Raw genomic sequence first — 112,602 nt, 5'->3', positions numbered from 1 at the left:
GCTCGGCGAGAAGGTCGGGCTTTCGGCGTTGGACCTGCTCGCGGGCAAGAAACTCCAGGGCGGGCTGATGGGCTCGAACCGCTTCCCGGTCGATATCCCGCGCCTCGTCGATTTCTACATGCGCGGCGCGCTCGATCTCGACACGATCATCGCCGACCGGATGCCGCTCGCCGAGATCAACCGCGCCTTCGACGAATTGCGCAAAGGCGATTCGACGCGCTCGGTGATCATGTTCGCATGACCGAGGACGCCAATATCACCATGGTCGGGACGATCCCGGTCCCGGCCGACGACCCGATCGACGCCGGCGCGGTCGGGCGCTGGATGGCCGGGCACATGCCGGGCCTCACCGGGCCGGTGACATTGTCGAAATTCAAGGGCGGCCAGTCCAACCCGACCTACCGGGTCGATACGCCGGGCAAGAGCTATGTCCTGCGCCGCCAGCCTTTCGGCAAGCTGCTGCCCTCGGCCCATGCCGTCGACCGCGAATACAAGGTGATCGCCGGGCTTCATCCGACCGGTTTCCCGGTGCCGGCGCCGTTCGGGCTGTGCGAGGATCCGGGCGTGATCGGATCGATGTTCTACATCATGGAGCTCGTCGAAGGGCGGAACCTGTGGGACGGCTCGCTGCCCGGCATGACGCCCGAGGGCCGGCGCGCGATCTACGAGGCGATGGTCGATACGCTCGCGGCGCTCCACAACACCGACCCTGTCGCTGCCGGCCTTGGCGACTATGGCAAGCCCGGCAATTATTTCGAACGCCAGGTGGCGCGCTGGACGAAGCAGTACCGCGCCTCCGAGACCGAACACATGCCCGAAGTCGAGGCGCTGATCGCCTGGTTGCCGAGCACCCTGCCCGAACAGACGCGCACCTCGATCGTGCATGGCGACTACCGCATCGACAACATGATCTTCGCCGCCGATGCGCCGCGGGTGATCGCGGTGCTCGACTGGGAGCTGTCGACGCTCGGCGATCCGCTCGCCGATTTCTCCTATTTCCTGATGAACTGGGTGACTCAGCCCGAGGGCCGCTCGGGCGTGATGGGGCTGGCTGGGCCTGAGACCGGCATCCCGACGATCGAGGACATGGTATCGCGCTATTGCGCCGCGACCGGGCGCGACGGCGTTCCCGATCTCAACTGGTATTTCGCCTATAATCTCTTCCGGCTGACCGGCATCGTCCAGGGAATCAAGAAGCGGATCGTCGATGGCACCGCCTCGAGCGCCCAGGCGGCGAAGACCGCTGAACGGGTGGGCGGGCTGGCCGCTGCGGCCTGGGGGTTTGCGGTTAAGGCGGGCGCGTAAACCGCTGGGAGGAACAAGGATGAGCCAGTTCGATCTGACCGGGAAGGTCGCCATCATCACCGGCTCTTCCAAGGGCATCGGCAAGGCGAGCGCGTTCGAACTGGCCGCGCACGGCGCCCGGGTCGTGATCTCCAGCCGCAAGCAGGATGCCTGCGATGCCGTCGCTGCCGAGATCAACGCGCGTCACGGAGCCGGCACTTCGATCGCGATCGCAGCCAACATCTCGGACAAGGCGGCGCTCCAGCATCTGGTCGATGAGACGCGCCTTGCCTTTGGGCAGATCGACATCCTGGTCTGCAACGCAGCCTCGAACCCATATTACGGCCCGCAGCAAGGCATTGCCGACGAGCAGTTCCGCAAGATCCTCGACAACAACATCGTCTCGAACCACTGGCTGATCGCGATGGTGGCGCCCGAGATGCGGGCGCGGCGATCGGGCTCGATCGTCATCATCTCCTCGATCGGCGGCCTGCGCGGATCGACCGTGATCGGCGCCTATTGCATCTCCAAGGCAGCCGACATGCAGCTGGCGCGCAACCTCGCGCATGAATTCGGGCCCGACAATGTCCGGGTGAACTGCATCGCGCCCGGCCTGATCCGGACCGATTTCGCGCGCGCCTTGTGGGAAGACCCCGACCGCCAGAAAGCCGCGAACACCTCGGTGCCGTTGCGCCGGATCGGGGAACCCGAGGAGATCGCCGGCGCGGTGGTGTTCCTCGGCTCTTCGGCCAGCAGTTTCATGACCGGGCAGACGATCGTGATCGATGGCGGCGTGACGATTTGACGGAGGAAAAGATGGCAAGGTTCACGGGCAAGTCGATCATCGTCACCGGCGCGGGTTCGGGCATCGGCCGCGCCACCACCTTGCTGTTCGCGAGCGAGGGCGGCCGCGTCATCGCCGCCGACAAGACGGATGCGGTCGAGGAGACCTGCGCGCTGGTCGACAAGGCTGGCGGCACCGCTCACCCGATCCTGATCGACGCCGGCAATGAGGAGGACGTGATCCGCGCCGTCGCCATGGCCTGCGAATATTATGACGGGCTCGACATCATGTTCGCCAATGCCGGCATCTCGGGCGGGATGGCGAACATCTTCGATACCGATGTCGCGCTGATCACCGAGGTGCTGCGGGTCAACCTGATCGGGCCCTTTCTCGCGATCAAGCATGCCGCCCCGAAGATCGTCGAGCGCGGCGGCGGCGCGATCGTGCTGACCGCGAGCGTCGCCGGGATCCGGTCGGGCGCGGGCAGCCCGGCCTATTCAGCGTCCAAGGCAGGCGTCATCAACCTGGCGATGGTCTCCGCGCAGCAGCTTTCCGGCTCGAACGTCCGGGTCAACGCGATCTGCCCGGGGCTGACCGAAACCGGCATGACCAAGCCGACCTTCGATTATGCCCGCGAGGCCGGCAAGATGGACCGGGTCGGCCGCCTCAATCCCCTGCGCCGCGGCGCGCAGCCCGAGGAACTGGCGAAGGTCGCAGCCTTCCTCGCCTCGGACGATGCCAGCTATGTCAACGGCCAGGCGATCGCCGTCGATGGCGGGCTGTCATCGAGCCATCCGGTCACCAAGCAGGAATATGGCAAGACGGCGGTGTGAGTCGCGATTGACACCGGCTCCCACGGCCAATCCAGCGCTTACTCCCGCAACCGCATCAGCCCTTCCTGCGCCGCGCTCGCGACCAGCCGGCCGTCCTGCGTGTAGATCTTGCCGCGGTTGAAACCGCGGGCGTGCCCGGCCCAGGGGCTGTCGCACGAATAGAGCAGCCACTGGTCGACCCGGAAATCCTCGTGCAGCCACAGGGCATGGTCGAGGCTCGCGGTCTGGACATTGGTTTTCCAGTTGAGGCCGTGCGCGAGCGTCGACGTGCCGAGCAGGGTCATGTCGGACGCATAAGCGAGGATCGCGCGGTGCATGTTCGGATCGTCGCCGATCGGCGCGACGAGGCGGAACCAGCTATCCTGCTTCGCCGGCTGTTTGGTCGGATCGAGCCAGTCGCGAGGCTTGACCGGCCTGATCTCGATCGGGCGGCCGCGCAGCATGTGGCGGCGGAACTGCTCGGGAATCTGGTCGGCGACCTCCCGGCGCAGATCGGCCTCGGACTGGAGATTCTCGGGCCCGGGCACGTCGGGCATCGGGTCCTGGTGGTGCAGGCCTTCCTCGGGGGTCTGGAAGCTGGCGGCCATGTTGAGGATCGGCTGGCCCTGCTGCATCGCGATCACCCGCCGGGTCGCGAAGCTGCGTCCCTCGAAATCGCGGACGACGCGGAAGATGATCGGGAAATCCTCATTGCCCGGCCGCATGAAATAGGCGTGCAGCGAGTGCGCGACCTTGGGCGCGTCAGTCGAGTGCTGCGCTGCCTGCAGTGCCTGCGCGATCACCTGCCCGCCGAAGACGCGACCAACGCCGCCCGGCTGGCGCTTGCCGCGATACAGGTCGCGGTCGAGCACCTCGACATCGAGCAGATCGACCAGGCCCTGGGCGAGGACATCGGGCGGCGTGTCGGGTGGGGTGCTGACGTCCATCAATATCCCGCCGCGCGTGCCAGCCGATCGGCGTGGAAATTCGCATCGCCGAACATTTCGGCAAGGACCCGCGCGCGCTTCATGTAGAAGCCGATGTCATATTCGTCAGTCATGCCGATGCCTCCATGCATCTGCACGCCTTCCTGCACGCTGAGCGTGGTGGCAAGTGCGGTCATCGCCTTTGCGACTGACACGGCCGCATCCGCGCCCGCGTCATCCGCGTCGAGCAATTGCTGTGCCTTGAGTACGGCGGCGCGGGCGACTTCCATTTCCGAATAGAGATGCGCGGCGCGGTGCTGCAGTGCCTGGAAGCTGCCGATCGTCACGCCGAACTGCTTGCGCTCCTTGAGATACTTGACGGTCAGGTCCATCGCGCCGCCGCCGACGCCGAGCAACTCGGCCGAGGCGCCGGTGCGGCCGGCGCGGAGCAGGCGGTCGAGCGGTGCGCGGCCGGCATCGACCTCGCCGATCACGGCGTCGGCATCGACCTCGACATTGTCGAACGCGAGGCGCGCGGCGATGCTCGAATCGGCGAGCCGCTCGGCCTCCGCGGTGAGGCCGGCCGTACCCTTGTCGACAGCGAACAGGGTGATCCCGTTCGCATCACCGGCAGCGCCGGCGGTGCGGGCGGCGACGATGATCAGGTCGGCGATATGGCCATGGGTGACGAACTGCTTCCTGCCCGAAAGCCTGAAGCCATTGCCCGAACGTTCGGCTTTCATGGCGACTGAATCGCGATGCTTGGCGCCCTCGTCGATCGCGAGCGCGGCGACGGTATCGCCGGCAAGGATGCCCGGGAACCAGCGCCCCGCCTGCGCTGAACCCTTGAGCGCCTCGACCGCGGCGACGGCAGTGGCGAGGAACGGCGAGGGGGAAAGGTTGCGGCCGATCTCCTCCAGCACCACGCCCGCCTCGACATGGCCGAGGCCCAGGCCGCCATCATCCTCGCCGATCAGGATGCCGGTGAAGCCCATCTCGGCAAAGCTCTTCCACAGGTCGCGGCTGAAGCCGGTCGCGTCATTCGCATCGCGGAGCTTGCGCATATGCGAGACGGGCGCGTGCTCGGCGACGAAATCGCGGGTGGTGTCGCGGAGCATCGTCTGTTCGTCGTTGAGGTAGAGGGGCATTTCGTTCTTCCCGTCTCCCCGGCAACTGCCGGGGCCGCTAAGGTGTAGGATTGCGCTTCGTTGCGGGTCGACGCGTCAGTTGCTGGGCAAATCCAGGATTCTTTTGGCGATGATGTTGAGCTGGACCTCGCTCGTCCCGCCCTCGATCGAATTGGCCTTGGTCCTGAGCCAGGCCCGAGCGCCAGCACCGCCAGACGATCGCTCGCTCTCCCATTCGAGCGCGTCCGATCCGCCCGCCGCCATCATCAGCTCGTGCCGGCTCTTGTTCAGTTCGGTACCGTAATATTTCATCATGCTCGGCTGCGCCGGGTGCGCGCGGCCTGCCTTCAATTCGTCGATGAAGCGCTCGGACATCATCCCGAACGCCCTGGATCGCACCTCGAACAAGGCAATGCTCGCGCGGAGCAGCGGGTCGGCAAGCCGGCCGTCATGATCGAGCCCGATCGTCGCGATCGCGCCGTCGATCAGCGGATTGCCGCCGACCTGGCCGAGGCCCATGCCCGAGATCATCTCGCGCTCATGGCCGAGCAGATATTTGGCGACGTCCCAGCCCTTGTTCTCGTCGTGCACGCGCTGCGACTTGGGCACCTTCACATTGTCGAAGAATGTCTCGCAGAAGGGCGAATAGCCCGAGATCAGCAGGATCGGTTTCGTCGAAACCCCTTCGCTCGCCATGTCGAACAGCAGGAAGCTGATGCCGCCCTGCTTGGTCGTCTTGTCGGTGCGGACGAGGCAGAAGATCCAGTCGGCCTTGTCGGCATAGCTGGTCCAGACCTTCTGGCCGTTGACGAGGTAATGATCCCCCTTGTCCTCGGCCGAGGTGGCCAGCGCCGCCAGATCGGAGCCAGCGTTCGGCTCCGAATAGCCCTGGCACCAGCGGATTTCGCCGCGCGCGATCTTGGGGAGATAATCGAGCTTCTGCTCCTCGGTGCCATATTTGAGCAAGGCCGGCCCGAGCATCGAGATGCCGAAGCTGCTGAGCGGATTGCGCGCCTTGATCCGCGCCATTTCCTCGCGGAGGATCTTGGTCTCGGCCGGATTCAACCCGCCGCCGCCATAGGCCTTGGGCCAGTCGGGCACGGTCCAGCCGCGCGCGCCCATCCGGTCCATCCAGAGCTTCTGTTCAGGGCTGAGCATGCTCTGGTCGCGGCCGCCCCAGACGGCATCCTTTTCGGAACGGACCGGCTCGCGCATTTCGGGCGGGCAGTTGGCCTCCAGCCAGGCGCGGGTTTCAGCGCGGAATGTTTCGTCACTCATCATCTGCTCCAGACACATTCATTGGCCAGCCGCGCAGCGGCGATGGCATCATGGTCGCGATTGGGTGCGGCGATCACCTGCATGCCGATCGGCAGGCCGTCAGCAGTGGTGCCGATCGGCACTGAAGTGGAGGGCAGGCCGGGAAAAGTCGCTAGACCCGACCAGGCGAACTGCATCGCGAACAATGTCTGCTCGCCATCAACCACCAGCTGGCGGTGGCGAAGATCGGTATCGTCATGCGCGAAGGCAGCGCAGCCCAGAGCGGGCGCGAACACCACGTCGACATCCTCGAACAGCCGTGCCCAGGCACGCGTGTTGCGCGCCTGGTCGTCGAGCATCCCGAACCACTGAATCAGGGTCGCCCCGGTGCCGCCTTCGGGCGCTGCGCCGCGCGCCATCGCGATGGCGAGCATGCGCATATAATCGCCATGCTGCCGGGCGAGATCGGGCAGGTGTTCGCTCGACCGCAAAACCGTCGCGCCGGCCGCTTCGAGCGTCGCGGCCGCATGCTCGATGGCAGCGACGATGGCCGGTTCAACCGTGGCGAGCGGGTGTTCGGTAAGGAGCAGGATGCGCAGCCCCTGTGGCCCGGCGATGGTGGGTCGCGGCTGCGGCACGTCGGCGACGATATCGAACGCGAGCGCGAGATCGGCGGCATCGCGCGCCATCGGGCCGATCACGGAGAGCACGACGGGTGCGCCGTCGGTGCCGGGATAGAAATGCCCTTCGGGCGACAGCACGCCATAGGTCGGCTTGTGGCCCCAGACGCCGCAGAAATGCGCGGGCACGCGGATCGAGCCGCCAATGTCAGAGCCATATTCGAGCGGCACCATCCCGCTCGCCAGCGCCGCCGCGGCACCGCCCGACGAGCCGCCGGGCACGCGCCCCGGGTTATGCGGGTTGTTGGTGCGGCCATAGATCGGGTTGACTGATTGCAGATCGGCAAGGCCGACCGGCACATTGGTCTTGCCGAGGAAGACGGCGCCCGCTGCTTTCAATCTGCGGACCGCGACTGCGTCCTTCGCCGCGATATGGTTGCGATGCGCCTCGAAACCCCAGGTCGTCGGCAGGCCGGCGACATCATAGCTTTCCTTGATCGTCATCGGCACGCCGAGCAGCGGCGCGGTGTCGCCCGCTGCCAGCCGTCGGTCCATCTCTCCCGCCTGTTGCCGGGCGCGATCGAAGTCACGCACCACCACTGCGTTGATCGGCCCGTCCCGCGCCTCGATGCGGGCGATCGCCGCTTCGCATTCGAGGAGCGCGGTGGTTTCTCCGGACCGGATCGCGGCGGCGGTTTCGAGGGCCGAGCGCTCGCTCACAGGCCCTCTCCCCTCACGGGAGAGGGTTGGAACGCGCCCCGCTTCACTTGAAGCGCCCGCCGCTCTCGGCGAGGCTCTTCAGCAATGGCGCGACGGCGAAGCCGTGCTTCTCGAGCCCTGCGACGATCTTCGGCAGGCCTTCGGTCCCCGCCCAGAACATCGGCCCGCCGCGATAGACCGGCCAGCCATAGCCGTAGATCCACACCACATCGATGTCGGACGCGCGCTGCGCCATCTTCTCCTCGAGGATCAGCGCGCCCTCGTTGACCATGGTGTAGAGCGTGCGCTCGACGATCTCCTGATCGGTCACCTCATGCTGGACCGCGCCCGATTTCTTGCGGAATTCCTCGATGATCTCGGCGACCCGCGGTGATGGCGTCGGGTTCCGTTTCTCGTCATAGTCATAATAGCCCTTGCCGGTCTTCTGGCCCCAGCGGCCCTCGGCGGCGAGCGCGTCGCGGATATTCTCGATCCGGGTCGGGTCGCGGTGCCAGCCGATATCGACGCCGGCGAGGTCGCTCATCTGGAACGGGCCCATCGGCATGCCGAATTCGACATGGACGCGGTCGATCTGCTCGGGGGTCGCGCCTTCCATCAGCAGCTTGTTGGCCTCGACCTGGCGCGGCATCAGCATGCGGTTGCCGATGAAGCCGTGGCAGACGCCGGCGACGACCGCGACCTTCTTGATCGTCTTGGCCAGCGCCATCACCGTCGCCAGCACGTCGGGCGCGGTCTTCGCGCCGCGCACGACCTCGAGCAGCTTCATCACATTGGCGGGCGAGAAGAAGTGCATGCCGAGCACGTCCTCGGGCCGCGACGTGCTCGCCGCGATCTCGTCGATGTTGAGATAGGAGGTGTTGGAGGCGAGGATCGCGCCCGGCTTGGCGATTGTGTCGAGCCGGCCGAAAATTTCCTTCTTCACGCCCATCTCTTCATAGACGGCTTCGATGATCAGGTCGCAGTCCTTGAGCGCCTCGAAATCGAGCGTCGGGCTGAGCGCGCCCATTGCCGCCTCGACCTGTTCGGGCTTCATCCGGCCCTTGGCTGCGCTTGCCTCGTAATTCTTGCGGATCACGCCAGTGCCGCGATCGAGCGCTTCCTGGCTCATCTCGACGATCGTGACGGGCACGCCCACGCTCAGGAAATTCATCGAGATGCCGCCGCCCATCGTGCCGGCGCCGATCACGCCGACTCGCTTGATCGGCCGCAGCGGGATGTCGGCGGGGATGCCGTCGATCTTGGCTGCCTGGCGCTCGGCGAAGAAGATATGGCGCTGCGCGGCTGACTGGACGCCCATCATCAGCTTCATGAATTCCTGCCGCTCGAACGCGATGCCCTCCTCGAAGCTCGATCCGTCGGATGCCTTTTCGACACAGGCGATATTGGCGGCGGGCGCGTCGAAGCCGCGGAAGCGCTTCGCATTTTCCTTCTTGAACGCCGCGACCGCTTCGGGATTGGGCGCAGCGACCTTCTGGCTGGCGCGGGGCAGGGGCCGCTTGTCGGCGATTTCGCGGGCGAAAGCGATCGCATCAGCCTCGAGGCTGTCCTCGCCGGCAAGCCGGTCGATCAGCCCGGCGTCGAGCGCTTTCCTTGCCGAGATCGGATCACCCTTTGCGGTCATCTCGAGCGCCAGCGGCACGCCGGCGACGCGCGGGATACGCTGGGTGCCGCCCGCGCCCGGGAGCAGGCCGAGCTTCACCTCGGGCGTGCCGATCTTCGCCGAGGGTACCGCGATCCGGTAATGGCAACCCAGCGTCACTTCGCAACCCCCGCCAAGCGCGGTGCCGTGGATCGCGGCGACCACCGGCTTGTCCGATGCCTCGATCATGTCGACCAGCGTGGGGAGCCCGGGCTCGACGAAGGGCTTGCCGAACTCGGTGATGTCGGCGCCGGCGAAAAAGGTGCGGCCGTCGCAGCGGATCACCATCGCCTTGATGCTCGCATCAGCGAGCCCCTCCTTGACCCCCGCCTCGAGCCCCTGCCGCACCGCCGCGCCGAGCGCATTCACCGGCGGATTGTTCGAGATGATGACGAGGACATCGTCATGGCGTTCAGTGCGGATGGGGGACGTCATTGGTATCTCCTGAAAGAATCCGTCATCCCGGCGGAGGCCGGGATCGCTAAGTTGCGGGCGCACGCTCCTTCACGAAGCGGCCCCGGCCTCCGCCGGGGTGACGTCCTAGGTCAACGCCGAATAGATCATCGTCTTCAGCTCGCGGCGGATGGGATAGGTATTGGAGGGGCTCATCTGAGTCATGAAGACCATGGTCAGCCGCTCCACCGGGTCGATGAAGAAGGCAGTCGAGAACATCCCGCCCCAATAATATTCGCCGACCGATCCCGGAATCATCGACCGCGCCACATCGATATTGACCGCGAAACCAAGTCCGAAACCGGTGCCCGCGTTCGCCGCCTCGCTGAACAGCGATTTCGACATCGCCGCCAGGTCGGAACCGCCGGGCAGATGGTTCTGAGTCATGAGCTCGATCGTCTTGCGCCCGACGATCCTCGCGCCGTCGAGCTCGCCGCCGTTCAGGCACATGCGGCAGAAGCGGTGATAGTCGAGGCTGGTCGACACCAGCCCGCCGCCACCCGAGACGAGCTTCGGCATCACGCTCCACGCACTCTCGGCGCCGCGATCATACATCACGCGGCCCTTGCCGGGGACAAGCGTGTAGCAATCGGTCAGCCGGTCGATCTTGTCGGCCGGCACCGCGAAGAAGCTGTCGTCCATCTTCAGCGGTGCGAAGATGCGGGTGCGGAAGAATTCGGGCAGCTTCATGCCCGAGACGCGCTCGACGACCGCCCCCAGCACATCGGTCGACACTGAATAATTCCATGCCTCGCCCGGCGAGAATTCGAGCGGGATCTGGCCCAGCGCAGCAACGAACCCGTCGAGATCGAGATTGCCGTGCCAGTTCTCGATCTTGCCCTCGCGGTACGCGGCATCGACGTTCGACCGATTCTGAAAGCTGTAGGTCAGGCCCGAGGTGTGGCGCAGCAGGTCGACCATCCGCATCGGCTCGGCGGTCGGCTTTGTCACGAAGGGCACGCTGCCGCCGCCGCCATTATAGACGCCGATATTCCTGAACTCGGGCAGCACATGATGGACCGGGGTGTCGACCGCGACCTTGCCTTCCTCGACCAGCATCATGAAGGCGATCGAGGTGACCGGCTTGGTCATCGAGGCGATCCTGAACAGCGATGTCTCGTCGACGGGCTTCCCGCCCTCGCGCGCCGCGCCCACGCTGGAGAAATGCACCACCTCGCCATCGCGGCCGACGAGGATCTGCGCATTCGCGAGCTTGCCTGAGTCGATATAGGTCTCGCGCAGGAAATCGTCGATCCGCGCGAGCCTGCCGGCATCGAATCCGTGCGATCCGGGCTTGGCGATCTTCGTGGCGATGTTCATGCTCTCGTCCATACCCCCGGTTCGAAACGGCGGCCACCCTATTGCCTTGAGCGGCGGACGAATCAACACTAACCTTGATTGAAGCGACAGAAAAGCCAAACCCGATGTTCAGTTTTGGGCGCCCCCCAAACGGATCGGGCAAAATCTGGAGAGAATGCGTCTTGGATACCGAACCCCTCATCGCCCTCGATCCCTCCTGGCCGAAAATCTCGCTGGCGGAGGCGGAGGCGCGGCTCACCGCGCCCGGCGCCCCGTTCGAGATGGAGATATCGACCATCAACGGCGTGCCGACTCGAGTCTGGAAGAATGCGCCGCCCTCGCTCGCCTGGCTGATCCAGGCGGCGCGCGCGCATGGCGAGCGGCCGTTCACCATCTATGAGGATGAGCGGGTCAGCTACGAAGCGAATTTCCGCGCGGTCGCGACCCTCGCCGGCAAACTCGGTGAGATGGGGATCGGCAAGGGTGACCGGGTCGCGCTCGCCATGCGCAACCTGCCTGAATGGCCGGTGATCTTCTTCGCCGTGGCAAGCGTCGGTGCGATCGTGGTGCCGCTCAACGCCTGGTGGACCGCGGGCGAGCTCGAATATGGCATCAGGGACTCGGGCGCGACATTGCTGTTCGTCGACGACGAACGCTATCAGCGCCTCCACGCCCATGCCGCCGAACTCCCCGTGCTCGAACGCATCATCGTGGCGCGCGCATCGGTCGCGCTGGACGGACAGGCATCGCGGCTCGAGGACCTGATCGGCACGCCGCATGATTATGCGACTCTGCCCGATCTGCCGCTCCCCCAGGTCCAGATCGCGCCCGACGACGACGCGACGATCTTCTATACCAGCGGCACCACCGGCGACCCGAAGGGCGCGCTCGGCACCCACCGCAACATGATGACCAACATTTTGTCGAGCGGCTATAATGCAGCGCGCGCAGTGCTTCGACGCGGCGAGGAAATGCCGCCGCCCGCGCCGCGCACCACGCTGACGGTGATCCCGCTCTTCCATGTCACGGCCTGCAGCGCGGCGATGATGGGCGGGATCGCGGCGGGCCATTCGATGATCTTCATGCGCAAATGGGACACGATTCGCGCGATGGAGATCATCGAGCGCGAGAAGGTCCATATCACCGGCGGCGTGCCGACGATCGCCTGGCAGATCCTCGAACATCCCGACCGCGCCAAATATGATCTCTCCTCGCTCGAGGCGATTGCCTATGGCGGCGCGCCTTCCGCGCCCGAGCTGGTTCGCCGAATCCATGCCGAGTTCGGCGCGCTCCCCGGCAATGGCTGGGGCATGACCGAGACGATGGCGACGGTGACCGGCCATTCGAGCGAGGATTATCTCAACCGCCCGACCAGCGCCGGCCCCCCGGTCGCGGTCGCCGATCTCAAGATCATGGACGAGGCCGGCGAGAAGGAGCTGCCGGTCGGCGAGGTCGGCGAGCTCTGGGCGCGGGGGCCGATGATCGTGAAGGGCTATTGGAACAAGCCCGAGGCGACTGCGGCGACCTTCGTCGACGGCTGGGTGCGGACCGGCGATCTCGCGCGGCTCGATGAGGAAGGCTTTCTCTATGTGGTCGACCGCGCCAAGGACATGATCATCCGCGGCGGCGAGAATATCTATTCGAGTGAGGTCGAGAATGTCCTCTACGCCCATCCGGCGGTGACTGACTGCGCCCTGATCGGCATCCCGCACCGGACGCTGGGCGAGGAGCCGGCGGCGGTCGTCCATCTCGCGCCGGGCATGGAGGCGAGCGAGGCCGAGCTCCAGGCCTGGGTCCGCGAACGGCTGGCGATCTTCAAGACGCCGGTCGCGATCCGGTTCGTGTCCGAGACCCTGCCGCGCAACGCCAACGGCAAGATCCTGAAGAAGGATCTGAAGATCCTGTTCGAGGATCGGGTGGACCGGGCCGCCTGAGCCGAAGCGCGATTGCAGGGATTGCCTCCCGGCTTATAGTCGCGCCGGATCCGCGATGATGCGTCCCGATGCAATCGCGTCGCTCAGGAGAGGATTGCCATGCGCCGACCCCTCATTGCCCTTTCGCTGGCCACCATGCTTCTGGCTGGTGCCGCGGCGTGGAGTTCCGCTCCGCGAGCCGAGCCGACAATGGCCGCGGCGGTGGCGGCGCCGACGCGAACTCCCGCCAATGTTGCGCGCGACCGGTATCGTCACCCGGCCGAGACGCTGGCGTTCTTCGGGGTCAAGCCGACCGATTCCGTGGTCGAGATCTGGCCGGGCGGCGGCTGGTACACGGAGATTCTGGCGCCCTATCTCGCGGCGCGCGGCAAGCTGACCGTCGCCGCGCCGCCCGGGCGTCCGACCGACAGCATCGTGGCCAGGCTCGACAAGGATGCCGCGACCTATGGCAAGGTTGCCCGCGCGAATTTCCCGACCGCGCTCGGCGGCACCGGCGTCGCGCCGGGTACCGCCGACAAGGTGCTGACCTTCCGCAACGTCCATAACTGGCGGATGGGATATATGCGCGAGGACAAGCTCGATTACAGCGCTGCCGCCTTCCGGGAAATCTACGCGATGCTGAAGCCCGGCGGTGTGCTCGGCATCGAGGATCATCGCCTGCCAGAGAGTGCCGAGACCGGGCGCGAGCGGAGCAGCGGCTATATGAAGGTCTCGACTGTCCGCGCCCTTGCTGAAGCCGCCGGCTTCCGGTTCGCAGGCGAGAGCGAGGTCAACGCCAACCCGCTTGACACGCATGACTGGCCGAACGGGGTGTGGACGCTGCCGCCGAGCCTGCAGCTTGGCGACAAGGATCGTGAGAAATATGTTGCGATCGGCGAGAGCGACCGGATGACGCTCAAGTTCGTGAAGCCGGCGAAATAGGCGACGTTACGCAGTCGCTGGGCCCACATCCGCGCCGATCGAGGAAACGCCCGCCGAGAATCGCGCCTTGTTCGGCACAGACTCTGCCTGTCCGCCCGCTGTGACCTGCAGTAGCACCTCATCAGGCGCCACGCCACGCCGGTCCACGCGCGGAGGCCCGCAACGCGCGAGAAATGTCATGGCGCCAAGGCAAGGATCGTACGGCTACAGGAGGTCATCGGTCTCTCCTTCCGGTCGTTCTTTCACGCGGACTCGATCACGCTCGCCACCGCATGCCGCCATCCGGCGAGCCGCGCGTCGCGGCGCTCGTCCGGGATCGCCGGTTCGAATGTCTCCACTGCCCCACGCATCACCGCCGCCTCGTTCAGGTCCCTGAACAGCCCGCTCCCCACACCCGCCAGCATCGCCGCGCCGAGCGCGGTCGTCTCGGCGAATTTCGGCCTCTCGACGCTCACGTCGAGCATGTCGGCCAGATCCTGCGCCATCCAGTCATTGGCGACCATGCCGCCATCGATCCGCAGCAGCTTCCAGTCGACGCCGTCAGCGGCGAAGGCGGTCTTCAGATCATGTGCCTGATGCGCCATCGACTCGAGCGCCGCGCGGACGATATGCGCTCGCCCGGTCGAGAAGCTGAGCCCGCTGATCGCGCCGCGGGCATCCGCTTCCCACCACGGCGCACCCAGCCCGGAGAGCGCGGGAACGCAATAGACCCCTCCATTGTCCGGCACGCTGCGTGCCAGCGCCTCGGTCTCCTGCGCGGTGCCGATCAGGGCGAGCGCGTCGCGCAGCCATTGGATCAGGCTGCCGGCGACGAACACCGATCCCTCGAGCGCATAGGCGCGCCGCCCGCCAAGCTGCCACGCGATCGTCGAGAGGAGGCGGTTGCGCGAAACCGGCGGCGTCGCGCCCGCCTGGGTCAGCACGAAGGCGCCGGTGCCGAAGGTCGCCTTGGTCTCGCCGGGTGCAAGGCAGGACTGGCCGATCGTGGCCGATTGCTGATCGCCGGCAATGCCGCAGATGGCGATCGGCGCGCCGAACAGGGTCGTCACGCCAAAGCTGCCCGCGCAATCGACGATCTCGGGCAGCGCCGCGCCCGGCGCTCCGAACAGCTCGATCAGGCCGTCGTCCCAATGCCCGCTGCCGATCGCCATCAGCGCGGTGCGGCTTGCGTTGGTCGCGTCAGTGATATGCAGGCCGCCGGTCAGCTTCCAGATCAGCCAGCTCTCGATCGTGCCGATGGCGAGCCGGTCCCCGGCCTCCCTGAGCTGCGGCCAGTTCCGCATCGCCCAGCCGATCTTGCTCCCCGAGAAATAGGGGTCGAGCAACAATCCGGTCTTCGCCTGCACAGCGGGTTCGTTGCCGGCCTCCTTCAGGTCGCGACAGATCGCGGCGGTGCGCCGGTCCTGCCAGACGATCGCCGGGGCAAGCGGCTCGCCGGTCCCGCGATCCCAGAACACCACCGTCTCGCGCTGGTTGGTGATGCCGATCGCGGCGATCTTGTCGGCCCCGCCCGCCCGCTCCACGACGGTGCGCGAGACGGCGAGCGTCTTGTCCCAGATTTCGGCGGCATCATGCTCGACACGGCCGGCCTCGGGATAATGCTGGGTGAGTTCAGCGGCTTCGGTCGCGAGGCATTTGCCGTCCGGCGCGAACAGCATCGCGCGCGTCGAGGTGGTGCCCTCGTCGATGACCAGGATCAGATCGGACATGAGCCGATAGCTAGCGGGGATTACAGACGAGGGGAATGCCGCTAGGATGGCATATTAGTAGGCGTAAAAAGGGGACGGCATTTTGGCGGACGATCCGGGCCATGGCGAGGGGTTGAACCCCGGCGAGGGCGCGTTCGGCCTGCCGATGTCCGCCGGCGAGCCGGGCGAGGGATCGACCGTCGGCATGCGTCGCGATCGCCTTCTCGCCGCGCTGACGCTGATCGCCGGGATCGGCCTGGTGATCGGCCTTCCCTTCGCGCTGAAGGAGGGCGCCGAGTTCTTCCTGCCCACCACCGCTGCCCTGGTCATCGCGGTCGCGCTGGTGCCGGTTCTCGAATGGCTGGAGCGCCACCGCGTGCCGTCGCCGCTGGCCGCGTTCACCTGCGTGATCCTGTTTCTGGTCGCGGCGAGCATCGCCATCACCGCGATCGTCATCCCCGCGACCGAATTCTTCCGCAAGCTGCCGGAACGGATCGACCGCGTTCAGATGAACCTGGCGCCGCTGCTCGAACTTTACACGAGCCTCGAAAAATCGCTGAACCGCACTGTCCGCCATCTCGCGTCGCCCGGCCCGATCCATGCCGCGCAGACGGCGGCGGTCGCCCCGCCCAGCTCAGTTCTCGAGCTCATCGCGACATCGGCGCCGACCGCGATCATCCAGGTCTTTTTCGGCATCCTCGTCGTCTATTTCTTCCTGTCCGGCTGGACGAGGCTGCGCAAGCGGACGATCACCAGCCGGTCGAGCTTCGGCGGTGCGATGGCGACGGCGCGGGTGATCCAGGACGTGGTCGACGATACCTCCGCCTATCTCGGCACGATCACGATCATCAACCTGTCGCTCGGGCTGGTGATCGCCTTCCTGCTCTGGCTGATGGGCATGCCCTATCCGCTGATGTGGGGTGGCATCGTCGCGCTGTTCAACTATGTCCCCTATTTCGGCCCGATCGCCGCCGCGGCCCTGCTCGGCCTGGCCGGGCTGATGACCTTCCAGGATATCTGGGTCGCGCTGCTGCCGGCCTTCATCATGATCGGCTGCCACATGCTCGAGGCGAATGCGGTGACGCCGTTCATCGTCGGCCACCGGCTGACGATCAACCCGATCATGATCCTCATTTCGCTGAGCTTCTGGAGCTGGGTGTGGGGCACGCCCGGCGCGCTGCTCGCGGTGCCGCTGCTGATCATCATCCAGACGGTGATGGGCGCCGCCGGCAAGCCGGATATCGCCGGATTCCTGTTCGAGCACGGCACGCTGACCCAACAGCAACGCAGCCGGGCATGGCGTAGTGCGACGGGCGACGACGGGACCGGTTGACAGGGTGGGGCACCTCGCCTAGTTGCGCCGCCTCACGCTTTCCAAGCGGGTGTAGCTCAGTTGGTTAGAGCGCCGGCCTGTCACGCCGGAGGTCGCGGGTTCGAGCCCCGTCACTCGCGCCATTCCCCGAATTCAGCGCCGAAGCCGGGCCGCGGTCGGGGATGCCGGCGCCCCGGAACTCTCTCAGCGCCAGCGCCCGGTTTCCATCCAGAGCAGCATGCGGCGCATCGGCAATATCCACAGCCAAACGATTCCGGTGACCAGGTAGAAGCCGAGCTGAAGCAGCCAGTGCCACTGGCCGACGATTCGCGACAGGCTGGTGACCAGCACCACCCAGATCGCGATCAGGGCGAGCATCGCGAGCATGCCGACAGGCTTGCGCCAGCTTGGGGTCATTTCACGATCCATTCGCGTTCAGTGATCAGCGCATGGAGCGGCACGTCCCACGCATCGGCGGGCAGGCTCTCGACCCGTTGCATGCTCCAGGCAACCCCCACTCGCCAGGCATCGGGAAACTGCGCAAAGGCGCGGTCGTAATAGCCGGCGCCCTGGCCGAGTCGGTTGAGCGCCGAATCGAACGCGACGAGCGGGGTGAGGACGATGTCGGGCGCCAGCGCCGGCGCTTCATGATGCGGTTGCTGCAGCCCGAAGGGGCCGGGAATGAGGTCGGCCTCGCTGTCCCAGGCGAGGAACCGCATCGGCTCGCTGCGCCGCGTGACATGGGGAAGGGCGATCATGCAGCCGCGCTCGACCGCGGCGCGAGCAAGCAGGAACGGGTCTGCCTCGCTGCCCAGCGGGACATAGGAGGCGACCGTCAGGCCGTGTTCGAGCCGGGCGAGGAATTGGGGAGGGGGTTGGATCGCGGGCGGGTGGCCGGCGACGAAAAGATCGCGCTCGGCCCGGATGCGGGCGCGCAAGGCTGGCTTGTCGAGAGTCACCTAACTTCTTCCTCGGCGAAGGAGTGCCGGGAAAGAAGTAGGGTAGATCGACGCGCTACGAAAGAAAGCGGTGGCGGGACCGCCATGGCCGTTTGCCTGAATATCCTCTGACGCCGTTAGCATCAGGTGGGGATCATGTACGACTGGCCAGGGCCAGCGCAGGGACAACCCCCTAGGAAGAATAATCGCCTCAGGGATAATCGGTAAGGCTCGTACCGGGCAGTGCCCGCCACCCACGGATATAAGCGCTGAGAGGTTAATTCTCAAGGGCCGCGGCGAGGCGCTCGAGCCGCTCGGCGACCTGCTCGAGCATCGCGGCACCGACGCCTTCCGGCGGGCGGCGTTCGGCCTCGTCGAGCTGGTCGGCGAGCATCAGTGCGACGAACAGCATCGTCCGCTCACCATTGAGTCCGCCCGAGGCGCGCGCCGCTGTCGCCCAGTGCCGGTCGAGCATCTCGCCGAGCCTGCGCAGCTGTGGCTCCTCGCCGTCGCGGCAGGCGACGGTGTGGCGGCGATCGCCGATGATGAGGGTGACGTCCGACATCAGGCGCCGCCCCCGCGGGCGATGACATCGTCGAGCGCGGCGACGGCTTCCTCCATCCGGGCGCGCAGGGTCGCGTGGCGGCGAAGCGCATCCTCGGTCGCGCGCGCGCGCGCGGCCAGCGCGGCTTCGATCCTGGCAATGGCGCGGTCGATACGATCGAGTGCGGGCGGTGGCGTCTCGTCTGCCATCGCCCTCGGATAGCATGGCTTGACCGGGGGGCAAGATTGATTTGAGCCGCAACGGTTGACGGGGACGACCGCCCACCGCAAAGACCCGCGCACTTGATAGACTCGCCGGCTCGCTTTTCGCGCGTTTCGCGCCGCGCCGGCATTCGCGAGGGGAGATTTGCGATGACGGTGAAGGTAGCGATCAACGGATTCGGGCGGATCGGGCGCCTCGTCGCGCGGGCGATGCTCGAGCGCGGCGATACCGGCATGGAGCTCGTCGCGATCAACGATCTCGCCGATGCCAAGTCCAACGCCTGGCTGTTCAGCCGCGACAGCGTCCACGGCAAATATCCCGGCAAGGTCTCGGCCGAGGGTCAGGACCTCGTCGTCGACGGCAAGCGAATCCGCGTCACCGCCGAGCGCGATCCGGCCAACCTCCCGCACGCCGAGCTCGGCGTCGACATCGTGCTCGAATGCACCGGCTTCTTCACCGATCGCGAAAGCGCGCAGAAGCATATCGACGCCGGCGCGAAGAAAGTGCTGATCTCGGCCCCGGCCAAGGGCGTCGACCTGACGGTGGTGTTCGGCGTCAATAACGACAAGCTCGAGGCCGGCCACAATATCGTCTCGAACGCCTCGTGCACGACCAACTGCCTTGCGCCGGTCGCCAAGGTGCTCAACGACAGTGTCGGCATCGAGCGCGGCCTGATGACCACGGTTCATGCCTATACCAACGACCAGAAGATCCTCGACCAGATCCACCCCGATCTGCGCCGCGCCCGCGCCGCCGCCATGTCGATGATCCCGACCACCACCGGCGCCGCCCGCGCGGTCGGCGAGGTGCTGCCCGAACTGAAGGGCAAGCTCGACGGCTCGGCGATCCGCGTACCGGTGCCCGACGTCTCGTTGATCGACCTTACCTTCACGCCGAAGCGCGACACGACCAAGGAAGAGATCAACGCGATCCTCAAGGCGGCGTCCGAGAGCGGGCCTTTGAAGGGCATCCTCGACTATACCGACGAGCCCCTGGTCTCGATCGACCTGATGCACACCGCCGCCAGCTCGACCGTCGACAGCCTCGAGACGGCGGTGCTCGACGGCAAGCTGGTCCGCGTGGTCAGCTGGTACGACAATGAATGGGGCTTCTCGAACCGCATGGTCGACACCGCCGGCGCGATGGCGGCGTTCATCTGATGACCGGGGTCGGGGCGACGGGAAGGTTGGCCGGCATCGCCCGCCACGCCTTTCCCCGCGCCCCGATGGAAGTGCTCGACCATGTCCATGTTTCGGCCGAGAGCGGCCTTGCCGGCGATTTCCGCGGCGCGGTCAAGCCGGGCCGGCAGGCGAAGCGCCAGGTTTCGCTGATCGAGCGCGGCGACTGGGATGCGGCGATGGCCGAGCTCGGCGTCGATCATCACTGGTCGGTACGGCGCGCGAACCTGCTGGTCGAAGGGCTCGATCTGCCGCAGCAGGCAGGCGCGGTGGTGCGGATCGGCGACGAGGTCGTGCTCGAGATCATGGTCGAATGCGATCCGTGCAGCCGCATGGAGGAAATCGAGCCCGGGCTGAAAGCCGCGCTGACGCCGGACTGGCGCGGCGGCGCGCTGGCGCGGGTGATCAGCGGCGGTACGGTCCGCATCGGCGATATAATCAGGGTGGAAGAATGACCAAGGCCTTCAAGACGCTCGACGATCTCGGCGATATCGCCGGCAAGCGCGTGCTGGTGCGCGAGGATCTCAACGTGCCGATGGCGGACGGCGAGGTGACTGACGCAACCCGCTTCCGCGCGACTCTGCCCACCGTCACCGAGCTCGCCGACAAGGGCGCGATCGTGCTGATCCTCGCCCATTTCGGCCGCCCCAAGGGCAAGCGCGACCCGGCAATGTCGCTTGCGCTGGTGACGAAGCCTTATGAACAGGTGCTCGGCCGCCCGGTGCGCTTCATCGGCGATTGCGTCGGCGACGAAGCGGCCGACTCGATCGCGACCTTGAAGGCAGGCGATATCGCCATCCTCGAGAACACCCGCTTCCATGCCGGCGAAGAGAAGAATGATCCCGCCCTCGCCGCCGACATGGCGAAGCTCGGCGACCTCTACGTCAACGACGCCTTCTCCGCCGCGCACCGCGCCCATGCTTCGACCGAGGGCCTCGCCCATCTGCTTCCGGCCTATGCCGGCCGCGCGATGGAGGCCGAGCTGACCGCGCTCGACAAGGCGCTCGGCAATCCCGAGCATCCGGTCGCGGCGGTGGTCGGCGGCGCCAAGGTCTCGACCAAGCTCGACGTGCTCAAGCACCTCGTCGCGAAGGTCGATCACCTGATCATCGGCGGCGGCATGGCCAACACCTTCCTCGCCGCGCGGGGCGTCGATGTCGGCAAGTCGCTGTGCGAACATGAACTTACCGGCACCGCGGAGGAAATCTTCGAGGCGGCCGAGCGGGCGAACTGCACGATCCATTTGCCCTATGACGTGGTCGTCGCGAAGGAATTCCGCGCCAATCCGCCGGTGCGAACGGTCAATGTCCATGAGGTCGCGGCCGACGAGATGATCCTCGATGTCGGCCCGGCCGCGGTCGAGGCGCTGGCCGACGTCCTCAAGAATTGCCGCACCCTGGTCTGGAACGGCCCGCTCGGCGCCTTCGAGACGCCGCCCTTCGACACGGCCACCGTCGCGCTCGCCCGCACCGCGGCGGCGCTCACCCGGGACGGCTCGCTCGTCTCGGTCGCCGGCGGCGGCGATACCGTGGCCGCGCTCAACCAGGCCGGCGTCGGCGACGATTTCACCTTCGTCTCGACTGCCGGCGGCGCGTTCCTCGAATGGATGGAGGGCAAGGAATTGCCCGGGGTCGCGGCGCTGGCGCGATAGAGCGCCGGCGATCAGCTGGCGCTGGTCCCTGCCGGCGCCGGCTCGCGCAACAGCGGAATCAGGAGCCGGTTGAGGTCGTCGAGATCGAACGCGTTCGCCTTGGCATAGCGGATGCGGCCGGAGCGATCGATGACGAAGTTGGTCGGCACGCCGCCCAATGTGTCGTAGTTGCCGCGCATCTTGCGCACGGCGGAGATGTGCATCACCGCGAACAGCTTTTTCAGCTGGTAGAGCGGCAGCGAATCCTCGGTCGTGATGGCGAAGACGCGCAGGCCCGCCTTTTGCTGGGCCTGGTAATAAGCATCGAGCGTCGGCAATTCCGTGCGGCACGGCACGCACCAGGTCGCCCAGAAGTTCAGCACCACCACCTTGCCGCGCAGATCGGCGAGCGAGACCTTGGTGCCGTCGACCAGCGTCAGCTGGAAGTCGGGCGCCACGTCGCCGACCGCGGGAGGCTTGGCGCCGATCAGCATCAGCGCGCCCGCGCCGAGCCCCAATGCCTTGAACAATCGCGAGAATCGGCGCGCCATCACGTGTCCCCCCAGGTGCGGGAGACTGGAACGCGGTGCGGCCCGGGTCAAGGGGGCCGCACCGGTTCCCGCTCGGCTCACGCAGCGCGCTGAAGGCCCGACACGTCATCGAGGTCAACGGCGCGGAGCGCCGCCGGCCGCGCCTTGCAGCGCGCGACAAAGTCATCGATCGCCTCGCTCTCCGGGAAGGCCTTGCGCGCGAAGTTGAGCGCGCTGCCGACGAGCAGGTCGACCGCCGAGAACGACTCGCCCATCAGCCAGGGCCCGCGCGCCAGGGCGGTTTCGACCCGCTTCACGACCGCGTCATAGCCGCGCTGCTTCATCGGCGCGCCCTCCAGCTCGCCGCCCATTGCCGCGAACATCGCCGGCTCCATCGCCGCTGCATACCAGGTGATCCAGGTGAGATAGTCGCCGCGCCGCGGGTCGCCGACCGGCGCGCCCAGCCCGGCCTCGGGAAAGGCGTCAGTCAGGTACAGGACGATCGCGACCGATTCGGCCACCACCACGCCGTCATGGTCGATCGCCGGCACCTGCTTGTCGGGATGGGGGTTGGCCGGGTCGGGCGATCCGGTGCCGCTCATCGGCCTGAAGATCGACACCGGCTGGATCCGATAGTCGATGCCGAGCTCCTCGAGCAGCCAGATGATCCGCGACGAGCGGGATTGGGGGGCATGGTAGAGCGTGATCATCACTGGGTTCCTCACGGGATGGCCCCCCGAAGCGGGGGCGGTTGGTGATGGCGAGGCTTGTAAACCAGCGCTGCTGACAGCATGATGTCAGCAGGGAATTGCCATGCGCCGCGCCGACCGCCTGTTTCAGATCATCCAGATCATGCGGCGCTCGCCCCGCCCGGTCACGGCCGACAGCATCGCGGCCGAACTCGAAACCTCGAAGCGGACGATCTACCGCGACATTGCCGATCTGATCGGCCAGCGAGTCCCGATCCGCGGCGAGGCCGGGCTCGGCTATGTGCTCGACGGCGATTTCGACATGCCGCCGCTGATGCTCACGCCCGACGAGATCGAGGCCGTGGTGCTCGGCGCGCAATGGGTGGCGGGGCGGGGCGACCCGGTGCTCGCCACCGCCGCGCGCGACCTGATCGCCAAGATCACCAGCGTGGTGCCGGAACGCCTGCGTCCCTTCATCGCCGAGCCCGCCGCCGGCACGCGGCCGGGGTGGTCGATGGCCCCGGACGGCATCGACATCGCCCGGACCCGGGCCTGGATTCATGCCGGGCGCAAGATCCGGATCACCTATCGCAACGAACAGGGCGAGACGAGCGAGCGGGTGCTGTGGCCGGTGATCGTCGGCTATTTCGATGCGGTGCGCATGCTGGCCGCCTGGTGCGAGCTGCGCCGGGACTTCAGGCATTTCCGCACTGACCGCATCGTCGCCGCCGCATTTCTCGACGAGCGCAACGGGTGCCGGCCGGGCGAGCTGAGATTGCGGTGGAAGCGCCATATGGCAGCGAAACATGGTGCGCATTAGCCTTCGCCCCAGGCACGCGAACGCCGCCATTGCCGCGTTCGGCTGCGGCTTTACTTCCTGCCATAGGCGGCCAGGAACATGTCGACGCAGTCGGCGGCATGACGGCGCAGGGCCGCCGGCGCCGGTATGCCGGCATCGCCGAGGAGCATCGCCTGGTTCAACGGCTGCGACATCACCAGCCAGTTGAAGTGCGATGCCGCGACGGCGTAATCGTCGATCAGCAGAAGCCCGCCTTGGCCAAGGCGCTCGAACATCGCGGCCATCGCCTCCATCGCCCGCTTCGGCCCGCTTTCGTAAAGGGCCTTGCCCAGTTCGGGAAAGCGGCCGACCTCGCCGATCACCACGCGGCGCAATTGCATGAGCCTCGGCGTCAGCACGATATCGAGCTGCCGACAGGCATAGTCTTCCAGGAAGCCGCGCAGATCCCCGCCCGGCGCCAGCTCGGGAATGTCGCCATGCACTGCGTCGCTGCCCGCATTGGTCAGCCTCGACACGATCTCGAGGAACAAGGCCTCCTTGCTGACGAACTGCTTGTAGACCGTCTGTTTCGAGACGTCCGCCAGCATCGCGATCTCGTCCACATTGGCGCCGAGATAGCCGTCCCGCAGGAAGATCACCGCCCCGGCCTCCAGGATCGCCCTGCGCTTTCGCGCCGTGCGGCCGCCCTCTCTGGCGGGCCGGCCATTGGCGGTGTCGTTTCCCATCATCGTCGAATCATCCTCGATCGCTCCCGGTTGACACGATCAAACTGGCGAGTCTAGTTTGCGGAAACTGGACTCGTGAGTCCACTTAAACGAGGGTGCGAAATGCATGTACAATTTGCCGAGCTGCCGGTGCGCGATCAGGGCCGGGCAAAGCGTTTCTATGCCGACCATCTCGGCTGCACGGTCGCCGCTGACGTGCCGATGGGCGGTGGCGGCTGGCACTGGATCGAACTCGCCTTCACGGGCAGCGAGACCAGGCTGCATTTCATCCGCGCCCGGGAGGGATCATCCGACGATCCGGTCCTCGTCCTGGTCGACGATGACGTCGCCGCGACGGTCGACGCGCTGCGCGCCGCGGGCGTCGAGATCCTCACCGAACCGCATGCACCACCCTGGCAGCCCGGCCGCACGATAGCCGAATTCCGGGACAGCGAGGGAAATCGCATGGTGCTCGGCAGCCGATGAGCATGAAGACCGCCTATCGCTCCTCCTGCAGCTGCGGCCAGGTGATGCTCGAGGCGACCGGCGAGCCGATCCTGAGCGCGGCCTGCTACTGCACAAGTTGCCAGGCAGCGGCGCGCCGGTTCGAGCAGGCCCGGGGAGCGCCCCCCGTTCTTCGCAGCGACGGGGGCACCGATTACTGCCTTTTCCGCAAGGATCGGGTGCGGGTCACCCGAGGAGGAGAGCAGTTGCAGGAGCATCGCCTCACTGAGGAGTCCGCCACGCGGCGCCTCGTGGCGGCGTGCTGCAACGCGCCGATGGTGCTCGATTTCACCCGCGGGCACTGGCTGACGCTCTATCGGGATCGATTGAGCCAGGACGCGCCACCGGTCGAAATGGGCCTCATGGCGAAGGACCGCCCTGCGGACCGGCCGCTCCCCGACGGCTTGCCGATCTACGAGGCTTACCCTGCGAGGTTCATGATCAGGATCATGATTGCCTGGGCCAGGATGGGTTTTCGACGGCCCCGGCTGACCTGGTGACTGGCTGGGGCCTGCCATCTCTTCAGGCATGCCGGCCGCCGCGGCCTTGGCCCGCTCCGCTTCGGTGGCGCCGAGGCGGCACATGGCGTGGGCCTCGGCGGCGAAATCGGGTTTGTCGACCATGGCGCCGTGGATAGCGCGGGTGGGGTCGGGGTTGAATCGCGGTGGGGTGTTGGGAATGTCATGAGGGTTGCTGACATTTTGGATGGCGCGACGTTTTGATAATTATTGTTATAAATCAATTATATACGGATCGAAAGCAAACTGTCAGCGGAATTCCGGCGCGGGAAGGGCGGTGACGGCGAAGAATGCGGGCAGCCACGAAGATTGCGGGTTGCCGATGTTCGTGAACCACGCATAACTTTCGCGTTCAGTCTCCCGCCACGGCGATCGGCCCAGAACGGCTCCATCGCAGGGTAAATCCCTGGAGGGAGACCAGATGTGATCAAGAAATTCCTCAGCTCAGTCGCGCTCGCCGGTGTGGCGATCGCCGGTTTCGGCGCCGTTCCGGCATCAGCGCAGGATTATGGCCGGGACGGCTATCGCCAGACCTACAGCCATGACCGCGATGATGACGGCGACGGGCGCTACGCCCGGGACGACCAGTATCAGTATGAGCGGCGGCAGGACGCGTATCGGCGCTATCAGGCGGAACAGCGCCGCGCCCAATATGAGCGGTACAACCGCGGGTATGATCGCGGCTACGCCGATGATGGCTACGGCCGGGCCTATGGCTATCAGGATGACTCGCGCCGCCGGCAATATCACCAGGGCCGGCGCTGCACGTCGGGCACCACCGGCGCTGTTGTCGGTGCCGTGCTGGGCGGACTGCTCGGCCGGGAAATCGGCCGTGGCGGCCGGTACAACGAGCCGAGCACGACCGGCCTGATCCTGGGTGCCGGCGGCGGCGCCCTCGCCGGTCGCGCCATCGAGCGCTCCAATTGCCGCTGATCCGGCACCGCCAGCAAAAAGGAAAATAAAGATGATTCGTCGTTTTGCCATCGCGGCAGCTTTGTCGACCGCATCGCTCGTTGTCTTTCTCCCCGCCGCATCGGCGCAAACCTATGGCGGGGTGACGCTGAGCTTCGGCTCGCCCGGCTATCATGATCGCTACGACCGCCGATATGAGCAGCCGCGCTACAATCCCTATGAGGACCAGGACGAGGCCTGGGAGGCCCGCCGCCGCTGGGAGCAACATGAGCGTTGGGAGCGGGAACGCGCGCGGCAGGAACATTGGCGCCATGAGCATGCTGAGCACGGCCGCTGGCATCGTGATGACGATGACGACGACTGATCGTCGTCATTCGCCATTGTCTGTCATCCGCTCTGTGATCTGGAGGGACTATGCCACCCGCACGCCTTGAAACCCGGGAAGATTCCTCGAGCGGCCGCGGGCCCCGGAGCATTTCGGGTGCCGTGTTCGATTTCGTCGTGATCCCGTTCCTAACCGCGCTAATCCTGCTGATGATCTACGAGATCGCGAGTCAGCTATGGCTGGGATTACCCCATGTAATTCCAATGAATTGAGGATTGTCCTTCACTGAGCACACAGATTCGTGTCGGCCGATGACAATCGCGTGCGGCCGTAACTGCCCCATGTCTGAACCACGAAACCTGCCGGCGAGCAGCGCCTCAGCTGGAATCGGACTTTGCGGGCCCGGAAGTCGAGCGAGACCTTGCGGAATGTTTGAAGAACATCGGTTCCGAGAAACAAGGCCGGCTCGTCGGCGATCCCGAATATGTGGAACGGGGGCAGGTCAGCAAAGGCGACCGGCAGGTTCCGGATGAGAATCCCGCCGATCTGAAGCTCCGGTATCACCGCGACCTGCAGGTCGATCTCCTTGCCGGTTACGCCGAGCGCCTTCACTTGCTCGAACTTTTGATGACGTCGGACAAGCTTGTCGCGGAGGATCGGGTTCCCGATCGTCATCTCCGCGCCGGTATCGATCACCGCGTCGAGCGATAATGAGCCTGCCGTGACATGGGTCAGAATGAGCTGGCCCCGGCTCCGATGCGCGATGACAACGACTTCATCGGGCAGGGCTTTCGGCGGCCTGGTTGCGTCCTCGACCTTGATCTGCCGTTTGTCGAAATCCATCATGATGCGCTGCCGGACAAGCGCATCGATGCCGATCATGCCCTGGCCACCGACATCGCCTTCGCTGAGTGCGGGCAGCTGCAGGTTTTCGACGGTCGTCGGGCCCAGCATCAGGCTGTCGACCTTCACGCGATCGACAATGCTGCGCTCGGTCATGCCGTTCAGAACGACGGGCGTGCCGAGCGGCAGTTGAAGGTCGCGCACGATGCGCAACCCGACGACCGAGGTGTCGGCGCCGCTGTCGACGATGAACCGGTATGGACCGTGGCCGTTGATCTGCACTTCGACGGAGAGGCGCGTCTCAACCTCCCGCGCCTTCAAATCCTGTCCGCCGATCGCGAGCGTGTCATCGATGATCGCGGGGGGCAGCGCAGGCATGGCGGATACCGACGGAGGTGCGGGCCTCGGTCTGCTTATTCGCGGCGTTTGCGCGGCCGTGCCGGTGTTGCTCGCGATGAGCGCGGCGAGCGACAGGACCAGGCCGTGGCGAGGAACGAACATGTTGCGTCCTGACCTCCGAGGCGGATTGACCCTATTACGCCCGAGTGCCGCCATAGGCACGTCCTATCTTGGGGATCACACTGCAACTTCCGCCTCCGCAACCTCCCCCGCCCCTCGCCCATGGTCCCCCCGTCGAACCGCCCGGTAACGCCCGGGCGACAGCCCATGATGCCGCCGGAACAGCTTCGAAAAGGCGGTCGCCGTCTCGTACCCGACCCGGCTCGCGATCCGCGCCACGCCATCGTCGGTCGTCTCCAGCAGGAACGCAGCCTCGGCCATCCGGCGCGCGATCAGATAGCCCTGCATCGGCTGGCCGACGAGCCGGGTGAAGCGCGCCGAAAAGGCCGAGCGGCCGAGCCCGACGCGGTGTCCGAGGCCGGATAGTGTCCAGGGCCGGGCCGGGTGTTCGTGGATCAGCTGAAGGGCAGGCCCGATATGCGGATCAGCCATCGCCCCGAGCCAGCCGCCTTCTCCGGGGCCGAGCGACGCGATCCAGCTTCGCAGCACCTCGACGAAAAGGACCTCGGTAAGCCGCGAGAGCGCGACGGCCTGGCCCGGGCGTGCGAGCGCCGACTCGCTCACCATGCGTTGCAGGATCGCCTCGAGCCATCCGCCGTCTTCCGCCGGCTTGAGGACAAGCACGGGCGGCAGCAATTCAAGCACGCTGCCGCGCGACGGCAGCGCAACGGTGAAATTGCCGCAGATCATCGTCGCGAGCGGCTGCGCATCGCCGCCGTGGCGCACCATGCCGAGGCGCCCGGGCAATCGATCGATGTCGGGAATCGGCAGGGGCTTCGTCGCACGATCCGAAAACAGCACATGCGGCTCGCCGCGCGTGACGACGACGAAATCGCCCGCGGTCATCGGGAGCTCCGGTCCGGCTTCGAACGCCAGCGTCGCCGAGCCGCGGCTGAGATAGTGGAACAGGGCGTAGGGGCGCGCCGGCAGCGCCAGGTTCCAGGGGTGCCCGAGCTCGAAGTGGAAGAGCAGGGTTCCGCCCAGGCGGACTCGATCGAGCACTTCGGCGAGGATGTCCATGTGCGCGAGGCTAATCGCATGGACGATCGGACACAATATACGGACGATCGGGTCCTATCGTGTGGAAAAACCCGGGACTAGGGCGTGCGGCGGCGGGGCGACATGTCGTGTGGAAGACCATTGCGCGCTGGGCGGATGGGGGAACCGCGACCTGGCCGGACCCTGCTCCTTCCCCGGACCTGTATCGTCCGACTCAGCGACAGGAATATTCAATGAAAACTTTCCTCCTCTCGGCCACAACCGTGCTCATGGCGGGAACGGCGTTTGCCGCTTCGGCCAAGCCGGCGCCTCTGCCCAGGGGCGCGGCGCACAATATCGTTCTCGTGCACGGGGCTTTCGTCGACCAGTCGAGCTGGCAGCCGGTCGCAGCCATCCTCAAGGAGAAGGGCTACACCGTAACGCTTGTCGAAAATCCGCTCACCTCGCTCGCGGCCGATGTCGATGCAACGAAGCAGGCGCTCGCCAGGCAGAAGGGCAAGACCGTTCTCGTCGGCCATTCATGGGGCGGGGTGGTCATCACCCAGGCAGGGGACGATCCCAAGGTCTCGGCGCTCGTCTATGTCTCGGCCTTCGCGCCCGATATGGGCGAATCCCTGGCCGCGCTGGCGAAGGCCGGCCCGGCGACCGAAGGCGGCGCGGCGATCCATCCGGACGCGAAGGGCGACCTCTATATCGATCCCAAGATATTTCCGTCAGCGGTGGCGGCCGACCTTCCCCCGCAGATCGCCGAACACCTCGCCAACACGCAGCTTCCGCTGAACCATATCGCGTTCGAGGCGCCGGTCGATGTCGCAGCCTGGCACAACAAACCGACCTTCTATGTGATCAGCACGCAGGACAAGGTGATCGCGCCCGAGGCGCAGCGGTTCTTCGCGGCCAGGATCAAAGCCAGGACAAGCGAGGTTGCCGGCAGCCATGCCTCGCTCGTGGTCCATGCGCAGGAAGTCGCCGCGGTCATCGAAGAGGCAGCGCTTGCCGAATGATGTCTGGGCTTCCCGAACCGATGCGCACGCGCGTTCGGGCGAGGGGCTGAGCGCGGTCCTTGCCCGGCTGGTTCACGAGCCGCGGGAGCGACGGGAAGGGCCGGCGTGCGAGCGCCGGCCCTTTTCGTGTCGGCTCCCCAGTCAGATCTCCGCGTTGCGCGCGGACAGCAGATCGCCGACGAGCCACAGGGCAGCCGCCATGCACAGGCTGATGGCGGCGCCCGCCCAGCGCAGCCACTCCGTCGGGTGCGTGACCGCTCCCGGCAGCCATGCGAGCAGCGCGAAGCAGACGTACATCAGTGCGCCGAGCCGCGTTGCCGGCACCGCAAGCCGGTTCGCGATCAGGCTCAGGCCGACGGCGAGATGCCCCACACCCGTCGCGAGTGCCCAGAAAAGCTGGCCGCCGGGCATCCATTCCGGGACCATGCTGGCGGTAAGCTTGAGCCCGGAGAAATGGGCGAGCGCGAAGACAAGCGAGCAGATGCCGAACGCAATGCGCGCCGTCGTCGCGCCCGCCGATCCGCCCGCGCGCATCCGGAGCAGGATCGCCCAGCTGCCGGCCACCACGGACGATTGCTCGGCAAGGCCAAGCAAGGCTGCCGGGTTGGCGGGCGGGCCGACCAGTTTCAGCAGATAGCAGGCATCATAAAGCGCGAAGAGAAGCAGCAGGATCATCGCCGCCGGCCGAACGGTGCGCGCGACCAGCAGGCCCGCGCCGCCGGTGACGAGCAGCCCCGCCGACAGATAGGCGAGCGGCTGCCGGAAGGGCAGGCCCTCCGGCACCGGCTGCCACAGGATGGCGAAGTCACCCTGCAGGAAACAGGCAATGCCGTACAGGATCGCGGCTATGCCAAGGAACGCCACCCCACCGCCCGGCTGACCCAGCCGCCGCACCATCTCTCCGGTCTGCATCGAACATCCTCTTTCCCGCCGGTGCCCGTGCATGGTCCGGCCTCTTCGTGCCGCTGTGGAAGAAGGGTCGCGGCGAAGGCGAATAAGGAAAGAATCAATTTCTTCTAACCCGGGCCGCGCCCTGCCCCGCAATGCTTTTAATCGGGCCGGGGACGTGCAAAAAAAACCGGGTGGAGCGAGGGCGGTTGTGAGTTCCAGATGACGAGACACATGATCGGTGCCTGGACGTTCGAGCCCGGCGCCAATGAATTGCGCCGCGACGATGGCGAACGCCGCCGTCTCGAGCATCGCGCCGCGGTTACGCTCGAGCTCCTCTGCAGTCGCCCGGGCGAGATCGTGACGACCGAGGACATCGTGGCGCAGGTCTGGAACGGCCGCGCCATCAGCCCCAACAGCGTTCCGGTCGTCATCAGCGACTTGCGCCAGGCGCTCGAAGACGATGCCCGCAGCCCCCGTTATATCGAGACGGTGGCAAAGCGCGGCTATCGCCTGATGGTCGAGCGGCCGGCCCAGGCACCGGTCATGGCGTCTGGAAACCGCGTTCGTCCGGCAATCCTCGTGCTGGTCGCGCTGGGGCTGGCACTGGGGGCCGGCCTTGCCTTTGCCGTGATCGGGCGGCCGGCGGCACCGGTGCTTGTGGTCAGGCAGGTGCACAACGTCACCGGCAACCCGGTCTATGGTCCGCTCGCCAGCGCCACCAGCGCGGTGATGGTGTCCGAGGCCGAGCAGCTGAGCGACGTCGAGGTCTATCGGGGCGCCAGCCCACGCCCTGACGCGGTCGGGCTCGACTCGATGCTCATCATCTGGAACGGCCGCCCGGCGATCATGATGTGGGCCCACCGCGCGGGCGGCCCGGTATTGTGGTCGGGCATGACGGGCGGCGGCGAACAGCGCATCCCCTATGACATAGCGCACGAAATGCACCGCCTGGGCGAGCAGCTCCGGCGCTGACCCGGCATCGCAATCACCGCCCCGCCTGAGCGATCTTCGTCCCGAGCAGCACAAGCCGTTCGCCGGTAATCCCGAACCAATGCGGCGTCCCCGCCGGCACCGGGAACACATCGCCGGGATGCAGCGACCGCGTGGTGCCGCCCTCGATCCGGCTTCCCTCGATCAATGTCGGGTTAGATCTCGGGGACGGTGCACTTAATTAGCGCAGATTTGCGCGAGAATTACGCAGTGGCAGAAATAACTGTACCGTCAGCGAGTCTTCACCGGGTTTCCAAAATTATTTCAAAAGTATCTTGAGGATCGGCCAAAGTCGGCCGATTCCGGAGGTTGGGCAGAACCCGCTTTTGCCTTGCTGCAGTAGGTGATACCATGGCCGAGTTAGGGGGCGGAGGCCTACAGACCAGAATGATTATGCAACGATGCATGGGGGGGAATCGATGCGCCTGACGAAACTAGCGGTCCAGTCTCGTTTGCGTGACTTTGTGTTTATAAATTACTCGCAACTGGGCTTCGCGAGTACGAGTGGCGCGCTAGCTTTTGCTGGTGGTTCTTTAATACCCATCGTAAAGGACGGCGGTTCTAGCTTCCTTCCCAGAATTGGGTTTTTGATAGCTGGATTCTGCATAACAATGATATCGCTGACAACATGGAACGCGCGCTCAATATTCTGTGGGTCGGCGCGCTTGTCCGTCGGCGATGCTCTCTGGCCGTTAGCGATGGGCTTGGCAAATTTCGTACTCTTTGCAACGCTGCTACCGGGCTCTGATCCTCTAGTCTGGCAGTGGTTTCCGCTCGTTGCCGTATTTCACGGATTTTTCGGTTTTTTGCTGACCCGTCGTCGCCTAAAAATTACCTGCCAAGATTTAGACTTCGAGAGCGACCTAAGCGACCTAAAAGAAATGATGATTATAGAGGTAAAATCTGACAATAGCGGAACGATTATCTTTATGGTGGTGTCAATGGGATTCTTTATCGCGATTCAGCTGTGTCAAAAATACCAGACGTGCTGGTTGCCATTGGTTTGTTCAGCTATTGTATTGATATATGTTTTAATATCTATTAAGATATGTCATCGAGCATTTGGATTTCTGGAGAAGGCGGAGAAACTTATTTCGGATTGACCGTATTATGGCCGCAGCGCATCTTTTTTCCGCATGGACTACGGCGTAAACGCAATTGAGCGCGCCCTCGCTGCCACCCTGGCGTCCCCCTATATCCCCACCTCAAAGGATCCCCCCTGCCGAAGCCCCGCGCGGCCTTCGGACGCTGGCAGAGACCATTTGAAGCGCCGCTGGGCGATCATCCTCACGGTGCACGATACGGACGCGCTGGACAATATCACCGCCGCTGCCCCAGCCCGAACCCAATCACCGCCCCGCCTGAGCGATCTTCGTCCCGAGCAGCACAAGCCGCTCGCCGCTGATCCCGAACCAATGCGGCGTCCCCGCCGGCACCAGGAACACATCGCCGGGATGCAGCGACCGCGTGGTGCCGCCCTCGATCCGGCTTCCCTCGATCAGCGTCGGGTTGGTCGTCGCGGGATCGACCAGCCGGCCGCCCGACACCATGGTGCCCTCGCCCGCGACGACCATGACATATTCGGCCTGGCCCGGGTGCGCGGCGGGCTTGCCGGGCCTGGTCCAATATTCGAGCGCCGCCACCGCGTCGCCGCCGCGGACCAGGGGGCGCCACATGAAGCCCTGGCCGGGCTTCAGTGCCTGGCGCATCGCCTCGACCTGCGCCTTGATCTCCGCCGCCGAGGCGTAGCCGGTGGGGTCGGGGAGGGCAGGAGCACCCGCGGTCTGCGCCGCGGCCGCCGAAGACAGCAGGAGCGCGGCGGACAGGAGGGTGGCGGACAGGAGGGTGGGGGGCAGGAGGCGCTTCACAGCTCGATCCTCCGGCCTTCGCGCGCCGAGCGGTAGATCGCCTCGATGATCCGCAGGTCGCGCAGGCCCTCCTCGCCCGAGACGATCGGCTCGCGCCCGCTGGCGATGCACTCGGCGAGGTGATCGAGCTGGCCGGCGAACTGGGTCCTGCCCGGCCCGGGCGGCGGGCTGGTGGTCTCGTGCTCGCGCCCGTCGCGGCCGGTCCACAGATGGTTGCCGTCATAGCGGGTCGCGGGCTCGAGCTCGATCCGGCCCTTGTCGCCGACCGCGATGATATGGTTCTGGTTGGCGCTGTACATGGATTTGCAGCCCGCCACCGCGCCCGAGGGGAAGAGGAGCTGCCAGTCGATCTGGTCCTCCACCTCGTGGAAGCGCGGATCGGTGCGGTCAGTCGATTCGAGCGCCTGCACGGCGACCGGCTCCTCGCCGGTCATGTAGCGCGCGGCCTGGAGCGCGTAGATGCCCATGTCCATCAGCGAGCCGCCGCCGGAAAGCGCGCGCCTGAGGCGCCATTTCGACGGATCGCCCTGGATGAAGCCGTGCTCGGAGCGGACATAGCGGATCCTGCCCGCAGCACCGCTGCGCGCCAGCCGCATCGCCTCGAGGTTGAACGGCTCGAAATGGCAGCGATAGCCGATCATCAGCTTGCGGTTGGCTGCCTTGCACGCAGCGATCATCCGCACGCATTCGGCCGCCGAGACTGCCATCGGCTTCTCGCACATCACATGCTTGCCGGCGCGGGCGGCGCGGATGACATATTCGGCGTGCATCGAATTGGGCAGGCAGACATAGACGATGTCGACGTCGGGATTGTCGCGGATCCGGTCGAAGGTCTCGTAGGAATAGATCGCGCTCTCCGGCAGCCCGTGCTCGGCGGCGACGCGGCGCGCCTTGGCCGGGTCCCCGCTCACCACGGCAGCCAGCCGGCTGTGCGCGCAATTGGCGAATTGCGGAATGATCACCCCGAGCCCGTACATGCCGAGCCCGACAATGGCATAGCCGAGCGGGCGGTCCGGCGCGGCGTGGGCGATGCCGCTCGACAGGAGTGCGGTCGATGCGGCGGCGAGGAGCAGGTCTCGGCGGTCCAGGTCCATTCGGATCACTCCCTGACAGTGGGTGGAAGGTGCGGAAAAATCGAGCGCGGGCAATAGAGCGGCCGCCCAGCCTATGCCCTCGCGGCGGGCTCCGGAACCGCGACCTTGGTCGGTGCCTCCTCCGGGACCCCTCTATGCCGGCCTGGTCCGCAGCCGGCCCTCATAGTCGCGCTTGCCGAGGGGAACGCCCCGCGAGCGCAGGATGTCGTAGGCGGTGACGGCGTGGAAATGGAAGTGCGGCAGCGAGAAGGAGAGGATGAAGGTCTCCGACGTGAAGGCGAGCATCCGCGGGCCGATCTGAAGATTCAGCTCCTTGCCCGCCCAAGTGTTGACCTCGTCCGCGGTGAACGCCTCCAGCGCCGTTTCCGCCCTGGCGATCATGGCCTGCAGCTCAGCGAAGGGGACCGGCCCGACCAGACCGGGCGGGGTGAAGACGCCGGTCTTCAGCGCCTTCACTCCCCAGACGCTATGGTGCCATGCCGCTTCGATCTGAAAATGAAAGGGGGCCATGTCGCCGAAAAGGCGCTCGTTTACGACGCTGTCGGGATCGACGCCCGTCTCCTCGAAATGCGCGGCGGCACGGCCGAGAAAGCCGCCGATGGCCTGCACGGTCTGCAGGAAGGTCGGCACGCTGAGATCGTAGAGGGATGTCGGCATCGGCTGGCTCCGGCTGGTGATTGGATGCCAGCTTCCGGGGCAGGTCGCAACGCGCTGCGGCGCATTGTTGCCCCTTGCGCCATCGCCCGCTAACAGCCCGGCATCATATCACTTCAGCGCCGAGGGAATCACGATGACGCCGCAGGTCAAGGCCATTCTCGCAAACTACGAGTCGGACAATCCCGGCGTTAAGGCGAACCTCGCGCGCATCCTGATGCAGGGCCATCTCGGCGGCACCGGCAAGCTGATCATCCTGCCCGTCGACCAGGGCTTCGAGCACGGCCCGGCGCGCAGCTTCGCGGTCAACCCGCCGGCCTATGATCCGCATTATCACTGGCAGCTCGCGATCGACGCCGGCCTCTCCGCCTTCGCCGCCCCGCTCGGCATGATCGAGGCCGGCGCCGGCACCTTTGCCGGCCAGGTGCCGACCATCCTCAAGGTCAACAGCTCGAACAGCTGGGCGCAGGGCGCCAACCAGGCAGTCACCGGCAGCGTCGAGGACGCGCTCCGGCTCGGCTGCTCGGCGATCGGCTTCACCATCTATCCCGGCTCGGATCATCTGAACGACATGATCGGCCAGATCCGCGACATGTCGGCCGAGGCGAAGTCGGTCGGCATCGCGACGGTCATCTGGTCCTATCCGCGCGGCGGCATCCTGCCCAAGTCGGGCGAGCTCGCGCTCGATGTCGGCGCCTATGCCGCGCACATGGCCGCCCTGCTCGGCGCGCACATCATCAAGGTGAAGCTGCCCAGCGACCATATCGAGCAGAAGGAAGCCAAGCCGTTGTACGAGGGCACTGACTGGTCGAAGCAATCGGACCGGGTGAAGCATGTCGTTCAGTCGAGCTTCGCGGGCCGGCGGATCGTGGTGTTTTCGGGCGGCGCCGCCAAGGGCGAGGACGCCGTCTATCAGGACGCGCGCGACATTCGCGACGGCGGCGGCAACGGCTCGATCATCGGCCGCAACACCTTCCAGCGGCCGCGCGACGAGGCATTGGCGATGCTCGCCAAGCTGGTGAGGATCTACAAGGGCGAGGAGTGAGCCAGCCGCCCGTCATTGGCCGGCGCGGGCTTGTCGGCGGCGCGGTTGCGATCGCGGTGATCGGCAGGGCTGCTGCGGCGATGACGGGAGACGCCACGGCGGGAGATGGGGCGATGTTCGGTACGATCGGGCGGATCAAGGCAATTGCCGGGCAGCGGGACGCGCTTGCGGCGATCCTCGCCGGCGGATCCGGGGGAATGCCAGGCTGCATCAGCTATATCGTCGCCGAGGACCTTGCCGATGCCGACGCGCTCTGGGTCACCGAGATCTGGGAAAGCAGGGAAGCGCACCAGGCATCGCTGGCGCTCCCCGCGGTGCGCGAGGCGATCGGCAAGGGCCGGCCGCTGATCGCCTCCTTCGACAGCGGCGCGCAGACCAGGCCGATCAGCGGGGTGCGCCGATGAGCGACCCGACCTGGATCGCGGTCGACGATTATATCGGCGCGCACCTGCTCGGGCCTGACGCGGCGCTCGACGCGGCGCTTGCCGCCAACGCGGCGGGTGGCCTGCCGGCGATCGACGTCTCGGCGGCGCAGGGCAAGATGCTCCACCTGTTCGCGCGCATCGCCGGCGCGAAGCGAATCCTCGAGGTCGGCACGCTCGGCGGCTATTCGACGATCTGGCTGGCGCGGGCGCTGCCCGAGGGCGGCCAGCTGGTGACGCTCGAGCTTGAGCCGCACCATGCCGAGGTTGCCCGGGGCAATATCGCCCGTGCCGGGCTGGCCGACCGGGTCGAAGTCCGGGTCGGGCCGGCGATCGCGACGCTCGACGCAATGATCGCGGCCGGCGAGGGGCCGTTCGACCTGATCTTCATCGACGCCGACAAGCCGGGCAATGTCGCCTATCTGGGCGCCGCGATCGCGCTCGGCAGGCCGGGCACGGCGATCATCGTCGATAATGTCGTCCGCGAGGGCGGGGTGCTCGATGCGGCCAGCGACGATCCCCGCATCCAGGGCACCCGTGCGCTGTTCGAGGCGGTCGCCGCCGAGCCGCGGCTGAGCGCGACGGCGGTGCAGACGGTCGGCGCAAAGAAATGGGATGGATTCCTGCTGGCCGTGCTAGGCGCGCCGGCATGACAGACGACGATCGCCTCGACCCGCTTGAATCGGATTTCGCCGAGCAGTTTACCCGCGACATCCGCCGGCCGCCCTGCCAGCTCTATCTCGTTTCCCCGCTCGACGTGACCGGCGACTTCGCCGCCCGGCTCGCGCGCGCGTTCGATGCCGGGCCGGTCGCTGCGTTCCAGCTGCGGCTGAAGGGCATCGACCAGCATGAGGCGGTGCGCCTCGGCGAACCGCTCCGCGCGCTCTGCGCCGAGCGCGAGGTGGCGTTCATCGTCAATGACAGCATCGCGCTCGCCAAGCGGCTCGGGGCTGACGGCGTTCATCTCGGCCAGGATGATGGCGACCCGCGCGAGGCGCGCGCCGAGCTCGGCCCGGCGGCGCAGATCGGCGTCACCTGCCACGACAGCCGCCACCTCGCGATGGAAGCGGGCGAGGCGGGTGCCGACTATGTCGCGTTCGGCAGCTTCTATCCGACCACGACCAAGGAGGTCAGCCATCGGCCCGAGCCGGTGATCCTGAGCTGGTGGTCGACCCTGTTCGAAATCCCCTGCGTCGCGATCGGCGGGATCACGCCGGCCAATGCAGCGCCGCTGGTCAAGGCGGGGGCGGATTTCATCGCCGCGTCGAGCGCGGTCTGGGGCGGGGACGAGGCGGCTGCGGTCAAGGCGTTCGCGGCGGTGCTCGCGGAGCGCTGATCAGTAACGGGCGCGGCCGACCCGGTTGTCGGCCCTGGTGGTGAACAATTTTCGCGCGGTCGCGCCCGAATCGCGGACCAGCACCATCACTTCGTCACCGACCTGAATCTGCTCGTCGCTTGCCGGCCGGGCGATCGCCTCGCCGTTTCGCTTGATCTGGACGATGAAGAAGGCACCGCCGCCCTGCCGCTCGGCATCGCCGACGGTGAGGCTCGACATGGCAGCGCCCTCCCGGGCGATCACCAGTTCGAGGTCGAGGCCGAGTTCGCCAAGGTCGCGCCGGGCCTCGTCGAGCCGGCCATCGGCGGCGAGGTCGGCGCTCGCCGGAAACAGGATCATCCGCGCGATCCGCTCGGCGCCGATATGAGTCGGCATCACCACCTGATGCGCCCCGGCGCGGAGCAGCTTGCGCTCAGTGGTCGGCGCCTCGCCGCGCGCGATGATCTCGAGCTTGAGGTTGAGGTTGTGCGCGCTGAGCGTGATGAAGACATTGGCTGCGTCATCCGGCAGCACGGTCGCCAGCACCCGGGCCCGCTCGATCCCGGCGCCGAGCAGCACCTCCTCCTCGGTCGCGTCGCCAGTGATATACAAATGCCCCGCCGCCTCGATCTCGGCGAGCCGGGCGGCATCGCGCTCGATGATCACCAGCGGCATGCCCGCCGCCGCCAGGTCGCGCGCCAGCATCACCCCGATCCGCCCATAGCCGCAGATGATCGCGTGGCCCGACAGCTTGTCGATGCGGCTCTGCATTCGGTTCGCTCCCAATATCTGTCTGAGTTGCAGGACGGTCATTACCTGGACCAGCGCGCTGGTCAGCAGGATCATGCCGGTGCAGCCGAGGATCATGGTGCTGACGGTGACGGCATGGAGATAGGTCGTGTCGATCGGCCGGATCTCGCGATAGCCGACCGAATAGACGGTGAGCAGCACCATGTAGAAGGCGTCGGTGAGGCTCCAGCCGGCGGCCATATAGGCCAGGGTCGCGACCACCACGACCGTCCCGACGAAGATCAGGACGGAGACGAGATTTCGGACCGGGGAGCCAAGGACGCTTTCGGCGTCGGCGAAGATCTTGCGCACGGATGGGGAGTGTGGCGAAGCCGCCCCCCTCTGTCCAGCGCTGCGGCGGTCAGATCACCAGCGGCGCACCGGCCCGCTGTCGACATGGACGAAGCCGTCGCGCGGATAATAGCCGACCCCGCCGCCGCCCAGCGCGAGCGCCGCGCCGTGAAGCCGCGCGAGCGACACGCCGGGCACCATGATGTCGGTCGCCTTGCCGAGCATATGTTGGCTCTGGCTCGCGACGCCGGTATGCGAACCGCCGGCGGCGCGCAGCGCCGCGTTGGTCCTGGGCGAGCGATAGCCCGAGATCAGGCCGATCTGAGTCCTGCCGCTGAGATCGAGCTTTTCGCGCAGCGCCACCAGCAAGGCGAGCAGGTGGTGGTCCATCGCCATCGTCTCGCCGGTGCGCCAGTCGCGCAGGCCGTGATTCAGCTCGGCGAGGCCCTCGGGCACGAAGCGCCCGTTGCGCGCGAACAGGGCATCGACGCTCTCGTTGGTGTGGACGTTGCGGATCGCGAGGCGCCATTCGCCGCCCATCGCCCCACCCATCGCCCTCGCGGGCATCGGAAAGGCGAGCGCAGCGCCGCCCGCGACCGCGCCGCCGATCAGCGCGCGGCGCGACAGCATAGGGCCCTCAGCTCGTTGCGGCGTGGAAACAAGCCGTTCGTCTATCGTTGAATGCATGGACTGATAGTTAGGAATTTGATTTGACGAAGAAAACAGCCCTCGCCTCAGCCTGTCTGGCGCTTTGCACCCTTGGTCCCGTTAGTGCGCGGGCAGAGGGAACCAATGCTGCCGCGACGCAAACGGTCGATCGCAACATCCTTCATGTCCAGGTGATCCTCGATCATCTCGGCTTCTCGCCGGGCGTCCTTTACGGCCATCAGGGCAAGTCCCTCGTCGCCGCGCTCAAGGGCTTTCAGGAGTCGCGCGGGTTGGAGCGGACCGGCAAGATCGATCAGCCGACTCTGCTCGCTCTCCATCCCTATGCCGCGTGGCGCCCCACCCGCACGCTGGCGCTGACCGCGGATGCGCTTGCCGGGCCCTATGTGAATCCGTTCCCCAAGGATCCGCAGGAACAAGCCAAGCTGCCGGCGCTCGGCTATCGCTCGCCGATGGAGAAGCTGGCCGAGATGTTCCATACCACGCCACAGGTGCTGCTCGCGCTCAACAGCCCCGAGACCCGGCTCGCGGCCGGGTCGCCTGTCGTGTTTCCCAACGCGCTGCCGGACTCGCGCGCTTATGATCCGAAGCTGCCCGCCACCTGGCGCAAGACGCTGTCCGATCTCAACGTCGACGCCAACCAGCCCCAGGGCGTGAAGATCGTGGTCGACAAGTCGGATCAGGTTTTGCGCGTGCTCGACAAGGACGACAAGCTCGTCGCGCAATTCCAGGCTACGATGGGCAGCACGCATGATCCGCTGCCGCTCGGCGCCTGGAAGATCCAGGGCGCGAGCTATAATCCGACCTTCAACTATAACCCCGACCTGTTCTGGGACGCGAAGAGCAGTGCGAAAGCGGCAAAGCTGCCTGCCGGACCCAACGGACCGGTCGGCGTGGTCTGGCTTGATCTGAACATCCCGCATTACGGCATTCACGGCACGCCGGAGCCGAGCACGATCGGCCGCGCAGAAAGCCATGGCTGCATCCGCCTGACCAACTGGGACGCGGCCCGCCTGTCGCTGATGGTGAAGATCGGCACGCCGGCGATCTTCCAGGAATGATTGTCCTGCGGCGCCTCGGCTATGCCTTTCTGACGGTGATCTGCCTGATCGCCGGCGCCTATGTGGCGCTGGTGCTGTTCGGCCGGACGCTGCCCGATGCGCCGCAATCGGGAACCGGGCCGGGCAGGGTGACGACAATGACGTCGACCACCACCACAAGCTCCTCGCATCGGCTGGGGGGCGCGGGCGGGCCCTTGCTCGCCGTCCCCGTCGCGGGAGTCGCCCGGTCGTCGATCAGCGACAGCTGGGGCGATCCCCGCGAGAACGGTTTGCGCAGCCATCACGGCACTGACATCATGGCGCCGGGCGGCACGCCGGTCAGCGCCGCGGCGCCCGGCACCGTCGAGAAATTGTGGAACAGCGCGGCCGGCGGCACGACCATCTATATCCGGTCGCCCAATCGTGACTGGACCTATTATTATGCCCATCTCTCGGGTTATGCGCCGGGCCTGCATGAAGGGCAGGTGGTGAAGACCGGCGATCTACTCGGCTTTGTCGGCGATACCGGCGATGCCGGCGCAGGCAATTTCCATCTCCATTTCGGGCTGACCCGCACCACGCCCGATCAGCATTGGTATCAGGGCGAGGATGTCGATCCCTATCCCTACCTTGCCGGGAAGCCCTCCTCTCGTTAAAGCGCGCCCCTTCGCTCTTTCCAGATACAGGCACCCCATGAAGATCAACGCGGTCGAGATTCGTCCCGGCAATATCCTCGAATATGAAGGCGGCATCTGGCGCGCGGTGAAAATCCAGCACACCCAGCCCGGCAAGGGCGGCGCCTATATGCAGGTCGAGATGAAGAACCTCATCGACGGCCGCAAGAACAATGTCCGCTTCCGCTCGGCCGAGAGCCTCGAGAAGGTGCGGCTCGAGACGACCGATTTCCAGTTCCTCTTCCGCGAGGGCGACCAGCTGACCTTCATGGACAAGGTCAATTACGAGCAGATCACGCTCCCGGCCGATCTGCTCGGCGATGCCGCCGCTTTCCTGCAGGACGGCATGGACGTGGTCATGGAGCTCTGGGAGGAGCGCCCGATTTCGGTGCAGCTCCCCGACCAGATCGAGGCGCTGATCGTCGAAGCGGATGCAGTGGTGAAGGGCCAGACGGCCTCCTCCAGCTACAAGCCGGCGATCCTCGAAAATGGCGTGCGCGTAATGGTGCCGCCGCATATCGGCGCCGGCACGCGGATCGTGGTCGATGTCTATGAGCAGACTTACGTCCGCCGCGCGGATTAAAAGTCCCCCTCCCGCTTGCGGGAAGGGCTAGGGGAGGGCGTGTTACGGGCCTCACGTCTCCCACTAAATTGACAGGCCCTCCCCCGACCCCTCCCGCAAGCGGGAGGGGGGAGAATTGCATTGGTTTCCCATTCAGGCCTCATCACCGTCATGGACCGCGCCGCGCGCAAGGCTGCGCCGCGCCTGCGGCGTGACTTCAACGAGGTCCAGCAGCTCCAGGTGAGCCGCAAGGGCCCCGCCGACTTCGTCACCATGGCCGATCAGCGCGCCGAGCAGACCATTTTCGAGGAGCTCTCCCGCGCCCGCCCGGACTGGGGCTTCCTGATGGAGGAGCGCGGCGAGATCGCCGGCGACCCGAGCAAGCCGCGCTGGATCGTCGATCCGCTCGACGGCACCACCAACTTCCTCCACGGCATCCCGCATTTCTCGATCTCGATCGCGGTCGAGGAGCCGCTGGCCAATGGCAAGCGCGAGATCACCACAGGCCTCGTCTACCAGCCGATCACTGACGACAGCTTCTGGGCCGAAAAGGGCCGCGGCGCCTGGATGCAGGAACAGCGCCTGCGTGTCTCGGCGCGGCGCGACCTCGCCGATTCGCTGATCGCGACCGGCATCCCCTTCCTCGGCCATGGCAATTTCGCCGAATGGAGTCGCATCTTCGGCGCGATCGCGCCCGAGGTTGCGGGCATCCGCCGTCTCGGCTCGGCCGCGCTCGATCTCGCCTGGGTCGCGGCGGGCCGTTTCGACGGGTTCTGGGAATCGAGCCTCAAGCCCTGGGACGTCGCTGCCGGCATGCTGCTGGTCCGCGAGGCGGGCGGCTTCGTCACCGATTTCCGCGGCGGCGACAAGATGATCGAACGCAGCGAATTCCTGGCGGCGAACGACGTGCTTCAGTCGAAGCTCCACAAGCTGCTGGCCAACGCGCTGCGCTGACTCTTTCCCTCTCCCAGCGGGAGAGGGAGGGGCCCGCCGCGAAGCGGTGGGAGGGTGAGGGTGACGTTTAGTCCCAATCACCCTCATCCGGCGCTGCGCGCCACCAGTTCTGACGAGTGTCGGGTAAACCATGCCCCCGGCATGGTTTAGAAATGCCCGGGGGGCATTTCGACCCGCCGCTCGACAGAACTCCCGCCGGGAGAAGGAGAATAATTGCGAGTGATTCTCACTCCTCGCGCCCTTGCCCACCACATCCCATCGTCCTAAAGCGCCGCATCCCCTTCGCACTTGCGAGAAGCCCATTGTTCGACCTGTCGCACTATCTGCCGATCCTCCTGTTCCTGGGCGTCGCGATCCTGCTGTCGAGCGCGTTCGTTTTCCTGCCGATCATCGCCGCGCGCTTCACCGGCGCGCACAAGCCGACCGCAGAAAAGCTCACTGAATATGAATGCGGCTTCCCCGCCTTCGAGGATTCGCGCAGCCAGTTCGACGTGCGTTTCTATCTCGTCGCGATCCTGTTCATCATCTTCGATCTCGAGGCCGCCTTCATCTATCCCTGGGCGGTGAGCGTCTTCTCGCTCGGCTGGACTGCGTGGTTCGCGATGATGGGCTTCATCGCCGAGCTTGCGCTTGGCCTTGTCTATGCGTGGAAGAAGGGAGCGCTGGAATGGGAGTAGAACTCACCCAGCCGGCCGGCTCGTCGATCATTCCGCCGGACCAGAGCTTCTTCAATGACCTCAACGGTGAGCTGACCGACAAGGGCTTCCTCGTCACCTCGACCGAGGACCTGTTCCACTGGGCGCGCACCGGCTCGCTGTGGTGGATGACCTTCGGCCTCGCCTGCTGCGCGGTCGAGATGATCCACGTCAACATGCCGCGCTACGATCTCGAGCGCTTCGGCGCGGCGCCGCGCGCTTCCCCGCGCCAGTCGGACGTGATGATCGTCGCGGGCACCCTCTGCAACAAGATGGCCCCGGCGCTGCGCCGCGTCTACGACCAGATGTCCGAGCCGAAATATGTGATTTCGATGGGCAGCTGCGCCAATGGCGGGGGCTATTATCATTACAGCTACAGCGTCGTGCGCGGCTGCGACCGGATCGTGCCGGTCGACATCTATGTGCCGGGCTGCCCGCCGACCGCCGAGGCGCTGCTCTACGGCATCATGCAGCTGCAGCGGAAGATCCGCCGCATCGGAACGATTGAACGGTGAGGGCGCCGGCGCCGGCCTATACGGCCAATGACGGGGTGATCGATCGCGCGGCCGGGGCGCTCGGCGGCGCGCTGCTGTCGTCGCTCGACGCTGTCGGCGAAGTCGCGCTGACGGTGGATCGCACCTCGCTCGTCGCGACAATGATCGCGCTGCGCGACACGCCGGGCCTCGAATATCAGCAGCTGATGGAAATCGCGGGGGTCGACTATCCCGAGCGGCCCGATCGCTTCGAAGTGGTCTATTGCCTGCTCTCGCTGACCCGCAACCACCGCATCCGTGTCCATGTCCAGACCGATGAGGAAAAGCCGGTGCCGTCGGTGACCGGCATCTGGCCGGTCGCAGGCTGGCTCGAGCGCGAGGTGTACGACATGTACGGCGTGCTGTTCGAAGGCAATGCCGACCTCCGCCGCATCCTGACCGATTATGGTTTTCGCGGCCACCCGCAGCGCAAGGATTTCCCGCTCACCGGCTATGTCGAGCTGCGCTATTCCGAGGAAGCCAAGCGGGTCGTGTACGAGCCGGTCCAGCTCGCCCAGGATTTCCGCACCTTCGATTTCATGAGCCCATGGGAGGGCGCGGAGTATATCCTCCCGGGCGACGAGAAGGCGAAGCTGCCCGAAGCCAAGGGCGCGCCGACGCCGCTCAAGGCCGACGAGATCGTGAAGGCGGATGCCGCGCAGTCAGCTGCCAAGGCGCCGGCGGCGACCCCGAAGACGACTGAGAGCACAGCGCAGACCGGTGCCGGCAAGGCCTTGCCTGACGCGACGCCGAAGCCGGCCGATCCCGATGTGGTGAAGAAGCCGCGCGCGCCGCGTGCCGCGAAGCCCGCAGCTTCGGGCGATGCGCCTGCTGCGCCGAAGCCTCGCGCGCCGCGCAAGCCGAAGGCGTCGTGATCATGACTTTTCCATATTCCTTCCCCGGCGAAGGCCGGGGCCCAGGTGGGGGATTTTCCTTGGCTGGTGCCGCGCTTCGTTACCTTGACCTTCCCAACTGGGCCCCGGCCTTCGCCGGGGAAGAACAGGGAAGAGGAGGCGCCCGTGGCTGATCATCTCGACGCGATCGAAGGCCATCTGGATGCCGCCGATCCCACCATCGGCGACGTCACGATCCAGAACTACACGATCAATTTCGGCCCGCAGCACCCCGCCGCGCACGGCGTGCTGCGCCTGGTGATGGAGCTTGACGGCGAGATCGTCGAGCGGGTCGATCCGCATATCGGACTGCTCCACCGCGGCACCGAGAAGCTGATCGAATACAAGACGTACATGCAGGCGCTGCCGTATTTCGACCGGCTCGATTATTGCTCGCCGCTCGGCATGGAGCATACGTTCGTCCTCGCGGTCGAGAAATTGCTCGACCTCGAAGTGCCGATCCGCGCTCAATATCTGCGCGTCTTCTTCGCCGAGCTGACCCGCATCTCGAACCACATGCTCAACCTCGGCAGCCATGTGATGGACGTCGGCGCGATGACGCCGAACCTGTGGCTGTTCGAAATCCGCGAGGATTGCCTGAACTTCTTCGAGCGCGTTTCCGGCGCCCGGATGCACTCGAACTATTTCCGGCCCGGCGGCGTGCATCAGGATACGCCGCTCAAGCTGCTGACCGATATCGGCGACTGGCTCGACAAGCGCATGCCGCGCCTGTTCGAGGACGCGATCAGCCTCGTCGCCGACAACCGCATCTTCAAGCAGCGCAACGTCGATATCGCCACCGTCAGCCGTGACGATGCGATCAAATGGGGCTTTTCCGGCCCGATGATCCGCGGCTCGGGCATCCCCTGGGATCTGCGCAAGTCGCAACCCTATGATGTCTATGCGAAGATGGATTTCGAGGTGCCGGTCGGCACGCGCGGCGATTGCTATGACCGGTTCATGGTGCGCGTCGAGGAAGTCCGCCAGTCGATGCGGATCATGAAGCAGTGCTTGTCCGAGATGCCCGAAGGGCCGATCGCCAGCCTGGACCGCAAGGTCGTGCCGCCCAAGCGCGCCGAGATGAAGCGCTCGATGGAGGCGCTGATCCACCACTTCAAGCTCTACACCGAGGGCTTCCATGTGCCGGCGGGCGATGTGTATGTCGCGACCGAAAGCCCCAAGGGCGAGTTCGGCGTCTATCTCGTCGCTGACGGCAGCAACAAGCCCTATCGCTGCAAGATCCGCCCGACCGCGTTCAGCCATCTCCAGGCAATGGACTTCATGGCCAAGGGCCACATGCTCGCCGACACCACCGCCATTCTCGGCGCGATGGACATCGTGTTCGGGGAGTGCGACCGGTGAGAGATCCACTGCTTCCATTGTTCCGCGTGACCGCGGCGGTTGGGCAAATTGGTCCAACGGTTGGCAGTAGCCGGCTTGTGGTTCTATTTTTGATGGCATTTTTTGGTGGAGTGGTTGGCGTCGTGGCGCTCACACTCAACCTTGTTGCGCCGGATTCCGGCATTAGTCATTTTGTGCAGGATCGCTGGCCGGAGATCATATTTGGTTTGATCGGAGTGTTTGTGGCCTATTTTCTGGGTCGGGCTTTCTACGAGAGCTTTTCCGAGTCCACCGAAGAAAGCCGCGCTGCTGCCGAAGCGCAAAGGTCGAACTTGAATGGCTGAAGCACTCCAAACCCTCGCCGATGCCCCGACATCGACCGACCCGCGCCTTGACACCGCGCATCGCATGATCGCGCTCTATAATGCGCAGGATGCCGACGGTTATGTCGCGCTGATGACCGAAGACGCCTGCGAGGCCACCTATCGCGGTGCAGTGCTGCGCGAGGGGCGGGAAGGCGTGCGCTCGGGTCTCAAGGCGATGTTCGCGCAATTCCCGCAGAACCGGGCTGATATCCTGTCCTCGTATCTGCTCGGCGAGACGGTCGTCCTGCACGAGAAAGTGGCACGCGCGCCCGACGGGGATCAGTTCGAGGTCATGTCCATCTATTCCTTCAGCGGCGACAAGGTCGATCGCGTGGAGTTCATCCGCTAATGGCTGAAGCACCCAAAATCCCCGATGAGGCCGAGACCCGCGCACGCTGGGGCTCCTTTGCCTGGACGAAGGAAAACCAGAAGAAAGCGAACGAGATCCTCGGCCGCTATCCCAAGGGCCGCGAGCAATCGGCGTCGCTGCCGCTGCTCGACCTCGCCCAGCGCCAGGTCGGCGCGGACACCAACACGCAAGGCTGGCTGCCGGTGCCGGTGATCGAGTTCGTCGCGCGGGCGATCGGCGTGCCCTATATGCGCGTCTATGAGGTCGCGACCTTCTACACCATGTTCAACATGGCGCCGGTCGGCCGCTATCATGTCCAGGTCTGCGGCACGACGCCGTGCATGCTCGCTGGATCTGACGATGTGCTTGCGGCGTGCAAGAATCGCGGGTTGAGCAAGGGCCATACCACGCCCGACGGCCTGTTCACCCTTACCGAGGTCGAATGCCTGGGTGCCTGCGCGAATGCGCCAATGGTCCAGATCAACGACGACAATTATGAGGACCTCGACTACGATCGCACGACCGCGATCCTCGAGGCGCTCGCTGCCGGCAAGACGCCGACGCCCGGCTCGCAGACCGGGCGCCGCGACAGCTGCCCTGCAGGCGGGCCGACGACGCTCAAGGAAATGGTCGACGGGAATCACGATTACCGGGGAGAATGGGCATGAAGGGCGTAAATCCGATTATTGCCGTGCTGGCCGTTATCGGCGGGCTGGTGATACTGGGCCTGATCCTGCGGATCACCTTCAGCCTGTTGCCGCTGCTGGTCCTGATCGCTCTCGGCGTGTTCGTGTATTTCGTGGTCCAGAACGCGTCGGGTAAAAGGTAGATAGATGCTCGCCGACAAGGATCGTATCTTCACCAATGTCTACGGGTTCCAGTCCTGGGACCTGAAGGCCGCGCGTGTGCGTGGCGATTGGGACAATACCAAGGATTTGATGGCCAGGGGCCAGGACGCGATCATCGATCTGATCAAGGCGTCGGGCCTGCGCGGGCGCGGCGGCGCGGGTTTCCCGACCGGCATGAAGTGGAGCTTCATGCCCAAGGAGCCCAAGCCGGATCGTCCCAGCTTCCTCGTCATCAACGCCGATGAATCCGAGCCGGGCAGCTGCAAGGATCGCGAGATCATGCGGCACGATCCGCACAAGCTGATCGAGGGCGCGCTGATCGCCGGCTATGCGATGCGCGCGCGCGCCGCGTACATCTATATCCGCGGCGAATATATTCGCGAGGCGGAGGTGCTCTTCGCCGCTGTCGCCGAGGCTTATGATGCCGGGCTGATCGGCAAGAATGCCAGCGGATCTGGCTATGATTTCGACGTCTTCGTCCATCGCGGCGCGGGCGCCTATATCTGCGGCGAAGAGACGGCGATGCTCGAAAGCCTCGAGGGCAAGAAGGGCCAGCCGCGGCTGAAGCCGCCTTTCCCGGCGGGTGCGGGCCTGTACGGCATGCCGACCACGGTCAACAATGTGGAGTCGATCGCGGTCGCGCCGACGATCCTGCGGCGTGGGGCCGAATGGTTCGCGTCCTTCGGGGCCGAGGGCAATCGCGGCACCAAGCTGTTCCAGATCTCGGGCCATGTGAACAAGCCCTGCGTGGTCGAGGAAGCGATGAGCATCCCGTTCCGCGAGCTGATCGAGAAGCATTGCGGCGGCATTCGCGGCGGGTGGGACAATCTGCTCGCGGTGATCCCGGGTGGCTCCTCGGTGCCGCTGGTACCGGCAGCGCAGATCATGGACTGTGCGATGGATTTCGACGGGCTGAAGGCGGTCGGTTCCGGCCTCGGCACCGCGGCGGTGATCGTGATGGACAAGTCGACCGATATCGTCCGCGCCATTTCGCGTATCTCCTATTTCTACAAACATGAGAGCTGCGGCCAGTGCACGCCGTGCCGCGAGGGCACCGGCTGGATGTGGCGCGTGATGGAGCGGCTGCGCACCGGAGATGCCGATGTCTCCGAGATCGACACGCTGCAACAGGTGACCAAGCAGATCGAGGGCCACACCATCTGCGCGCTCGGCGACGCGGCGGCCTGGCCGATCCAGGGGCTGATCCGCCATTTCCGGCCCGAGCTTGAGCGGCGGATCAAGGAGCGCGGGGGCGACCTCGCCCCGATGATGGAAGCGGCGGAATAATGCCCAAACTCAAAGTCGACGGAATCGAGATCGAGGTGCCGCAGGGCGCCACCGTGCTGCAGGCGTGCGAGATCGCCGGCAAGGAGATCCCGCGCTTCTGTTATCATGAGCGGCTGTCAATCGCCGGCAATTGCCGGATGTGCCTCGTCGAGGTGAAGCCTGGGCCACCCAAACCCCAGGCGAGCTGCGCGCTGCCGGCGGCTGACAATCAGGAGGTCTTCACCAACAGCCCGATGGTGAAGAATGCGCGCGAAGGCGTGATGGAATTCCTGCTGATCAACCACCCGCTCGATTGCCCGATCTGCGATCAGGGCGGCGAGTGCGACCTGCAGGACCAGAGCCTGGCCTATGGCCGCGGGCATTCGCGCTATGACGAGAACAAGCGCGCGGTCACCGAGAAATATATGGGGCCGATCGTCAAGACGGTGATGACGCGGTGCATCCAGTGCACCCGCTGCATTCGTTTCGCCGAGGAAGTCGCCGGCGTCGAGGAGATCGGCGCGATCGGGCGCGGCGAGGATATGCAGATCACCTCCTATCTCGAAAGCGCGGTGACGAGCGAGCTGTCGGGCAATGTCGTCGATCTCTGCCCGGTCGGCGCGCTGACCTCAAAGCCTTACGCTTTCGAGGCGCGGCCCTGGGAGCTGAAGAAGACGCTGACGATCGACGTGATGGACGCGGTCGGCACCAATATCCGCCTCGATTCACGCGGCCGCCAGGTGCTGCGCTGCCTCCCCGTGATCAACGAGGACGTCAACGAGGAGTGGGCGACCGACAAGACCCGCCATGCGGTCGACGGGCTGGTGCGGCGGCGGCTTGACCGGCCCTATGTCCGCAAGGACGGCCGTCTGGTCGAAGCTGGCTGGGACGAAGCCTTTGCGGCGATCGCGGCGGTGAAGCCCGGCAAGAGCGTCGCCGCGATCCATGGCGACCTGCTCGATTGCGAGACGATGTACGCGGCCAAGGCGCTGCTCGCCTCGATGGGCTCGACCCTGCTCGAAGGCCGGCAGACCGGCATGGATTACGACACGTCGAGCCTCGCCGCGGTCAATTTCAACACCACGATTGCAGGCGCCGAGACGGCCGACGCGATCCTGCTGGTCGGCACCAATCTGCGCTGGGAAGCGCCGTTGGTGAACACGCGGATCCGCAAGGCGATCAAGAAGGGCGCTAAGGTCTTCGCGATCGGACCGGAGACCGATCTCACCTACAAGGTCGAATGGCTCGGCAATGATCTCGGCCTGCTCGGCAAGCTGCCCGAGGCCGTCGCGGACGCGTTCGGAAAGGCCGAGCGCCCGATGGTGATCGTCGGCGGGGCTGCGCTCAAGGGCGGGCACGGCGCCGCGCTGGCGCTTGCGAAGTCGCTCAACCTGGTGCGGGACGGCTGGAACGGCTTCAACGTCGTCCATATGGCCGCGGCGCGAATGGGCGGGCTGATGCTTGGCCTCGCGCAGAAGGGCGGCATTGCCGATATCGTCGCGGCCAAGCCCAAGCTGGTTTTCTTCCTCGGCGCCGACGAGGTGGATTTCTCCAAATTCGCCAAGAGCTTCAAGGTCTATATCGGCCATCACGGCGACAAGGGCGCGGCGGCGGCTGATGTCGTGCTGCCGGGCGCCAGCTATGCCGAGAAGTCGGGCACATGGGTCAATCTCGAGGGCCGGGTCCAGCGGGGCGAGCGCGCCGTGTTCCCGCCCGGCGATGCGCGCGACGACTGGACGATCCTGCGGGCGCTCTCCGCGGTGATGGGCAAGACGCTGCCGTTCGACACGATCGAGGAACTGCGCGCGGCGATGGCTGTCGATACGCCCGATCTGGCGACGCTCGGCCTGAAGACGTTCGCCTGGAGCCCGCCCGCGCTCGACGCGAAGGGTGAGGGCGAAGTCACCTATCCGATCAAGGATTTCTACCTGACCAACGCCATCTGCCGGGCCAGCCCGACGATGCAGCGCTGCTCGGCCGAGATTCTCCACGGCGAGGAATTCGCGGAGGCAGCGGAGTGATGAAGTCTAATCATAAGCTGCGCTCCATCGCGCTCCCTCTCCCAGCGGGAGAGGGAAGGGGCCCGCGCCGTAGGCGTGGGAAGGGTGAGGGTGAAGCCTCGCGCCTCACCCTCCTGTCACCCTCACCCTTCCGCCGCTTCGCGGCTCCCTCCCTCTCCCGCTGGGAGAGGGAAGCATGACCGCCTTCTTCACCTCTCACGGCATGGACTATGGCTGGGCCTGGTTCCTCGCCACGATCATCGGCATTCTCGTCATCGCGCTGCCGCTGATGCTGGCTGTCGCCATGATCATCTATGCCGATCGCAAGATCTGGGCGGCGATGGCGCTGCGCCGCGGCCCCAATGTCGTCGGTCCGTTCGGCTTGCTGCAGAGCTTTGCCGACGGCCTGAAGGTGTTCCTGCAGGAAACCATCATTCCGTCGAGCGCCAACAAGGGCCTGTTCCTGCTGGCGCCGATCATCACCTTCACCGTCGCGCTGATCGTGTGGGCGGTGGTGCCGTTCCAGGCCGGCGTGGTGCTCGCTGACATCAATGTCGGGCTGCTCTACGTGCTCGCCGCCTCGTCGCTCGGCGTGTACGGCATCATCCTGGCGGGCTGGTCGTCCAACTCGAAATACCCCTTCTTCTCGGCGATCCGCGCCGCGGCGCAGATGGTGAGTTACGAGGTTGCGATCGGCTTCGTGCTGATCTCGGTCGTGCTGTGGGCGGGCAGCTTCAACCTCTCGACCATCGTGCTGGCGCAGAAGGGGCTGTACGGCTTCGCTAACGGCTTCATCTTCAACCCGCTGCTGTTCCCGATGGCGATCGTGTTCTTCATCTCGTCGCTCGCGGAGACCCAGCGCGCGCCGTTCGACCTGACCGAGGCGGAGAGCGAACTCGTCGCCGGCTATCAGACCGAATATTCGTCGATGAGCTTCGCGCTGTTCTGGCTCGGTGAATATGCCAACGTCATCCTGATGTGCGCGCTCAACGCGACGCTCTTCTGGGGCGGCTGGCTGCCGCCGCTCGACTGGGCGCCACTCTATCTGGTGCCGGGCATCATCTGGCTGTTCGCCAAGATGCTGTTCTTCTTCTTCGTCTTCAGCTGGGTGAAGGCGACCGTCCCGCGCTACCGCTACGACCAGCTGATGCGGCTGGGCTGGAAGATCTTCCTGCCGCTGTCGCTGTTCTGGGTGTTCCTCGTGTCCGGGTTCCTGATGCTCACCCGCGTTGGAGTTCCGTCGTGATTGGGGCTGTGTCTCTCCTCGCCTTGGCGGCCGGATCGACTCAGTGCCTATTGGCTGGTCCGTCGTCGACTGTCACACTTATTGCGCTAGAAAAACACGGGCGTGGTGATGCCGAGACTTATATGGCGCGTCCAATCGTTGGCCAGCCGTGGCCATTTGAGGTCGCTGAAGTCAATCTCAACGTAGATGCAAAAGATGGAGCCCCAGAAAGAGTATTCAGTGGGACTTCACCAAACGGATTTTCCATACGAGCGTCTGAAATTAGGGTCGCGCCGGGCGCGTTAGAAATTCGAGCGTTTCGCACCTACTCCGATGGTAACATGGTGCCGATTTTTTTTGGAAATTGCCTGACAGGCCAATCCGGACAGCCGAGCGCGTATCCGTCCAATATTTTATCAATGAGCAAGAAAAATTTGATCGATCTACAAAGGCTCGGATCGGTCAATTTAAGTGCGTCCGAAGATTGTCAGGTAGTTTCTCCTCAGGGATGGCTTTCACGCTTCTCCTTTTCTTTTCGTGATTCGGGGTCTGGGGCTACCGTTACGCCAAAAGACAAATTGCTATGGTTAGGCGCCTCGCCACAATTTAAAGTGCTCCGGGCACCGCTGCCGCCCAACTCCAAAGCGAAATGGATTAGATCGTTCTTCCAGGTGGATGGGTCTAAGGACGACCATTCTTTCAAAGATATTTGGTTTTATGAAACTCCGGATCGAGTGCAGTCATCCGCAGCCTTCGAATTTTTCCGTTTCACGCCTCCCGGAAGCACCATGATTCAAGAGCTTTCAGGAATCTGTGCAAAATTCGTCGTGCCGAGCGAGAAAGCTGCATCATGAGCCTTACCCAGATCATCAAATCCTACACCCTGTGGGAATTCATCAAGGCGCATGCGCTGACGCTTCGCTATTTCTTCAGGGCGAAGGCGACGATCAACTATCCGTACGAGAAGAACCCGATCTCCCCGCGCTTCCGCGGCGAGCATGCGCTGCGCCGCTATCCCAATGGCGAAGAGCGCTGCATTGCGTGCAAGCTGTGCGAGGCGGTGTGCCCGGCCCAGGCGATCACGATCGAGGCAGAGCCGCGCGAGGACGGCAGCCGCCGCACCACGCGCTACGATATCGACATGACCAAGTGCATCTATTGCGGGCTCTGCGCCGAGGCGTGCCCGGTCGATGCGGTGGTCGAGGGCCCGAACTTCGAATTCGCGACCGAAACCCGCGAGGAGCTGATCTACAACAAGGCGAAACTGCTCGATAATGGCGATCGCTGGGAGCGCGCGATCGCCGCGAACCTTGCCGCCGACGCACCGTACCGTTAAGCGCCAGCCGAATCCGAGGGGCACCCAGATTTCGTGATCCAAGCACTCGCCTTTTATCTCTTCGCCGCCATGGTGATCGTCAGCGGCGCGCTGACGATCACCGCGCGCAACCCGGTCCATGCCGTGCTGTGGCTGATCCTCGCCTTCTTCAATGCGGCGGGGCTGATGGTGCTGCTCGGCGCCGAGTTCATCGCGATGCTGCTGGTGATCGTTTACGTCGGTGCGGTCGCGGTGCTGTTCCTGTTCGTCGTGATGATGCTCAACATCGATTTCGCCGAGCTGCGCAGCGGCTTCGCCAAATATCTGCCGATCGGGCTGGTGCTGGCGGTCGGGCTCGCGGCCGAGATCATCATCGGCATCGGGGCCTATAGCGCGGGCGCGATCGAGATTGGCCGCCGCCTGTCGCCGATCGAGAAGCATGTGCCGAACATCCAGGCGATCGGTAACCTGCTCTATACGCGCTATCTGTTCATCTTCGAAGGCGCCGGCCTCGTCCTGCTGGTCGCGATGATCGGGGCGATCGTGCTGACTCACCGCGAGCGCGGCGGCACGCGGCCGCAGAATATCAACCGCCAGGTGTCGCGCCGGCCGAAGGAGGCGGTGCGCAACACCCAGCCCGGCGTCGGCAAGGGAGTCGAGCTGTGATCGGCCTCACCCATTATATCATCGTTGCGGCGATCCTGTTCGCATTGGGCGTGCTCGGCGTCGTCGCCAACCGCAAGAACCTCATCGTCATGCTGATGGCGATCGAGCTGATCCTGCTCAGCGTGAACATCAATTTCGTCGCCTTCTCGGCCTATCTCCACGATCTGGTCGGCCAGGTGTTCGCGATGTTCGTGCTGACGGTCGCGGCCGGCGAGGCGGCGATCGGCCTTGCCATCCTGGTCATCTATTTCCGCGGACGCGGCACGATTTCGGTCGACGACGTCAACCGGATGAAGGGGTAAATCCGTTGTTTCCTCTTCCTTCCCTCTTCGCGTCTTCGCGTCTTCGCGTGAACGCATTCAATGAATCACGCGAAGGCGCGAAGGCGCGAAGCGGTTTCGCCGAGGTCGCCGCGTGAGCTATATTTTCTTCATCGTCTTCCTGCCGCTCCTCGCGGCCGTGATCGCAGGGCTCGGCAACCGCCTGCTCGGCAACACCGTGGCCAAGGTGCTGACCACCGGCGCCCTGTTCGCCTCGTGCGCGCTCAGCTGGCCGATCTTCATCCACTATCTCGGCGGCGGCGAGCCGACGATTGCGCCGGTGTTCGACTGGATCCATTCGGGCGACCTCCAGGTCGCCTGGGCGCTCCGCGTCGACGCGCTGACGGCGGTGATGCTGGTCGTCATCACCTCGGTCTCGGCGCTCGTCCATCTCTACAGCTGGGGCTATATGTCGGACGATCCCGACCAGCCGCGCTTCTTCGCCTATCTCTCGCTCTTCACCTTCGCGATGCTGATGCTGGTGACGGCGAACAACCTCGTCCAGATGTTCTTCGGCTGGGAAGGCGTGGGCCTCGCTTCCTATCTGCTGATCGGTTTCTGGTTCAAGAAGCCGAGCGCCAATGCCGCCGCGATCAAGGCGTTCGTCGTCAACCGGGTCGGCGATCTCGGCTTCATGCTCGGCATCTTCGGCACCTATCTGGTCTTCCAGACGGTCTCGATCTCCGACATCCTGCACATGGCGCCGGCGATGAAGGGCTCGACGATCGGCTTCCTCGGCTACCGCCTCGATACGATGACCATCCTCTGCCTGTTGCTGTTCGTCGGCGCGATGGGCAAGTCGGCGCAGCTCGGGCTCCACACCTGGTTGCCCGACGCGATGGAAGGCCCGACCCCGGTCTCGGCGCTGATCCACGCCGCGACGATGGTGACGGCCGGCGTGTTCATGGTCTGCCGCCTCTCGCCGATGTTCGAGACGAGCCCGTTCGCGCTCACCGTTGTGATGACGGTCGGTGCCGCGACCTGCTTCTTCGCCGCGACCGTCGGCCTGGTCCAGACCGACATCAAACGCGTGATCGCTTATTCGACCTGTTCGCAGCTCGGCTACATGTTCTTCGCGGCGGGCTGCGGCGCTTATGGCGCGGCGATGTTCCACCTGTTCACGCACGCCTTCTTCAAGGCGCTGCTGTTCCTCGGCGCCGGCTCGGTGATCCATGCGATGCACCATGAGCAGGACATGCGCTATTATGGGGCCTTACGGAAACACATCCCCTGGACCTTCTGGGGGATGATGGCCGGCACGCTCGCCATCACCGGCGTTGGCATTCCCGCGGTATTCGGCAACACCATGGCGATCGGCTTTGCCGGCTTCCATTCCAAGGACGCGATCATCGAGGCCGCCTGGGCGTCGGGCCAGTCGGGCGCGTCGATCGTCGGCATGATCGTTGCGCTGCTGACCAGCTTCTATTCCTGGCGGCTGATGTTCCTCACCTTCTGGGGCAAGCCGCGCTGGGCGCAGTCCGAGCATATCCAGCATGCGCTGCACGACGCGCACGGCCATGACGCGCATCATGACGACCACGCGCACGCGGACGGCCATGACGCCCACGCGCATGCCCATGGCCCTGAAGATCAAAGTGGGGGCACTGGCGGCTATCATCCGCACGAAAGCCCGCTGACCATCCTCGTGCCGCTGGCGCTGCTGTCGCTCGGCGCGATCGCGGCCGGCTTCGTCTTCCACGGCTATTTCATCGATCCGACCGCTGGAGAAACCTATTGGAAGGGCAGCATCGCCTTCCGCGAGCATCTCATGGAAGCGATGGAGACCATCCCGCTGGCGGTGAAGCTCAGCGCCACCATCGCGATGCTGGTCGGGCTATGGACCGCCTGGATGATGTATATCCGCGCGCCTGGCTTCCCCGCCGCGCTCGCCGGGCAATTCAGCGTTGTCTACCGCTTCCTGCTCAACAAATGGTATTTCGACGAGCTGTACGACCTGCTCTTTGTCCGCCCCGCCTTTGCGATCGGCCGGCTGTTCTGGCATCGCGGTGACGAGAAGACGATCGACCGGTTCGGGCCGAACGGCTCGGCCTGGGTCGTCGCGCTCGGCTCGCGCGTCGCGGGCCGGATCCAGACCGGCTATGTTTATACCTATGCCTTTGTGATGCTGCTCGGCCTGACCGGCGTGGTGACCTGGGCGATTTACGTGAGCGCCAAATGACCGGCTTCCCAATCCTTTCGGTCATGCTCGCGATCCCGGCGATTGCGGCGATTGCCTGTTACTTCGTCAGCGCGAACGGTGCGCGGTGGATCGCGCTGCTCGCCACGCTGGTCGATCTCGTCCTCGGCATCGTCCTGTGGGCGCAGTTCGATATCGGCGGGCCGCAATGGCAGTTCGTCGAGCATCACGATCACCTGTTCGGGCCGTTCGGCTGGGCGCTCGGCATCGACGGCTTCGGGCTGATGCTGATCATGCTCAGCGTCTTCCTGATGCCGATCTGCATCGGCGCGAGCTGGGTTTCGATCCAGAACCGCGTCCAGGAATATATGGCTGCGTTCCTCGTCACCGAGCTGCTGATGATCGGCACCTTCGCGGCGCAGGACCTGTTCCTGTTTTACATCTTTTTCGAGGCCGGCCTCATCCCGATGTATCTGATCATCGGCATCTGGGGTGGTGTGAACCGGATCTACGCGAGCTACAAATTCTTCCTCTACACCTTGCTCGGCTCGGTGCTGATGCTGATAGCGATGTTGTGGATGGCGCAGTTCGCCGGCACCACCGACATCCCGACGCTGCTCAACACCGATTTCCCGGTCCATGCCCAGACCTGGCTATGGCTCGCTTTCTTCGCCTCCTTCGCGGTGAAGATGCCGATGTGGCCTTTCCATACCTGGCTTCCGGATGCGCACGTCCAGGCGCCGACCGCGGGCTCGGTCATTCTGGCGGGCGTGCTGTTGAAGCTCGGCGGCTACGGTTTCCTGCGCTTCTCGTTGCCGATGTTTCCCGAGGCCTCGGCGCAGTTCGGCTGGCTGATCTTCGGCCTGTCGGCGGTCGCGGTGATCTACACCTCGCTGGTTGCGCTGGTGCAAAGCGACATGAAGAAGCTGATCGCCTATAGTTCGGTCGCGCACATGGCGATCGTCACGATCGGCCTGTTCGCCTTCAACCGGCAGGGTATCGAAGGCGCGATGATCGTGATGCTCAGTCACGGGCTCGTCTCGGCCGCGCTCTTCCTGTGCGTCGGCGTCATCTATGACCGGCTGCATACCCGCGAGATCGCCCGCTATGGCGGCCTCGCGATCAATATGCCGCGCTATGCCTTGCTGTTCATGCTCTTCACCATGGCCTCGATCGGCCTGCCGGGCACCAGCGGCTTCGTCGGCGAGTTCCTGAGCCTCGCCGGCACCTATCAGGTCTCGACCACCATCACCCTGCTCTGCACGACCGGCATCATTCTTGGTGCGGCGTACATGCTCTATCTCTACCGCCGTGTCGTGTTCGGCGATCTCACCAAGGATGATGCCCGCGCGATGCCCGATCTCTCGCTCCGTGAAATCGCGCTGCTCGCGCCGATCGCGGCGGTGGTGCTGTGGATGGGCGTCTATCCGGAGAGCTTCATAGCGCCGATGCGCGGCGATGTCGGCACGCTGGTGGCGCGGATCGCCCGCGCCGCGCCCGCCGGCGATTCGCTGCCGACGCCGGGCAAGCACATGATCCCCGCCACTCATGGGGAGGCAGCGAAATGACCGCGTCTCTGCTCATGACCCTGCCTGAGGACGTGCTGGCCCTCGGCGCGCTGATTCTGATGCTGGTCGCCGCCTGGGGCGGCCAGGCCTCGACCAAGGCTGTCTCCTGGACGGCGGTGGCCGTGCTCGCCGGTGCGACGATCTCGCTGTTCGGCGCCGCGTCGTCGGGCGGAGACGCGTTCTACGGCCTCTACCATGCCGACGCCTTCGCGGCCTTCGCCAAGGTCCTGATCTACGGCGCCGCCGCGGTCTCGATCATCATCGCCCCGCGCTTCTTCCAGCGCGGCGCGGGCGACGATCTCCGCCCTGAATATCCGGTGCTGATCCTGCTCTCCGCGGTCGGCATGGGGATGATGGTCTCGGCCGGCGACATGCTGACTCTCTATGTCGGCCTGGAACTGCAGAGCCTTGCCGCCTATGTGCTGGCGAGCTTCATGCGCCGCGACACGCGCTCCGCCGAGGCGGGCCTCAAATATTTCGTGCTCGGCGCGCTGGCGAGCGGCATCCTGCTTTACGGCATCAGCCTGGTCTATGGCTTCAGCGGCACCACGCTCTTCTCGTCGATCGCGACCGCTTACGGCGCCGGCCATTCGCTCGGCCTGACCTTCGGCCTGGTCTTCGTCTTCGCCGGCCTCGCCTTCAAGATCAGCGCCGTGCCGTTCCACATGTGGACGCCCGACGTGTATGAAGGCGCGCCGACTCCGGTCACCGCCTTCTTCGCCTCGGCGCCCAAGGTCGCGGCGATGGTGATGGCGATCCGGGTCGCGATCGAGGCGATGGGCCCGGCGACTGACCAGTGGCGCCAGATCGTGATCTTCGCATCGCTCGCCTCGATCATCTTCGGTGGCGTCGCGGCGATCAACCAGAGCAACATCAAGCGACTGCTCGCATACAGCTCGATCAACAATGTCGGCTTCGCGCTGATCGGCCTTGCCGCGGGGACTCAGGTCGGCGTCGCGTCGGTGCTCTATTACATGACGGTCTATATCGTCATGACGCTGGGCAGCTTCCTCGTCGTGCTCCAGATGCGCGGTGTCGACGGCGAGCCGGTCGAGAGCATCGCCAGCCTCGCCGGTCTGTCACGCACCCGCCCGCTGCTCGCGGCGGCGATGGCCTTCTTCATGTTCTCGCTGGCAGGCATTCCCCCGCTGCTCGGCTTCAACGCCAAACTGGCCGTCTTCAACGCGGCGATGGGCAGCGGCCTTTATCTGCTCGCCGTCGCGGGCTTCGTCGCTTCGGTGATCAGCACCTATTATTATCTCCGGGTGATCAAGGTGATGTATATCGACGAGCCGGCGCCCGCGTTCGACAGCGAGCGCAGCCTGGTCGAGGGCGGATTGACCGCGGCGGCGGCGATCTTCGTGTCGCCGCTCGGCTGGCTCCTCCCGCTCGGCGCATGGACGATGATCGCCGCCAAGGCGCTGTTCTGACGCATATCATCCGCACCGTCGCCGAGACGGGGTCGACCAATGCCGACATGCTGATGCTCGCGCGCGGCGGCGCACAGGAAGGGCTGTGGCTGCGCGCTGAGCGCCAGACCAGCGGGCGTGGCAGGCAGGGGCGGGTGTGGACTTCTGCTGAGGGTAATCTCTACGCGAGTACCCTGGTGCGGTTGAGGGCGATCGACCCGCAGGCGGCAACGCTGGCCCTGGTCGCGGCGATTGCGTTGGAGGAAGTGGTGCGGGCCTATCTTCCTTCGTTCTCCCTTCCCGGGGGAACAGTGATCAAATGGCCCAACGATCTCCTTCTCGACGGCGCCAAACTCTCCGGCATCCTGCTCGAACGCGCCGACGATGCGGTGGTGATCGGCATCGGCGTCAACCTCGCCCATCATCCCGAAAGCCTCGATCGCCCCGCCACCAGCCTCGCCGCGCACGGCGTCACGCCCATGCCCGAGGATTTTCTCGACACCCTCGCGACTGCCTTCGAACGCTGGCTCGCGATATGGCGCAACGAGGGCCTTGCCCCGATCCGCGCCCGCTGGCTCGATCGTGCGCACCCCGTCGGAACTGCGCTGACGGCGCGGCTGCCCGACGGCAGCGCGATCGATGGCCTGTTCGCCGGGCTCGACAGCGAGGGCGCCCTCATCCTGCGCTTGGCGGACGGCACCAGCCGTGTCATTCACGCCGCCGATGTTTTCCTGATCTGACCAACGAAAGTAGAAGCTCGCCATGCTGCTCGCCATCGATGCCGGCAACACCAATGTGGTCTTCGCGCTGGTCGAGCCCGGCTCGGCTTCGGCGGGCAGCGCGATCAAGGCGCGCTGGCGCATCGCGACCGATCCGCGCCGCACCGCCGACGAATATGCCGTCTGGCTCAGCCAGCTGCTCAATCTCGAAGGCTATGACCGCAAGCAGGTGACGGGGGTCATCATCGCCACCGTCGTGCCGCGCGCGCTCCACAACCTCCAGACGCTCGCCCGCAAATATTTCGGCGGCGAGCCGCTGATCGCCGGCCAGCCACCGGTCGAATGGGGCATGCAGCTCGACGTCGAGGAGCCCCATGCGCTGGGCGCCGACCGTGCGGTCAACATGATTGCCGCACATGCGCTTTACGAAGGCGATCTGATCACGATCGATTTCGGCACCGCGACCACCTTCGACCTGTCGGATTTCAAGGGCGCCTATAAGGGCGGCATCATCGCGCCGGGCATCAACCTGTCGCTCGATGCGCTCGTCACCGCCGCCGCCAAGCTGCCGCGTATCGCGATCGAGGCGCCGGAGGACACAAGCGTGATCGGCCGCGACACGGTCAGCCAGATGCATATCGGCATTTATTGGGGCTATATCGCAATGATCGAAGGGCTGGTGGCCCGCATGAAAGCCGAAGTCGGCCGGCCGGTAAAGGTGATCGCTACCGGCGGCCTTGCGTCGCTTTTCGAGAAACAGACTGATGTTTTCGATCATATCGAGCCCGATCTGACCATTCAGGGGCTGGCGATGTTGTGGGATCGCGCCCATATAGGTGGTTGATGGAGCGCGCGGCCCCTCAGGTCGTCACCCTGAACTTGCTTCAGGGTCCATGCGCGGCCCTTCGACACACGAACGCCGCTTATGAGGCAATCGACCGCGCATCACCATGACCGCGCGGTCTGACGCTGGCTCCAATTCCCGAATTTTGAAAGTACCCAACACAACGTGACTCCCAAGAAAGAACTCCTTTTCGTTGCCCTGGGCGGCTCCGGCGAGATCGGCATGAACGTCAATCTCTATGGCTGCCAGGGCAAGTGGCTGATGGTCGATTGCGGCATCACCTTTGCCGATCCCCAATATCCCGGGATCGACGTGATCCTGCCCGATCTCGCCTTTATCGAGGACCAACTCGACAACCTGCTCGGCATCGTCCTGACTCATGGCCATGAAGACCATATCGGCGCGCTGCCCTATCTCGCCGAGGATCTCGGCGTGCCGCTCTACGCGACGCCGTTCACCGCAGGGCTGATTCGCGGCAAGCTGGAGGAAGAAGGCAACGCCAATCGCGTGCGCCTCACTGTCATCCAGCCCGGCGCTTCCTTCGATACCGGCCCGTTCGGTGTGACCTTCGTCCCGCTGTCGCACTCGATCCCCGAGGCGAACGCGCTGCTGATCGACACGCCCTATGGCCGCATCTTCCACACCGGCGACTGGAAGCTCGATGCAGCGCCCGTGCTCGGCGCGCCGACCAGCCCCGAACAGCTCGACGTGATCGGCGACGAGGGCATCCTCGCTCTGGTCTGCGATTCGACCAATGTGTTCAACACCGAGGCCTCGGGCTCAGAGGCTGATGTCCGCGTCGGCCTGTCGGAAGTGATTGCCAAGGCGAAGGGGCGGGTGCTCGTCACCACCTTCGCCTCGAACGCGGCGCGGCTCCACACGCTTGGTCAGGTCGCAAAGGAAACCGGGCGCAAGCTTTGCATCGCCGGCCGCTCGCTCGATCGCATTCTCAAGGTCGCCCGCGCGACCGGCTATCTCAAGGATTTCCCCGAGACGGTCGATCCCGATGCGGCGATGCGCCTGCCGCGCGACAAGATCCTGATCGTCGCGACCGGCGGCCAGGGTGAGGATCGCGCTGCGCTTGCGCGGGTCGCATCCGGCTCGCATCCGATCAGCCTCGACACGGGAGACACAGTCGTCTTCTCGTCGAAGCAGATCCCTGGCAACGAAGTCGCGATCGGTCGCATCCAGAACCAGCTCGCCGCCAAGGGGGTCGAGATGATCACCGAGCGCCAGGCGCATGTCCATGTCTCCGGCCATCCCGGCCGGCCCGAGCTTGCTGCCATGTACCGCTGGATTCGCCCTGAGCTGCTGATGCCCGTCCATGGCGAGATGCGGCACCTGATGGAGCAGGCGCGCTTCGGCCTTTCCGAAGGCATTCCGCGGGCGCTGGTCCAGACCAATGGCGATATCGTCCGCCTCGCGCCCGGCTTGCCCGAAAAGCTCGGCCACGCTCATTTCGGACGGCTGGTGCTCGATGGCGACGTGATCCTGCCCGGTGACGGCGCCACCATCAACGAGCGCCGCAAGCTCGCGCTCAACGGCCAGATCTCGGTCGCGGTCGCCATCGATCGCGGCGGCAAGATGATCGGTCAGCCGCAGGTGCGGCTGCAGGGCATCCCCGTCGAGGAGGACCGCGATCCGTTCATCGACGAGACGATCGGCGCAGTCGCCGAGGCGACGAAGCAGGGCGGCCGCGACCGCGACAAGCTCCGCGAGGGCATCCGCCTCGCTACCCGTCGCGTCGCGACGCGCTGGACCGGCAAGAAACCGATTGTAGACGTGCTGCTCATCGAGGCCTGATCCATGCGTTGGTATTCCCTGCTCGCGATCTACTTCCTGTTCTGGGCCTTTTCGGTGTTCTTCGTCTTGCCCTTCGGGGTGAAGACAGCCGATGAGGCGGGAGTCGATCGCGTGCCGGGGCAGGCCGAAAGCGCGCCGCACGAATTCAACGTCTGGCGCATTGTATACCGGGTGACGATCGTCGCCACGGTGGCGTTCGCGATCTTCCTGCTCAATTATCATTATGGCTGGGTCACGCCGCACACGCTGGATTTCTCCGGCGGCGCGAACGGGGCGGCGCAATAGCCATCGTCGTCATGCCGGACTTGTTCCGGCATCCACCGTCGCGCACGAGCATCGATTGCAATGTCTGCGGAACAGTGGACCCCGGAACAAGTCCGGGGTGACGTGTCTCAGTTAGCTAACATCTTCGTCGGCAGCCTTGCTCTGCAGCTGGACGTAATTCGCGATCCCCATGCGCTCGATCATCTCGAACTGACGCTCCAGCGTGTCGACATGCTCCTCCTCGCTGTCGAGGATGCGGCGGAACAGGTCGCGGCTGACATAATCGCGGACCTTCTCCGAATGCTCGATCGCGTCGCGCAGCAGCGGCAGCGCCTCCATCTCGAGCGCAAGATCGGCCTTCAGCGCTTCCTCGACCGTTTCGCCGATGCGCAACCGCCCCAACAGCTGGAAATTGGGCAGGCCATCAAGAAACAGAATCCGCTCGGACAGCATATCGGCATGCTTCATCTCGTCGATCGATTCGTGCCGCTCGAACTCGGCGAGCTTGCGCACACCCCAATGATCGAACAGCCGGTAATGCAACCAATATTGGTTGATCGCGGTCAGCTCGTTCTTGAGCGCCTCGTTGAGGAAATCGATGACCTTGGGGTCGCCCTTCATGACGTGCGCCTTTCGATGTGCGGACGCATCCTACTCCAGCCGCCCCGTTGCGAACAGTCGAAAAAATGGCGGAAATCTGCGGCTTTCAGCGGATGCGAACGCTAGGCGACAGCACGCTCCTCATCGATAATCGCGCGCGCGAAGGGCACGCATTGCCCGCATTTCGGCTGACGGCCGAGCGCTCGGTACGCTTGGCAGGCGCTCCGCGCGCCACTGCGCGCGGCCTCGCGTACGTCTCGTTCCCGAATGGCATTGCAGATGCAGACGACCATGATAGCTCCCTCGCGAGAGGGGTGATCTAGAGCTAATGCGAACCGTTCGCAAGCTCTAATGCGGATCATTCGCAAGAAGACGTCAGTCTGCCGCCAAAGCTGCGCCGCGCATCGGCTGAAAGCGAAGCCGCGCCAGCGATCGCCACAGCCATTCGAGCGGCCCGTACCGGAAATGCTCGAGCCATGGTTTCGACCAGAGCAGCATCAATGCCCAGACAGCAAACACCACCAGGTAAAGCTCCGCCCGGGAGAGTCGCCCGTACAGACCGAACCCGAAGCCGTAGAACAGGGTCGTGCACAGGATCGTCGTGCCGAGATAGTTGGAAAAAGCCATCCGCCCGGCCGCGCCGATTCGCGTGCCCAGCGCACCGCCGCGCCGGGCGAGCAGGACGATCAGGCACGCCCAGCCGATGATCATCAGCGGCCGCACCAGCGTCGGCAGCGTCACGCCGCCGAGCACGACCGGGAAGAGCGCGAAGCCGCTGCCGGCAATATAGCAGGCGAGCGCGATCGAGATGGGGACGCCCACACCGAAACCGATCGCGATCCAGCGCCTGTAGGCGGTGCTGCTCCATGCGCCGGTCAACATGCCGGATTTGAGGCAGGCCATGCCGAGCAGTATATAGCCGAGCGTTTCGGCTCCCACGAACAGCAGGCTGTTGCCGGTGGACGGGAATGCCTTTTTGAAACTGTCAGCCAGCAGCGCCGCATAGGGCCCGCGGTGAAGCGACAGGTCGTCTCGAAGCCATGACGCGCTCGGCATGCCGAAACTGTTCTGGAAGTCCTGATGGCGTCGAAGCGCCTCGGCACTCGGATGGGCCATCTGAATCGCCGCCACGGCGTTGTGCGCGTCATAGGCCATGCCGCCCACCATCCAGAGCTCCACCACGATCAGCATGATCGCGATCGCGACCAGCTTGTATGGCGGCAGCGTGCGGAAGAACCAGGCAATGCAGCCGATCAGCGCATAATGGTTGAGGATATCGCCCCACCACAACAGGATGAGATGTGCCTCGCCGAACAGGAATAGCCAGAACATCCGCGAGAAATGCACCTGCGCCGGGTTCTCGCCCTTCGCGGTTGCGCGGTCGATCACCAGCAGCATCGAGGCGCCGAACAGGAAGGAGAACAGCCCCCGCATCTTGCCGTCGATGAAGATGAAGTTGAACGCCCATGCCGTCAGGTCGGCGCCGCGGTGCCCGCCATAGGCAGCCGGATTGCCATAGGCCGGCTCGGGCATCGCGAAGGCGACGATGTTCATGATGAGGATGCCCATCACCGCCACGCCGCGGATGACGTCGAGCGTCGCGATCCGGCTCGGCGCGACATCTGGCTCGTTGATCGTCATGCTGTTCCCCGCGCCCTGATGCTCGCGGGACTAGGAAGCGGGCTCCGGTCGCGCAATCACTAATAGTCGCTGGTGAAGCGCCACCGAGTCGCCGCCTTTGCCACCAGCGCGATCGGGATTCCGACCAGCACGACATGGCTGAACAATTGTTCGCCGACTTCTTTCATATCGGCTCGCGGGTCGATCGGAAACAGAGTCGGCCAGCGGTACGGCAGGACGACCCAATACATGATGCCCCACAGCATCACGCCATAGCCGATCCCGCTGAGCACCGGCAGTCGGTTGATCATCGAGACGCGCGATGCCGCAAGCATATAGACGGCCGCCATCACCAGCATGATCGCGAAATGAAGTCCGAGCCCGATCGCCGGGAGAACAAGGGGATTGGCGAACGCCTCCCGGTCCACGATCGCGCTTCCCACACCGCGCAACACGCCGAGCGGCGTTCCGTTCGCCATGATGTCGAACGCAAAGGCGGAAAGGATATCGAGCGTCCCCGCGATCACCGTCGCGATGATGGTCGCGCGGACGATTGCCTTGCCCGAATACTGCGACACCATCTGCCTGCTCCCGATATCCGTGGCGAAGCTATCGATCGTTACGGGGGCGGTCTATGGCGTCCTCAGGCTCTTTCGGATCACCAGTTTCAATCCGGACCATATTTCGTCGACCGCGCACACCTTGATGTCGACAAGCCCGATCGGCAGCGCGACTTCCCGAATGGCGTTTTCAGTGATGTCGGTATCAGTCTTCGCCGCCTTTTTGGGCCAGGAGACCCAGACAAAGCCGGCCGGGGCGAGGAGCTGGCGGAGCGCGGCGATTTCCCGGACGAGATCGTCGCGTCTCGTGACGAAGATATGGGCGGCTTCAATTCCGGCCGAGGGCGCCGTCTGCTCGCTCAGGCCGAGATTTTCCGCCTCGATCTCGGCGCGGACGCTGTCGGGCATGTCGAGAAACCAGGCGCGCATGCCCGGCTTCAGCCCCAGCTTCTTCGCCAGCGGCGTCCCGGAATAGCCGGCGCCGCTCATCCCGCCGGACCGCGCGATCGCAGATAGCGGGTGGCGACGAGGGCGATCGGGATGCCGACCAGGATGACATGGCAGAAAAGCTGCTGGGCGATCGGCACGAGATGGCTCGGATGAGGCATCGACCAGCGCAGCGGCCGGATGATCCAGTACATCAGCAGCCACAGCGCGACGCCATACACGGCGCCGAGGAGGAAGGGGCGGTCGAGCAGCGCCGACCATTGCCGCGCCGCAACCATATAGGCGGTGGCCATGCACGCCATGATCGCGAAATGAACCAGCAGGCCGGCCACCGCATAATTGGCATTGGTCAGTGCGCCATCGCCCAGCGGTCCGCTCGCAACGAACTGAAGCACGCCTATGGGCGACGTGCCGGCGATGCCCGAAAAGATGAAGGCGGCCAGGAGATCGAGCGTCCCGGCAATGACGGTGGCAATGGCGATCGGCTTGAGCATGATGATCCCCTCCGGCCGGGGAAGGTCTCGCGCCTTCGCCCGTTCGTCAAGGCCGCGGCGTGTCCTCAGGCGATCGTGTCGCCCATCAGCGTCGGAAAGAACCCTTCATGCGCGGCGCGCAGCGCGTCGAGCGTCACGACATGATCATCGTCGGGCAGCTCGAAGATCAGCCGGCCCGCAATCGTGCGGCCGATCCGCTCGACCTCGATCCCGGCAGCGCCCGCGCCGGACAGGATATCGAGCAGGGCATGGTCAGCCACTGTCGCGACATACAGGCCCTGATCCTCGCCGAACAGCGAGCAGGCAACTCCGCAGGGGAGCGGCGCATGGAGCATTGCGCCGATGCCGCCGGCCAGCGCCATCTCGGCGATCGTCACCGCGACGCCGCCGTCCGAAACGTCGTGCACCGCGGTCAGCCCGCCCGACGCGATGCCGGCGCGCACGAACTCGCCGATGTTGCGCTCGGCGGCGAGGTCGACCGGCGGCGGTGGTCCATCCTCGCGACCGTGCAGCTCGCGCAGCCAGAGCGACTGGCCGACATGGCCGGTGCGGGTGCCGATCAGCACGATCACGTCGCCGGTGCCCTTGAAGGCGATCGTCGCGCTCTTCGACCAGTCCGCGAGCAGCCCGACGCCGCCGATCGCCGGGGTCGGCAGAATGGCGCTGCCGCTGCCATCGTCATTCTTGGTCTCGTTATATAGCGACACGTTGCCGCTCACGATCGGGAAGTCGAGCGCGCGGCAGGCCTCGGCCATGCCCTCGATACAGCCGACGAACTGGCCCATGATCTCGGGCCGCTGCGGGTTGCCGAAATTCATGCAGTCAGTCGCGGCAAGCGGCGTCGCGCCGACCGCGCAAAGGTTGCGATATGCCTCTGCGATCGCCTGCTTGCCGCCTTCATAAGGGTCGGCGAGGCAATAGCGCGGCGTGCAGTCGGTGGTGATGGCAAGGCCCTTGGCGGTGCCATGGACTCGTACGACCGCGGCGTCGCCGCCCGGGCGCTGCACTGTGTCGGCGCCGACCATATGGTCATATTGCTCCCATATCCACCGCCGGCTGGCGATGTCGGGCGATGCCATCAGCGCGAGCAGGTCCGCCGCGACGTCAGTGCATTCGGGTACATTCGCGAGCGGCAATGGGGCAGGGGTCTTCACCCAGGGCCGGTCATAGGCCGGCGCATCGTCCGCAAGCGGACCGAGCGGGATGTCGGCGACTGTCTCGCCCCGCCACTTCAGCACCATATGGCCCCCATCCGGACCGGCTTCGGTGACATGGCCGATCACCGCGAAGTCGAGCTCCCATTTGTGGAAGATCGCCTCGGCAAATGCTTCGCGGCCTGGCTTGAGCACCATCAGCATGCGCTCCTGGCTTTCGGAGAGCATCATCTCATAAGGCGTCATCCCGGTTTCGCGCTGCGGCACCGCGTCCATCACCAGTTCGATGCCGACTCCGCCCTTCGACGCCATTTCGACCGACGATGAGGTAAGGCCCGCCGCGCCCATATCCTGGATCGCGACGATCGCGTCGGACGCCATGAGCTCGAGGCAGGCCTCGATCAGCAGCTTCTCGGTGAAGGGGTCGCCAACCTGGACAGTGGGGCGCTTCTCCTCCGAATCCTCGGAGAAGTCGGCCGAGGCCATGGTCGCGCCGTGGATTCCGTCGCGCCCGGTCTTGGAGCCGACATAGACGATCGGGTTGCCCACGCCCGAGGCGGCGGAATAGAAGATCTTGTCCTGTTCGGCGACGCCGACCGTCATCGCGTTGACCAGGATATTGCCGTCATAAGCGCGGTGGAAATTCACCTCGCCGCCGACCGTCGGCACGCCGACGCAATTGCCATAGCCGCCAATGCCGTGGACGACGCCGGCGATCAGGTGGCGCATCTTGGGGTGATCGGGCCGCCCGAAGCGGAGCGCGTTCAAATTGGCCACTGGCCGCGCGCCCATGGTGAAGACGTCGCGCAGGATACCGCCCACCCCGGTCGCGGCACCCTGATAGGGCTCGATATAGGAGGGGTGGTTGTGGCTCTCCATCTTGAAGATCGCCGCCTGCCCGTCGCCGATATCGATCACGCCGGCATTTTCGCCCGGGCCGCAGATCACCTGCGGGCCGGTGGTCGGCAGCTTCTTCAGATGGATGCGCGAGGATTTATAGGAGCAATGCTCGGACCACATCACCGAGAAGATGCCGAGCTCGGTCAGATTCGGCTCGCGCCCCATGGCGTGGAGCACGCGCTGATATTCTTCCGGGGAAAGCCCGTGCTGGGCGACGATCTCGGGGGTGATCTGGCTCATGCCAGCGGGCTTTAGCGGGGGAGGAGGGAAGGGGCTAGGTCCGAAAACAGCGAGCCCGTGCAAGCCGGGCCGGCGATGTCCGCAGATCGTCACGCGGACAGGGGATTCCACGTACGAAAAGCATCGAAATCAAATCATGTCCTGCGCGGGAGAATATTGATTCCGGCGTTTGAAGATCACGCCCCACCCACGACAAAAGCCTGCCCGGCCACAGGGCAGAGTCGGCGCCGATTACTGGCACGTCCGCCACTCAGGGAATCTACCTATGCGGATAACTTCGCCTTAATCACTTCCGTTATACATGATGCGCCATGAAGCAGAAGCGTATCCAAATCGCCGCCACCTCATTGGCTTTCGCAACCGCGCTCACCGCCACGCCGGCGCTTGCCGATGGTACGGCATCCGGAACGCTGATTCAGAACACCGCGACCGCGACCTACTCGTCGGGAAGCACGACCGAGACCGTTCAGTCGAATACGGTTGTCGTGAAAGTCGATCAGCTGCTCAACGTCGCGACAACCGCGCTGAGCAACACGCCCGCCGCGGCAACGACAACAGCGGCAACGGTCCTGACCTATCAGGTAACCAATACCGGTAACGGTGCCGACACGTTCCACCTGACCGCTGATCCCAACGTAACCGGCAACGGTTTCAACGGCACGATCCAGTCAGTCGTCGTCGATACCAATGGCAATGGCGTCTACGATCCTGGCGTCGACTCGGTCATCACCAACGGCGCCGCCAGCCCGGCCATCGCTGCGGACGGGTCGCTCAAGGTTTTCGTCCTCGTCAACCTTCCCGCCAATTTCTCGGATACCCAGACCAGCCAGGTGCGGCTGACGGCCGCCTCGGTGACGGGCACCGGTACGCCAGGTAGTGTCTTCGCGGGCAAGGGCACCGGCGGCGTCGATGCCGTGGTGGGAGCGTCGACTGCCCAGGCCAATGCGCTTGAATCGCTGATCGCCGCCCTGGCGAGCGTGTCGCTCACCAAATCCGCCACGATCGCCGATCCGTTCGGCGGCAACACGCCGGTTCCGGGGGCGATCGTGACCTATACCCTGGTCGCGCATACGACCGGCACGGGCACCGCCGACAGCGTCCATGTGACCGACGGCATTCCGGCCGCGACGACGTACCAGCCCGGCACGCTGACGCTGAACGGCGCGCCCCTGAGCGACGCCACCGATAGCGACGCGGGTATCGCCGGCGCTTCGGGCATCGATGTTTCGCTGGGCAATATCGCGGCTGGCGCAGCCGACAAGACGGTTACCTTCAAAGTCAAGATCAACTGAGGCTAAGACCATGAACATGAAGCATTTTATTACCTTGGCGGGTCTTGCGGCAACGGTGGCGCTGGTACCGGCGACTCACGTCGCGGCACAGGCCGCGGCCGGCAACCCGGTGACGCTGACGAGCGACGTCAAGCTCGACAAGGTCGTGGTGACGAACGGGGTGAGCAAGCATGTGCTGGTCGAACCGAAAAAGGTCGTGCCAGGCGATCATCTCATCTTCTCGACTCAATACCACAACAACGGCGCCAAGCCGATCCAGCATTTCATCGTGACCAACCCACTACCGTCGGCGGTGACGCTGGCCAGTGACGGTTACGGCAATTTCGACGTCTCGGTAGATGGCGGCAAGAGCTGGGGGAAGCTCGCGGCGCTCAACGTCTCCGACGGCAAGGGTGGGCAGCGCGCTGCGCAAGCCACCGACGTCACTCATGTGCGCTGGATCGTTCCAGCCATCGCGCCGGGCGCTTCCGGCAATCTCGAATATCACGCCATCGTGCGCTGACCAGTTTGCCCAGGTCCGCGGGCGATTGGGGGAGCGGGCCAGTTTTTACTTGAGGGGGGTTACTACTGATGAAACACGCCAACCGGCTGCTTTGCGCGGCCAGCATCTCTGCGCTCTTCGCGCTGGGTGCCACTCCGGCCTATGCGGCCGGCACTACCGCAGGTGCGACCATAACCAACACTGTTACCGTTAACTTCCAGGTTGGCGGTGTTGCGCAGACTGCACAATCGGCATCGAACAGCGTTACGGTTGACCGCAAGGTCAATCTGACGATCGTCAATGTCGGTTCCACCACGTCGGTTTCCCCGGGGCAGACCGCTGCCGTGACGACGTTCCAGGTCACCAACTCGTCGAACGATACGCTCGACTTGTCGCTGGCGGCCCTGAACCAGTCAGGCGGCACCGCTGCTCATGGCGGCACTGACGCGATTGATGTCAGCAACTTCAAATATTACGCCGATACCAACAGCAACGGCGTTTATGATGCCGGCACCGACACGCAGATCACCTGGCTCGACGAAGTCGCGGCCGACACGACGAAGACAGTCTTCGTCGTCTCGGACGTTCCGTTGACCGCAACCAACGGCCAGGTCGCCGGCATCGTGCTGACTGCCCGGGCTGAAGCAAGCGGCAGCGCGGGCACGCAGGGTGCGTTGCTCACTGCCACCGCCGGTGCGAACACCTCGGGTGTCGATACGGTCTTCGCCGATGGCGCGGGCGCGACCGACTCAGCAAATGACGGCGCGTACTCGGTCAAGGGCGACTATACCGTTTCGGCGGCGTTGCTGACGGTCACCAAGACCAGCATCCTGATCAGCGATCCGGTCAGCGGGACGACCAATCCGAAGGCGATCCCGGGCGCGGTGATGGAATATTGCATCATCGTTTCCAACGGCGCCGGTGCTGCGACCTCTACCAGCCTCAGCATCAGCGATCCGCTGCCGACGACGGTGACCTATAACTCAGGCTATGGGATCTTCATCAACGGCACGGTCACCGGTGGCACCTGCAACAGCGATGGCAGTGCCGGCGGCAGCTACGCGGCCACGCCGACACCGACAGTGAGTGGTGGGCTTGCCAACCTCTCGGCCGGCGCCAGCGAAACGCTTCGCTTCCGCGTGACGATCAACTGATGAGCCAGGGCGGCGGCGCTTAGCCGTCGCCGCCCTTCATCATTGAGAACCCTATGGGTCGCAACCATCCCTTGCGGGCGGTGGCGGTCGCGCTCCTCTGCGCCCTGATGTTGCTCATCGCTCCAGGGTCGCGTGCGCAGACTGTCACGAATACCGCCAACGCCAACTGGATGCAGTCCGGTGAACCGTTTTCGACGGCGTCGAACAGCGTGTCCTTCACCGTGATCAAAAAAATTACACCGCCCATCGGCTCCGGGCAGACGGGAACGCTCACCGCTGCGCTCGGACTGGTCTTCGACAGCGAAGACGGCACGATGGTGAATGGCGCGAAAGTCTCCATCGTCGACGCAGTGACCGGGCAAAGCGTTCAAGTGTTCGCCGCTGACGGCGTCACCGCCTGGCCCTCGACGGTTTATACCGGGCAATCCGTGACTGACGGCGCCGGCGCCGTCTACCAGCTCCAGCCGGGCGAATATCGCTTTCCGCTGCTGGCGGCGGGCCAATATCGCCTCGTCGTCGAGCCGCCCAATCCCTATCATGTGCCGTCGGCGGCCGACATAGCCCAGCTTTCCGGGCTCACCAGGCCCGACGGCAGCCCGTTGATGATCAACGACGCGTCCTTTGGCGCTGCCTTCACGATCTCCAGCCCGCAGCCGATCCGTGTCGACATTCCGGCTGACCGTCCGCCGACCGCGGTAACGCTGACCAAGACAGCCTCGCGCCAGACCGTCCAGCCGGGCGATGTAGTGTTCTACACCGTCACGGTGAACAACCCGGACCATTTCCACAGCAAGCGCGCTGTCACGGTGGTCGATACACCGTCGCCGATGCTGCGGTTGCGGCCGGATTCGGTCCGGATCGACGGCGTCGCGCTCCCAGGCCTGGTGACGATTGCCTCCGACGGCAGTACGCTTACCGTCAGGTTGGGGAATATAGCGCCGGGCGCTGCCCGAACCGTCACGTATGCGATGAGCGTGCGGCCCGATGCGCTCCAGGGGCAAGCACTCAACAAGGCGATCGCGACCGATTACCGCGGCACCCTCTCCTACGCCACCGCCGTGGTCAGGATCGAGCAGGATGGCCTGACAGCGCGCATGACGCTGATCGGCCGCGTCACCGATCATGGCTGCTCGGCCGACGGGCCGCATGACGGCATTGCCGGCGTTCGAGTCATGCTCGAGGACGGCAGCTTCGCGGTCACCGACCGAGAGGGCCGCTACCATTTCGATGGCCTCGTGCCCGGCGACCATGTCGCGCAGGTAATGGACATGACCCTGCCCGAGGGCGGGCGCTTCCTGAACTGCGGCCGCTCGACCCGCAACGCCGGGAGCGCGATTTCGCGTTTCGTGACTGGGCAGGGCGGCAGCCTGGCGGTTGCCGATTTCTATGCCGAAATTCCAAGGAAACAGATGGTTACGCCCAAGCGTGACCCTGAACAGAATCCGGAGCTGGGCCCTGCGGGGGGCGTGGTCCAGCCGGTCAGCGGCGGCGCGCCGGGGGACGCGCCGCCGCTCGATCCACACAATGCGGCATCCGGCGCCCCGGTGCCGGAAGACGCCGATGGCGCCGTTTCCGACCGGGTCGCCGCCGGCGCCGAGACTGACTGGCTGGCACTGGGCGACGGCCCGATCGACTTCCTGTTTCCGGCGGTGGATTACAATCCGCGGGCGCCGGCGCTTCGCGTCGTCATCCGCTATCGCCCCGGCCAGAAGGTCGAGCTGTCGTCAAACGGCCACCCGGTTGCCGCGATCGCCTTTGATGGCGACAAGACCTCGGCCAACCACGCCTGGGCGGTCGGCATCTGGCGCGGCATCCCACTCGATGGCGATGTTACGCACCTGACGGCCGTCGTGCGCAACGCCGATGGCACGGTGGCCGCAAATCTCGCGCGGGACGTTCATTTCAACCAGACAGCGGCCCAGGTCCAGATCGTGCGCGAAAAGACGCTGCTGGTTGCCGACGGCCGCACCAGGCCGGTGATCGCGCTCCGCGTGCTCGATCGCAACGGTAAGCCGGTGCATGCCGGCATCTCCGGCGACATCGCCCTCAACGCGCCCTATGAGAGCGCTGAAGCAGTCGATGCCATGCAGTCCCGCGCCCTGTCTGGCCTCGGCCGGGCGGCGCCGCACTGGACGGTGAAGGGCGATGACGGCATCGCGCTGGTCGAACTCGCGCCGACCATGGTCAGCGGTGCGCTTCAGCTCGATTTCAACTTCGTCGATGGCCAGCAGAGGCGCCACCAGACGCTGAACGACTGGGTCGTGCCGGGCAAGCTGCAATGGACCCTGGTCGGGCTGGCCGAAGGCTCGGTCGGCGCGCGCACCATCGCCGATGCCATGGAGCGCACGGGCAATTTCGACAGCGATCTCGGTGATCACGGCCGGGTGGCCTTTTACGCCAAGGGGCGGGTGCTCGGCCGCTATGTGCTCACCCTGGCCTATGACAGCGCGAAGCGGCGCGACGATCAGCAATTGCTCGGCGCGATCGACCCCAAGGCCTATTACACCGTCTTCGCTGACGGTTCGAACCGCCGCTTCGACGCGGCGAGCCGGGAGAAGCTGTACGTCCGCATCGAGGCGCGCGCGTTCAACGCGCTGTTCGGCGACTTCAGCACTGACTTCAACCAGACCGAGCTGGCCCGCTACCAGCGCACGATAACCGGCGTGAAGGCCGAAGGCAGCGCGGGCGGTTTCCACGCCGAGGCCTATGGCGCGCGCGTCTCCTCCACCCATCATCGCGACGAAATCCAGGGCGGCGGCATTTCCGGGCCCTACACCCTGTCTTCCCGCGCGATCATCGCCAATAGCGAGCATGTGGTGATCCAGGTGCGCGACCGATTCAGGTCCGAGATCATCGTCGACACGAGGACGCTGACCCGCTTCCTCGACTATGACATCGATCTCCTGTCGGGCACGATCAGCTTCAAGCAGCCGATCCTCAGCCACGACACCTCGCTCAACCCGCAATTCATCGTCATCGACTATGATGTCGATCCGCTCACCAATAACGGGGGCGTGCTGAACGCCGGGCTGCGCGCCGACTGGACCTCGCACAATGGCGGCCTGCGCATCGGCGCCAGCGCGATCACGGACAAGGGTGACGCGGCACGCACCAATCTCGCCGCGATCGATATCCGCGCACGGCCCAACGCCAACACCGAGCTGCGCGCGGAGGCGTCGGTCAGCCGCAGGAATGGCGACAATTCAGTGGCCTGGCTGGTCGAAGCCGAGCATCACGACAAGCGCCTTGATCTCCTCGCTTATGCTCATTCGGTCGATCCGAATTTCGGGGTAGGGCAGCTCAACGGCCCGGAGCTCGGCCGCCGCAAGCTCGGCGTCGATGCCCGGCTGAAGCTGACCGAGACCCTCTCGATCGATACCACCGCCTGGTATGACGAAAGCCTGACTGATCCCACGCATCGCGAGGCGATTCAGGTGAAGGGCGAATACCGGACGAAGAGCGCCGATATCCACCTCGGCGTCTCATCGATCCTCGATCACCTTGCCGACGGCACCGACGCGAATTCGACCGTGCTCGACGCGGGGGCGACCAAAAGGCTGTTCGACAACAAGCTGCAGATCGACGCCTCGACCAGCTTCGGCCTGGGCAAGACCGAGTCGATCGATCTGCCCGCGCGCCACCTGCTATCGGTCCGCTACGCTTTGTCGCCGCGGATCAAGCTGATCGGCAGCTACGAAATCGCCACCGGCGATGCGATCAATGCCCGCACCGCCCGGGTCGGCTTCGAGCTTCAGCCCTGGACCGGCGGAAGGATCGTCAGTTCGGTCGAGCAGCAGCAGATCGCCGAATATGGCCCGCGCAGCTTTGCCGCCTTCGGCCTTACCCAGTCGTTCGAGGTCACCAAGCACCTGACGATCGACGGTACGCTCGACGCGAACAAGGTGCTTGGCGGTTTCGACATCACCAAGATCGTCAATCCCGCCCAGCCAGTCGTCAGCGGCGGCCAGCTGGGTGGCAATGCTACGCTGACCGAGGACTTCACCGCGGTGACGCTCGGCGCGACCTGGCATGGCGGCCGCTGGACGGCGACGATGCGCGGCGAGTGGCGCGACGGCGAGCTCGCCCGCCGCAAGGGCGTGACCTTCGGGGCGATCCGCCAGCTCGGCGAAGGCAGCATGGTCGGCTCGGGCGTCAGCTGGACTCATGCCAATGGCAGCGACGGCAGCATGACCGAAGTGCTCGACAGCGCGATCGCGGTGGCGAACCGTCCGGCCGGTTCGGCCTTCGCTTTCCTGACCAAGGTCGAATATCGCAGCGATCTGGTGGTTGGCGCCACTGCGGGGCTGGCGGGCGTCAACGGGGTGACGGGCACCACGGCGCTCACCGTGACGGGCAACGCCAAATCGCGGCGCCTGATCGGCAGCTTCTCCGCCAACTGGTCGCCGCGCGGCAATCGGGACGGCGAGTTCGTCCAGCGCTCCGAACTCGGCGTCTTTGCCGCCGGACGCTACAATTTCGACCGCTATGACGGATACAACCTGGCCGGCACCACGCTGCTGGCAGGGCTCGATGCGCAGATCGGCATCGGCCAGCGGGTAGCGCTGGGTGGGAGCGTCACGCTGCGCAGCAACCTCGCTGATCACACCACGAGCTTCGCGATTGGCCCGCAGGTGAGCGTCGTGCCCGCCACGAACGTGCTGCTGACCGTCGGCTACAACGTCAAAGGCTTCCGCGATCGCGACTTCGCCGCCACCCGCTCGACCAACAAGGGCGTGTTCGCGACGCTGAAGATGAAGTTCGACACCAGCAGCTTCGGGTTCCTGGGCCTGGGGCGGCGCTAGGGAAGGCCGCCCCCGCGGTGGCCGGATAGGCGCCCGACGGCCCGGGGACCTCCCGCTGTTTTCCGCTGTTTTCCGCGATTATTTTTTCGTCGCTGTTATGTTGGAGTTTCCAGGTAGAATCCCTTCCCGTTATCAATAGCTTGGCTGAGTTTCCGCTGTTATCGAATAACAGCGGAAAAACAGCGGCGGAACAGCGGCATTAACAGCGGGGATAACAGCGACGGAACAGCGGGGTGTTGGAAATAACAGCGGCGCGCCATCGCCAGATATAAATTCGTCATGTCAAAGAGCGAGGCGGCGCCGGCGCGGCGTTTCGTCCGCTGGTTGTGTTTCCACACTCTCTGACAGGATTTGAATCGGCTCGGTCGATCGTGAGGTCAGGGTGCCCCAATCGAGTCAAAGCCAAGTCGTCGGCCGGGGCCCCGTCCGGGGCGATCTGCGGCGGGCGCTGTCGAAGAGGCTCGAGCCCGAGCCCGACCGCAACATCGTTCCATGCGGGGTTTCTCGGTCGACCAGGTTTGGCGTCACGTCGATATGAAACTCCTCGCGAGGATGGAGGCGCGCGGTTGGCGCTCTCCCATGAGTATCAGCCATCGGCGAACAACGAATGCCGGAAGCAGGCCCGGCATGACGGTCCGAGTGGCGGCGATCTCAGCCCGCCCTGTGCCTCGCCTCAGTTCACCTGGGCCTGGATGCTGAGGGTGAAGCTGGGCGGCGTGCCGGTCGACCCCGCCATCGTTCCTTTCGGATTGAGGCAGACGAACCTGACCGCGGCATCATAGGCCGATGTCGGCGTGTAGGTGCAGCCGGCGAAGGTGGTCGGCGCGGTCGCCGAGCTCGAATAGCGGATGTCGGTTCCGGTGGTGAAGGTCAGCCCGCTGGTCGGCGACCCCTGGGTGAAGATCGGCGAGGATGAGGTGCCGACCCGCAACTGGGCCGGCAATGTGTCGATCAGCCATACCGAATTGTTGGTCACGGTCGAAGGCCCGGTATTGGCCACGGTGAAGGTGTAGCGGACGATCGCGCCCGGCAGGAATTTGGGGTTGATGGTGCCGTTTACCGGATCCGATACCAGGGTCGAACTCTTCAGGATGGTCAGCTGCGCGTTGGCGGCCCGCTTGGTGTTGGTGATGGTGCAGGTGACGATGTCGCCGAGCGACGGCGTGATCGTGCCGCCGGGGCTGGACGGCAGCGTCGTCGTCGATCCGGCATTGGCATTGGTACAGGCCATGGTCGCGGTATATTGATTGAGAACGGTTGTCCCCGCGACATCCTCATAAAGAGTATAGGCAGTGCCGGCGGCGACCTGGGTCTGCGCTGTCGTGCCATTGGTGACCGTCGCGCCGGTGCCGGTGGTGGTGGTGGTGGCGACGTTCGTGGCGCCCTGATCGATATCGAGCTCGAACTGGTCAGTCGAAAATTGGCGGCCGGAGGCGGCCAGCGCCTTTTTCAGGGTCAGATGCGGAAACGTCACTTCCGTGTAGGTACACTGCACTACGTCGCCATATTGGAGCGCGCCGAAGCTGTAGGACGAGGTGATGACCCCGCTCGGCAAGGGCGTGCTCGAGCCGGCGCTATTGGTGCAGGTGAGGGACGAGCGATAGTGAGTCAGGGCACTGACGCTGCCGCTCGCCATTGACTGAATCAGCGTCACCGGAACGGCCGACGCAGTCGCGAGTGCAGCGGCGGTGAACGGCCCGAGGCTGGTGCCACTGGTCGCACCGGCGGCGAGCGCTGTTCCGGTCGTGGTCGAATTGATCGAAAAGGCGAACTGATCCGCCGCGTTCAGCCGGATCCCCGAGATTTGCGTATAGAGCCGGATCGAGGCGTAGCGCACCGCGAACATCGCGCCCTCCAGGCCGCCGCCGACCAGTGTCGTGGTCACCGTGGTGGGCGTGCTGGTACCGCCGATATAGGCGCCTACCGTGCCGGTAGCGCCGGTTTCAGTGAAGGTGTTCGTTCCAATGCCGCTCAAGGTGGGATAGGTCGAGCCGGTAATCGGACCCACCTGGTCGAGTTGCACCCAGTTGCCGCCATTGGTCTGGAAACTGAGTGTTTCGCCATCATTGGTGGATTCGCCGTCGGCTGCCACGATCATGTACTGGCTGCCGCCGGTGGCGCCCGGCGGCGGCGTCAGCCTGATGTTCGACATGGTGATGGTAGCCGACGTGCTGTTGGTGAGCTGGTATAATACCGGCTGGCCAGCGATGCCGAGAAAGGCGGTGTTGCCGATCGCCGCGCCGGACCAGGAAGGCGCCGCCACTGAATCGAGCGCCGCCGTGGACGTGACCTTCAGGTTGAAGCTCATCACCGTGCCGTCCTGCAGCGTGAGGCTGAAATTCTGGCCTGAACCCGAGCGTGCGGTAGTGTCGTTGTAGGTGGAGAAGTCGATCCAGCAATAGGTCTGCCAGCCCGATGGCCCGGTTGACCCTTGCGAGGTTGCGATGGAGCAGTTCGCGGCCATCGCGGCGGGTGCGAAGAACAGCCAACCCAGGACAACGAGCAGCGTGGCCGCACATTCTTTCAGACGCTTGCTTGTCATTGGCGAGGATCAGTTCCGCGGTTTGCCTCTTAAGGGAAACACCCTAGGCGGAAAGGGTTGTTCTCCAGTTAATCAAACCCGATCCGATGTGCAGGCGGCCTGGCCGCATTTGCTGTTGCTTGTCCCGCAGCGGGAATGGCTGGAGACCCTGCGCAAGAATCGAGCGAACGGTGAGGGTGGCAAAGACCCCGCTCCAAGGGCGTGCAGTAACCTTTCTTCCATCGCTTTGCTCTAACGGTCGACGGCGCTGCGGCGTCATGCTGCGAGGGGAGTGGCATGACCTTCATGTGGCGGAACCGTGCGGGTCCTGGTGCGGAGGACGCGGATCAGGCCGATCCCGCCGCTGAAGCAGCGGCGATCGGCCGGCTGCGTCGTGTCGTGAACCGGGTCGAGCAGGTCGAGCCGCCCGCGGCGCCGACCGAGGCCGCGCCCAGCCGATTCGCCGCCACCGACCTGATGGCGAATGCCTTTGCAGTGCTCGGTGTCGACCTCGATGCCTCCGCGGAGGCGATCAGCGACGCAGTCGACACATTGTCGTTCGAGCCCGGCCATGATCCCGAGGCGCTCAATGCCGCTCGCGCCAGGCTCATGTCGGCGCGCGATCGGCTGGCGGAGGAGCTTGGCTGGCTGCCCGAGCCATCGCCGGCGTTGCGTGCCCAGTTGCGCCCCGCCCTGGTGGCCGGCGACGTCGTGGCGGTCACGGCGGTGCGCGACGCCACGATCGGCCTTGCGCGCCTCAATCTCAGCCTGGCGCTCGCGATCTGCCTTCCCGGCGAGATCGACCGGGCGACGCGAGTCCTGGTCGACGGCCAGGCATGGGACACGAATGTGACGCTTGGCCTGCTCGGCGAGGCCCGCGCCCGCGCCGGGTTTCGTGCGATTGACGACGACATCTTCGATCGCGCGATTCAGGCGCGCGCCGCGGCGATGGCGCAGGCGCTTGCGCCGTTGTTCGCTGCCTCCACGACAGCGCGCACCGCGCTGACCAAAGCGATGCAGGCAGCGCCGCCGAGCCTTGCCGGCTTCGGCGCCATGTTCCTCGACGAAGTGATGCGTTGTTATGCCGCCGCTATCGATCCGGCGCTCGAGCAGGCCCAGGCGCGCATCACAGCCGCGACCGAGGCGCTGATCGCCCGCCCGGGCGACCATGCCCAGGCGACTGCGCTCACCACGTCGTTCGACCTGTGGTCGAGCCTTCGCCGCCCGATCCAGGTCCATGAAGCGGCGCGGGGGCTCGACGACCCGGCATCGGCCAGGATTTTCGAGGCGGTCCGCGGCCTGACGGTCACCTTGTCCAACGATCACAACGATTACGACATCGCGCTCCGGCTCGCCCGGGCGCTGATTTCGTCCTTCGCGCTCGTCCCGTTCCATCGCGCCGCGCTCGAGCGCGAACTGCCGACGCTCATCGGCAATGTGTCGGGCAAGAGGCTGCGCCAGCTCTGTGCGAAGGCGCTTGCCCATTACGCCGTCTTCGCGCGGGAAGTGCAGGCCGGCGGGCTGGGCGGAACGGCCGGCCTTGCCGGCCAGCTCGCCTCGATCTTCGCCGATTCGCTCGAATCCAGCCCGGATAATCGCGGCGCTTTTTTCATGATCGTGCGCGGCCTCGCGGTCGATCTGTTCAATGATCTTCGTGACCGCCGCACCGCCGTCGCGGTCGCGCAATGGCTGTTGTCGCAGGGGCCGCCGGCCAAGGAACGCGCGCAACTCGAAAGCGACCTTGCTCAGCTCGGCGGCCAGCCCATGGGCAGCGCCGCACCCATTGAACCAGTGCCGAACCCCGGCGGCTTCGGTCGCGCGAACCGTTGCGGAGCAACCGCCCCGGCCGCGCCGCCGCCATGGGTCCGGCCGCCCGATGCCGTACCCGAATGGCAACCGACACGCAGCCGCCGGAAGCGTGGCTCTTCCGGGCTGGCGACAATCGTCATCGCGTTCTTCGTGCTGATGTCCTTCTGCTCGCGCCCGCACACCCCGCGTCACACGAGCTGGGTCGATCAGCACGACAATTCGAGCCACTATATTCCGCGCGCGCCGACGCCCTATCGCGGCGTTGACGATGCCGTCGCCGAGCGGATTCGCGCCGATAATGAGCGGCTCCGAAGCGGCCAGGGCGAAGAGCCGGTGATCGTGCCGGGCCAGCCGATGTCCGATGCCCAGCCGCTGCCCCCGACGCCGCTCGATCCGAACCAGAGCACGCTCCCCCCGGATCCGAACCGGGTGCCGGGAGCGACTCGATGACCGCTCCGCTCGCCGCGCTCGCGGTGCATTATTGGAAATTGTGCGCCGCCTTTGATCGCGAGCTTGGCTTCATGAACGCAGATCGCGCCCAGGCCGGCGAGGCGCAGCTCCGCTTCGCGCGCCGCAAGCTCGACACGATCCTCGCCGAATCCGGCCTGCGGATCGCGACTTATGACGGCGCGCCCTTCACGGCGGAGATTCCGGCGAGCCCGGTCAATGCCGAGGACATCGCCGACGGCGCTTCGGCAATCGTCGAGGCGACCATCGAACCCACGGTGACCGGCCCCGAGGGCGTTCTGGTCGCCGGCAAGATCCTTCTCAAGGAAGCCTGACATGTATCTCGGTATCGATCTCGGCACCTCCAATTCGGCGATCGTCGGCAATCGCGGCGGGCGGCTCGAATTGTTCAAGGCGATCAGCGGCGAGGATGTGCTGGCCTCGGTGGTGATGTGCGACCGGCATGGCAGCCGCTATGTCGGCAAGCGCGCCTATGATCAGCTGCGCACCGCGCCCAAGGGGATCGCGGCCCGCTTCAAGCGGCTGCTCGGCACCAGCACTGTCCTTCCTTTCGGGCCCGAGGACGGCACCATCACGCCCGAGGATGCCAGCGCCGAGGTGCTGCGCCAGCTGCTCAAGCAGGTCCGCGCCGGCACCGGCGATGCCGTGTTCGAGGGCGCGATCGTCACCGTGCCGGCCGCGTTCAACCAGATGCAGTCCGAAGCGACGATCCGGGCGGCGCATGAAGCGGGGCTTGAACAGGTCGGCCTGCTGCAGGAGCCGATCGCCGCCGCGCTTGCCTGTATCGAGCGGCCGGAATCGCGCAACGGGCTGTTCCTCGTCTATGATCTCGGCGGCGGCACGTTCGACGTCGCGCTGGTGCGCGCGATCGACGGCGCCGTGTCGATCGAGGCGCATGAAGGCATCAACATGCTCGGCGGCAGCGATTTCGATCGCATGCTGATCGATTCGACCGTGCGCCCCTGGCTCGCGAAAGAGTTCAAGCTCCCCGAGGACTGGCAGAAGAACCCCGATTATCGCCGCCTCCTCGCGCTCGCCACCGCCAATGCCGAACAGGCCAAGATCGAGCTGTCGAGTGCGCGCGAGGCGATCATCTTCGTCTCGGAACATGATGCGCGGGCAACCGACCTCGCAGGACGCGAAATCTTCGTCGAGGTGGTCGTGACGCGTGACGATCTCGAGGCGCTGGTATCGGACAAGATCGACCAGTCGATCGAGCTGTGCCGCAAGGTCATCGCCGACAATGGCTACAAGAGCGAGGACATCGACAAGATCGTCCTGATCGGCGGCCCCTCGCGCATGCCGATCGTCCGCGAGCGCGTGCCCGATGAGCTCGGCGTCGCGACTGATCTCGACATCGATCCGATGACTGCGGTGGCGCGGGGCGCGGCGATCTATGCCGAGAGCCGCGAATGGACCAAGGGCGAGGCCGCCGGCAAGCAATCGCGCGTCCGCCATGACGCTGGCGCCGCGGTCTCCTATGATTTCGAGGCGCGCACCACCCGCGAGCGCGCGCGAATCCGGGTGACGGCGTCAGGCGAAACCACCGGGCTTCGCGTAACCGCCACCGCCAGCGACGGCCGTGATTATGGGGAGCGCGCGGTTGCCGAGGGGCCGATCTACATCGTCCAGCTCGGCGACGGCGAGACTCGGGTCGTCATGACCGTCGTCGATGCCGAGGGCCGCCGCGTCGAGGACGCCTGCGCCGAGCTGACCATCACCCGGGTCGCCGCGGTCGCCGCCGGCGCGCCGTGCACCAGCACGATCGCCGTGAAGGTCGAGGATGGCGACGGCACGCGCGCGATCAATGTGCTCGAGCCACTGCTGCGCAAGGGCGAGACGCTGCCGCGCCAGGGCACCAAGGCCCTGCGAGCCGGGCGCCGGCTCGATCCGGGCAGCCCCGAATGGATCGACGTCGAATTGTTCGAACAGGCTGAGGGGGTTGCCGAGCCAGAGGCGAATCTGCTGATCGGCTCGTTCAGGCTGAGCGGTGAGGATCTGCCTGCCTATGCAGCGCCGCTGAAGCCGGGCGAGCAGGTCATCCTCCACTGGTCGGTCGATGACAGCCAGCTGATCCGCTGCTCGATCGAGCTGCCCGAACAGGGGCTGCATTTGCGCGATCACAGCTTCTACGCAGACGATCTCGCCAGGGTCGATTTCGCACGGCACGGCCATGAATATGCGTCCCAGGCGCTGATCACCGCCGACAAGCGGTTGGACGACCTTGCCGAGGCACAGCGGGGGCAGTGCGCCGCCGAGATCGCTGCGCTGCGCCGCAGGGTGAACGATCAGCTGGCCCGGCTGCAGATGGTCGACGATGCCGACGGCTTCCGCTCGATCGCCGAGGAGGCCCGGCTGATCCGTCAGGAAATCTCGCGGCTGCGCCACCGGCCCGATCTGCGCGCCGGAATCCTCGCTGCCGATCTGGCCAAGGTCGAGGCGGATTCGCGGTCGCTGACCGCGCTGCTGTCAGTCGAGCATCGCGCCCAGATCGCGCAGCAATATGCCGCCGCCCAGGCAGCCCTCGCCGACGAGCGTTTCAGCGTCGCCGAGCGCTCGATCGAGGCGATGCGCGCGATCCTCACGTCAATGCTGCTTCAGCAACCTGAATTCATTCTCGGCCAGTATCGAAGGATCCGCGAGGAACGCCATGCCGCGACCGACATCGCGCGGTTCGATCACCTCGTGCAGCGTGGCGACGCGGCGGCGGCGACGCGCAATATCGGCGAGGTCCGCGCGGTGATCGGCGAGATGTTCGGCATCCTGTCGCTCGGGTCCGAACCGACGAGCGACATCGCCGCGCTGGCCGGGCTGCGGCGCTGAGCTGACGAGGCTTCAGAGAATCTCCCGCACCTTCTCGGGCGGCCGGCCGAGCCGCACGCCCTTCTCGGTCTCGACCAGCGGCCGTTCGATCAGGATCGGATCGGCGATCATCGCATCGAGGATGGTGTCGCCATCGGCATATATGAGCGCCCGTGCCGCGTCCTCGGCCATGCGCAGGCCCTGGCGCGGCGTCATCCCGGCGCGCTCGTACAAGGCGGCCAGCGTCGCGCGCGCGGGCGGGGTCTTGAGATACTCGATCACCTCGACCTCGACACCCGGCGCGCCTTGCAGGATCGCCAGCGCCTCGCGCGATTTCGAACAGCGCGGATTGTGCCAGATTCTTGCCTTCACGCCTTGATCTCCCGTGTCTGGCTCACCCACCAGGCGAGCGTCGCGAGCAGCACATAGGCGGCGAGCCCCATGATTGCGAGCGACGGCGGCGGTGGATCGATCACACTTTTCGGTTGCGCGGTCAGCCAGTTGACCGCCTGCGCCACTGCCATCATCGCGGCGAGCAGCGCGACCGGCAGCCACGCCCTGGCGCTGGTGGCGCGCGTTCGGCCGAGGAAGAAAGCCAGGCCGCCAAAGGCGAACAGCAACTCGAGCGGTATCTCGATCGCAGGATGATTCCACAGGCCAAGCCCAAGCGGCGGCGGGCTCCCGGCGATCGTGAGGTCGGGGCGGTGAACGAGCAGGTCGATCAGCCAGTGCGAGAACACCACGGCACCGCCGATCAACGCGGCGATACTGCTTCGCTGCCAAAGCCGGACCAGCAATGCGAACCCCGCCGACCAGGCGAGCGCGCCGACCAGGCTGTGAGTCCAGGGCATGTCGTAGAGGTCCATCGGGTTCATCGCCGTGATGCCGGGCACCAGCCGCATATGCTCGATGCCGACCAGCAGGAACGAGAAGAAGGCGAGATCGACCAGCTGGGCGGCGACGAACAGCGTGCCGAGCTTCGGTGCCCTTCGCGATGTCGCCGCAACGAACGATGCGCCGTAATGGCCGATGAACATGTGCGACCTCCCCTCGCGCTACGGCGCCTTCGCCTCCTCGACGAAATCAACGTCCCGCCGTTCCGGCCCAAGCGCAGTCCAGATCACCAGGACGACCGCCGTGACACCGGCGACCAGCGCCAGCGCGAGCCCGTAATTGTCGCCATGCGCCTCGGCGAACCCCGCCTGGAGCGGGCCGTTGCGCGAAGCGATGAGGTTGCCGAGCTGATAGGCGAAACCAGGGAACATGCCCCTGATCAAAGCCGGCGACAGCTCGTTGAGATGGACCGGGACGATTCCCCAGGCGCCCTGCACCGCGACCTGGAGCAGGAACGCGCCGAGCCCGAGCAGCAGCGGCGTCTCGCTGAACGCCCAGAGCGGGATCGCCGGCAGCGCGAGCAACGAGGCGATGATGATCGCCTTTTTGCGCCCGATCCGTTCCGACCAGATGCCGAAGGACAGACCGCCGACGATCGCCCCGAGATTCATGACGATGGCCAGGAGGCCGGTCATATGGGTGTCGAAATGGTGCTGCTTCTGGAGGAAGGTCGGATAGAGATCCTGGGTGCCGTGGCTGAAGAAGTTGAACGCGGTCATCAGCACGATGACATAGAGTGCGATCTTCCAGTGGCGGGCGAGCTCGCGGAACGCGTTGACCTGCACCTGGCCGCGCCGTGCCTCGAAGGCGGGGCTTTCATGGACATGCATGCGGATCACGAACACGAGCAATGCCGGCACCACCCCGATCATGAACATGCCGCGCCAGCCGATCTGATCGAAGAACAGGAAATAGGCGAGACTGGCGAGGAAATAGCCCGACGGATAGCCGCTCTGGAGCAGCCCGGAAACGGGGCCGCGCAGCTTGGGCGGGATCGTCTCCATCACCAGGCTTGCGCCGACGCCCCATTCGCCGCCCATCGCGAAGCCGAACAGGCCACGGATCAGCAGCAGCATGCCGAGCGTCTGCGCGAAACCCGACAGGACCGAGAAGGCCGAGAAAAGCAGGATGACGATCATCAGGATAGGCCGCCGCCCGAACCGGTCGGCGAGCCAGCCGAAGAAGAAAGCGCCGAACGGCCGCGCGGCGAGGGTGATGAACAGCGCCTCCGAGACTGACTTGATGTCGGTCCCGAATTCCTTCGCGATGGCCGACTGGAGGAAGACGAGCAGGAAGAAGTCGAACGCATCGAGCGTCCAGCCGAGATAGCTCGCCCAGATCGCGCTGCGCTGCGATTTCGTGAGCGAGTTCAGGTCTGCGGCCAGGCTCATGCATCATCCTCCATCAAGCCGGGCGCTTTCGAGCGCCGTTCCCCGACCTAGCTTAGAAGGGCGCGACGGTTACGGGAAGCGGACGAAGGGCTAATCCTCCTGCTTCGCCAGCCATTCCTCGAGCCACTTGATCGTGTAATTCCCCGCCTGGAAATCCGGGTCCTCGATCAGGGCCTGGTGCAGCGGGATGGTCGTCTTCATCCCCTCGATCACGAACTCCTCGAGCGCGCGGCGCAGGCGGCGGATCGCGCCCTGGCGGGTGGTGCCGTAGACGATCAGCTTGGCGATCATCGAATCATAATAAGGCGGCACGCGGTAACCGGCATAAAGCCCGCTATCGACCCGTACGTTCATGCCGCCCGGCGCATGATATTGCTTCACCAGCCCGGGCGAGGGCGCGAAGGTGCGCGGGTCCTCGGCATTGATGCGGCACTCGATGGCATGGCCGCGGAACACCACGTCCTGCTGGCGCAGGGTCAGCGGATGGCCCTCGGCGACGCGGATCTGCTCGCGGACGAGATCGAGCCCGGTGATCATCTCGGTCACCGGATGCTCGACCTGGAGCCGCGTGTTCATCTCGATGAAGTAGAATTCGCCATCTTCCCACAGGAACTCGATCGTCCCGGCGCCGCGATAGCTCATATCGGCCATCGCCCTGGCGACGATGCCGCCCATCCGCTCGCGGTCAGCGGGGCCGAGCACGGGGGAGGGGGCTTCCTCGAGCACTTTCTGGTGGCGGCGCTGCAGCGAGCAGTCGCGTTCGCCGAGATGGATCGCATTGCCGTTGCCGTCGCCGAACACCTGGAATTCGATATGCCTCGGATTGCCGAGATATTTTTCCATATAGACGGTCGCGTCGCCGAACGCCGCCTTGGCCTCGTTGCCGGCCTGCTGCATCAGCGTCTCGAGCTGGTCTGCGGACGTGCACACTTTCATGCCGCGCCCGCCGCCGCCCGAGGCCGCCTTGATGATCACCGGATAACCGATGGCGCTCGCGATCTTCTTCGCCTCGCCGAGATCGCTGATCGCGCCGTCGGAGCCGGGCACGAGCGGCAGGCCGAGCGCGCCGGCGGTGCGCTTCGCTTCGACCTTGTCGCCCATCGTGCGGATATGCTCGGGCTTCGGCCCGACGAAGATGATGCCATGCGCCTCGACGATCTCGGCGAAGCGCGCATTCTCGCTCAGGAAACCATAGCCTGGGTGAATCGCATCGGCATGGCTGATCTCGGCCGCCGAGATGATGTTGGCGATGTTGAGATAGCTTTCGCCGGCCGGCGGCGGGCCGATGCAGATCGCCTCGTCGGCGAGCCGGACATGCATCGCGTCGCTGTCGGCGGTCGAATGCACCGCGACCGTCTTGATGCCCATTTCATGGCATGCGCGATGGATGCGCAGCGCTATTTCGCCGCGATTGGCGATCAGGAGCTTCTTGATTTCAGCCATTAGGGCTTACTCTACGACCACGAGCGGCTGGTCGAATTCGATCGGCTGGCCGCTCTCGACCAGGATCGCCTTCACCGTGCCTGCACTGGGCGCGAGGATCGGGTTCATCACCTTCATTGCCTCGACGATCAGCAGCGTATCGCCGGCGGCAACCGCCTTGCCGACGCTGATGAACGCGGGCGCGCCTGGCTCGGGCGCGAGATAGGCAGTGCCGACCATCGGCGACCTGACCGCATTGACGTTCGCAGCCGGCGGCGCGGCTTCGGGCGCTGCCACGGTTGCGGCGGGGGCGGGCGGCGGCGCGGGCGCATAATGCACCGGCGCGGCGGTTGCCGCTGCCTTGCGCGCGATGCGGATTCGACGGCCGCCATCCTCGACTTCGATCTCGGTCAGCTGGGTCTCGTCGAGCATCTGCGCGAGCTGGCGCACCAGCTCGACGTCGATTCGCATCGGATCTGAATGTATTTCGTCGGCCATGCGACCTTGTTCTCCCTTATTAAGGGTGCGTCCTGTCAGAGACGGGCGGCGGCTTCAAGCGCAAGCAGATAGGAAAGCGCCCCGAAGCCCGCGATGGTTCCGTGTGCGACACGACCGACATGGCTCAGGTGCCTGAAGGATTCGCGCGCGTGCGGGTTGGACATATGTACTTCGATCACCGGCGTCTTGATCGATTTGACCGCGTCGTGAATTGCGATCGAGGTGTGGGTATAGGCGGCTGCGTTGAGGATTACCGCCCTGGCCCCGATGGCTTGCGCCTCGTGAAGCCAGTCGACGAGATGGCCCTCGTGATTCGATTGCCGCATGTCGATCGCCAGCCCTAAGTCGCGCGCGCGATCTTCGAGCTGCCCGGCGATGTCGTCGAGCGTATCGGTGCCGTAGATTTCGGGCTCGCGCAGGCCGAGCAGGTTCATGTTCGGGCCGTTGAGGACGAAGATGGTGTCGGCCAAGGAGGGAGCCTTTCGGTTGCGGGGTCGCGCGTGTCGTCCCTATATGACCGCGCACCGGCGATCAAATCGGGCGTCGCGCCCGCTCGCCCGAACCGATATTGGGAATCATGAATGCATAGCGACGGCACCGTCTCGATCACCGTCAATGGCGAGCACCGCCGCGTGTCTGCAGGGCTGAGCCTCGCCCAGCTCGCCGCCGATCTCGGTCTCGTCCCCGAAAAGGTCGCGGTCGAGCGCAATCTCGAGGTCGTGCCGCGCTCCACGCTCGCGCAGGTCTGTGTCGAGGATGGCGACGAGCTCGAGATCGTCCATTTCGTCGGCGGCGGCGATCATGCCCGCCCGGTCGACGGCGACAGCTGGACGGTCGCCGGCCGGACCTTCCGCTCGCGCCTCATCGTCGGCACCGGCAAGTACAAGGATTATGCCCAGAACGCGGCCGCCGTCGAGGCGGCCGGTGCCGAAATCGTCACGGTGGCGGTGCGCCGCGTCAATGTGTCCGATCGCAATGCGCCGATGCTGACTGACTTCATCGACCCGAAGAAGATCACCTATCTCCCCAACACCGCCGGCTGTTTCACTGCCGAGGACGCGATCCGCACGCTCCGCCTCGCCCGCGAGGCCGGCGGCTGGGATCTGGTCAAGCTCGAAGTGCTCGGCGAGGCCAAGACCCTTTATCCCGACATGGTCGAGACGCTGCGCGCCACCGAGATCCTCGCCAAGGAGGGCTTCCTGCCGATGGTCTATTGCGTCGATGATCCGATCGCGGCGAAGCGGCTCGAGGATGTCGGCGCGGTCGCGGTGATGCCGCTCGGCGCGCCGATCGGATCGGGGCTCGGCATCCAGAACCGGGTGACGATCCGCCTGATCGTCGAAGGCGCGAGCGTCCCCGTGATCGTCGATGCCGGCGTGGGGACCGCCTCCGACGCAGCGATGGCGATGGAGCTGGGCTGCGACGGCGTGCTGATGAACACCGCGATCGCCGAGGCGAAGGACCCCATCCTGATGGCGGCGGCGATGAAGGCCGGGGTCGAGGCGGGCCGCATGGCCTATCTCGCCGGGCGGATGGGCAAGCGCCGCTATGCCGATCCGTCGAGCCCGCTGGCCGGGCTGATCTGATGACGGCCGGGAGGCGCCTTGCTGCGGCATCGCTCGCCATTGCGCTGGCAGGCTGCGGCAAGCCCGACGTGACCTACGACAATGTCGCGACGCAGAAACAAACCGACACGGCGATCCCCGCGGCCGCGTCGGTACCGGTGCAGCTCAAGGCAGCTGACGGCGTCACTGTCTTCGGCCGCTATTATCGCGCTGAGCACCCCAGGGCGCTGATCCTGCTGTTCCACCAGGCCGGGTCGAGCAAGGACGAATATGCGACCATCGCGCCGCGGCTGGTCGAGGCGGGCTACAGCGCGCTGGCGATCGATCAGCGCTCCGGCGGGAGGCTGTTCGGCCCCAACGAGACTGCCGCAAACGCACCGCACAAGCCGGGTGAAAGCGAAGATGCGGGCTATCCGGCCGCCGAAGCCGATCTCGAGGCGGCGCTCGCATGGGGCGCCGAGCAGAAGCTGCCGGTCATCCTGTGGGGCAGCAGCTATTCAGCGGCATTGGTCTTCGATGTAGCGGCGCAGAATCCGGGCAAAATAAGGGCATTGCTGGCCTTTTCGCCCGGCGAATATATGCCCGACAAGCATTTCGTCGGCCACGCCGCCTCCGCGCTGAGAATCCCCGTCTTCGTCGATTCAGCCGCTGATCCCAAGGAGATCAAGGCAGCCGGTGCAATCGCTGATGCCGTGCCCGGCGGCCGCGCAACGCATTATGTGCCGGTGGCTGGCGTCCACGGTTCCTCCACCTTGATCGCGGCGAAGAACCCGAAGGGCGCCGATGCCAATTGGGAGGCGGTTTTTGCCTTCCTGAAAAGGGTCGCGCCTTGATCGTCACGCCCTTTGCGTGTCGGGATCGCTTTATTTCAGATACTTGGCAGGTCGGATACCGACCATAGCCGGAACCGCCGCCGCGCTCGACCGTTTTATATCCGGAAGCGGCAGGCACCGGCCATCGGTGCGGCAATCGGATCAAGGAACAATGACATGGGCGAACTCACCGACAAGATCAAAGGCAATGTCAACGAAGCCATCGGCAAGGCCAAGCAGCAGAGCGACAACCCCGCCACGCGCGACGAAGGCGCCGGTCAGGAACTGAAGGGCAAGGCCCAGCAGTTCGCCGGCAAGGTGAAGGGCGCGCTTGGCGACGATATCTGAGCGCCGTACCTTAGGTGATGAAAGGGCTGTTCCGGGGCGACCGGCGCGGCCCTTTCGCTATTGTCGCAGGGCGGAGATCGTCGTGCCCGGCGTAATGGCCTCGATGTCCGTCTTCAGGTGGAGCAGCCGCACCCCCGTCTCCGCCATGGCGCGGGCAAGGGCAGGGGCGAACGCCTCGGTCGTCTCAACCGTCTCCGCCCAGCAGCCATAGGCGCGCCCAAGCGCGGCGAAATCGGGATTGCGCAATTCGGTGCCCGAAATCCGCCCCGGATATTCGCGCTCCTGGTGCATCCGGATCGTGCCATACCCGCCATTGTCGACCACCACCACGAGCATGTTCGCGCCATGCCCGACCGCGGTGGCGAGTTCCTGCCCGTTCATCAGAAAGCAGCCATCGCCCGCCAGCGCCACCACGGTGCGATCGGGATGGCGCAGCGCGGCGGCAGTCGCCGCCGGCACCCCGTAACCCATCGCACCGGCGGTCGGCGCAAGCTGGCACCCGGGCCCGGCGTAACGCCAGTAACGATGCCACCAGCCCGAATAATTGCCGGCGCCGTTGCAGAGGATCGTATCGGCGGGCAGCGCCTCGCGCATCGCCGCGACGCATGGACCGAGATCAAGCTTCAGGTCGCGCGGGGCAGGGGTGGTCCATGCCTCATAATCGGCACGCGCGGCCGCGGCCGCATCGAGCGGCGGCATGTCGATCGAAAGCAGCGCGCCGGCGAATTCCCGCATTCCCGCACAGATCGCGAGATCGGCGCGATAGGCGCTGTTCACTTCGTTCGGGTCGGGATGGACATGCACCAGGATCTGGCCGGGATGCTCGGTCGTCACCAGCGTATAGCCGTCAGTGGTCGCCTCGCCGAGGCGCGGCCCGACCACCAGCAGCAGGTCGGCATCCTTCACGCGCTCGACGAGCTTGGGATTGGGGCCATAGCCCAGATTGCCCGCATAAGCGGGCGACGCATTGGGGATCGCATCCTGCCGCCGGAACGCAGCGACCACCGGCAGGCCGCTCCGTTCGGCGAAAAGCTGGAAATCGCGCGCCGCATCGGCATCCCAGCCGGCGCCGCCGATGATCGCCACCGGTCGTACCGCTTCCCCAAGCACCCCCGCGAGCGCTCCCATCACGATCGGGTCGCACGCCTGGACCGCGCGCCCGACCTTGGGCCGATCGACCGCCATCACCTCGTCGAGCAACATATCCTCGGGCAGCGCCAGCACCACCGGCCCCGGCCGCCCGGACATCGCGACGTTCCACGCCCGCGCGACATATTCCGGAATACGCGCCGCATCGTCGATCTTCGCCGCCCATTTCGCGATCGGGCCGAACATCGCCGGGAAATCGATCTCCTGGAAAGCCTCGCGATCCTTCGTCCCGCGATCGACATCGCCGATGAACAGCAGCATCGGCTGCGAATCCTGCATTGCGACATGAACGCCGATCGAGGCGTTGGTCGCACCCGGCCCGCGCGTCACGAAGGCGACGCCCGGCCGCCCGGTAAGCGCGCCGTCGGCGCACGCCATGAAGCCGACACCGCCCTCCTGCCGGCACACCACCAGATCGATCTCGGGCGTATCGTGGAGCGCGTCGAGCACGGCGAGGAAGCTCTCGCCGGGGACGGTGAAGATTCGGTCGCAGCCTTGCGCGACCAGCTGATCGACCAGGATTCGGCCGCCGGTACGGAGTTTCGTCATCGGCAATTCCTAGACCGTGGCGACGCGATTTGCTAACCCGTCAGCGTCGAAAAGAAGCAGGCCGGTATCGGTAAGCCCGGCCACCCGCTCCCTGATCCATTCTCAGGGGGCGATCTCCGTATCCGCTTCGGTGGAACCCGCGACAGGAAGGGACGCGATCGCCGCGTCTCAGGCCTGTCGGGTTGTGCCTGCAGGCCCGTTATGGAGAACGACAATGCCGATGATCATATCCGGAACCGGAGTCATCACCCAGATCAACGTCTTCACCTGCACGCCTGCCAACCAGGCAGCGCTGATTGCGCTGCTCGCCGAAGGCGCGCGATCGGTCAGCGATGTCGAGGGCTGGATGTCAGCCAGCATCCATCGCGGCCTCGCGGGCGACGCGGTGGTGAATTATGCGCAATGCCGGGATCAGGCGGCGCAGGACAGGGTGATGGCAAGGCTGCGCGCAAGCGACTTCTTCGCGAGGAACGCCGCGCTGGGTACGGCGCATCCCGGACTCTACGAGGTTGCCGCCACCATAGAGCGGTAAGGGCAGCTGTCGGAATGGCTTACAGTCGGGGTCGGGCGCTCAGAAGCATTAACCATCGTCCACCCCGGTTTTCCGTCATCTGTTCCAATTGGCACGCAGGATGCTTAGTATCAGGCAGCCGAGCGTTTTACGCTTCAGCAGGGCGGGTCGATGTTCCCCCCGGATCTCGCGTCGATCCGCCCTACCCGGCTTCTCCATCCCATCGCCGGACGTTTCGCTGAGCCGAGCCGCACGCGCTTACCCGGCCGAGACGACGCCCTGTTCCTCGAACAGCTGCGCAAGCTCGCCGCTCTCGTACATTTCCATCATGATGTCGGAGCCGCCGATGAACTCACCCTTCACATAAAGCTGGGGGATGGTCGGCCAGTCCGAAAACGCCTTGATGCCCTGGCGCACGCCCTGGTCCTGAAGCACGTCGACGCTGTCGAACTCGGCGCCGAGATGATTGAGGATCGCCACCGCCCGGCTCGAAAAGCCGCATTGCGGGAAGAGCGGGCTTCCCTTCATGAACAGCAGGACGTCGCTCTTCGCGACCATTTCTGCGATACGGGCCTGTGCGTCGTCAGTCACGATTGTCACTCCTCACTCGGGTACTGCGGTGGTGAGCTGAAGCGCGTGGAGCACGCCGCCCATCCGACCGCCCAAAGCGGCATAGACCGCCTGGTGCTGCTTGATTCGGGGCATGCCCCGGAAACTCTCGGCGACGACGCGCGCCGCATAATGGTCGCCGTCCCCGGCAAGGTCAGTGATCTCGACCCGCGCATCGGGAATGCCCCCGGTGATCAACGCCTCGATCTCTTCTGCCGCCATCGCCATGTTATTCGCGCCCCATCATTCGGACTGCATCAGCTGGCGGCGCGCCTCGATCGTCTGCTCCTCGATCGCGCGACGGATTGCGCCCTCATCGACCTCGGCGCCGGCCGCGGTCAGGTCGCTGACCAGCTTGCGGATGACATCCTCGTCGCCGGCTTCCTCGAACTCGGCCTGGACGACCGCCGAGGCATAGGCGTCAGCCTCCTCCTTGGTCAGCTTCATCAGCCCGGCGGCCCAATGGCCGAGCAAGCGGTTGCGCCGCGCGGTGATGCGGAACGCCATCTCCTCGTCGCGCACATATTTCGTCTCGAACGCCCGCTCGCGATCGTCGAAGGTGGTCATTGGCTAGTCCCTTTGGCGGCTGCGATTATCTTGAGCCGAGATAGGGTGGGCGAGACAGATAGGCAACGGGGCTTAGAGCCCCTTCCCTTCAGGGGAGGGGTTGGGGTGGGGTAGTGCTTCAAACAACGGCGTGGTGGCGGAAGAGTCCCCCGCCCCCACCCCTCCGCTGAAGGGAAGGGGCTTTTCGGGCTATTCCCCCACCGTCACCACAAGCTTCCCGATGGCGCCCCGCGCGGCCATCCGGGCGATCGCCTTGCCGCCATCCTCGAATGCATAGGTTTCGGTGACCCGCGGCGATATCTGGCCGTCCTTCCACAGCCTGAACAGCCGCTCGATATGCGCCTGGTTCGCCTTGGGCTCGCGCGCTGCGAAGGCGCCCCAGAACACGCCGCACACGTCGCAGCTCTTCAGCAGGGTCAGGTTGAGCGGCAGGCGCGGGATGCCGGCGGGGAAGCCGACCACCAGGTAACGCCCCTCCCAGCCGATCGAGCGCAGCGCCGGCTCGGCATAATCGCCGCCGACCGGATCATAGATCACGTCGGCGCCGCCAGGCCCGAGCGCTGCCTTGAACTGGTCGGCCAGCGCCTTTGACTGGTCCTTGTCGAACGGCGCGCGGGGATAGACGAGAGTCACATCAGCCCCGGCTTCAGCCGCCGCCGCCGCCTTCTCCTCGGAGGATACGGCCGCGACAACCCGCGCCCCGAACGCCTTGCCGAGCTCGACCGCCGCCAGCCCGACGCCGCCCGCTGCACCGAGCACCAGCAGGGTATTCCCCTCGACCAGATGACCCCGGTCGAGCAGCGCATGGATTGTCGTCGCATAGGTCAGCAGCAGCGCCGCGCCCTCGGCGAAGCTGCGTCCTTCGGGCAGCCTGAACAGGCTCGTCGCCGGCAGCGCGATCTTCTCGACCAGCCCGCCCGATCCGGTCGTCGCGATCACCCGGTCGCCCGGCGCCCAGCCCGTCACATCCTCGCCGACGCTTTCGATTACGCCCGAAATCTCGCTCCCGGGCGCGAAGGGGCGGGGCGGCTTGAACTGATATTTGTCCTCGATGATCAGGACGTCGGGATAGTTGATCGAGCAGGCCTTGACCGCGACCACGACCTGTCCCTTGCCGGCGACCGGATCGGGCAGCTCGTCGATTTCCAGCGTTTCAGGTCCGCCCGGCGCTTTCGACAAGAGTGCCCGCATCTGCCCTATCTCCGCTCATCCACGGCCGGTTCATGGCGACACCAGCCTCATATTTCGAAATCGCGGTATCCCTTGCCAGCGTCAGGCCGATCTCGTCCAGCCCCTCCATCAGGCATTGCCGGCGGAAAGCGTCCATTTCGAAGACGAAACGATCCTGAAAGGGGGTCGTGACCGTCATCGTCTCAAGATCGATGGTCACCGAATCGGTTTTCGCGACATCGAGCAGCCGGTCGATCGCCTCTTGCGGCAGCACCACCGAGACGATGCCGTTCTTGAAGGCGTTGCCCGAAAAAATGTCGGAAAAGCTCGGCGCGATCACTGCCTTGATGCCCATGTCGGCAAGCGCCCAGGCGGCATGTTCGCGGCTCGATCCGCAGCCGAAATTGTCGCCGGCGATCAGTATCGGGCTGCCGGCATAGCGCGGGTCGTCGAAGATATTGTCGGGTTGCGCGCGCACCGTCTCGAACGCGCCCTTGCCGAGCCCCTCGCGGGTGATCGTCTTCAGCCAATGCGCCGGGATGATGACGTCGGTGTCGATATTCTTCGCGCCCCACGGATAGGCGCGGCCTGAAACCTGGCTGACCGGATCCATTATGGTGCCGCGATTGTCTCGGGCGCGGTGCTCGCGCTGGCTGCATAGGCGGCGATGCCGGAGAGTACCGTGCCGAGGATCAACAAGATCAGTGCGCGCTTCATGACGACTTCCCCCCCATCAGGTCGCGGACATCGCTCAGCTTGCCCGTGACAGCCGCCGCAGCGGCCATTGCCGGGGATACCAGATGCGTCCGCGCGCCCGGCCCCTGCCGTCCTACGAAGTTTCGATTCGAAGTGGAAGCGCAGCGTTCGCCGGGCGGCACTTTATCCGGATTCATCGCGAGACACATCGAGCAGCCCGGCTCGCGCCACTCGAAACCCGCCGCCAGGAAGATGCGGTCGAGTCCCTCGGCCTCGGCCTGGCGCTTGACCAGCCCCGATCCCGGCACCACCAGCGCGCGCACGCCATCAGCGACGTGCCGGCCGTCGGCGACCGAGGCCGCGGCGCGCAGATCCTCGATCCGGCTGTTCGTGCAGCTGCCGATAAACACATGTTCGACCGCGACGTCCTGCATCGCGGTGCCGGGCGTCAGCCCCATATAGGCAAGCGATTTGCGCGCCGCGTCGCGCTTGGCCGGATCGGCGAAGCTGTCCGGATCAGGCACGCGGCCGGTGATCGAGACCACATCCTCGGGGCTGGTGCCCCAGGTCAGCGACGGCGCGATATCGGTCGCATCGAGCCGGACCGACCGGTCATAGGCAGCGGCCGGATCGCTCGGCAGGGTCTTCCACCACGCGACCGCCTTGTCCCAATCCTCGCCGGCGGGCGCCATCGGCCGGCCCTTGAGATAAGCGAAGGTCGTCTCGTCGGGCGCGACCAGCCCGGCGCGCGCGCCGCCCTCGATCGACATGTTGGCGACGGTCAGCCGCCCTTCGATCGACATCGCGCGCATCACTTCGCCGGTATATTCGAGGACATAGCCGGTGCCGCCCGCCGCGCCGATCCTGCCGATGATCGCGAGGATCACATCCTTGGGGCTGACGCCGAAGCCGAGCGATCCGTCGACCCGGACCTCCATCGTCTTCGACTGGCTCAGCAGCAGGGTCTGGGTGGCGAGGACATGCTCGACCTCGCTCGTGCCGATCCCGAAGGCGAGCGCGCCGAGCGCACCATGCGCCGAGGTATGGCTGTCGCCGCAGACCAAAGTGGTGCCGGGCAGGGTGAAGCCCTGCTCGGGCCCGACGACATGGACGATGCCCTGCTCGGCCGCGACCGCGTCGATATAGTCGATCCCGAACTCGGCGCAGTTGCGCTGCAGCGCATCGAGCTGCGCGGCGCTTTCCGGGTCGGCGATCGGCAGCCTTTTGCCCGCTGCATCGACGCGCGCCGTGGTCGGAAGATTGTGATCGGGCACCGCGAGCGTCAGGTCGGGCCGCCGCACGCGGCGCCCGGCGGCGCGCAGGCCGGCGAATGCCTGCGGGCTCGTCACCTCATGGATCAGATGGCGGTCGATATAGATCAGGCAGGTGCCGTCATCGCGCCGTTCGACGACGTGCGACGCCCAGATCTTTTCGTAAAGGGTAAGCGGACGGGAGGCCATGCCGAGCGCTCTAGCCCTTTCTTGCGCTCGATCAAGGCGCTGTGGCATTTAGTTGCGCGCGTCGGACGGCGAGCGGTGGCCGGCACGGGACGGATTGCCCACCAGCTATCGATCGGGATTCTCGAGAAAAATTCGTTCAAAACGAAGTTGGTCTAAATATTATTTCAAGTATGAATTCTCTATACTCCATGCAGTAGCGAATACTATGGATCTAATTTGACTTGTAATAGGGCCGGTGATGTTGTAACAGCTTCGTTATGATATGCTATAAAGTCAACATGAACCTGACATGACAGGTTGATGTCGCATTTTTCATCTGGAATTCTATCACAAACGTTTGAAATTTTACTTTGTGTTTAGCCTGTTCCGGCTACGCATCGAAAAATGAAACGGCCCCAGACAGCCTGGATTCAAGCGATCGCTCGGTGCCGCGTGCACCGGGCGCGGGGCACGCTGATCGCCGACCAGCGGGGCGCAGCCATCCTCGAATTCGCGTTCATCGCTGCGCCGCTGATGGCGCTGCTCATGGCGATTGTCGTGACCAGTACGGTCTATTTCGCCCAGCAGGGCCTCGAGACCGCCACTGAAGCGACCGCGCGCGTGCTGATGACGGGCACGGCGCAGAGCAACGGCTATTCGGCCAGCCAGCTCAAACAGGCAGCGTGCAACGCGCTGCCGCCCTATATGAAATGCGCCAGCCTGATGGTCGATGTGCAGAGCGCCAGTTCGTTCAGCGCGATCAGCACTGCCGCCCCGACCATCACCTTCGACAGCCACGGCAACGTCACCAACAGTTTTTCGTACACGCCGGGCAATTCCGGGGACATCGTCATCATTCGGCTGATGTATATCTGGAACCTGCCGACCGGCCCGCTCGGCTTCAACCTCGCCACGCTCGGCAACGGTCAAAGGCTGCTGGTCGCGACCTCGGTCGCGAGGACGGAGCTCTACTCGTGACCGCCCGGCGCACCGCCCGCAGGCTGATCGCTGACTGCGCCGGCGTCTCGATGGTCGAATTCGCGCTGACCGCGCCGTTCCTCATCCTGCTCTATCTCGGCACCTATCAGGTGTCGGACGCGGTCAGCTGCAACCGCAAGGTGACGATCACCGCGCGCGCCGTCGCTGATCTCACCTCGCAATATTCGAGCGTCAACAACGTGTCGGAAGCGTCGATCATCGCCGCGTCGGCGCAGATCATGGCGCCGTACGATACCTCGAAGGCGACGATCATCGTCTCGGAACTCTATACCGACACCAACGGCCTCACCCGGATCGTCTGGAGCCGGGCGAGCGGTGCCGTCACCCCGCATGCCCAGGGGGCGACCTTCATCGCCAACCCGATGGTCGTCACCAACGGCACCTATTCGATCGTGGCCGAGATCACCTATGCCTATGTGCCGGCGATCTCCTTCGGGGTGGTCGGGCCGCTGACGCTCGGCGACACGATCTATATGCGCCCGCGCATCTCCTCGTCGGTGGACATGACATGAGCCTGGCCGCTGCTTCCCGCCGCTGCGCGCGCCGCATGCTCGCGCTGTCCGCCAGGCTGGGCCGCGACAAGCGCGGCAATGTGCTGATGATCGTCGGCCTCTCGATCATCCCCCTGACATTCTCGGCCGGCATGGCGATCGATTACAGCCGCGCCATGCGCCTTCAGACCAAGCTCAACGCAGCCGCTGACGCAGCAGCCCTGTCCGCCGTCACGCGGCCGATGATGAACCAGTCGAGCGCGATTGCCTGCTCGACCGCGAAGAACATGTTCGTCGGCCAGTCGACCAGCCTTGCCGGGCTCACCATCAACGCGAACGACCCGGCCCAGCTCGCGATCACCGTAACCGACAGCGCCACGCCCGGCAGCGCGGGCACCACCACGACCTGCTCGAGCTCCAGCACGGCGACCGCCGCAAGCTATAGCCGCTCGGCGACGGTGAGCTATCATGCGACGTCGCAAAATGCCTTTGGCGGCATTCTCGGGCTTGCGACCCTGCCGATCCACGGCACCTCCACTGCCTATTCGGCGGTGGCGCCGAACATCGATTTCTACGTGATGATCGACACATCGCAATCAATGCTGCTGCCCGCGACCTCGGCCGGCCTGGCGACGATGACGGCGGCGACCAATGGCTGCGCCTTCGCCTGCCATCAGAGCAGCACCTCGGCGAGCGATCCCGGCCACACCCCCCTGGTCAATGGCCGCTATTGGGACAATTATCAGGTTGCCCGCAATGCCGGCATCGTGCTGCGTACCGATCTTGTCGCCGGCGCGGTCCAGGATCTTACCACGCTCGCCTCGACCACCTCGCAGAGCAACCATGCCGTCTACCGGATGGGCCTTTCCGATTTCGACTATATGTATCGCCAGCTCTGGCCGACCGCCGCGATCGGCGGCTTCAATGTCGACAGCAACCTCTCCACGGTCAGCTCGCATGTCGGCGATGCGCAGGTCGCCATCTATTGCACCAACAACCAGCGGATCTGCGGCACCGGCGACAATGACACTGACTCGAATTATACAGCTGCCTTGACGGGCGCCGCCGCGACCATGCCCTTGGCGTCGGGCTATGGCACCAACAATGCGGGCGACACACCTGAGGCAATGCTGTTCATCATCACTGACGGCATGCGCGACGAGCTTTATTCAGGCAGCCGCTATCTCGGCCCGATCCCGGCCAGCCTGTGCACCACGATCAAGAACCGCGGCATCCGCATCGCCATTCTCGACACGCAATATCTTCCGGCCTCGGCGTCCGACAGCTGGTCGATCACCAATGTGAAGACGCCCTATCTCTCGCCGACCGACAGGATCACGCCGGCGCTCACTGCGTGCGCTTCGCCCGGCCTGTTCTATCAGGTAACCACTGACGGCGACATTTCAGCAGCGCTCGCCACGCTGTTCCAGAAAGCTGTCGCCAGCGCCCGCCTGACTCAGTAGAACCATGCCCACCGGGAGAACATTGAACAGGGGGAATCCATGCACATTGTTCGTATGCTCATCGTGGGCCTGATCGTCGGCATCCTGGCGCGCTTCTTCTATCCGGGCGCAGTCCATATGCACCTCCTGGCGAGCATTGCCCTCGGCGTCCTCGGCTCGCTGCTCGCAGGCTTCGTCGCTCAGCTCGCCAGCGGCACCGCAGGCAAGCAGCCCTTCCACCCCGCAGGCTTCATCGCCTCGATCCTCGGCGCGATGGTGGTGATCTTCGTGGCACGGCATTTCCTGCACCTCGTCTGAGGGGCGGGTTCCCCGGGAGACTGCTTCGTTCGCTGAGCCGGTTCCGGCCGGGCCGTCGGGAACTGCGCGACCTTCATTGGGAGATGAGCTGTCGCCAGCCGACAGCTCATCCCGTTTTCAGTTCTTCCGGCCCGTCACGGCGCCGACTGCGGTAAAGCTGCCGCCGTTGAGTGACCAGTCATAGCCCATTTCCAGCGCTTGCGGGCCGAAAAAGGCTCCCGAAAACACGCCGTTGGCGCCTGTTCCCGCCAACGTTCCCGTAAAGCCGGGGCCGCCTGACCCAATCGAGCCAGTACCGGTGAAAGTGCCGAAGTTGGTCACTGTCGCGCCGGTCGAGGGCTGGGTTCCAGCGAGCGTCAGGGTGGTGGAGATCGCTCCGGTGCCGAAATTGGCGGAGAAAGTGGCGGTGCTGTTGCCGGTGAGGAGATAGGAGGGGGTCGCGCCCCCTGGCATGTTCGCCGCGCCGCCGACCGTAGTGGAATATGTCGCGGTTCCGGTTTTGGGCATATCGCTCGCGATGGTCGGCGCGCCGCCTACCGCCAGTCGAACAAGCGCGGTGTTGGTCGCCGTATCGAAATGTTGCCAGGAGCCGGTCAGGGTGTAGCTCAGCGGCACACCGGACACGGTGGGCACACTCAACGAAAACTGGTCGTGTATCGTGCCGGCGGTCTTGGCCCAAACCTGTGTTGTACTGCCCGCCGGCGGCGCCTGGATATTGGAAGGGTCGAACGTCACGGTGCTGCCATCGGGGGCAGTCAGCTTGTAGCTGTCGCTGGCCGCGGTGTAGGCGACGGTGACTCCGTTACCGAAGGCAAAGGTCGAGGTGTTCGAAAAGCCGCTTGGCGCGCTGTTATACTGGATGCCGCCTGTCTGGAACGTGCGGTCACCCGTCATGTCGGCGATCTTGGTATAGGAGGCCGGAGGCGTCGGTGTGCTGACCAGTGCACCGCCGCTGCCGCCGCTGCATGCCGAAAGCAATGCAAATATCGGCAATGCTGTACCCGGGAGGAATGCTTTCCGCAGAGCTTTCATACCCTAATCCCTTTCGATCAAATTGCTGAAGCGATGCCGAATCCAGCCGCGCCTCTCGTGTAATCATTAAGACCCATGGTGGCGCGATTGCGCTCCAGTCGCAGGCGGGCGAATGGTGGGAATCCCCTGATTGCAGGGCGCGCCAAGTGGCGCTTGCGGTGAGCGAGAATTGCCGATCCACCCGTGCTTCGGATAAGGCGCAAGACGCGCGTCGACGCTGATCAGCCAGCATCAACCCCAGCCGAAATCGCGCTTCGGCACGAAGCTGCGGGTCCCGATTGCTCGACAACGCCCGGTATGCGGCTTCTGCGGTTTCGAAATCACCCGCATCACGCGCCGCATCGGCACAAGCGAAGAATTGGGATGTGGTAAGCGAACTGGTCCGATCCGCTCCGTGCGGCGGAGCAGTTTGCTGGGGGGATGAAGGCCCGCCAACTGGCAGCGATATGCTGGCCGGCAAGGGTGCAGTCACTCAATCCGGTCATCCCCGGAAATCCTTCTGCCACGGTTCGTGCCGGATAATAGACCGGCCGGAAACATCGGTCTACGCGCGATCGGAAAACGAGGGTAATATGTCGCGGCTGATTGGAGTCCCCGAATGACCGAGCTGAAGGACCGGCATGGGATGACCCGGCGCGGCTTTGCCGGCACCGTCGCCTTGGCTGCCGCCGCACCGCTTGTCGCCACGCGTGCCCTTGCCGCGGCCGGCCCGACCCCAAAGGTGCGCAACGTCGTGCTCGTCCACGGCCTGTTCGCTGACGGCTCCTGCTGGTCGGAGGTCATCGCCCGATTGCAGCGCCACGGCATTAACGCCACCTCGGTCCAGAACCCCCTGACGACCCTGCCTGACTCAGTCTCGGCCGCCATGCGCGTGCTTGATCGGCAGGACGGGCCAACCGTGCTTGTCGGCCACTCCTTCGCCGGCATGATCGTCACCGAGGCCGGCATTCACCCCAATGTCTCCGCGCTGGTGTATGTGGCGGCCCGGGCGCCCGATGCGAACGAGGACTATGCCGCACTGGCGGCGCGCTTTCCGACCCCACCCGCGACCGCCGGGATCGTCTTCGACGGCGACGAGGGGCGGCTGAGCGAAGAGGCATTCCTGCGCGATTTCGCCGGCGACCTGCCTTCTGCCCAGGCGAAGATCCTCTACGCCGTGCAGACGCCCTTCCGGAAGGCCCTGCTCACCGGCCGGGTCAGCCACGCGGCCTGGCGTTCGAAGCCGAGCTATTATGCGGTCTCGACTGAAGACCGCACGATCAATCCCGATCTCGAACGGTTCATGGCCAAGCGCATGGGCGCGAGGACAATCGAGGTGAAGGCGAGCCATCTGTCCCTCATCTCGCATCCGGACGAGATTGCGGGGCTGATCCTGGAGGCGGCGGGGTAATCCCGGCGCCGCGGCCGAAAGCTGGCCGGTTCGACCGGATTGTGAAGACCGGCCGTCCCTGCGCGGAAGCCTCGCAAAGAGCACAGAACGCCCCACATCGAAACCCGGGCACCGACCGGGCAGGGACGTGCGCTCAGACCGGGTGGCGCGCGTCTATGAACCGGGCGGCCTCGTCGACGCCGTCGACGTCGCGGTGATGTTGTTCGGCCTGCAACTCCTGCAGCCGGAGCGCGAGACGTTCGATCGCACGGGTGAGCATCGCGTCGGCCCGCTCTCCCTCTGTTCCACTGAGCGAGGTGCGGACCTGTCGGTAGCGCTCGATGGCGTGCTCGAAATGGCTCTCGACGATCGCGCCGATCTCGTCGGCGAGATCCGGATCAAATCTGGTGCGGGAGAGGTTCTGGACTTCCCGGCCGTAGCGGTGGAGCGCGACAACCAGCGGCTCGCAATCAGTGATGGCGGCAAGCTCCGACAACTCAGCGACCCGCTTCTGGAACCGGGAAGACGCAGCCGCGATCGGCTGGCCGGACGGTTGCGCGTCAGGCGCGCGCGCGGGACGCGGCTGATCGGGTGCCGGCCGATCCGCGACTTTCTTCCTCGACCGACGCCACTGCCAGCCGGCGAAGATGATCACGCCGATATAGGCGAGCCATTTGAGCAACGTCAGGCCGCCACCGCCGCGTTGCTCCGTCGGTTCGGAAAGTTCCGACGCGCCGGAAGGAGCCCGTGCGGCGTTCGTGACGGCCGGCGCGCGGCCACCCTCGTCCCGCACGATTTTGCCGGCATCATTCCATTCGACGATGCGGAGCCTGGGCCCTCCCGAAGACCGCTCGTCGACGGCAGGGATCATTTTCATCCTGGCCCGGCTGGAGGGGTCATCCTCGGTGATCAGCGGGACAGATGCCCTGATATCGGAAAAATCAGGCGCACGCGGAGCAGCGGTGCCGGGACCGTCCATGTCGAGACGATCGGCATTGTAGGTGCCGTAGAAGATGCGCGGATAGACGCCGATCGCGCGCCTTGTGTCTCCGGCCATCGTCTGGATTTCTGCGGAGTCGTCATATGCGTAGTGGATGCGGGCACAGGTCTCCGATCCATTGAATGTTCCGACCGAGCTCGCGAAGCGAACCGGGATATCGGATGGGACACCCCTGACCGCCTGCGGATAATAGCCTGACGCGACGACTGCTTTCACCCGGTCCCTGACCGCCGACAGATCCCAGAGAATGGGTTCGTAGGCGGCGACGACGAGCACGACCGGGCCGCTTCCATGGCCCGTCACGGTGAGCGTGTGCACGGCGTTGTTGTTGCTGCCGGCGAGCAGGAACGGCAGGGTTTGGCCGGTACTGCTTGAATAGACGCTGAGGGCGACGACCTTCGCACCCCGGGTAATGCCGGCCGGGAGACAGGACAGCGCGCGCGCCGTTGCCGGCGGCGAGGATGGCATCTCGGCGGAGGGCGCGGCGACCTGAGCGATGGCGAGGAGTGACTGAAGCAGCATTGAGGCCCGATCATGCCGCCGGCGCGTTAAGACGAGGTGACCAGTCCGCGAACCGCGAACAAGGGCTTGGACGGGCTTCGGACATCACGTCTCCTCGCCGTCCTCATCAACCCGGATCACCGCCTCCTGCGAACCCATGTCGACGATGATGTCCTCGGCATAGGGATCATAGCTCTCGTCCACCTCCTCGCCCCGCGCCCATTGGCGTTTGCGCTCACGCGCTTCCCACGCCTTGTCCTCGCGCTCGGTCACATTGTAGATCGCGATCTGGGCGCGCTTCTGCTCGGCCTCGGCCGCCCGCACCATCTCGGCCCAGCGGCGCTGCGCGACCTGGCTGCCGGCCAGCGCCGCCATGCCGATCGCGCGGAAGATCGCCTGGTTCATCGGCATCTCGATCTCGCTGTCGCCCTGCCGCACCGTCACCATGCTATAGGCTTCTTCCAGGATCACCTGTCGCATCGGCTCGTCGGCGCCGCGCAACCGCTGGCCCGGCGCACCGCTTCGGCGCGGCCTGCCGGCCGGGTTGCCCGATTGCCCCTTGCGGAAGCGATATTCGATGGGCGGCTTGCCCGGCCCCACGATCCACCCGGTGGTGGCTGCCGTATCGGGCGCGTTTCCGACGCTCGATTCAATCTTTCCCTTGCTCATGGCAGTGCTCCGTCGATGAACGATCGCAGCCTGAAAGCTGATTTCGAGAAAGAGTTGAATCGGCATAACGGGTGCCGTTGCTCCGGCTCTCCCTGCTATCGCCGACACGCCTCCCTGTTCCGCAGGCGCCCTCCCTGTTATCGTCTATCAGGGAGAATGGTCTCTATATCACTGATATATATTGATAATTTTTCCAACAAATCGGCCGAATCCGGGCCAAAAAAGAATCTCTCCCTGTTCCGTCCCTGTTACCGCCCGATAACAGGGAGCCGGCCGCGGTTCGGCCAAACAAAAAAAGCGGCGGACGACCGGTTTCGATCGTCCACCGCTTTTTGAACGCGAGTCGTGTTGTCAGAAGTTGAACCGCACCCCGGCATTCAGGCTGAAGCTGTGCAGCCCCGTCCCGTCGTTGATGTTGCCGACCAGGAAGCCCGTGACTCGACCGTCCCTGGCCCTGGCGGAGACGCCGGCCGAGTAGCGGACGGCATCGTCCCAGGTCGTCGTTGCCAGCGTGAAGTTCGTCACCGGTGTGCCGAAGCTGTAGACCGCGCTGTCACCGCGTGACCAGTTCTTGAGGTACGAGACGCTGGCAAAGGGTTCGATCACCACGTCCGGGTCGCTTCCGGCGCGATAGGAGACGCGCAGGCCGCCTTCGCCCGTCTCGGTCTTGTCCTTGCCCGGTATATAAGCGGTGATCGCGTCGATCGGCAGGCTGTCGATGCTGCTGTCGGCATAGTTGAAGCCGACGAACGGCGTCGCGGCGAAGCCGGTCTTGCCGCCGAACCGGTAGGAGGCATGGACCGATCCCGCCGTCGCGGTGCCGTCGAGCTTCTGCGGTGCGCCGGTGCCGAACAGCACGGGTAGGACGACCTTGTAATGCCGCCATTCGCCGCGCACCGTGCCATCGAGCTGGAAGGCGCCGTTGCCGACCGCGACATAGCCACCCAGGAAGGGCGTCTCGACCTTGAGCTGCTCAGTGCTCGATAGGTCGGCCTGGCCCTTGTACCAGCCGCCCAGCACGCCGACATGGACGTTCCATCCGCCGCCGCCCAGGTTCAGCAGGCCGAGATCGGCCCCCATGGTCAGCGCCATATTGTCGGTGCGCACCTCGTTGGAGCCCGTCACGACGATACCGCCGCCGGTGAGGGTCGAGTCGATCGTCTGGCGGGTATGGCCGCCGGCGCCGCGCATCCACAGGCTGAACGTCTTCTGCCCCGCCGACGGATTGGCCCGCTCGCTCAGATAGGGGCTGATCGGATCGTCGAGCGTCGCAGAGGCTGCCTCGGCGACATAGGAGAGGCTGCCCAGCGACGCCGATTGCGGATTGATCTGCTGGATCAGGCCGAATTGACGGTTGTTTGCCGGGTTCTGGCCGAAATGCTCGAGCACCAGCCCGGTGGTCGGGAACGCCGTGTTCGAGGTGAAGGCAGTCGCGGCTGCACCCGGCGTCACCGTCACCACCGGCAGGAAGCCGCCGGAGACGAAGGCGCGTGGACCGACCAGGTTCATCGCTACATTGGTGTTGCCGGCGGCCGTGCCGCCGATGTTCAGGCGGTCGGCCGTGGCCGTGGAGGTGCTGTAGTCAGCGAGGAACTGGCCCCCGCCGATATAGTTGCCGCCCACCGTCACGACATTGCTCGTGATGTTGTTCTGCGCGTTGATGATTCCGGTGTTGGTCATCGCGCCATTGGTGGCGAAGAAGCCGGCGCCGACGAAAGTGATCCGGCCCGAGTTGACGGTGTTGCCCGCAAAGAGGACCGAACCGCCCGCGCCGATACTGGCCGAGCCGGCATTGACGAAGTTGCCCGAGACGCTCGAGCTGCCGGATCCGAAATTCATCGCGGCGCTGCCGGCATTGGTCACCGTCGAAGTGGCGACGTTCGAGCCGCTCACATTGAGCGCGCCGTTCAGGCTCCCGAGGTTGTTCAGCGTGAAGCTGGTGTTGTTGAGCGTCGCGAGCACTGCGTTGGTGCCGCCGGTGATCGTCCCTGAATTGAGGATCGTGGCAGCCCCGGTGCCGGTCGAGGTCATCCTGATCGCGGTTCCGGTCCCGGTGATCTGCCCTGCATTGCTGACGCCGAGCGCCGCGTTGATGCCGGCAAGGTCGATGCCGACGACGCTGCTGATGCTGCCGGTATTGGCCTGGTTGACCGTGAGCCCGCCAACCGCACCCGAGCCGGTCGAGGTCAGCCTCACGCCGATATTGTCCGCCTGGATCAGGCCGGCATTGATGACGCTGATCGCACCCGAGACAGTCGTCTGGTCGATGCCGATCAGCGGATCGATCACACCGGTCGCGCTGATGTTGGTGACGATATTGCCCGAGGTCGAGCGGCTGTAGATGCCCGCCGCGGCGGCATGGATCGTGCCGTTCACAGTGATGGTTGTCGTGCCCGAGGATTGGCCGCTGTTGGTCCAGATCCCGGCCGAGCCCGCCGCATTCGCCGTGACGACACCACCGGCTGTCAGGGTGACGTCGATCGTGCCGCTATTGGCCGCGGCGGCTGCATTCTGCGCGACGATCGCCGACGCACCGGTTGAGGAGACGCTGCCCGTGGTCACCGCGATGTTGCCACCGTTCGACTGGGCGAAGATGCCGTTGCCGGTGGTCGCGTGGACCGGGCCGATCGCGGTCACCATGGTCGTGCCCGAGCCGGCATTCTGGGCGAGGATGCCCGACGTGCCACTGGTCGACCCGTTGGCGGTCACGTTGACCGCCCCCGCGCCGCCTGCCGCACTCTGCGTGGCGACGATGCCCGCACTGCCGGTGGACGTGACGCTGCCCGATGTCACGGTGACATTGCCGCCGTGCGACAGCGCGTAGATGCCCGTGCCGCTGGTCGCCGTGACCGGGCCGACCGTGGTCACGCTGGTGGTACCCAGGCCCTGGTTCTCGGCATCGATGCCGAACCGTGCGTCGACTGACCCATTGGTGGTCACATTGACGTTGCCCGTCGCCGCGGCCGGAAGGATCGCGGCCACCATCCCGGCATTGCCCGCCCGGATGTTGCCATTGGCGACCTCGGTGACGTCGCCGGTCAGCGAGGCGGACACGGCATAGACAGCGTCCATGCCTGCCGTCAGCGCGGTCACCGCGCCGGTGGTGACGCTGATGCCGCCGCCCGCCGCCGTGTCGGCAACGACGATGCCATTGCCGCCAGTCGAGCTGCTCGCGCCCGAGATGTCGACCGTGACCGTGCCAGAGCCGTTGTTGAAAATGTCCGCCGCGTCCCCGCTACCGCCGGCGAACCCGCCGGTGCCGGTCACCGAGATGTTGCCCGCGCCGCCGGTGCCGCCGACCAGGTTCAGGCCGCGCGTCGCGCCCGTCACCGTCTGGTCGACCGCCACGGTTACCGCATCGTTGCCGGTCGCCAGGATGCCCTCAGCCGCCGTGCCGGTCACCGTTCCGTGCGTGGTGATGCCGATCGTCCCGGTACCGACATTGTTGGCGATGATACCGGTCGTGCCCCAGACATTGCCCGCGGTCACATCGACATTGCCTGCTCCGGCTGCGCTGGTCTGCTGCGCGATGATCGCGGTGTTGCCGGTCGAGGTGACATCACCTGCGTTCACCGTGACGGCGCCGCCGGTGGTGAGCGCGAAGATGCCGTTGCCGCTGGTCGCGGTGACCGGACCGACCGTGGTGACGCTGGTCGAGCCCGACCCGAAGTTCTCGGCGTCAATGCCGAACCGCGCATCGATCGACCCGTTGGCGGTCACGTCGATATTGCCGGTCGCGGCCGCCGGGAAGATCGCCGCGACCATGCCGGCATTGCCGGCCTGGATGTTGCCGTTGGCGACCTCGGTCACATTGCCGGTCAGCGACTGGCTCAGCACGTCGATCGCGTTCTGCCCCGCGGTCAGCGCGGTCACCGCGCCGGTGGTGACGCTGATGCCGGTGCCGAGCGCCGTATCGCGCACCACGATGCCCTCGCCGCCAGCCGAACTGCTCGCGCCCGAGATGTTGACCGTGGTCGTGCCCGAACCGTTGTTGAGGATATTGGCCGCATCGCCGGTGCCGCCGACGAACCCGCCGGTGCCGGTGACGCTGATGTCGCCGGCGCCGCCGGTTCCGCCGACCAGGCTCAGGCCGCGCGTCGCGCCGGTCACCGTGTCGGCGACCGCAACGCTCACCGCGCCGTTGCCCGTCGCCAGGATACCCTCGGCTGCAGTGCCCGTCACCGTACCGTTGGCGGTGATGCCGATCGTCCCGGTGCCGACATTGTTGGCGATGATGCCGGTCGTGCCCGAGACATTGCCCGCGGTCACATCGACATTGCCTGCCCCGGCTGCGTTGGTCTGCTGCGCGATGATCGCGGTGTTGCCGGTCGAGGTGACATCACCTGCGTTCACCGTGACGGCGCCGCCGGTGGTGAGCGCGAAGATGCCGTTGCCGGTTGTCACATTGACCGGACCGACCGTGGTCACGCTGGTCGAGCCGGTGCCGAAGTTCTCGGCATCCACGCCGAACCGCGCGTCGATCGAGCCGTTGGCGGTCACGTCGATATTGCCGGTCGCGGCCGCCGGGAAGATCGCTGCCACCATGCCGGCATTGCCCGCCTGGACATTGCCGTTGGCGACTTCGGTCACATTGCCGGTCAGCGACTGGCTCAGCACGTCGATCGCGTTCATGCCCGCGGTCAGCGCGGTCACCGCGCCGGTGGTGACGCTGATGCCGGTGCCGAGCGCCGTATCGCGCACCACGAAGCCATTGCCGCCGGTCGAGCTGCTCGCGCCCGAGATGTCGACAATGACCGTGCCCGAGCCGTTGTTGAGGATGTTCGCCGCATCGCCCGACCCGCCGACGAACCCGCCGGTGCCGGTGACGCTGATGTTGCCGGTGCCGCCGGTTCCGCCGACCAGGCTCAGGCCGCGCGTCGCGCCGGTCACCGTGTCGGCGACCGCAACGCTAACCGCGCCGTTGCCCGTCGCCAGGATACCCTCGGCTGCAGTGCCCGTCACCGTACCGTTGGCGGTGATACCGATCGCGCCGGTACCGGCATTGTTGACGACAATGCCGGTCGTGCCCGAGACATTGCCCGCGGTCACGTTGACATCACCCGCACCGGCAGCAGAAGTTTGCTGCGCGATGATCGCGGTGTTGCCAGTCGAGGTGACATCACCTGCGTTCACCGTGACGGCGCCGCCGGTGGTGAGCGCGAAGATGCCGTTGCCGGTCGTCACATTGACCGGGCCGACCGTGGTGACGCTGGTCGAGCCCGACCCGAAGTTCTCCGCGTCGACGCCGAACCGTGCGTCGATCGAGCCGTTGGCGGTCACATCGATATTGCCGGTACCCGCGGCATTGAGAATAGCCGCCACCATGCCGGCATTGCCCGCCTGGATATTGCCATTGGCGACCTCGGTCACATTGCCGGTCAGCGACTGGCTCTGGACGTCGATCGCATCCTTGCCTGCGGTCAGCGCGGTCACCGCGCCGGTGGTGACGCTGATGCCGGTGCCGAGCGCCGTATCGCGCACCACGATGCCCTCGCCGCCCGTCGAACTGCTCGCGCCCGAGATGTTGACCGTGGTCGTGCCCGAACCGTTGTTGAGGATGTTGGCCGCATCGCCGGTGCCGCCGACGAACCCGCCGGTGCCGGTGACGCTGATGTCGCCGGTGCCGCCGGTCCCGCCGACCAGGCTCAGGCCGCGCGTCGCGCCCGTCACCGTCTGGTCTACCACAACGGTCACGGCGTCGTTGCCGGTCGCCTTGATGCCCTCGGCGGCGGTGCCGGTCACCGTGCCATGCGCGGTGACGTTCACTGCCCCGCTACCGAAGTTGTGCGCATCGATGCCCGTCGTGCCCGAGACATTGCCTGCTGTCACGTCGACATTGCCCGCGCCAGCGACCTTGGTCTGCTGGGCGATGATCGCGGTGTTGCCGGTCGAGGTGACATCACCCGCGTTCACCGTGACGGCGCCGCCGGTCGATAGCGCGAAGATGCCGTTGCCGCTGGTCGCGGTGACCGGACCGACCGTGGTCACGCTGGTCGAGCCCGACCCGAAGTTCTCCGCGTCGACGCCGAACCGCGCATCGATCGACCCGTTGGCGGTCACGTCGATATTGCCGGTACCCGCGGCATTGAGAATTGCCGCCACCATGCCGGCATTGCCCGCCTGGATATTGCCGTTGGCGACCTCGGTCACATTGCCGGTCAGCGACTGGCTCTGGACGTCGATCGCATCCTTGCCTGCGGTCAGCGCGGTCACCGCGCCGGTGGTCACGCTGATGCCGGTGCCGAGCGCCGTATCGCGCACCACGATGCCCTCGCCGCCGGTCGAGCTGCTCGCGCCCGAGATGTTGACCGTGGTCGTGCCCGAACCGTTGTTGAGGATGTTGGCCGCATCGCCGGTGCCGCCGACGA

113 protein-coding genes, 1 tRNA gene and 1 other RNA gene (1 of these 115 only partly in view) are annotated in these 112,602 nt (G+C 65.4%); 65 read left to right on the top strand and 50 right to left on the bottom strand.

From position 1 onward, the window contains the following. The 4 genes in view from ABD050_RS11265 to ABD050_RS11250 are tightly spaced (at most 19 nt apart) and all read left to right on the top strand, a layout consistent with a single transcriptional unit that may run on beyond the window. A protein-coding gene (locus ABD050_RS11265; protein WP_343889427.1) for a Zn-dependent alcohol dehydrogenase crosses the window boundary here: on the top strand, positions 1–241 show its 3' portion. Its footprint begins 842 nt before the window's first position; only the last 241 of its 1,083 coding nucleotides appear in the window; its start codon lies beyond the left edge, outside the window; the stop codon is at positions 239–241. Further along, a complete protein-coding gene (locus ABD050_RS11260) occupies positions 238–1,305 on the top strand; it encodes a phosphotransferase family protein (protein WP_425542440.1) in 1,068 nt (355 codons plus the stop codon). The genes ABD050_RS11265 and ABD050_RS11260 overlap by 4 nt, the downstream gene beginning before the upstream one ends. 19 nt (positions 1,306–1,324) lie before the next feature. Further along, complete coding sequence (locus ABD050_RS11255; RefSeq protein ID WP_343889426.1) at positions 1,325–2,089, top strand: SDR family oxidoreductase; 765 nt, start codon at positions 1,325–1,327, stop codon at positions 2,087–2,089. Positions 2,090–2,100: 11 nt separating this feature from the next. Beyond that, positions 2,101–2,901 carry an SDR family NAD(P)-dependent oxidoreductase gene (locus ABD050_RS11250; protein ID WP_343889425.1) on the top strand — a complete coding sequence of 267 codons (801 nt, stop codon included), beginning with the start codon at positions 2,101–2,103 and terminating at the stop codon, positions 2,899–2,901. A gap of 38 nt (positions 2,902–2,939) precedes the next feature. Here the strand turns inward: ABD050_RS11250 and ABD050_RS11245 are convergent, their stop codons facing one another. The 6 genes from ABD050_RS11245 to ABD050_RS11220 all read right to left on the bottom strand — a co-directional run bounded on the left by ABD050_RS11245 (position 2,940) and on the right by ABD050_RS11220 (position 10,954). Then, the gene (locus tag ABD050_RS11245; RefSeq protein WP_343889424.1) at positions 2,940–3,827 is read right to left on the bottom strand and encodes an acyl-CoA thioesterase; all 888 of its coding nucleotides are present in this window, start codon (positions 3,825–3,827) and stop codon (positions 2,940–2,942) included. Next, positions 3,827–4,954 (bottom strand): acyl-CoA dehydrogenase family protein, encoded by a 1,128-nt coding sequence (locus tag ABD050_RS11240; RefSeq protein ID WP_343889423.1) that lies wholly within the window; start codon positions 4,952–4,954, stop codon positions 3,827–3,829. Before ABD050_RS11240 ends, ABD050_RS11245 begins: the two co-directional genes overlap by 1 nt. Positions 4,955–5,029: 75 nt before the next feature. Beyond that, positions 5,030–6,214, bottom strand: a complete 1,185-nt coding sequence (locus tag ABD050_RS11235) for an acyl-CoA dehydrogenase family protein (RefSeq protein WP_343889422.1) — start codon at positions 6,212–6,214, stop codon at positions 5,030–5,032. Then, a complete protein-coding gene (locus ABD050_RS11230) occupies positions 6,211–7,530 on the bottom strand; it encodes an amidase family protein (RefSeq protein WP_343889421.1) in 1,320 nt (439 codons plus the stop codon). Before ABD050_RS11230 ends, ABD050_RS11235 begins: the two co-directional genes overlap by 4 nt. Positions 7,531–7,573: 43 nt before the next feature. Continuing rightward, a complete protein-coding gene (locus ABD050_RS11225; protein WP_343889420.1) occupies positions 7,574–9,604 on the bottom strand; it encodes a 3-hydroxyacyl-CoA dehydrogenase NAD-binding domain-containing protein in 2,031 nt (676 codons plus the stop codon). 105 nt (positions 9,605–9,709) lie between these two features. Next, entirely contained in the window at positions 9,710–10,954 is a 1,245-nt protein-coding gene (locus ABD050_RS11220; RefSeq protein WP_425542439.1) for a serine hydrolase domain-containing protein, read from the bottom strand. 149 nt (positions 10,955–11,103) lie between these two features. Between ABD050_RS11220 and ABD050_RS11215 the strand changes: the two genes are divergently transcribed. Continuing rightward, positions 11,104–12,855, top strand: a complete 1,752-nt coding sequence (locus ABD050_RS11215; protein WP_343889418.1) for a class I adenylate-forming enzyme family protein — start codon at positions 11,104–11,106, stop codon at positions 12,853–12,855. Positions 12,856–12,954: 99 nt separating this feature from the next. Next, positions 12,955–13,776: a class I SAM-dependent methyltransferase gene (locus ABD050_RS11210; protein ID WP_343889417.1), complete on the top strand. Its 822-nt coding sequence runs from the start codon at positions 12,955–12,957 to the stop codon at positions 13,774–13,776. A 242-nt stretch (positions 13,777–14,018) separates the two neighbouring features. Here ABD050_RS11210 and ABD050_RS11205 read toward each other — a convergent pair whose 3' ends face one another. Then, on the bottom strand, positions 14,019–15,485 hold the full coding sequence (locus ABD050_RS11205) for an FGGY family carbohydrate kinase (RefSeq protein ID WP_343889416.1): 1,467 nt from the start codon (positions 15,483–15,485) through the stop codon (positions 14,019–14,021). 145 nt (positions 15,486–15,630) lie between these two features. Here ABD050_RS11205 and ABD050_RS11200 point away from each other — a divergent pair, with 145 nt between their 5' ends. Together ABD050_RS11200 and ABD050_RS11195 are read left to right on the top strand one after the other, a co-directional pair. Beyond that, positions 15,631–16,797, top strand: coding sequence for an AI-2E family transporter (locus ABD050_RS11200; protein ID WP_343889435.1), 1,167 nt, complete (start codon positions 15,631–15,633; stop codon positions 16,795–16,797). Between the two features lie 45 nt (positions 16,798–16,842). Next, positions 16,843–16,919, top strand: a tRNA-Asp gene (locus ABD050_RS11195). A 61-nt stretch (positions 16,920–16,980) separates the two neighbouring features. Here the strand turns inward: ABD050_RS11195 and ABD050_RS11190 are convergent. From ABD050_RS11190 to ABD050_RS11175, 5 genes are all read right to left on the bottom strand, one after another. Then, positions 16,981–17,193, bottom strand: coding sequence for a DUF2842 domain-containing protein (locus ABD050_RS11190; protein WP_343889415.1), 213 nt, complete (start codon positions 17,191–17,193; stop codon positions 16,981–16,983). Continuing rightward, a complete protein-coding gene (locus ABD050_RS11185; protein ID WP_343889414.1) occupies positions 17,190–17,735 on the bottom strand; it encodes a 5-formyltetrahydrofolate cyclo-ligase in 546 nt (181 codons plus the stop codon). The genes ABD050_RS11190 and ABD050_RS11185 overlap by 4 nt, the downstream gene beginning before the upstream one ends. A gap of 72 nt (positions 17,736–17,807) precedes the next feature. Beyond that, positions 17,808–17,964: non-coding RNA, 6S RNA (ssrS, locus tag ABD050_RS29030), on the bottom strand. A 27-nt stretch (positions 17,965–17,991) separates the two neighbouring features. Beyond that, on the bottom strand, positions 17,992–18,279 hold the full coding sequence (locus ABD050_RS11180; protein ID WP_343889413.1) for a cell division protein ZapA: 288 nt from the start codon (positions 18,277–18,279) through the stop codon (positions 17,992–17,994). After that, the gene (locus ABD050_RS11175) at positions 18,279–18,467 is read right to left on the bottom strand and encodes a hypothetical protein (protein WP_343889412.1); all 189 of its coding nucleotides are present in this window, start codon (positions 18,465–18,467) and stop codon (positions 18,279–18,281) included. The genes ABD050_RS11180 and ABD050_RS11175 overlap by 1 nt, the downstream gene beginning before the upstream one ends. Positions 18,468–18,629: 162 nt before the next feature. Between ABD050_RS11175 and gap the strand changes: the two genes are divergently transcribed. From gap to ABD050_RS11160, 3 genes are read left to right on the top strand one after another with little or no spacing between them, the layout of a single operon-like run. Further along, a complete protein-coding gene (gene gap, locus ABD050_RS11170; protein ID WP_343889411.1) occupies positions 18,630–19,640 on the top strand; it encodes a type I glyceraldehyde-3-phosphate dehydrogenase in 1,011 nt (336 codons plus the stop codon). Continuing rightward, complete coding sequence (locus tag ABD050_RS11165) at positions 19,640–20,113, top strand: MOSC domain-containing protein (RefSeq protein ID WP_343889410.1); 474 nt, start codon at positions 19,640–19,642, stop codon at positions 20,111–20,113. The genes gap and ABD050_RS11165 overlap by 1 nt, the downstream gene beginning before the upstream one ends. Continuing rightward, positions 20,110–21,309, top strand: coding sequence for a phosphoglycerate kinase (locus ABD050_RS11160; protein ID WP_343889409.1), 1,200 nt, complete (start codon positions 20,110–20,112; stop codon positions 21,307–21,309). Before ABD050_RS11165 ends, ABD050_RS11160 begins: the two co-directional genes overlap by 4 nt. A gap of 11 nt (positions 21,310–21,320) precedes the next feature. Here ABD050_RS11160 and ABD050_RS11155 read toward each other — a convergent pair whose 3' ends face one another. Both ABD050_RS11155 and ABD050_RS11150 read right to left on the bottom strand, forming a co-directional pair. Continuing rightward, positions 21,321–21,839, bottom strand: a complete 519-nt coding sequence (locus tag ABD050_RS11155) for a TlpA family protein disulfide reductase (RefSeq protein ID WP_425542438.1) — start codon at positions 21,837–21,839, stop codon at positions 21,321–21,323. 77 nt (positions 21,840–21,916) lie between these two features. Further along, complete coding sequence (locus ABD050_RS11150) at positions 21,917–22,528, bottom strand: glutathione S-transferase family protein (RefSeq protein WP_343889408.1); 612 nt, start codon at positions 22,526–22,528, stop codon at positions 21,917–21,919. A 103-nt stretch (positions 22,529–22,631) separates the two neighbouring features. Between ABD050_RS11150 and ABD050_RS11145 the strand changes: the two genes are divergently transcribed. Continuing rightward, a complete protein-coding gene (locus ABD050_RS11145; RefSeq protein WP_343889407.1) occupies positions 22,632–23,327 on the top strand; it encodes a helix-turn-helix transcriptional regulator in 696 nt (231 codons plus the stop codon). A 50-nt stretch (positions 23,328–23,377) separates the two neighbouring features. On the opposite strand, the gene ABD050_RS11140 is transcribed toward ABD050_RS11145, so the two are convergent. Continuing rightward, positions 23,378–24,034 carry a TetR/AcrR family transcriptional regulator gene (locus tag ABD050_RS11140; protein ID WP_343889406.1) on the bottom strand — a complete coding sequence of 219 codons (657 nt, stop codon included), beginning with the start codon at positions 24,032–24,034 and terminating at the stop codon, positions 23,378–23,380. Positions 24,035–24,133: 99 nt separating this feature from the next. Between ABD050_RS11140 and ABD050_RS11135 the strand changes: the two genes are divergently transcribed. From ABD050_RS11135 to ABD050_RS11120, 4 genes are all read left to right on the top strand, one after another. Continuing rightward, the gene (locus ABD050_RS11135) at positions 24,134–24,496 is read left to right on the top strand and encodes a VOC family protein (protein ID WP_343889405.1); all 363 of its coding nucleotides are present in this window, start codon (positions 24,134–24,136) and stop codon (positions 24,494–24,496) included. Then, positions 24,493–25,014, top strand: a complete 522-nt coding sequence (locus ABD050_RS11130; protein WP_343889404.1) for a GFA family protein — start codon at positions 24,493–24,495, stop codon at positions 25,012–25,014. Before ABD050_RS11135 ends, ABD050_RS11130 begins: the two co-directional genes overlap by 4 nt. Before the next feature lie 441 nt (positions 25,015–25,455). Next, the gene (locus ABD050_RS11125) at positions 25,456–25,965 is read left to right on the top strand and encodes a hypothetical protein (protein WP_343889403.1); all 510 of its coding nucleotides are present in this window, start codon (positions 25,456–25,458) and stop codon (positions 25,963–25,965) included. Positions 25,966–25,996: 31 nt separating this feature from the next. Continuing rightward, the gene (locus ABD050_RS11120) at positions 25,997–26,308 is read left to right on the top strand and encodes a hypothetical protein (protein ID WP_343889402.1); all 312 of its coding nucleotides are present in this window, start codon (positions 25,997–25,999) and stop codon (positions 26,306–26,308) included. Positions 26,309–26,551: 243 nt separating this feature from the next. Here the strand turns inward: ABD050_RS11120 and ABD050_RS11115 are convergent, their stop codons facing one another. Both ABD050_RS11115 and ABD050_RS11110 read right to left on the bottom strand, forming a co-directional pair. Further along, on the bottom strand, positions 26,552–27,667 hold the full coding sequence (locus ABD050_RS11115) for an aspartyl protease family protein (protein WP_343889401.1): 1,116 nt from the start codon (positions 27,665–27,667) through the stop codon (positions 26,552–26,554). Between the two features lie 21 nt (positions 27,668–27,688). Then, positions 27,689–28,651 (bottom strand): AraC family transcriptional regulator, encoded by a 963-nt coding sequence (locus ABD050_RS11110; RefSeq protein WP_343889400.1) that lies wholly within the window; start codon positions 28,649–28,651, stop codon positions 27,689–27,691. Between the two features lie 212 nt (positions 28,652–28,863). Here ABD050_RS11110 and ABD050_RS11105 point away from each other — a divergent pair, with 212 nt between their 5' ends. Then, entirely contained in the window at positions 28,864–29,634 is a 771-nt protein-coding gene (locus ABD050_RS11105) for an alpha/beta fold hydrolase (RefSeq protein ID WP_343889399.1), read from the top strand. Between the two features lie 141 nt (positions 29,635–29,775). Here ABD050_RS11105 and ABD050_RS11100 read toward each other — a convergent pair whose 3' ends face one another. Then, complete coding sequence (locus tag ABD050_RS11100) at positions 29,776–30,546, bottom strand: hypothetical protein (protein ID WP_343889398.1); 771 nt, start codon at positions 30,544–30,546, stop codon at positions 29,776–29,778. Positions 30,547–30,744: 198 nt separating this feature from the next. Here ABD050_RS11100 and ABD050_RS11095 point away from each other — a divergent pair, with 198 nt between their 5' ends. Further along, a complete protein-coding gene (locus ABD050_RS11095; protein WP_343889397.1) occupies positions 30,745–31,497 on the top strand; it encodes a winged helix-turn-helix domain-containing protein in 753 nt (250 codons plus the stop codon). Positions 31,498–31,510: 13 nt separating this feature from the next. Here ABD050_RS11095 and ABD050_RS11090 read toward each other — a convergent pair whose 3' ends face one another. Beyond that, positions 31,511–31,663: a hypothetical protein gene (locus ABD050_RS11090; protein WP_343889396.1), complete on the bottom strand. Its 153-nt coding sequence runs from the start codon at positions 31,661–31,663 to the stop codon at positions 31,511–31,513. 271 nt (positions 31,664–31,934) lie between these two features. On the opposite strand from ABD050_RS11090, the gene ABD050_RS11085 reads away from it, so the two are divergent. Then, a complete protein-coding gene (locus tag ABD050_RS11085; protein ID WP_343889395.1) occupies positions 31,935–32,618 on the top strand; it encodes a hypothetical protein in 684 nt (227 codons plus the stop codon). 246 nt (positions 32,619–32,864) lie between these two features. Here the strand turns inward: ABD050_RS11085 and ABD050_RS11080 are convergent, their stop codons facing one another. The 3 genes from ABD050_RS11080 to ABD050_RS11070 form a co-directional block, all read right to left on the bottom strand. Beyond that, positions 32,865–33,383: a cupin domain-containing protein gene (locus tag ABD050_RS11080; RefSeq protein ID WP_343889394.1), complete on the bottom strand. Its 519-nt coding sequence runs from the start codon at positions 33,381–33,383 to the stop codon at positions 32,865–32,867. Further along, positions 33,380–34,477, bottom strand: coding sequence for a Gfo/Idh/MocA family protein (locus tag ABD050_RS11075; protein ID WP_343889393.1), 1,098 nt, complete (start codon positions 34,475–34,477; stop codon positions 33,380–33,382). The genes ABD050_RS11080 and ABD050_RS11075 overlap by 4 nt, the downstream gene beginning before the upstream one ends. Before the next feature lie 132 nt (positions 34,478–34,609). Beyond that, positions 34,610–35,134, bottom strand: a complete 525-nt coding sequence (locus ABD050_RS11070; RefSeq protein WP_343889392.1) for a DUF1993 domain-containing protein — start codon at positions 35,132–35,134, stop codon at positions 34,610–34,612. Between the two features lie 133 nt (positions 35,135–35,267). Between ABD050_RS11070 and ABD050_RS11065 the strand changes: the two genes are divergently transcribed. From ABD050_RS11065 to thiE, 4 genes are read left to right on the top strand one after another with little or no spacing between them, the layout of a single operon-like run. Next, positions 35,268–36,176: a class I fructose-bisphosphate aldolase gene (locus ABD050_RS11065; protein WP_343889391.1), complete on the top strand. Its 909-nt coding sequence runs from the start codon at positions 35,268–35,270 to the stop codon at positions 36,174–36,176. Beyond that, entirely contained in the window at positions 36,173–36,580 is a 408-nt protein-coding gene (locus ABD050_RS11060) for a putative quinol monooxygenase (RefSeq protein WP_343889390.1), read from the top strand. The genes ABD050_RS11065 and ABD050_RS11060 overlap by 4 nt, the downstream gene beginning before the upstream one ends. After that, on the top strand, positions 36,577–37,251 hold the full coding sequence (locus ABD050_RS11055) for an O-methyltransferase (protein WP_343889389.1): 675 nt from the start codon (positions 36,577–36,579) through the stop codon (positions 37,249–37,251). The genes ABD050_RS11060 and ABD050_RS11055 overlap by 4 nt, the downstream gene beginning before the upstream one ends. After that, positions 37,248–37,934, top strand: coding sequence for a thiamine phosphate synthase (thiE, locus tag ABD050_RS11050; protein WP_343889388.1), 687 nt, complete (start codon positions 37,248–37,250; stop codon positions 37,932–37,934). The genes ABD050_RS11055 and thiE overlap by 4 nt, the downstream gene beginning before the upstream one ends. On the opposite strand, the gene ABD050_RS11045 is transcribed toward thiE, so the two are convergent. Together ABD050_RS11045 and ABD050_RS11040 are read right to left on the bottom strand one after the other, a co-directional pair. Next, complete coding sequence (locus ABD050_RS11045) at positions 37,935–39,014, bottom strand: potassium channel family protein (RefSeq protein ID WP_343889386.1); 1,080 nt, start codon at positions 39,012–39,014, stop codon at positions 37,935–37,937. It lies immediately after the preceding gene. A gap of 54 nt (positions 39,015–39,068) precedes the next feature. Next, positions 39,069–39,623: a peptidoglycan L,D-endopeptidase MepK gene (locus tag ABD050_RS11040; RefSeq protein WP_343889385.1), complete on the bottom strand. Its 555-nt coding sequence runs from the start codon at positions 39,621–39,623 to the stop codon at positions 39,069–39,071. 80 nt (positions 39,624–39,703) lie between these two features. On the opposite strand from ABD050_RS11040, the gene ABD050_RS11035 reads away from it, so the two are divergent. The 26 genes from ABD050_RS11035 (at position 39,704) to ABD050_RS10910 (ending at position 63,470) form a co-directional block, all read left to right on the top strand. Next, entirely contained in the window at positions 39,704–40,720 is a 1,017-nt protein-coding gene (locus ABD050_RS11035; RefSeq protein WP_343889383.1) for a L,D-transpeptidase family protein, read from the top strand. A gap of 5 nt (positions 40,721–40,725) precedes the next feature. Beyond that, a complete protein-coding gene (locus tag ABD050_RS11030; RefSeq protein WP_425542442.1) occupies positions 40,726–41,355 on the top strand; it encodes a M23 family metallopeptidase in 630 nt (209 codons plus the stop codon). A gap of 37 nt (positions 41,356–41,392) precedes the next feature. Continuing rightward, positions 41,393–41,956, top strand: a complete 564-nt coding sequence (gene efp / locus ABD050_RS11025) for an elongation factor P (RefSeq protein ID WP_343889381.1) — start codon at positions 41,393–41,395, stop codon at positions 41,954–41,956. A gap of 120 nt (positions 41,957–42,076) precedes the next feature. Next, positions 42,077–42,889, top strand: coding sequence for an inositol monophosphatase family protein (locus ABD050_RS11020; RefSeq protein ID WP_343889380.1), 813 nt, complete (start codon positions 42,077–42,079; stop codon positions 42,887–42,889). Positions 42,890–43,191: 302 nt separating this feature from the next. Then, positions 43,192–43,566, top strand: a complete 375-nt coding sequence (gene ndhC / locus ABD050_RS11015) for an NADH-quinone oxidoreductase subunit A (protein ID WP_343889379.1) — start codon at positions 43,192–43,194, stop codon at positions 43,564–43,566. Then, complete coding sequence (locus tag ABD050_RS11010; RefSeq protein WP_343889378.1) at positions 43,557–44,099, top strand: NuoB/complex I 20 kDa subunit family protein; 543 nt, start codon at positions 43,557–43,559, stop codon at positions 44,097–44,099. The genes ndhC and ABD050_RS11010 overlap by 10 nt, the downstream gene beginning before the upstream one ends. Next, complete coding sequence (locus ABD050_RS11005) at positions 44,096–44,992, top strand: NADH-quinone oxidoreductase subunit C (protein ID WP_343889377.1); 897 nt, start codon at positions 44,096–44,098, stop codon at positions 44,990–44,992. The genes ABD050_RS11010 and ABD050_RS11005 overlap by 4 nt, the downstream gene beginning before the upstream one ends. A 165-nt stretch (positions 44,993–45,157) precedes the next feature. Further along, positions 45,158–46,372, top strand: coding sequence for an NADH-quinone oxidoreductase subunit D (locus ABD050_RS11000; RefSeq protein WP_425542441.1), 1,215 nt, complete (start codon positions 45,158–45,160; stop codon positions 46,370–46,372). Next, positions 46,369–46,695 (top strand): hypothetical protein, encoded by a 327-nt coding sequence (locus ABD050_RS10995; protein WP_343889375.1) that lies wholly within the window; start codon positions 46,369–46,371, stop codon positions 46,693–46,695. Before ABD050_RS11000 ends, ABD050_RS10995 begins: the two co-directional genes overlap by 4 nt. After that, complete coding sequence (locus ABD050_RS10990) at positions 46,688–47,065, top strand: nuclear transport factor 2 family protein (protein WP_425542437.1); 378 nt, start codon at positions 46,688–46,690, stop codon at positions 47,063–47,065. The genes ABD050_RS10995 and ABD050_RS10990 overlap by 8 nt, the downstream gene beginning before the upstream one ends. Continuing rightward, on the top strand, positions 47,065–47,733 hold the full coding sequence (locus ABD050_RS10985; protein ID WP_343889373.1) for a complex I 24 kDa subunit family protein: 669 nt from the start codon (positions 47,065–47,067) through the stop codon (positions 47,731–47,733). Before ABD050_RS10990 ends, ABD050_RS10985 begins: the two co-directional genes overlap by 1 nt. Beyond that, complete coding sequence (locus ABD050_RS10980) at positions 47,730–47,894, top strand: hypothetical protein (protein ID WP_343889372.1); 165 nt, start codon at positions 47,730–47,732, stop codon at positions 47,892–47,894. Before ABD050_RS10985 ends, ABD050_RS10980 begins: the two co-directional genes overlap by 4 nt. A gap of 4 nt (positions 47,895–47,898) precedes the next feature. After that, positions 47,899–49,200: an NADH-quinone oxidoreductase subunit NuoF gene (gene nuoF, locus ABD050_RS10975; RefSeq protein ID WP_343889371.1), complete on the top strand. Its 1,302-nt coding sequence runs from the start codon at positions 47,899–47,901 to the stop codon at positions 49,198–49,200. After that, a complete protein-coding gene (gene nuoG / locus ABD050_RS10970) occupies positions 49,200–51,200 on the top strand; it encodes an NADH-quinone oxidoreductase subunit NuoG (RefSeq protein WP_343889370.1) in 2,001 nt (666 codons plus the stop codon). The genes nuoF and nuoG overlap by 1 nt, the downstream gene beginning before the upstream one ends. A 175-nt stretch (positions 51,201–51,375) precedes the next feature. Then, the gene (gene nuoH, locus ABD050_RS10965; RefSeq protein WP_343889369.1) at positions 51,376–52,425 is read left to right on the top strand and encodes an NADH-quinone oxidoreductase subunit NuoH; all 1,050 of its coding nucleotides are present in this window, start codon (positions 51,376–51,378) and stop codon (positions 52,423–52,425) included. Between the two features lie 122 nt (positions 52,426–52,547). Further along, entirely contained in the window at positions 52,548–53,258 is a 711-nt protein-coding gene (locus tag ABD050_RS10960; protein ID WP_343889368.1) for a hypothetical protein, read from the top strand. Continuing rightward, entirely contained in the window at positions 53,255–53,740 is a 486-nt protein-coding gene (nuoI, locus tag ABD050_RS10955) for an NADH-quinone oxidoreductase subunit NuoI (protein ID WP_343889367.1), read from the top strand. Before ABD050_RS10960 ends, nuoI begins: the two co-directional genes overlap by 4 nt. A 33-nt stretch (positions 53,741–53,773) precedes the next feature. Further along, positions 53,774–54,385, top strand: coding sequence for an NADH-quinone oxidoreductase subunit J (locus tag ABD050_RS10950; protein ID WP_343889366.1), 612 nt, complete (start codon positions 53,774–53,776; stop codon positions 54,383–54,385). Continuing rightward, the gene (gene nuoK / locus ABD050_RS10945) at positions 54,382–54,687 is read left to right on the top strand and encodes an NADH-quinone oxidoreductase subunit NuoK (protein ID WP_343889365.1); all 306 of its coding nucleotides are present in this window, start codon (positions 54,382–54,384) and stop codon (positions 54,685–54,687) included. The genes ABD050_RS10950 and nuoK overlap by 4 nt, the downstream gene beginning before the upstream one ends. A gap of 112 nt (positions 54,688–54,799) precedes the next feature. Next, positions 54,800–56,884: an NADH-quinone oxidoreductase subunit L gene (nuoL, locus tag ABD050_RS10940; RefSeq protein ID WP_343889364.1), complete on the top strand. Its 2,085-nt coding sequence runs from the start codon at positions 54,800–54,802 to the stop codon at positions 56,882–56,884. After that, complete coding sequence (locus ABD050_RS10935) at positions 56,881–58,410, top strand: NADH-quinone oxidoreductase subunit M (protein WP_343889363.1); 1,530 nt, start codon at positions 56,881–56,883, stop codon at positions 58,408–58,410. The genes nuoL and ABD050_RS10935 overlap by 4 nt, the downstream gene beginning before the upstream one ends. Next, positions 58,407–59,840 carry an NADH-quinone oxidoreductase subunit NuoN gene (gene nuoN / locus ABD050_RS10930; RefSeq protein ID WP_343889362.1) on the top strand — a complete coding sequence of 478 codons (1,434 nt, stop codon included), beginning with the start codon at positions 58,407–58,409 and terminating at the stop codon, positions 59,838–59,840. The genes ABD050_RS10935 and nuoN overlap by 4 nt, the downstream gene beginning before the upstream one ends. Next, complete coding sequence (locus tag ABD050_RS10925) at positions 59,807–60,559, top strand: biotin--[acetyl-CoA-carboxylase] ligase (RefSeq protein ID WP_343889361.1); 753 nt, start codon at positions 59,807–59,809, stop codon at positions 60,557–60,559. Before nuoN ends, ABD050_RS10925 begins: the two co-directional genes overlap by 34 nt. 22 nt (positions 60,560–60,581) lie before the next feature. Beyond that, on the top strand, positions 60,582–61,382 hold the full coding sequence (locus ABD050_RS10920) for a type III pantothenate kinase (protein ID WP_343889360.1): 801 nt from the start codon (positions 60,582–60,584) through the stop codon (positions 61,380–61,382). Between the two features lie 165 nt (positions 61,383–61,547). After that, complete coding sequence (locus ABD050_RS10915) at positions 61,548–63,185, top strand: ribonuclease J (protein ID WP_343889359.1); 1,638 nt, start codon at positions 61,548–61,550, stop codon at positions 63,183–63,185. Positions 63,186–63,188: 3 nt separating this feature from the next. Further along, positions 63,189–63,470 (top strand): DUF1467 family protein, encoded by a 282-nt coding sequence (locus ABD050_RS10910; RefSeq protein ID WP_343889358.1) that lies wholly within the window; start codon positions 63,189–63,191, stop codon positions 63,468–63,470. Between the two features lie 111 nt (positions 63,471–63,581). Here ABD050_RS10910 and bfr read toward each other — a convergent pair whose 3' ends face one another. The 7 genes from bfr to purL all read right to left on the bottom strand — a co-directional run bounded on the left by bfr (position 63,582) and on the right by purL (position 69,464). Beyond that, the gene (gene bfr, locus ABD050_RS10905; RefSeq protein WP_343889356.1) at positions 63,582–64,070 is read right to left on the bottom strand and encodes a bacterioferritin; all 489 of its coding nucleotides are present in this window, start codon (positions 64,068–64,070) and stop codon (positions 63,582–63,584) included. Between the two features lie 101 nt (positions 64,071–64,171). Further along, complete coding sequence (locus ABD050_RS10900; RefSeq protein ID WP_343889355.1) at positions 64,172–64,342, bottom strand: (2Fe-2S)-binding protein; 171 nt, start codon at positions 64,340–64,342, stop codon at positions 64,172–64,174. A gap of 82 nt (positions 64,343–64,424) precedes the next feature. Further along, a complete protein-coding gene (locus ABD050_RS10895; RefSeq protein ID WP_343889354.1) occupies positions 64,425–65,690 on the bottom strand; it encodes a DUF418 domain-containing protein in 1,266 nt (421 codons plus the stop codon). 59 nt (positions 65,691–65,749) lie between these two features. Continuing rightward, positions 65,750–66,250 (bottom strand): hypothetical protein, encoded by a 501-nt coding sequence (locus ABD050_RS10890; protein WP_343889353.1) that lies wholly within the window; start codon positions 66,248–66,250, stop codon positions 65,750–65,752. 51 nt (positions 66,251–66,301) lie between these two features. After that, positions 66,302–66,718: a DUF3052 family protein gene (locus tag ABD050_RS10885; RefSeq protein ID WP_343889351.1), complete on the bottom strand. Its 417-nt coding sequence runs from the start codon at positions 66,716–66,718 to the stop codon at positions 66,302–66,304. Next, complete coding sequence (locus ABD050_RS10880; RefSeq protein WP_343889350.1) at positions 66,715–67,170, bottom strand: hypothetical protein; 456 nt, start codon at positions 67,168–67,170, stop codon at positions 66,715–66,717. Before ABD050_RS10880 ends, ABD050_RS10885 begins: the two co-directional genes overlap by 4 nt. 65 nt (positions 67,171–67,235) lie before the next feature. Further along, positions 67,236–69,464, bottom strand: a complete 2,229-nt coding sequence (gene purL, locus ABD050_RS10875; RefSeq protein WP_343889349.1) for a phosphoribosylformylglycinamidine synthase subunit PurL — start codon at positions 69,462–69,464, stop codon at positions 67,236–67,238. Positions 69,465–69,811: 347 nt separating this feature from the next. Here purL and ABD050_RS10870 point away from each other — a divergent pair, with 347 nt between their 5' ends. From ABD050_RS10870 to ABD050_RS10860, 3 genes are all read left to right on the top strand, one after another. Then, positions 69,812–70,756 carry a hypothetical protein gene (locus ABD050_RS10870; protein WP_343889348.1) on the top strand — a complete coding sequence of 315 codons (945 nt, stop codon included), beginning with the start codon at positions 69,812–69,814 and terminating at the stop codon, positions 70,754–70,756. Between the two features lie 10 nt (positions 70,757–70,766). Next, on the top strand, positions 70,767–71,258 hold the full coding sequence (locus tag ABD050_RS10865) for a hypothetical protein (protein ID WP_343889347.1): 492 nt from the start codon (positions 70,767–70,769) through the stop codon (positions 71,256–71,258). A gap of 68 nt (positions 71,259–71,326) precedes the next feature. Beyond that, on the top strand, positions 71,327–72,391 hold the full coding sequence (locus ABD050_RS10860) for a hypothetical protein (protein WP_343889346.1): 1,065 nt from the start codon (positions 71,327–71,329) through the stop codon (positions 72,389–72,391). Between the two features lie 19 nt (positions 72,392–72,410). Here ABD050_RS10860 and ABD050_RS10855 read toward each other — a convergent pair whose 3' ends face one another. Continuing rightward, positions 72,411–72,611, bottom strand: a complete 201-nt coding sequence (locus ABD050_RS10855) for a hypothetical protein (RefSeq protein WP_343889345.1) — start codon at positions 72,609–72,611, stop codon at positions 72,411–72,413. Position 72,612: 1 nt separating this feature from the next. Here ABD050_RS10855 and ABD050_RS10850 point away from each other — a divergent pair, with 1 nt between their 5' ends. After that, positions 72,613–77,193, top strand: coding sequence for a hypothetical protein (locus tag ABD050_RS10850; protein ID WP_343889344.1), 4,581 nt, complete (start codon positions 72,613–72,615; stop codon positions 77,191–77,193). 673 nt (positions 77,194–77,866) lie between these two features. Here the strand turns inward: ABD050_RS10850 and ABD050_RS10845 are convergent. Beyond that, entirely contained in the window at positions 77,867–79,735 is a 1,869-nt protein-coding gene (locus tag ABD050_RS10845; protein WP_343889343.1) for a hypothetical protein, read from the bottom strand. A gap of 276 nt (positions 79,736–80,011) precedes the next feature. On the opposite strand from ABD050_RS10845, the gene ABD050_RS10840 reads away from it, so the two are divergent. The 3 genes from ABD050_RS10840 to ABD050_RS10830 are packed head-to-tail and all read left to right on the top strand — an operon-like array spanning position 80,012 to position 84,814. Next, positions 80,012–81,973 carry a hypothetical protein gene (locus tag ABD050_RS10840; protein ID WP_343889342.1) on the top strand — a complete coding sequence of 654 codons (1,962 nt, stop codon included), beginning with the start codon at positions 80,012–80,014 and terminating at the stop codon, positions 81,971–81,973. Next, positions 81,970–82,305: a hypothetical protein gene (locus ABD050_RS10835; RefSeq protein ID WP_343889341.1), complete on the top strand. Its 336-nt coding sequence runs from the start codon at positions 81,970–81,972 to the stop codon at positions 82,303–82,305. The genes ABD050_RS10840 and ABD050_RS10835 overlap by 4 nt, the downstream gene beginning before the upstream one ends. Before the next feature lies 1 nt (position 82,306). Continuing rightward, positions 82,307–84,814, top strand: coding sequence for an Hsp70 family protein (locus ABD050_RS10830; RefSeq protein ID WP_343889340.1), 2,508 nt, complete (start codon positions 82,307–82,309; stop codon positions 84,812–84,814). Between the two features lie 12 nt (positions 84,815–84,826). Here ABD050_RS10830 and ABD050_RS10825 read toward each other — a convergent pair whose 3' ends face one another. From ABD050_RS10825 to aroQ, 6 genes are all read right to left on the bottom strand, one after another. Further along, positions 84,827–85,165 carry an arsenate reductase family protein gene (locus ABD050_RS10825; protein ID WP_343889339.1) on the bottom strand — a complete coding sequence of 113 codons (339 nt, stop codon included), beginning with the start codon at positions 85,163–85,165 and terminating at the stop codon, positions 84,827–84,829. After that, positions 85,162–85,830 carry a hypothetical protein gene (locus ABD050_RS10820; RefSeq protein WP_343889338.1) on the bottom strand — a complete coding sequence of 223 codons (669 nt, stop codon included), beginning with the start codon at positions 85,828–85,830 and terminating at the stop codon, positions 85,162–85,164. The genes ABD050_RS10825 and ABD050_RS10820 overlap by 4 nt, the downstream gene beginning before the upstream one ends. 18 nt (positions 85,831–85,848) lie before the next feature. Then, complete coding sequence (locus ABD050_RS10815) at positions 85,849–87,078, bottom strand: MFS transporter (protein WP_343889337.1); 1,230 nt, start codon at positions 87,076–87,078, stop codon at positions 85,849–85,851. Between the two features lie 90 nt (positions 87,079–87,168). Beyond that, positions 87,169–88,521 (bottom strand): acetyl-CoA carboxylase biotin carboxylase subunit, encoded by a 1,353-nt coding sequence (gene accC / locus ABD050_RS10810; protein WP_343889336.1) that lies wholly within the window; start codon positions 88,519–88,521, stop codon positions 87,169–87,171. Positions 88,522–88,527: 6 nt separating this feature from the next. Next, positions 88,528–88,998 carry an acetyl-CoA carboxylase biotin carboxyl carrier protein gene (accB, locus tag ABD050_RS10805; protein WP_343889335.1) on the bottom strand — a complete coding sequence of 157 codons (471 nt, stop codon included), beginning with the start codon at positions 88,996–88,998 and terminating at the stop codon, positions 88,528–88,530. Positions 88,999–89,033: 35 nt separating this feature from the next. Beyond that, complete coding sequence (aroQ, locus tag ABD050_RS10800; protein ID WP_343889334.1) at positions 89,034–89,468, bottom strand: type II 3-dehydroquinate dehydratase; 435 nt, start codon at positions 89,466–89,468, stop codon at positions 89,034–89,036. A gap of 111 nt (positions 89,469–89,579) precedes the next feature. Between aroQ and thiS the strand changes: the two genes are divergently transcribed. From thiS to ABD050_RS10785, 3 genes are all read left to right on the top strand, one after another. After that, complete coding sequence (gene thiS, locus ABD050_RS10795; RefSeq protein WP_343889333.1) at positions 89,580–90,584, top strand: sulfur carrier protein ThiS; 1,005 nt, start codon at positions 89,580–89,582, stop codon at positions 90,582–90,584. Continuing rightward, a complete protein-coding gene (locus tag ABD050_RS10790) occupies positions 90,584–91,396 on the top strand; it encodes an alpha/beta hydrolase (RefSeq protein WP_343889332.1) in 813 nt (270 codons plus the stop codon). Before thiS ends, ABD050_RS10790 begins: the two co-directional genes overlap by 1 nt. Before the next feature lie 156 nt (positions 91,397–91,552). Beyond that, positions 91,553–91,723, top strand: coding sequence for a CsbD family protein (locus ABD050_RS10785; RefSeq protein WP_343889331.1), 171 nt, complete (start codon positions 91,553–91,555; stop codon positions 91,721–91,723). 57 nt (positions 91,724–91,780) lie between these two features. Here ABD050_RS10785 and ABD050_RS10780 read toward each other — a convergent pair whose 3' ends face one another. Continuing rightward, positions 91,781–93,421, bottom strand: a complete 1,641-nt coding sequence (locus tag ABD050_RS10780) for a thiamine pyrophosphate-binding protein (RefSeq protein WP_343889330.1) — start codon at positions 93,419–93,421, stop codon at positions 91,781–91,783. Between the two features lie 214 nt (positions 93,422–93,635). On the opposite strand from ABD050_RS10780, the gene ABD050_RS10775 reads away from it, so the two are divergent. Next, positions 93,636–93,953, top strand: coding sequence for an antibiotic biosynthesis monooxygenase (locus ABD050_RS10775; RefSeq protein ID WP_343889329.1), 318 nt, complete (start codon positions 93,636–93,638; stop codon positions 93,951–93,953). A 237-nt stretch (positions 93,954–94,190) separates the two neighbouring features. Here ABD050_RS10775 and grxD read toward each other — a convergent pair whose 3' ends face one another. The 6 genes from grxD to leuC all read right to left on the bottom strand — a co-directional run bounded on the left by grxD (position 94,191) and on the right by leuC (position 98,434). Next, entirely contained in the window at positions 94,191–94,523 is a 333-nt protein-coding gene (grxD, locus tag ABD050_RS10770; RefSeq protein ID WP_343889328.1) for a Grx4 family monothiol glutaredoxin, read from the bottom strand. Between the two features lie 12 nt (positions 94,524–94,535). Further along, entirely contained in the window at positions 94,536–94,769 is a 234-nt protein-coding gene (locus ABD050_RS10765) for a BolA family protein (RefSeq protein WP_343889327.1), read from the bottom strand. Positions 94,770–94,784: 15 nt separating this feature from the next. After that, entirely contained in the window at positions 94,785–95,108 is a 324-nt protein-coding gene (locus ABD050_RS10760; protein WP_343889326.1) for a DUF1476 domain-containing protein, read from the bottom strand. 189 nt (positions 95,109–95,297) lie between these two features. After that, positions 95,298–96,299: an NADPH:quinone oxidoreductase family protein gene (locus tag ABD050_RS10755; protein WP_343889325.1), complete on the bottom strand. Its 1,002-nt coding sequence runs from the start codon at positions 96,297–96,299 to the stop codon at positions 95,298–95,300. Further along, positions 96,262–96,891 (bottom strand): 3-isopropylmalate dehydratase small subunit, encoded by a 630-nt coding sequence (gene leuD / locus ABD050_RS10750; protein ID WP_343889324.1) that lies wholly within the window; start codon positions 96,889–96,891, stop codon positions 96,262–96,264. Before leuD ends, ABD050_RS10755 begins: the two co-directional genes overlap by 38 nt. 100 nt (positions 96,892–96,991) lie before the next feature. Beyond that, positions 96,992–98,434 carry a 3-isopropylmalate dehydratase large subunit gene (leuC, locus tag ABD050_RS10745; RefSeq protein ID WP_343889323.1) on the bottom strand — a complete coding sequence of 481 codons (1,443 nt, stop codon included), beginning with the start codon at positions 98,432–98,434 and terminating at the stop codon, positions 96,992–96,994. A gap of 432 nt (positions 98,435–98,866) precedes the next feature. Here leuC and ABD050_RS10740 point away from each other — a divergent pair, with 432 nt between their 5' ends. From ABD050_RS10740 to ABD050_RS10725, 4 genes are read left to right on the top strand one after another with little or no spacing between them, the layout of a single operon-like run. After that, on the top strand, positions 98,867–99,391 hold the full coding sequence (locus ABD050_RS10740) for a TadE/TadG family type IV pilus assembly protein (RefSeq protein ID WP_343889322.1): 525 nt from the start codon (positions 98,867–98,869) through the stop codon (positions 99,389–99,391). Further along, a complete protein-coding gene (locus tag ABD050_RS10735; protein WP_343889321.1) occupies positions 99,388–99,924 on the top strand; it encodes a TadE/TadG family type IV pilus assembly protein in 537 nt (178 codons plus the stop codon). The genes ABD050_RS10740 and ABD050_RS10735 overlap by 4 nt, the downstream gene beginning before the upstream one ends. Next, entirely contained in the window at positions 99,921–101,366 is a 1,446-nt protein-coding gene (locus tag ABD050_RS10730; RefSeq protein WP_343889320.1) for a pilus assembly protein TadG-related protein, read from the top strand. The genes ABD050_RS10735 and ABD050_RS10730 overlap by 4 nt, the downstream gene beginning before the upstream one ends. 39 nt (positions 101,367–101,405) lie before the next feature. Beyond that, positions 101,406–101,663 (top strand): GlsB/YeaQ/YmgE family stress response membrane protein, encoded by a 258-nt coding sequence (locus ABD050_RS10725; protein ID WP_343889319.1) that lies wholly within the window; start codon positions 101,406–101,408, stop codon positions 101,661–101,663. 117 nt (positions 101,664–101,780) lie between these two features. On the opposite strand, the gene ABD050_RS10720 is transcribed toward ABD050_RS10725, so the two are convergent. Beyond that, the gene (locus ABD050_RS10720) at positions 101,781–102,656 is read right to left on the bottom strand and encodes a transferrin-binding protein-like solute binding protein (RefSeq protein ID WP_343889318.1); all 876 of its coding nucleotides are present in this window, start codon (positions 102,654–102,656) and stop codon (positions 101,781–101,783) included. A gap of 637 nt (positions 102,657–103,293) precedes the next feature. On the opposite strand from ABD050_RS10720, the gene ABD050_RS10715 reads away from it, so the two are divergent. Beyond that, the gene (locus ABD050_RS10715) at positions 103,294–104,085 is read left to right on the top strand and encodes an alpha/beta fold hydrolase (protein ID WP_343889316.1); all 792 of its coding nucleotides are present in this window, start codon (positions 103,294–103,296) and stop codon (positions 104,083–104,085) included. A 133-nt stretch (positions 104,086–104,218) separates the two neighbouring features. Here the strand turns inward: ABD050_RS10715 and ABD050_RS10710 are convergent, their stop codons facing one another. The 3 genes from ABD050_RS10710 to ABD050_RS10700 form a co-directional block, all read right to left on the bottom strand. Then, positions 104,219–105,586, bottom strand: a complete 1,368-nt coding sequence (locus ABD050_RS10710) for a hypothetical protein (RefSeq protein ID WP_343889315.1) — start codon at positions 105,584–105,586, stop codon at positions 104,219–104,221. Between the two features lie 84 nt (positions 105,587–105,670). After that, positions 105,671–106,234 (bottom strand): DUF5681 domain-containing protein, encoded by a 564-nt coding sequence (locus tag ABD050_RS10705; RefSeq protein WP_343889313.1) that lies wholly within the window; start codon positions 106,232–106,234, stop codon positions 105,671–105,673. Between the two features lie 351 nt (positions 106,235–106,585). Further along, on the bottom strand, positions 106,586–112,602 hold a 6,017-nt coding region (locus ABD050_RS10700; RefSeq protein ID WP_343889312.1), incomplete at its 5' end, for a hypothetical protein.

Source organism: Sphingomonas oligophenolica, from assembly GCF_039522915.1.
GTDB lineage: Bacteria > Pseudomonadota > Alphaproteobacteria > Sphingomonadales > Sphingomonadaceae > Sphingomonas > Sphingomonas oligophenolica.
The sequence above is the reverse complement of the archived record's forward strand: the minus strand, read 5'-3'. Positions and strand labels throughout refer to the sequence as shown.

Excerpts from the sequence above, each read along its gene's own strand:
- ABD050_RS10775 (WP_343889329.1), top strand. The coding sequence starts at position 93,636 with ATGCCGATGATCATATCCGGAACCGGAGTCATCACCCAGATCAACGTC.
- ABD050_RS10760 (WP_343889326.1), bottom strand. The coding sequence starts at position 95,108 with ATGACCACCTTCGACGATCGCGAGCGGGCGTTCGAGACGAAATATGTG.
- ABD050_RS10990 (WP_425542437.1), top strand. The coding sequence starts at position 46,688 with ATGGCTGAAGCACTCCAAACCCTCGCCGATGCCCCGACATCGACCGAC.
- thiS (WP_343889333.1), top strand. The coding sequence starts at position 89,580 with ATGCATAGCGACGGCACCGTCTCGATCACCGTCAATGGCGAGCACCGC.
- efp (WP_343889381.1), top strand. The coding sequence starts at position 41,393 with ATGAAGATCAACGCGGTCGAGATTCGTCCCGGCAATATCCTCGAATAT.
- ABD050_RS10705 (WP_343889313.1), bottom strand. The coding sequence starts at position 106,234 with ATGAGCAAGGGAAAGATTGAATCGAGCGTCGGAAACGCGCCCGATACG.
- ABD050_RS10865 (WP_343889347.1), top strand. The coding sequence starts at position 70,767 with ATGAACATGAAGCATTTTATTACCTTGGCGGGTCTTGCGGCAACGGTG.
- ABD050_RS11235 (WP_343889422.1), bottom strand. The coding sequence starts at position 6,214 with ATGATGAGTGACGAAACATTCCGCGCTGAAACCCGCGCCTGGCTGGAG.
- ABD050_RS11105 (WP_343889399.1), top strand. The coding sequence starts at position 28,864 with ATGAAAACTTTCCTCCTCTCGGCCACAACCGTGCTCATGGCGGGAACG.
- ABD050_RS11205 (WP_343889416.1), bottom strand. The coding sequence starts at position 15,485 with ATGTCCGATCTGATCCTGGTCATCGACGAGGGCACCACCTCGACGCGC.
- ABD050_RS11085 (WP_343889395.1), top strand. The coding sequence starts at position 31,935 with ATGCGCCTGACGAAACTAGCGGTCCAGTCTCGTTTGCGTGACTTTGTG.
- ABD050_RS11210 (WP_343889417.1), top strand. The coding sequence starts at position 12,955 with ATGCGCCGACCCCTCATTGCCCTTTCGCTGGCCACCATGCTTCTGGCT.
- ABD050_RS11145 (WP_343889407.1), top strand. The coding sequence starts at position 22,632 with ATGCGCCGCGCCGACCGCCTGTTTCAGATCATCCAGATCATGCGGCGC.
- ABD050_RS10925 (WP_343889361.1), top strand. The coding sequence starts at position 59,807 with ATGGACGATGATCGCCGCCAAGGCGCTGTTCTGACGCATATCATCCGC.
- nuoG (WP_343889370.1), top strand. The coding sequence starts at position 49,200 with ATGCCCAAACTCAAAGTCGACGGAATCGAGATCGAGGTGCCGCAGGGC.
- ABD050_RS11065 (WP_343889391.1), top strand. The coding sequence starts at position 35,268 with ATGACGCCGCAGGTCAAGGCCATTCTCGCAAACTACGAGTCGGACAAT.
- ABD050_RS10960 (WP_343889368.1), top strand. The coding sequence starts at position 52,548 with ATGGCGCGTCCAATCGTTGGCCAGCCGTGGCCATTTGAGGTCGCTGAA.
- ABD050_RS11100 (WP_343889398.1), bottom strand. The coding sequence starts at position 30,546 with ATGCAGACCGGAGAGATGGTGCGGCGGCTGGGTCAGCCGGGCGGTGGG.
- ABD050_RS11190 (WP_343889415.1), bottom strand. The coding sequence starts at position 17,193 with ATGACCCCAAGCTGGCGCAAGCCTGTCGGCATGCTCGCGATGCTCGCC.
- ABD050_RS11240 (WP_343889423.1), bottom strand. The coding sequence starts at position 4,954 with ATGCCCCTCTACCTCAACGACGAACAGACGATGCTCCGCGACACCACC.
- ABD050_RS10835 (WP_343889341.1), top strand. The coding sequence starts at position 81,970 with ATGACCGCTCCGCTCGCCGCGCTCGCGGTGCATTATTGGAAATTGTGC.
- ABD050_RS10895 (WP_343889354.1), bottom strand. The coding sequence starts at position 65,690 with ATGACGATCAACGAGCCAGATGTCGCGCCGAGCCGGATCGCGACGCTC.
- ABD050_RS10980 (WP_343889372.1), top strand. The coding sequence starts at position 47,730 with ATGAAGGGCGTAAATCCGATTATTGCCGTGCTGGCCGTTATCGGCGGG.
- nuoI (WP_343889367.1), top strand. The coding sequence starts at position 53,255 with ATGAGCCTTACCCAGATCATCAAATCCTACACCCTGTGGGAATTCATC.
- ABD050_RS11150 (WP_343889408.1), bottom strand. The coding sequence starts at position 22,528 with ATGATCACGCTCTACCATGCCCCCCAATCCCGCTCGTCGCGGATCATC.
- ABD050_RS10780 (WP_343889330.1), bottom strand. The coding sequence starts at position 93,421 with ATGACGAAACTCCGTACCGGCGGCCGAATCCTGGTCGATCAGCTGGTC.
- ABD050_RS11165 (WP_343889410.1), top strand. The coding sequence starts at position 19,640 with ATGACCGGGGTCGGGGCGACGGGAAGGTTGGCCGGCATCGCCCGCCAC.
- nuoH (WP_343889369.1), top strand. The coding sequence starts at position 51,376 with ATGACCGCCTTCTTCACCTCTCACGGCATGGACTATGGCTGGGCCTGG.
- accC (WP_343889336.1), bottom strand. The coding sequence starts at position 88,521 with ATGGCTGAAATCAAGAAGCTCCTGATCGCCAATCGCGGCGAAATAGCG.
- nuoN (WP_343889362.1), top strand. The coding sequence starts at position 58,407 with ATGACCGCGTCTCTGCTCATGACCCTGCCTGAGGACGTGCTGGCCCTC.
- leuC (WP_343889323.1), bottom strand. The coding sequence starts at position 98,434 with ATGGCCTCCCGTCCGCTTACCCTTTACGAAAAGATCTGGGCGTCGCAC.
- ABD050_RS10790 (WP_343889332.1), top strand. The coding sequence starts at position 90,584 with ATGACGGCCGGGAGGCGCCTTGCTGCGGCATCGCTCGCCATTGCGCTG.
- ABD050_RS10765 (WP_343889327.1), bottom strand. The coding sequence starts at position 94,769 with ATGGCGATGGCGGCAGAAGAGATCGAGGCGTTGATCACCGGGGGCATT.
- ABD050_RS11245 (WP_343889424.1), bottom strand. The coding sequence starts at position 3,827 with ATGGACGTCAGCACCCCACCCGACACGCCGCCCGATGTCCTCGCCCAG.
- ABD050_RS10845 (WP_343889343.1), bottom strand. The coding sequence starts at position 79,735 with ATGACAAGCAAGCGTCTGAAAGAATGTGCGGCCACGCTGCTCGTTGTC.
- ABD050_RS11175 (WP_343889412.1), bottom strand. The coding sequence starts at position 18,467 with ATGGCAGACGAGACGCCACCGCCCGCACTCGATCGTATCGACCGCGCC.
- ABD050_RS10840 (WP_343889342.1), top strand. The coding sequence starts at position 80,012 with ATGACCTTCATGTGGCGGAACCGTGCGGGTCCTGGTGCGGAGGACGCG.
- ABD050_RS11155 (WP_425542438.1), bottom strand. The coding sequence starts at position 21,839 with ATGGCGCGCCGATTCTCGCGATTGTTCAAGGCATTGGGGCTCGGCGCG.
- ABD050_RS10900 (WP_343889355.1), bottom strand. The coding sequence starts at position 64,342 with ATGGTCGTCTGCATCTGCAATGCCATTCGGGAACGAGACGTACGCGAG.
- ABD050_RS11135 (WP_343889405.1), top strand. The coding sequence starts at position 24,134 with ATGCATGTACAATTTGCCGAGCTGCCGGTGCGCGATCAGGGCCGGGCA.
- ABD050_RS11220 (WP_425542439.1), bottom strand. The coding sequence starts at position 10,954 with ATGGACGAGAGCATGAACATCGCCACGAAGATCGCCAAGCCCGGATCG.
- ABD050_RS11260 (WP_425542440.1), top strand. The coding sequence starts at position 238 with ATGACCGAGGACGCCAATATCACCATGGTCGGGACGATCCCGGTCCCG.
- ABD050_RS10725 (WP_343889319.1), top strand. The coding sequence starts at position 101,406 with ATGCACATTGTTCGTATGCTCATCGTGGGCCTGATCGTCGGCATCCTG.
- ABD050_RS10885 (WP_343889351.1), bottom strand. The coding sequence starts at position 66,718 with ATGAGCGGCGCCGGCTATTCCGGGACGCCGCTGGCGAAGAAGCTGGGG.
- ABD050_RS11225 (WP_343889420.1), bottom strand. The coding sequence starts at position 9,604 with ATGACGTCCCCCATCCGCACTGAACGCCATGACGATGTCCTCGTCATC.
- ABD050_RS10985 (WP_343889373.1), top strand. The coding sequence starts at position 47,065 with ATGGCTGAAGCACCCAAAATCCCCGATGAGGCCGAGACCCGCGCACGC.
- gap (WP_343889411.1), top strand. The coding sequence starts at position 18,630 with ATGACGGTGAAGGTAGCGATCAACGGATTCGGGCGGATCGGGCGCCTC.
- ABD050_RS10880 (WP_343889350.1), bottom strand. The coding sequence starts at position 67,170 with ATGCTCAAGCCGATCGCCATTGCCACCGTCATTGCCGGGACGCTCGAT.
- ABD050_RS11255 (WP_343889426.1), top strand. The coding sequence starts at position 1,325 with ATGAGCCAGTTCGATCTGACCGGGAAGGTCGCCATCATCACCGGCTCT.
- ABD050_RS11160 (WP_343889409.1), top strand. The coding sequence starts at position 20,110 with ATGACCAAGGCCTTCAAGACGCTCGACGATCTCGGCGATATCGCCGGC.
- ABD050_RS11055 (WP_343889389.1), top strand. The coding sequence starts at position 36,577 with ATGAGCGACCCGACCTGGATCGCGGTCGACGATTATATCGGCGCGCAC.
- ABD050_RS11095 (WP_343889397.1), top strand. The coding sequence starts at position 30,745 with ATGACGAGACACATGATCGGTGCCTGGACGTTCGAGCCCGGCGCCAAT.
- leuD (WP_343889324.1), bottom strand. The coding sequence starts at position 96,891 with ATGGATCCGGTCAGCCAGGTTTCAGGCCGCGCCTATCCGTGGGGCGCG.
- ABD050_RS10710 (WP_343889315.1), bottom strand. The coding sequence starts at position 105,586 with ATGCTGCTTCAGTCACTCCTCGCCATCGCTCAGGTCGCCGCGCCCTCC.
- ABD050_RS11040 (WP_343889385.1), bottom strand. The coding sequence starts at position 39,623 with ATGCTGTCGCGCCGCGCGCTGATCGGCGGCGCGGTCGCGGGCGGCGCT.
- ABD050_RS11010 (WP_343889378.1), top strand. The coding sequence starts at position 43,557 with ATGGGAGTAGAACTCACCCAGCCGGCCGGCTCGTCGATCATTCCGCCG.
- ABD050_RS10755 (WP_343889325.1), bottom strand. The coding sequence starts at position 96,299 with ATGCGGGCACTCTTGTCGAAAGCGCCGGGCGGACCTGAAACGCTGGAA.
- ABD050_RS11140 (WP_343889406.1), bottom strand. The coding sequence starts at position 24,034 with ATGATGGGAAACGACACCGCCAATGGCCGGCCCGCCAGAGAGGGCGGC.
- ABD050_RS10715 (WP_343889316.1), top strand. The coding sequence starts at position 103,294 with ATGACCGAGCTGAAGGACCGGCATGGGATGACCCGGCGCGGCTTTGCC.
- ABD050_RS11250 (WP_343889425.1), top strand. The coding sequence starts at position 2,101 with ATGGCAAGGTTCACGGGCAAGTCGATCATCGTCACCGGCGCGGGTTCG.
- ABD050_RS10860 (WP_343889346.1), top strand. The coding sequence starts at position 71,327 with ATGAAACACGCCAACCGGCTGCTTTGCGCGGCCAGCATCTCTGCGCTC.
- ABD050_RS11115 (WP_343889401.1), bottom strand. The coding sequence starts at position 27,667 with ATGGCGGCACTCGGGCGTAATAGGGTCAATCCGCCTCGGAGGTCAGGA.
- ABD050_RS10910 (WP_343889358.1), top strand. The coding sequence starts at position 63,189 with ATGCGTTGGTATTCCCTGCTCGCGATCTACTTCCTGTTCTGGGCCTTT.
- accB (WP_343889335.1), bottom strand. The coding sequence starts at position 88,998 with ATGGCCGACGAAATACATTCAGATCCGATGCGAATCGACGTCGAGCTG.
- ABD050_RS10920 (WP_343889360.1), top strand. The coding sequence starts at position 60,582 with ATGCTGCTCGCCATCGATGCCGGCAACACCAATGTGGTCTTCGCGCTG.
- ABD050_RS10935 (WP_343889363.1), top strand. The coding sequence starts at position 56,881 with ATGACCGGCTTCCCAATCCTTTCGGTCATGCTCGCGATCCCGGCGATT.
- ABD050_RS10890 (WP_343889353.1), bottom strand. The coding sequence starts at position 66,250 with ATGGTGTCGCAGTATTCGGGCAAGGCAATCGTCCGCGCGACCATCATC.
- ABD050_RS10785 (WP_343889331.1), top strand. The coding sequence starts at position 91,553 with ATGGGCGAACTCACCGACAAGATCAAAGGCAATGTCAACGAAGCCATC.
- bfr (WP_343889356.1), bottom strand. The coding sequence starts at position 64,070 with ATGAAGGGCGACCCCAAGGTCATCGATTTCCTCAACGAGGCGCTCAAG.
- purL (WP_343889349.1), bottom strand. The coding sequence starts at position 69,464 with ATGAGCCAGATCACCCCCGAGATCGTCGCCCAGCACGGGCTTTCCCCG.
- ABD050_RS11200 (WP_343889435.1), top strand. The coding sequence starts at position 15,631 with ATGTCCGCCGGCGAGCCGGGCGAGGGATCGACCGTCGGCATGCGTCGC.
- nuoF (WP_343889371.1), top strand. The coding sequence starts at position 47,899 with ATGCTCGCCGACAAGGATCGTATCTTCACCAATGTCTACGGGTTCCAG.
- ABD050_RS11180 (WP_343889413.1), bottom strand. The coding sequence starts at position 18,279 with ATGTCGGACGTCACCCTCATCATCGGCGATCGCCGCCACACCGTCGCC.
- ABD050_RS10730 (WP_343889320.1), top strand. The coding sequence starts at position 99,921 with ATGAGCCTGGCCGCTGCTTCCCGCCGCTGCGCGCGCCGCATGCTCGCG.
- ABD050_RS11070 (WP_343889392.1), bottom strand. The coding sequence starts at position 35,134 with ATGCCGACATCCCTCTACGATCTCAGCGTGCCGACCTTCCTGCAGACC.
- ABD050_RS11130 (WP_343889404.1), top strand. The coding sequence starts at position 24,493 with ATGAGCATGAAGACCGCCTATCGCTCCTCCTGCAGCTGCGGCCAGGTG.
- ABD050_RS10820 (WP_343889338.1), bottom strand. The coding sequence starts at position 85,830 with ATGTTCATCGGCCATTACGGCGCATCGTTCGTTGCGGCGACATCGCGA.
- ABD050_RS11075 (WP_343889393.1), bottom strand. The coding sequence starts at position 34,477 with ATGGACCTGGACCGCCGAGACCTGCTCCTCGCCGCCGCATCGACCGCA.
- ABD050_RS10830 (WP_343889340.1), top strand. The coding sequence starts at position 82,307 with ATGTATCTCGGTATCGATCTCGGCACCTCCAATTCGGCGATCGTCGGC.
- ABD050_RS11120 (WP_343889402.1), top strand. The coding sequence starts at position 25,997 with ATGATTCGTCGTTTTGCCATCGCGGCAGCTTTGTCGACCGCATCGCTC.
- ABD050_RS11110 (WP_343889400.1), bottom strand. The coding sequence starts at position 28,651 with ATGGACATCCTCGCCGAAGTGCTCGATCGAGTCCGCCTGGGCGGAACC.
- thiE (WP_343889388.1), top strand. The coding sequence starts at position 37,248 with ATGACAGACGACGATCGCCTCGACCCGCTTGAATCGGATTTCGCCGAG.
- ABD050_RS10815 (WP_343889337.1), bottom strand. The coding sequence starts at position 87,078 with ATGAGCCTGGCCGCAGACCTGAACTCGCTCACGAAATCGCAGCGCAGC.